At 55.5% G+C, this 115,343-nt stretch carries 101 protein-coding genes, 1 tRNA gene and 2 pseudogenes (1 of these 104 running past the window's edge); 25 read left to right on the forward strand and 79 right to left on the reverse strand.

Going from position 1 to position 115,343, the window contains the following annotated elements; translation table 11 throughout:
- Positions 1-303: 303 nt before the first annotated feature.
- The 7 genes from secA2 to Q0X28_RS05630 all read left to right on the forward strand — a co-directional run bounded on the left by secA2 (position 304) and on the right by Q0X28_RS05630 (position 7,565).
- Positions 304-2,601, forward strand: coding sequence for an accessory Sec system translocase SecA2 (gene secA2 / locus Q0X28_RS05600; protein ID WP_296238394.1), 2,298 nt, complete (start codon positions 304-306; stop codon positions 2,599-2,601).
- Between the two features lie 57 nt (positions 2,602-2,658).
- The gene (gdhA, locus tag Q0X28_RS05605; RefSeq protein ID WP_296238392.1) at positions 2,659-3,999 is read left to right on the forward strand and encodes an NADP-specific glutamate dehydrogenase; all 1,341 of its coding nucleotides are present in this window, start codon (positions 2,659-2,661) and stop codon (positions 3,997-3,999) included.
- A gap of 115 nt (positions 4,000-4,114) precedes the next feature.
- Positions 4,115-4,912 carry a CDP-alcohol phosphatidyltransferase family protein gene (locus tag Q0X28_RS05610; protein WP_296238390.1) on the forward strand — a complete coding sequence of 266 codons (798 nt, stop codon included), beginning with the start codon at positions 4,115-4,117 and terminating at the stop codon, positions 4,910-4,912.
- Positions 4,913-5,040: 128 nt separating this feature from the next.
- Entirely contained in the window at positions 5,041-5,493 is a 453-nt protein-coding gene (locus tag Q0X28_RS05615) for an FHA domain-containing protein (RefSeq protein WP_296238388.1), read from the forward strand.
- A 36-nt stretch (positions 5,494-5,529) separates the two neighbouring features.
- Positions 5,530-6,222, forward strand: a complete 693-nt coding sequence (locus Q0X28_RS05620) for a MerR family transcriptional regulator (RefSeq protein WP_298577019.1) — start codon at positions 5,530-5,532, stop codon at positions 6,220-6,222.
- Positions 6,222-6,788 carry a bifunctional nuclease family protein gene (locus tag Q0X28_RS05625; RefSeq protein WP_296238384.1) on the forward strand — a complete coding sequence of 189 codons (567 nt, stop codon included), beginning with the start codon at positions 6,222-6,224 and terminating at the stop codon, positions 6,786-6,788. The genes Q0X28_RS05620 and Q0X28_RS05625 overlap by 1 nt, the downstream gene beginning before the upstream one ends.
- 201 nt (positions 6,789-6,989) lie before the next feature.
- Complete coding sequence (locus Q0X28_RS05630) at positions 6,990-7,565, forward strand: MerR family transcriptional regulator (RefSeq protein ID WP_298577020.1); 576 nt, start codon at positions 6,990-6,992, stop codon at positions 7,563-7,565.
- A 96-nt stretch (positions 7,566-7,661) separates the two neighbouring features.
- Here Q0X28_RS05630 and Q0X28_RS05635 read toward each other — a convergent pair whose 3' ends face one another.
- The 3 genes from Q0X28_RS05635 to Q0X28_RS05645 are packed head-to-tail and all read right to left on the reverse strand — an operon-like array spanning position 7,662 to position 10,737.
- The gene (locus Q0X28_RS05635) at positions 7,662-8,336 is read right to left on the reverse strand and encodes a hypothetical protein (RefSeq protein WP_296238380.1); all 675 of its coding nucleotides are present in this window, start codon (positions 8,334-8,336) and stop codon (positions 7,662-7,664) included.
- Positions 8,337-8,341: 5 nt separating this feature from the next.
- Complete coding sequence (locus tag Q0X28_RS05640; protein ID WP_296238378.1) at positions 8,342-9,406, reverse strand: hemolysin family protein; 1,065 nt, start codon at positions 9,404-9,406, stop codon at positions 8,342-8,344.
- A complete protein-coding gene (locus Q0X28_RS05645) occupies positions 9,403-10,737 on the reverse strand; it encodes a hemolysin family protein (protein ID WP_366936996.1) in 1,335 nt (444 codons plus the stop codon). The genes Q0X28_RS05640 and Q0X28_RS05645 overlap by 4 nt, the downstream gene beginning before the upstream one ends.
- Before the next feature lie 232 nt (positions 10,738-10,969).
- Here Q0X28_RS05645 and Q0X28_RS05650 point away from each other — a divergent pair, with 232 nt between their 5' ends.
- The 3 genes from Q0X28_RS05650 (at position 10,970) to Q0X28_RS05660 (ending at position 13,500) form a co-directional block, all read left to right on the forward strand.
- The gene (locus tag Q0X28_RS05650) at positions 10,970-11,659 is read left to right on the forward strand and encodes a hypothetical protein (protein ID WP_298577023.1); all 690 of its coding nucleotides are present in this window, start codon (positions 10,970-10,972) and stop codon (positions 11,657-11,659) included.
- Positions 11,660-11,687: 28 nt separating this feature from the next.
- Positions 11,688-12,161, forward strand: a complete 474-nt coding sequence (locus Q0X28_RS05655) for a PaaI family thioesterase (RefSeq protein WP_296238371.1) — start codon at positions 11,688-11,690, stop codon at positions 12,159-12,161.
- A 118-nt stretch (positions 12,162-12,279) separates the two neighbouring features.
- Positions 12,280-13,500 (forward strand): class I SAM-dependent methyltransferase, encoded by a 1,221-nt coding sequence (locus Q0X28_RS05660; RefSeq protein ID WP_296238369.1) that lies wholly within the window; start codon positions 12,280-12,282, stop codon positions 13,498-13,500.
- 558 nt (positions 13,501-14,058) lie between these two features.
- Here the strand turns inward: Q0X28_RS05660 and Q0X28_RS05665 are convergent.
- The gene (locus Q0X28_RS05665) at positions 14,059-14,400 is read right to left on the reverse strand and encodes a hypothetical protein (protein ID WP_296238367.1); all 342 of its coding nucleotides are present in this window, start codon (positions 14,398-14,400) and stop codon (positions 14,059-14,061) included.
- Between the two features lie 203 nt (positions 14,401-14,603).
- Between Q0X28_RS05665 and Q0X28_RS05670 the strand changes: the two genes are divergently transcribed.
- The gene (locus Q0X28_RS05670) at positions 14,604-14,957 is read left to right on the forward strand and encodes an RNA polymerase-binding protein RbpA (RefSeq protein WP_296238365.1); all 354 of its coding nucleotides are present in this window, start codon (positions 14,604-14,606) and stop codon (positions 14,955-14,957) included.
- Between the two features lie 145 nt (positions 14,958-15,102).
- On the opposite strand, the gene Q0X28_RS05675 is transcribed toward Q0X28_RS05670, so the two are convergent.
- The 3 genes from Q0X28_RS05675 to cobN are packed head-to-tail and all read right to left on the reverse strand — an operon-like array spanning position 15,103 to position 21,300.
- Positions 15,103-15,873, reverse strand: coding sequence for a polyprenol monophosphomannose synthase (locus Q0X28_RS05675; RefSeq protein WP_296238363.1), 771 nt, complete (start codon positions 15,871-15,873; stop codon positions 15,103-15,105).
- A gap of 58 nt (positions 15,874-15,931) precedes the next feature.
- Positions 15,932-17,602: an apolipoprotein N-acyltransferase gene (gene lnt / locus Q0X28_RS05680; protein WP_296238360.1), complete on the reverse strand. Its 1,671-nt coding sequence runs from the start codon at positions 17,600-17,602 to the stop codon at positions 15,932-15,934.
- Entirely contained in the window at positions 17,602-21,300 is a 3,699-nt protein-coding gene (cobN, locus tag Q0X28_RS05685; protein WP_298577027.1) for a cobaltochelatase subunit CobN, read from the reverse strand. The genes lnt and cobN overlap by 1 nt, the downstream gene beginning before the upstream one ends.
- Before the next feature lie 95 nt (positions 21,301-21,395).
- On the opposite strand from cobN, the pseudogene Q0X28_RS08590 reads away from it, so the two are divergent.
- The 5 genes and pseudogenes from Q0X28_RS08590 to Q0X28_RS05705 all read left to right on the forward strand — a co-directional run.
- A pseudogene (locus Q0X28_RS08590) lies at positions 21,396-21,623 on the forward strand (hypothetical protein); the annotation flags it as partial.
- A 9-nt stretch (positions 21,624-21,632) separates the two neighbouring features.
- The gene (locus Q0X28_RS05690) at positions 21,633-22,625 is read left to right on the forward strand and encodes a hypothetical protein (RefSeq protein ID WP_296238357.1); all 993 of its coding nucleotides are present in this window, start codon (positions 21,633-21,635) and stop codon (positions 22,623-22,625) included.
- Positions 22,615-23,268 carry a precorrin-8X methylmutase gene (locus tag Q0X28_RS05695; RefSeq protein WP_298577029.1) on the forward strand — a complete coding sequence of 218 codons (654 nt, stop codon included), beginning with the start codon at positions 22,615-22,617 and terminating at the stop codon, positions 23,266-23,268. Before Q0X28_RS05690 ends, Q0X28_RS05695 begins: the two co-directional genes overlap by 11 nt.
- 2 nt (positions 23,269-23,270) lie before the next feature.
- On the forward strand, positions 23,271-24,833 hold the full coding sequence (cobJ, locus tag Q0X28_RS05700; RefSeq protein ID WP_298577031.1) for a precorrin-3B C(17)-methyltransferase: 1,563 nt from the start codon (positions 23,271-23,273) through the stop codon (positions 24,831-24,833).
- Positions 24,834-24,841: 8 nt separating this feature from the next.
- Positions 24,842-26,167, forward strand: a complete 1,326-nt coding sequence (locus Q0X28_RS05705) for an acyltransferase family protein (protein ID WP_298577033.1) — start codon at positions 24,842-24,844, stop codon at positions 26,165-26,167.
- Here the strand turns inward: Q0X28_RS05705 and Q0X28_RS05710 are convergent.
- The 14 genes from Q0X28_RS05710 to Q0X28_RS05775 form a co-directional block, all read right to left on the reverse strand.
- Positions 26,164-26,973, reverse strand: coding sequence for a cobalt-precorrin-6A reductase (locus tag Q0X28_RS05710; RefSeq protein ID WP_296238348.1), 810 nt, complete (start codon positions 26,971-26,973; stop codon positions 26,164-26,166). The genes Q0X28_RS05705 and Q0X28_RS05710 overlap by 4 nt on opposite strands.
- Positions 26,970-27,779, reverse strand: a complete 810-nt coding sequence (gene cobM / locus Q0X28_RS05715) for a precorrin-4 C(11)-methyltransferase (protein ID WP_296238347.1) — start codon at positions 27,777-27,779, stop codon at positions 26,970-26,972. Before cobM ends, Q0X28_RS05710 begins: the two co-directional genes overlap by 4 nt.
- Positions 27,776-29,014 (reverse strand): precorrin-6y C5,15-methyltransferase (decarboxylating) subunit CbiE, encoded by a 1,239-nt coding sequence (gene cbiE, locus Q0X28_RS05720; RefSeq protein ID WP_298577035.1) that lies wholly within the window; start codon positions 29,012-29,014, stop codon positions 27,776-27,778. The genes cobM and cbiE overlap by 4 nt, the downstream gene beginning before the upstream one ends.
- On the reverse strand, positions 28,993-29,751 hold the full coding sequence (locus Q0X28_RS05725; protein WP_296238343.1) for an SDR family NAD(P)-dependent oxidoreductase: 759 nt from the start codon (positions 29,749-29,751) through the stop codon (positions 28,993-28,995). Before Q0X28_RS05725 ends, cbiE begins: the two co-directional genes overlap by 22 nt.
- A gap of 16 nt (positions 29,752-29,767) precedes the next feature.
- The gene (locus Q0X28_RS05730) at positions 29,768-32,398 is read right to left on the reverse strand and encodes an RNA helicase (RefSeq protein ID WP_298577038.1); all 2,631 of its coding nucleotides are present in this window, start codon (positions 32,396-32,398) and stop codon (positions 29,768-29,770) included.
- Positions 32,373-33,416, reverse strand: a complete 1,044-nt coding sequence (tatC, locus tag Q0X28_RS05735) for a twin-arginine translocase subunit TatC (protein WP_296238339.1) — start codon at positions 33,414-33,416, stop codon at positions 32,373-32,375. The genes Q0X28_RS05730 and tatC overlap by 26 nt, the downstream gene beginning before the upstream one ends.
- 33 nt (positions 33,417-33,449) lie before the next feature.
- On the reverse strand, positions 33,450-33,761 hold the full coding sequence (gene tatA, locus Q0X28_RS05740) for a Sec-independent protein translocase subunit TatA (RefSeq protein ID WP_298577040.1): 312 nt from the start codon (positions 33,759-33,761) through the stop codon (positions 33,450-33,452).
- 48 nt (positions 33,762-33,809) lie between these two features.
- Entirely contained in the window at positions 33,810-34,736 is a 927-nt protein-coding gene (locus Q0X28_RS05745) for a WYL domain-containing protein (RefSeq protein ID WP_298577042.1), read from the reverse strand.
- Positions 34,733-35,722: a YafY family protein gene (locus tag Q0X28_RS05750; RefSeq protein ID WP_298577043.1), complete on the reverse strand. Its 990-nt coding sequence runs from the start codon at positions 35,720-35,722 to the stop codon at positions 34,733-34,735. Before Q0X28_RS05750 ends, Q0X28_RS05745 begins: the two co-directional genes overlap by 4 nt.
- A 14-nt stretch (positions 35,723-35,736) precedes the next feature.
- On the reverse strand, positions 35,737-37,113 hold the full coding sequence (pafA, locus tag Q0X28_RS05755; protein ID WP_296238331.1) for a Pup--protein ligase: 1,377 nt from the start codon (positions 37,111-37,113) through the stop codon (positions 35,737-35,739).
- Positions 37,114-37,116: 3 nt separating this feature from the next.
- Positions 37,117-37,302 (reverse strand): ubiquitin-like protein Pup, encoded by a 186-nt coding sequence (locus Q0X28_RS05760; RefSeq protein ID WP_296238329.1) that lies wholly within the window; start codon positions 37,300-37,302, stop codon positions 37,117-37,119.
- Entirely contained in the window at positions 37,302-38,864 is a 1,563-nt protein-coding gene (gene dop / locus Q0X28_RS05765; protein WP_298577044.1) for a depupylase/deamidase Dop, read from the reverse strand. Before dop ends, Q0X28_RS05760 begins: the two co-directional genes overlap by 1 nt.
- The gene (gene arc, locus Q0X28_RS05770) at positions 38,857-40,509 is read right to left on the reverse strand and encodes a proteasome ATPase (protein WP_296238323.1); all 1,653 of its coding nucleotides are present in this window, start codon (positions 40,507-40,509) and stop codon (positions 38,857-38,859) included. The genes dop and arc overlap by 8 nt, the downstream gene beginning before the upstream one ends.
- A gap of 88 nt (positions 40,510-40,597) precedes the next feature.
- Positions 40,598-41,437 carry a tRNA (adenine-N1)-methyltransferase gene (locus Q0X28_RS05775; RefSeq protein ID WP_296238321.1) on the reverse strand — a complete coding sequence of 280 codons (840 nt, stop codon included), beginning with the start codon at positions 41,435-41,437 and terminating at the stop codon, positions 40,598-40,600.
- Positions 41,438-41,498: 61 nt separating this feature from the next.
- Between Q0X28_RS05775 and Q0X28_RS05780 the strand changes: the two genes are divergently transcribed.
- Positions 41,499-42,362 (forward strand): RecB family exonuclease, encoded by an 864-nt coding sequence (locus Q0X28_RS05780; RefSeq protein ID WP_296238320.1) that lies wholly within the window; start codon positions 41,499-41,501, stop codon positions 42,360-42,362.
- A 55-nt stretch (positions 42,363-42,417) separates the two neighbouring features.
- Here Q0X28_RS05780 and hisG read toward each other — a convergent pair whose 3' ends face one another.
- The 7 genes from hisG to Q0X28_RS05815 all read right to left on the reverse strand — a co-directional run bounded on the left by hisG (position 42,418) and on the right by Q0X28_RS05815 (position 50,723).
- Positions 42,418-43,278 carry an ATP phosphoribosyltransferase gene (gene hisG, locus Q0X28_RS05785; protein ID WP_298577046.1) on the reverse strand — a complete coding sequence of 287 codons (861 nt, stop codon included), beginning with the start codon at positions 43,276-43,278 and terminating at the stop codon, positions 42,418-42,420.
- A 23-nt stretch (positions 43,279-43,301) separates the two neighbouring features.
- Positions 43,302-43,565 (reverse strand): phosphoribosyl-ATP diphosphatase, encoded by a 264-nt coding sequence (locus Q0X28_RS05790; protein ID WP_296238315.1) that lies wholly within the window; start codon positions 43,563-43,565, stop codon positions 43,302-43,304.
- Positions 43,566-43,608: 43 nt separating this feature from the next.
- Positions 43,609-44,280 (reverse strand): HAD family phosphatase, encoded by a 672-nt coding sequence (locus Q0X28_RS05795; protein WP_296238313.1) that lies wholly within the window; start codon positions 44,278-44,280, stop codon positions 43,609-43,611.
- 41 nt (positions 44,281-44,321) lie between these two features.
- The gene (metH, locus tag Q0X28_RS05800) at positions 44,322-47,891 is read right to left on the reverse strand and encodes a methionine synthase (RefSeq protein ID WP_298577101.1); all 3,570 of its coding nucleotides are present in this window, start codon (positions 47,889-47,891) and stop codon (positions 44,322-44,324) included.
- Between the two features lie 30 nt (positions 47,892-47,921).
- Complete coding sequence (mshC, locus tag Q0X28_RS05805) at positions 47,922-49,166, reverse strand: cysteine--1-D-myo-inosityl 2-amino-2-deoxy-alpha-D-glucopyranoside ligase (RefSeq protein WP_296238310.1); 1,245 nt, start codon at positions 49,164-49,166, stop codon at positions 47,922-47,924.
- Between the two features lie 133 nt (positions 49,167-49,299).
- Entirely contained in the window at positions 49,300-49,896 is a 597-nt protein-coding gene (locus Q0X28_RS05810) for a DUF3090 family protein (protein WP_296238307.1), read from the reverse strand.
- On the reverse strand, positions 49,896-50,723 hold the full coding sequence (locus Q0X28_RS05815; RefSeq protein ID WP_298577104.1) for an undecaprenyl-diphosphate phosphatase: 828 nt from the start codon (positions 50,721-50,723) through the stop codon (positions 49,896-49,898). Before Q0X28_RS05815 ends, Q0X28_RS05810 begins: the two co-directional genes overlap by 1 nt.
- Positions 50,724-50,896: 173 nt before the next feature.
- Here Q0X28_RS05815 and Q0X28_RS05820 point away from each other — a divergent pair, with 173 nt between their 5' ends.
- The 3 genes from Q0X28_RS05820 to Q0X28_RS05830 all read left to right on the forward strand — a co-directional run bounded on the left by Q0X28_RS05820 (position 50,897) and on the right by Q0X28_RS05830 (position 53,040).
- The gene (locus Q0X28_RS05820; RefSeq protein ID WP_296238413.1) at positions 50,897-51,964 is read left to right on the forward strand and encodes a quinone-dependent dihydroorotate dehydrogenase; all 1,068 of its coding nucleotides are present in this window, start codon (positions 50,897-50,899) and stop codon (positions 51,962-51,964) included.
- A 141-nt stretch (positions 51,965-52,105) separates the two neighbouring features.
- A tRNA-Leu gene (locus Q0X28_RS05825) sits at positions 52,106-52,193 on the forward strand.
- Positions 52,194-52,272: 79 nt separating this feature from the next.
- Positions 52,273-53,040: a TVP38/TMEM64 family protein gene (locus tag Q0X28_RS05830; protein ID WP_296238303.1), complete on the forward strand. Its 768-nt coding sequence runs from the start codon at positions 52,273-52,275 to the stop codon at positions 53,038-53,040.
- Here the strand turns inward: Q0X28_RS05830 and Q0X28_RS05835 are convergent.
- Entirely contained in the window at positions 53,006-53,848 is an 843-nt protein-coding gene (locus tag Q0X28_RS05835) for a DUF3097 family protein (RefSeq protein WP_296238411.1), read from the reverse strand. The genes Q0X28_RS05830 and Q0X28_RS05835 overlap by 35 nt on opposite strands.
- A gap of 304 nt (positions 53,849-54,152) precedes the next feature.
- Between Q0X28_RS05835 and Q0X28_RS05840 the strand changes: the two genes are divergently transcribed.
- Positions 54,153-54,686, forward strand: coding sequence for a hypothetical protein (locus tag Q0X28_RS05840; RefSeq protein ID WP_298577049.1), 534 nt, complete (start codon positions 54,153-54,155; stop codon positions 54,684-54,686).
- Between the two features lie 15 nt (positions 54,687-54,701).
- Here Q0X28_RS05840 and Q0X28_RS05845 read toward each other — a convergent pair whose 3' ends face one another.
- Together Q0X28_RS05845 and Q0X28_RS05850 are read right to left on the reverse strand one after the other, a co-directional pair.
- Complete coding sequence (locus Q0X28_RS05845) at positions 54,702-56,375, reverse strand: NlpC/P60 family protein (protein WP_296238299.1); 1,674 nt, start codon at positions 56,373-56,375, stop codon at positions 54,702-54,704.
- Positions 56,376-56,658: 283 nt separating this feature from the next.
- On the reverse strand, positions 56,659-57,213 hold the full coding sequence (locus tag Q0X28_RS05850) for a DUF6676 family protein (protein WP_296238297.1): 555 nt from the start codon (positions 57,211-57,213) through the stop codon (positions 56,659-56,661).
- 171 nt (positions 57,214-57,384) lie between these two features.
- On the opposite strand from Q0X28_RS05850, the gene acnA reads away from it, so the two are divergent.
- On the forward strand, positions 57,385-60,081 hold the full coding sequence (gene acnA, locus Q0X28_RS05855; RefSeq protein WP_296238293.1) for an aconitate hydratase AcnA: 2,697 nt from the start codon (positions 57,385-57,387) through the stop codon (positions 60,079-60,081).
- Positions 60,082-60,246: 165 nt separating this feature from the next.
- Here the strand turns inward: acnA and Q0X28_RS05860 are convergent, their stop codons facing one another.
- The 9 genes from Q0X28_RS05860 to Q0X28_RS05900 form a co-directional block, all read right to left on the reverse strand.
- On the reverse strand, positions 60,247-61,878 hold the full coding sequence (locus Q0X28_RS05860) for an ABC-F family ATP-binding cassette domain-containing protein (protein WP_296238290.1): 1,632 nt from the start codon (positions 61,876-61,878) through the stop codon (positions 60,247-60,249).
- Positions 61,879-61,923: 45 nt separating this feature from the next.
- On the reverse strand, positions 61,924-62,205 hold the full coding sequence (locus Q0X28_RS05865) for a hypothetical protein (protein WP_296238286.1): 282 nt from the start codon (positions 62,203-62,205) through the stop codon (positions 61,924-61,926).
- Positions 62,206-62,556, reverse strand: a complete 351-nt coding sequence (locus tag Q0X28_RS05870; protein ID WP_296238410.1) for a metal-sulfur cluster assembly factor — start codon at positions 62,554-62,556, stop codon at positions 62,206-62,208.
- A gap of 245 nt (positions 62,557-62,801) precedes the next feature.
- On the reverse strand, positions 62,802-63,317 hold the full coding sequence (gene sufU, locus Q0X28_RS05875) for a Fe-S cluster assembly sulfur transfer protein SufU (protein WP_296238283.1): 516 nt from the start codon (positions 63,315-63,317) through the stop codon (positions 62,802-62,804).
- The gene (locus Q0X28_RS05880) at positions 63,308-64,555 is read right to left on the reverse strand and encodes a cysteine desulfurase (protein WP_298577053.1); all 1,248 of its coding nucleotides are present in this window, start codon (positions 64,553-64,555) and stop codon (positions 63,308-63,310) included. The genes sufU and Q0X28_RS05880 overlap by 10 nt, the downstream gene beginning before the upstream one ends.
- Positions 64,555-65,322, reverse strand: coding sequence for a Fe-S cluster assembly ATPase SufC (gene sufC / locus Q0X28_RS05885; protein WP_298577055.1), 768 nt, complete (start codon positions 65,320-65,322; stop codon positions 64,555-64,557). Before sufC ends, Q0X28_RS05880 begins: the two co-directional genes overlap by 1 nt.
- A gap of 36 nt (positions 65,323-65,358) precedes the next feature.
- Entirely contained in the window at positions 65,359-66,549 is a 1,191-nt protein-coding gene (locus Q0X28_RS05890; RefSeq protein ID WP_298577057.1) for a SufD family Fe-S cluster assembly protein, read from the reverse strand.
- Positions 66,549-67,994, reverse strand: a complete 1,446-nt coding sequence (sufB, locus tag Q0X28_RS05895) for a Fe-S cluster assembly protein SufB (RefSeq protein WP_298577059.1) — start codon at positions 67,992-67,994, stop codon at positions 66,549-66,551. The genes Q0X28_RS05890 and sufB overlap by 1 nt, the downstream gene beginning before the upstream one ends.
- A complete protein-coding gene (locus Q0X28_RS05900) occupies positions 67,991-68,710 on the reverse strand; it encodes a metalloregulator ArsR/SmtB family transcription factor (RefSeq protein ID WP_296238275.1) in 720 nt (239 codons plus the stop codon). The genes sufB and Q0X28_RS05900 overlap by 4 nt, the downstream gene beginning before the upstream one ends.
- 186 nt (positions 68,711-68,896) lie before the next feature.
- Here Q0X28_RS05900 and mptB point away from each other — a divergent pair, with 186 nt between their 5' ends.
- The 3 genes from mptB to tal all read left to right on the forward strand — a co-directional run bounded on the left by mptB (position 68,897) and on the right by tal (position 73,933).
- A complete protein-coding gene (gene mptB, locus Q0X28_RS05905) occupies positions 68,897-70,504 on the forward strand; it encodes a polyprenol phosphomannose-dependent alpha 1,6 mannosyltransferase MptB (protein ID WP_298577061.1) in 1,608 nt (535 codons plus the stop codon).
- 196 nt (positions 70,505-70,700) lie between these two features.
- Positions 70,701-72,794 (forward strand): transketolase, encoded by a 2,094-nt coding sequence (tkt, locus tag Q0X28_RS05910; RefSeq protein WP_298577063.1) that lies wholly within the window; start codon positions 70,701-70,703, stop codon positions 72,792-72,794.
- A 26-nt stretch (positions 72,795-72,820) separates the two neighbouring features.
- Entirely contained in the window at positions 72,821-73,933 is a 1,113-nt protein-coding gene (tal, locus tag Q0X28_RS05915) for a transaldolase (protein ID WP_298577065.1), read from the forward strand.
- A gap of 175 nt (positions 73,934-74,108) precedes the next feature.
- Here tal and secG read toward each other — a convergent pair whose 3' ends face one another.
- The 39 genes and pseudogenes from secG to alaS form a co-directional block, all read right to left on the reverse strand.
- Positions 74,109-74,345 carry a preprotein translocase subunit SecG gene (gene secG, locus Q0X28_RS05920; RefSeq protein ID WP_053961310.1) on the reverse strand — a complete coding sequence of 79 codons (237 nt, stop codon included), beginning with the start codon at positions 74,343-74,345 and terminating at the stop codon, positions 74,109-74,111.
- A gap of 159 nt (positions 74,346-74,504) precedes the next feature.
- Positions 74,505-75,287 (reverse strand): triose-phosphate isomerase, encoded by a 783-nt coding sequence (gene tpiA, locus Q0X28_RS05925; protein WP_298577068.1) that lies wholly within the window; start codon positions 75,285-75,287, stop codon positions 74,505-74,507.
- A gap of 29 nt (positions 75,288-75,316) precedes the next feature.
- Positions 75,317-76,528 carry a phosphoglycerate kinase gene (gene pgk / locus Q0X28_RS05930; RefSeq protein ID WP_298577070.1) on the reverse strand — a complete coding sequence of 404 codons (1,212 nt, stop codon included), beginning with the start codon at positions 76,526-76,528 and terminating at the stop codon, positions 75,317-75,319.
- 225 nt (positions 76,529-76,753) lie between these two features.
- Positions 76,754-77,770, reverse strand: a complete 1,017-nt coding sequence (gap, locus tag Q0X28_RS05935) for a type I glyceraldehyde-3-phosphate dehydrogenase (RefSeq protein ID WP_296238261.1) — start codon at positions 77,768-77,770, stop codon at positions 76,754-76,756.
- A gap of 262 nt (positions 77,771-78,032) precedes the next feature.
- On the reverse strand, positions 78,033-79,019 hold the full coding sequence (gene whiA / locus Q0X28_RS05940) for a DNA-binding protein WhiA (protein WP_296238259.1): 987 nt from the start codon (positions 79,017-79,019) through the stop codon (positions 78,033-78,035).
- Positions 79,020-79,063: 44 nt separating this feature from the next.
- On the reverse strand, positions 79,064-79,936 hold the full coding sequence (rapZ, locus tag Q0X28_RS05945) for an RNase adapter RapZ (protein WP_296238258.1): 873 nt from the start codon (positions 79,934-79,936) through the stop codon (positions 79,064-79,066).
- A 78-nt stretch (positions 79,937-80,014) separates the two neighbouring features.
- Complete coding sequence (gene uvrC / locus Q0X28_RS05950; protein ID WP_298577073.1) at positions 80,015-81,943, reverse strand: excinuclease ABC subunit UvrC; 1,929 nt, start codon at positions 81,941-81,943, stop codon at positions 80,015-80,017.
- Positions 81,944-81,948: 5 nt separating this feature from the next.
- Positions 81,949-82,425: a 6,7-dimethyl-8-ribityllumazine synthase gene (ribH, locus tag Q0X28_RS05955; protein WP_296238254.1), complete on the reverse strand. Its 477-nt coding sequence runs from the start codon at positions 82,423-82,425 to the stop codon at positions 81,949-81,951.
- Between the two features lie 111 nt (positions 82,426-82,536).
- On the reverse strand, positions 82,537-83,901 hold the full coding sequence (locus tag Q0X28_RS05960) for a bifunctional 3,4-dihydroxy-2-butanone-4-phosphate synthase/GTP cyclohydrolase II (RefSeq protein ID WP_298577076.1): 1,365 nt from the start codon (positions 83,899-83,901) through the stop codon (positions 82,537-82,539).
- A gap of 45 nt (positions 83,902-83,946) precedes the next feature.
- Positions 83,947-84,576, reverse strand: a complete 630-nt coding sequence (gene ribB, locus Q0X28_RS05965) for a 3,4-dihydroxy-2-butanone-4-phosphate synthase (RefSeq protein ID WP_296238249.1) — start codon at positions 84,574-84,576, stop codon at positions 83,947-83,949.
- A gap of 85 nt (positions 84,577-84,661) precedes the next feature.
- Positions 84,662-85,258 carry a riboflavin synthase gene (locus Q0X28_RS05970; protein WP_296238247.1) on the reverse strand — a complete coding sequence of 199 codons (597 nt, stop codon included), beginning with the start codon at positions 85,256-85,258 and terminating at the stop codon, positions 84,662-84,664.
- A complete protein-coding gene (gene ribD, locus Q0X28_RS05975; RefSeq protein WP_296238245.1) occupies positions 85,258-86,364 on the reverse strand; it encodes a bifunctional diaminohydroxyphosphoribosylaminopyrimidine deaminase/5-amino-6-(5-phosphoribosylamino)uracil reductase RibD in 1,107 nt (368 codons plus the stop codon). Before ribD ends, Q0X28_RS05970 begins: the two co-directional genes overlap by 1 nt.
- A 6-nt stretch (positions 86,365-86,370) precedes the next feature.
- Positions 86,371-87,030, reverse strand: a complete 660-nt coding sequence (gene rpe / locus Q0X28_RS05980) for a ribulose-phosphate 3-epimerase (protein WP_296238242.1) — start codon at positions 87,028-87,030, stop codon at positions 86,371-86,373.
- A 9-nt stretch (positions 87,031-87,039) separates the two neighbouring features.
- The gene (locus tag Q0X28_RS05985) at positions 87,040-88,590 is read right to left on the reverse strand and encodes an RsmB/NOP family class I SAM-dependent RNA methyltransferase (protein WP_298577079.1); all 1,551 of its coding nucleotides are present in this window, start codon (positions 88,588-88,590) and stop codon (positions 87,040-87,042) included.
- On the reverse strand, positions 88,587-89,543 hold the full coding sequence (gene fmt / locus Q0X28_RS05990) for a methionyl-tRNA formyltransferase (RefSeq protein ID WP_296238237.1): 957 nt from the start codon (positions 89,541-89,543) through the stop codon (positions 88,587-88,589). Before fmt ends, Q0X28_RS05985 begins: the two co-directional genes overlap by 4 nt.
- Before the next feature lie 64 nt (positions 89,544-89,607).
- On the reverse strand, positions 89,608-90,129 hold the full coding sequence (gene def / locus Q0X28_RS05995) for a peptide deformylase (RefSeq protein ID WP_296238235.1): 522 nt from the start codon (positions 90,127-90,129) through the stop codon (positions 89,608-89,610).
- A gap of 76 nt (positions 90,130-90,205) precedes the next feature.
- Positions 90,206-92,251, reverse strand: coding sequence for a primosomal protein N' (locus Q0X28_RS06000; protein WP_298577081.1), 2,046 nt, complete (start codon positions 92,249-92,251; stop codon positions 90,206-90,208).
- A 75-nt stretch (positions 92,252-92,326) separates the two neighbouring features.
- Positions 92,327-93,544: a methionine adenosyltransferase gene (gene metK, locus Q0X28_RS06005; protein ID WP_298577107.1), complete on the reverse strand. Its 1,218-nt coding sequence runs from the start codon at positions 93,542-93,544 to the stop codon at positions 92,327-92,329.
- Between the two features lie 241 nt (positions 93,545-93,785).
- Positions 93,786-94,079: a DNA-directed RNA polymerase subunit omega gene (gene rpoZ / locus Q0X28_RS06010; RefSeq protein WP_296238231.1), complete on the reverse strand. Its 294-nt coding sequence runs from the start codon at positions 94,077-94,079 to the stop codon at positions 93,786-93,788.
- A gap of 84 nt (positions 94,080-94,163) precedes the next feature.
- Complete coding sequence (gene gmk / locus Q0X28_RS06015) at positions 94,164-94,709, reverse strand: guanylate kinase (protein WP_296238406.1); 546 nt, start codon at positions 94,707-94,709, stop codon at positions 94,164-94,166.
- An 83-nt stretch (positions 94,710-94,792) separates the two neighbouring features.
- The gene (gene mihF / locus Q0X28_RS06020; RefSeq protein ID WP_053961325.1) at positions 94,793-95,113 is read right to left on the reverse strand and encodes an integration host factor, actinobacterial type; all 321 of its coding nucleotides are present in this window, start codon (positions 95,111-95,113) and stop codon (positions 94,793-94,795) included.
- 154 nt (positions 95,114-95,267) lie between these two features.
- Complete coding sequence (gene pyrF / locus Q0X28_RS06025; RefSeq protein ID WP_298577109.1) at positions 95,268-96,131, reverse strand: orotidine-5'-phosphate decarboxylase; 864 nt, start codon at positions 96,129-96,131, stop codon at positions 95,268-95,270.
- 8 nt (positions 96,132-96,139) lie between these two features.
- Complete coding sequence (carB, locus tag Q0X28_RS06030; protein WP_296238226.1) at positions 96,140-99,490, reverse strand: carbamoyl-phosphate synthase large subunit; 3,351 nt, start codon at positions 99,488-99,490, stop codon at positions 96,140-96,142.
- A complete protein-coding gene (gene carA / locus Q0X28_RS06035) occupies positions 99,491-100,672 on the reverse strand; it encodes a glutamine-hydrolyzing carbamoyl-phosphate synthase small subunit (RefSeq protein WP_298577084.1) in 1,182 nt (393 codons plus the stop codon). It abuts the gene before it with no gap.
- Positions 100,673-100,707: 35 nt separating this feature from the next.
- The gene (locus tag Q0X28_RS06040) at positions 100,708-102,027 is read right to left on the reverse strand and encodes a dihydroorotase (RefSeq protein ID WP_296238222.1); all 1,320 of its coding nucleotides are present in this window, start codon (positions 102,025-102,027) and stop codon (positions 100,708-100,710) included.
- A 2-nt stretch (positions 102,028-102,029) separates the two neighbouring features.
- On the reverse strand, positions 102,030-102,974 hold the full coding sequence (locus Q0X28_RS06045) for an aspartate carbamoyltransferase catalytic subunit (protein WP_298577086.1): 945 nt from the start codon (positions 102,972-102,974) through the stop codon (positions 102,030-102,032).
- Positions 102,971-103,585: pseudogene (gene pyrR / locus Q0X28_RS06050) on the reverse strand (bifunctional pyr operon transcriptional regulator/uracil phosphoribosyltransferase PyrR); the annotation flags it as partial. The pseudogene pyrR and the gene Q0X28_RS06045, both read right to left, overlap by 4 nt.
- A 114-nt stretch (positions 103,586-103,699) precedes the next feature.
- Positions 103,700-104,299, reverse strand: coding sequence for a transcription antitermination factor NusB (nusB, locus tag Q0X28_RS06055; RefSeq protein ID WP_298577088.1), 600 nt, complete (start codon positions 104,297-104,299; stop codon positions 103,700-103,702).
- A complete protein-coding gene (efp, locus tag Q0X28_RS06060; RefSeq protein ID WP_296238219.1) occupies positions 104,286-104,849 on the reverse strand; it encodes an elongation factor P in 564 nt (187 codons plus the stop codon). Before efp ends, nusB begins: the two co-directional genes overlap by 14 nt.
- A 78-nt stretch (positions 104,850-104,927) precedes the next feature.
- Positions 104,928-106,064 (reverse strand): aminopeptidase P family protein, encoded by a 1,137-nt coding sequence (locus tag Q0X28_RS06065; RefSeq protein WP_296238218.1) that lies wholly within the window; start codon positions 106,062-106,064, stop codon positions 104,928-104,930.
- Between the two features lie 24 nt (positions 106,065-106,088).
- Positions 106,089-106,520, reverse strand: coding sequence for a type II 3-dehydroquinate dehydratase (aroQ, locus tag Q0X28_RS06070; RefSeq protein ID WP_296238217.1), 432 nt, complete (start codon positions 106,518-106,520; stop codon positions 106,089-106,091).
- A gap of 9 nt (positions 106,521-106,529) precedes the next feature.
- Positions 106,530-107,606, reverse strand: a complete 1,077-nt coding sequence (aroB, locus tag Q0X28_RS06075) for a 3-dehydroquinate synthase (RefSeq protein WP_298577091.1) — start codon at positions 107,604-107,606, stop codon at positions 106,530-106,532.
- 16 nt (positions 107,607-107,622) lie between these two features.
- A complete protein-coding gene (locus Q0X28_RS06080) occupies positions 107,623-108,174 on the reverse strand; it encodes a shikimate kinase (RefSeq protein WP_298577093.1) in 552 nt (183 codons plus the stop codon).
- Positions 108,162-109,358, reverse strand: a complete 1,197-nt coding sequence (aroC, locus tag Q0X28_RS06085) for a chorismate synthase (RefSeq protein WP_296238214.1) — start codon at positions 109,356-109,358, stop codon at positions 108,162-108,164. Before aroC ends, Q0X28_RS06080 begins: the two co-directional genes overlap by 13 nt.
- Before the next feature lie 146 nt (positions 109,359-109,504).
- Positions 109,505-110,059, reverse strand: coding sequence for an A24 family peptidase (locus Q0X28_RS08595; protein ID WP_367270672.1), 555 nt, complete (start codon positions 110,057-110,059; stop codon positions 109,505-109,507).
- A gap of 44 nt (positions 110,060-110,103) precedes the next feature.
- Positions 110,104-110,919 carry a shikimate dehydrogenase gene (locus Q0X28_RS06090; protein WP_296238213.1) on the reverse strand — a complete coding sequence of 272 codons (816 nt, stop codon included), beginning with the start codon at positions 110,917-110,919 and terminating at the stop codon, positions 110,104-110,106.
- Positions 110,920-110,950: 31 nt separating this feature from the next.
- Positions 110,951-112,237, reverse strand: coding sequence for an endolytic transglycosylase MltG (gene mltG, locus Q0X28_RS06095; protein WP_298577095.1), 1,287 nt, complete (start codon positions 112,235-112,237; stop codon positions 110,951-110,953).
- A gap of 4 nt (positions 112,238-112,241) precedes the next feature.
- Positions 112,242-112,748 (reverse strand): Holliday junction resolvase RuvX, encoded by a 507-nt coding sequence (gene ruvX, locus Q0X28_RS06100; protein ID WP_298577096.1) that lies wholly within the window; start codon positions 112,746-112,748, stop codon positions 112,242-112,244.
- Between the two features lie 9 nt (positions 112,749-112,757).
- Positions 112,758-115,343, reverse strand: partial view of an alanine--tRNA ligase gene (alaS, locus tag Q0X28_RS06105; protein WP_296238210.1) — the 3' portion only. It continues 99 nt past the right edge of the window; the window shows 2,586 of its 2,685 coding nt (coding positions 100-2,685); its start codon lies off the right edge, out of view; the stop codon is at positions 112,758-112,760.

Raw genomic sequence — 115,343 nt, forward strand, 5'->3', positions numbered from 1 at the left:
CAGGTCAATCCGTGAAAATCCGCGATTCCGGACACACTTTTTGACCCTTAACCCGTAATCCTGAAACAGAGTAGTGGGGCGATGTTTTCTTGCAGGTAGGGGGTAGTCTCAGCATCGTCTCATCTGCTTCTTATCTGTCGATAGCATCACCGCGGTCAAAAGAATCTCTCCAACTCTTTCTTAGAAATATCGTTTTCTCTTCTATATCGCTACACTAGATCCGTACCCTGGCAACGCGAGAAACGCTCAGCACCCAGTTGAAGCGACACATGGTGCCAGTAGACCGACAGAAGAGGAGTGCCCGTGAAAGGCTTCGGAAAGTTCTGGAAACTCTTAGGAGCTTCGACCGCAAAGAACCAAGCCGAGGCTCATTCCGCGGTCTCCCTTTCCCGGGGCTTTGATGAGTGGGCAGCCTCTCTCGCCGACGAGGACTTCGCTGACGCGGCACACGAGCTTGACCTACTATCCGATGAAGCACCGGAATACCCGAAATTCTTTGCATTGGTGAGGGAAGCGGCTGATCGATGCTTGGGGCTTCGACCGTTTGACGTCCAGTTGGAAGGCGCGCTGCGATTGCTCGAGGGCGATGTCATCGAGATGGCGACTGGTGAGGGGAAAACCCTTTCGGGTGCCATTGCCGCCGTGGGCTACGCCCTGGGTGGTCACGCCGTCCACGTTATCTCTGTTAATGATTATCTAGCCCGCCGCGACTCCAAATGGATGGAGCCGCTTTTTCATATTCTGGGCTTGCATTCTGGTTGGATTAATGAGTCCTCGGCTCGTGCTGAGCGAGAAGCCGCCTATGCCTGCGACATCACCTACGCGCCTGTCAACGAAATTGGATTCGACGTACTGCGCGACCAACTCGTCACCCGCGAGGATCAACTCCTGGCCCCTCGCGCAGATGTAGCAATCGTTGACGAAGCTGACTCAGTGCTGGTCGACGAAGCTCTTGTACCACTAGTTCTGGCAGGCTCCACCGCTGGGGAGATCCCCTCTGAAGATGTTGTTGACATCGTGAAGCAGCTCCAGCTGCATCGCCACTACGAGACGGATGCCGAAAAACGCAATATTTACCTCACCGATGAGGGATCACGTTTTGTCGAGAAACAGCTCGGTGGTATCAATCTTTACGATGATGAGCATGTCAGCACCACGTTGGTTCAGGTGAATGTCGCCCTGCACGCGCACGTACTGTTGCAACGCGATGTGCACTACATTGTGCGCGGTGACGAGGTGAAACTCATCGATGCTTCGCGAGGCCGTGTCGCTGAACTGCAGCGTTGGCCGGACGGTCTGCAAGCAGCTGTGGAAGCGAAGGAAGGTGTTCCGATCTCCGAAGCTGGCGAAGTGCTCGACACCATCACTGTGCAGGCGCTTATTGGGCGTTACTCGACAGTGTGCGGAATGACGGGCACCGCCATTGCCGCAGGCGAGCAGTTCCGTCGTTTCTATGATCTTGCCGTATCGCCCATCGAACCGAACACGCCATGTATCCGTGTCGATGAAAAAGATCGTGTTTACGACACCGCAGCGAGCAAGCGAACTGCCCTCATTGACTTCATTAAGAGCGTGCACGAGAAGGGACAACCCATTCTGGTGGGAACCCAAAACGTGGCAGAATCCGAAGCCCTCGCCGCTGAGCTGGCTGCAGAAGGGCTCGCGTGTAACGTGCTGAACGCTAAGAACGACGCTGCGGAAGCTAAGGTGATTGCCGAAGCTGGAGCGTACGGCGCTATCACCGTGTCCACGCAGATGGCTGGACGTGGAACCGACATCCGCTTGGGAGGTTCGGATGAAGCTGACCGACCCAAAGTCGTGGAGGCCGGAGGTCTCTGTGTCATCGGTACTTCCCGCTACCGAACTGAGCGACTCGACAACCAGCTGCGTGGCCGTTCAGGCCGACAAGGAGACCCTGGGATGAGCGTCTTTTTTGCCTCAATGGAGGATGAATTGGTCGCCGCTGGTGCCCCCGATGCGAAATGGCCGGGAGCGACAGACCGCGATGGTCTCTTCACTACTCCGAAGGCGTTACGCCTCGTCAACCACGCGCAACGTGTTACAGAGGGGCAAATGCTGGATATCCACGCCTACACCTGGCGATACTCCCGTCTGGTCGCAGACCAGCGCGCCATTGTGTCCGAACAGCGTGACCGCATCCTCGCCACAGATGTGGCGTCCGAATACTTTGCCTCGCATAACCCTGACAAGTGGAGCGAGGTAACGGCCAAGTTCTCTGCAGAAGATGTAGATCAGCTTGCGCGTAACATCATGCTCTTCCACCTTGACCGTGGATGGGCTGACCACCTGGCCTACCTAGATGACGTGCGGGAGAGTATCCACCTGCGCGCGCTTGGACGCCAGAACCCGCTGGATGAATATCACCGTATCGCCATCGAGGCTTTTGAAAACTTTATTGAGCGTGCTGAAAGTCGCGCCGAGGAAGCATTCAATAAGCTGGATCTGTCAACCGGCCTCCCTGACCTCGATCTTGCTGGCATGGCACGTCCATCCACAACTTGGACGTACATGGTGCACAGCAATCCGCTCGCACAAGACGGAGATACTGGATTCTCTAGCTTGGGCGGAGTATTCCGCTAACACAAGCCGATGAGCCCGCGGGACTCATCACACAACACACAACACGAAAGGCACCCCATGCCAAGTACTCGGCTGCAGGAAGTCTACTCGGCCCTGGTTGCTAACAACCCGGGCGAAAATGAATTCCACCAGGCTGCGAAGGAAGTTCTCGAATCGCTCGAACCGGTCATCAAAGAACATCCTGAATACACTGACCGGGCGCTCCTGGAACGCATTGTTGAACCGGAACGGCAGATCATCTTCCGCGTTCCGTGGATGGACGACAAGGGCGAATACCACGTCAATCGTGGCTACCGTGTCGAATTCTCGAGCGCACTCGGTCCCTACAAGGGCGGCCTCCGCTTCCACCCCTCCGTCAACCTCGGCATCATCAAGTTCTTGGGCTTTGAACAAATCTTCAAGAACTCCCTCACCGGCCTTTCCATGGGTGGTGGCAAAGGCGGCTCCAACTTTGACCCAAAGGGCAAGTCCGACGACGAAATTATGCGTTTCTGCCAGTCCTTCATGACTGAGCTGCAGCGCCACATTGGTGAAAACGTCGACGTTCCGGCTGGCGACATTGGTGTTGGCGGTCGCGAAATCGGGTACATGTACGGTCAGTACAAGCGTATTCGCAACAGCTTTGATGCGGGTGTTCTGACCGGCAAGGGCATCAACTGGGGTGGTTCGCTGGTCCGTACCGAAGCAACGGGCTACGGTTTGGTGTACTTCGCAGCAGAAATGCTGAAGGACGCTGGCACCAACATGGATGGCAAGAAGGTCGTTGTCTCCGGTGCTGGCAATGTCGCCATCTACGCCATTGAGAAGCTCCAGGAATTCGGCGCGGACGTTATCACTGCCTCTGATTCTTCGGGTTACGTGTATGATTCCGACGGCATTGATCTTGATCTGCTCAAGCAGGTCAAGGAGGTCGAACGCGGACGTATCAAGGATTACGCGGACAAGCGCCCGAATGCGACCTTCGTTTCCGGTGGCTCCATCTGGGATGTTGAATGTGATGTCGCTTTGCCGTGTGCCACGCAAAACGAACTCGATGGTGAAGCAGCTGCCAAACTGGTGAAGAATGGCACCAAGTTTGTTGCCGAAGGTGCCAACATGCCATGCTCTCCGGATGCCATCGATATCTTCAACGAGGCGGGTGTGCGGTTTGCCCCCGGTAAAGCGTCCAACGCCGGCGGTGTTGCTACCTCTGGCCTGGAAATGGAACAAAACGCCGCTCGCAGCCACTGGTCTTTCGACCAGGCGGATCAGCGTCTCCATCAGATCATGGTGAATATTCACCATACTTCGATCGAAACCGCTGAAAAGTATGGTTTCCCGGACAACTACATGATCGGTGCGAATATCGCCGGCTTCATTAAGGTTGCCGATTCAATGATTGATATGGGTGTTATCTAGATAATAGAAGTAACCCTTTGTCTTCGCGATGGGCGGTATACGGCGTAACCTTTGGCGTCGTGTACCGCCCATTCGAAAAGAACTCCTCACAATAGAAATGAAGAAGGTGGCCGCCGTGGCAGCTGCTCGTAAACGAGATCGCAAGCGTGAACTGGATAGTGAGCGTGTTCATGAGATTCTGCGCGATGCTGTTGATCTCGAACCAGTTGTTGACGGGCACAAGGCGTTGGCAGTCCCACCGGATATCAAACGTGATGTTCCCCCGCCTCCTCCTCTTCCTGAAGAGGAGCCCGTGGACCCTGCATCTCTCCGTGTGTTTACGGTCCCTAACCTTATTAGTCTGATCCGCCTCTTCCTGGTGCCAGTGTTTATCTGGCTATTGGTGGGGAAGCATGATTACATCATGGCTTTTGTCGTCCTCATCATCGTCGGGGTGAGCGACTGGGCGGATGGAAAAATCGCCCGTTTCTGGCACGTGGAATCGAAGATCGGCAGTTATCTGGACCCCGCAGCCGACCGACTGATGACGGTTGCTGTGCCCATCTCCATGGCGATCGTTGGCTTCATCCCGTGGTGGATGGTTGTCATCATCGTCTGCCGCGACATATTCCTTGCCGGATTGATCTTCGTGTACGAACGTCGTGGGCTTCGCATGTCGGTTATTTACCTAGGCAAACTTGCCACCGCCAGTTTAATGGTGGCGTTCCCCATGTTGTTGTTGGCATATTTACCCGTATCCTGGAATCACTGGGTGATGCCTCTTGCATGGGCCATTTTTATCTGGGCATTTGCGCTCTACATTTGGACGGGCATTCTTTACACCTATCGTGGATTCCTGCTGTTCAAGAAGGTTCCGGTGCTGACTCCAGAAGAGAAGGCACAGTGGGAGGAAGACAAGCGAATTCTGCGGTAGAGAGTGGTTAATCTGATGGCGATTTAGGGTCTCAAGAGGGTGCACGAAAGAGCCTTTGCAGGGTATCCTTAAACCAGGAATTGAGTGTTGTGCGGGCCCCTTGGTGTCCGTTTTAGAAAGGAAGACTAGTGAGCGAGAATCCCGTCGGTTACCCATTCCAGGAACCCAGCACGGAGACCACTTCTGTTTTCCGTGCCAAGCTATTGAAGGAAAGCGACCTGGCTGCTACTGAGCCCGTTGTTGCTAAAGCTGCTTCTGTCGATGGTCTTCCAGAAGGCTCTGCTCTGCTTGTGGTCAAGCGGGGTCCTAACGCTGGTTCTCGATTCCTCCTGGACCGGGATGTCACTACCGCTGGTCGCCATCCGGAGTCGGATATTTTCCTAGATGATGTCACTGTTTCTCGTCGCCATGCCGAGTTCCGCCGTGAGGGTGACGTCTACAGCGTCTCCGATGTCGGAAGCCTGAATGGTACGTACGTTAACCGTGAGCCCACTGACTCCACTACACTCAATAACGGCGACGAAGTTCAGATCGGTAAGTTTCGTCTGGTGTTCCTGACTGGTCCGCGTCGAGGCGCCTAAATGTTGGCGCAGCCTCTGCGATCATCCGATGCGACGATGTCCATCGGCTCTGTCGTTGAACTGTTAGCGAAAGAGTTTGACGATATTTCACTGTCCAAAGTTCGATTTCTCGAATCTGCAGGGCTGATTAGCCCGTCACGGACAGCATCCGGCTATCGCCGGTACTCCCGTTCTGATATCGAGCGGTTGCGTTTTATCTTGACCGCTCAGCGAGACTTGTTCCTCCCCAACAAAGTGATCGGGGAACAGTTGGAGAGAGTGGATGCCGGCGAGCTGACGTTGGCTGAGTTGCACCAGCAGTCGACCATGCCGTTGAGCGCCGTCACCGAGCATAAGGAGAACTTCTCCCACGTTAGCCAAGTGCGGCTGACTGAGCGGTCGTTGTGTCTGAAGACGGGGATTGACCCGGAGTTTTTGGATGCTCTCATCGACGCTGACCTGCTTCGTGCAACTGGGGCAGGCTTCTATGTCGAAGATGACATCGCGATCGTCGAAGCGTGTAAAACGCTGTGTGAGTCCGGCATTGATACGCGACATTTACGTTCATTCCGAACTGCGATAGATCGAATTGCCGATCTAGTACGACAGGCTGCTGGTGCAAGTCGCGCGTTGCAATCCGCTGAAGTTAAGGGTCGTACTGCAGAACAAGCACGCGTGTTGGCCAACAGTGCGAGTGATTTGGCGGCGGGTCTGCTTAAGCAACGTCTTCGGGATGTGTTGGATTATTAATGAGAGTTCCGGTACGTATCGTCGGTATTCAAGCTGATACCCCCGAGGATGATCCCATCGTTATGCTGCGTGAGCGAACAGGGGATCGAATTCTCGGTATGTGGATAGGGGAGCAGGAGACTGCACTGCTCACGTTCGCGATGGCTAAGACGGAGATTCCACGTCCATTTACGCACACGACGTTGTGGAAGGCTATTCAGGCGGCAGGGGCAGAGGTACAGTCCGTCTGTGTGACTGCCCAGCGGGATGGCATTTTCTGGGCGGAGATTGTGCTTGATAATGGTCGTCGCGTAGATAGTCGACCTTCTGATGCTTTGATCCTAGCGGCAACATGTGGTTGCGAGATTACTGTGGAGGATACTGTCCTTAATGCCTTTGGGGTGGTCGATCCGCAGAGTGGCGAGTCCGCAGCTAGGCTTTCCGGGGGCGCAGCTGAGGCTGACGTGGAGAGATTTTCTGAGGAGCTTCCCGATGATCTAAGTGGGGAGATCGACGCATTCCGTGAGATGCTGGATCATCTTTCGATGGATGATTTTTTGGATGGTCCCGATGACGAGAAAAACTAAAAGTCTCAACTAATACTTGAAGCTTTTGGGCGTGTCCTATTGCTCAGATATTTCTCGACAAATACTCTTTATTCACGTAAGGCAAGACCAGTCACATCAGTAACATCAGCAATTTTTATCACATAAGTAACACTTTGTTCCCGTGCTGGGTTACCATTGGCAGTAAAGATGCAGCTGACGTGACGTGCGCAAGGTGGAAGTATGGATAACTTCGGGTCCCACAGCGACAATCACAGTGAACAGCCGGGACTCTTCCCTGACCGTTCCATTCCTGATGAGCAAACCGGTTACCGCGGTCCTACCGCCTGCCAGATTGCCGGTATCACCTATCGTCAGCTCGACTACTGGGCACGTACTGGTCTTGTTGAGCCTTCTATCCGTGGCGCGAAAGGTTCTGGCTCGCAGCGACTCTACTCCTTTAAAGACATTCTCACGTTGAAGATTGTAAAGCGGCTGTTGGATACCGGAATCTCGCTGCAGAACATTCGTATCGCCGTTGACCATCTCCGTGACCGAGGCGTGTCTGAGCTATCCAACACCACCCTCGTATCCGATGGCACCTCTGTCTATGAATGCACATCGGCGGAGGAAATGTTTGACCTTATTCAGGATGGCCAAGGTGTATTCGGAATTGCCGTTTCCGGCACAATGAAAGAACTCACAGGATCTATTACGCACTTCCCGGCCGAGCACATTGAGAGTTCTGCTGTCACAGCAGTGCCGCTGGTTGATGAATTGGCGGACATGCGCCGTCGGCGTGCACGCCGAATTGGGTAGGCGTCGCCCTTTCTCACAGACGTATCAGTGCGGACCCACCACAATTGGTGAGTCCGCACTATTTATGCTCGGACAAACTCTCCTGCGTGGGTCAGTCTATACAGCAGGAGTCCTTTCTGCAGGGATCGTATGGGTCGTAGGACAGGGCTTCTTTACAGGGGCAACCGTCGTCGTTTCCGAAAAATGTAACTCATTCTGCTGTAGGAAAGCATCAACGTCGACCGCAGCTTGTGTGGCCTCAGCAGTGTGTTCCGCAGTCGTTTCGTCAAGGTTAGCAGGGGCGTTCTGCGCTAAATCAAGGCTTACGGAGTAAAACGATGTTCCCTTCATTTTCTCTGGTTTAGTGACCACCAACGAAGGGTGTTTCTTTTCAACTTTTTTAATATCAGAAAGCGATCCGATCCAGACACCCGGAACGTAAGGAGTCCGTTTCATGAGCGCGGTAGCAGCTTCTCCAGACTGTTGAGCAGAGATCGAGAAGGAGGCACATAGTCCGCCGTCCGACGGAAGCGTAGTTTGATAGGAAGTAATTAGCTCCGTGAGAGACTCTTGCACTCCTGCGGGGGCCCAAATCTCGATAGTAAGGTAGCCTGCGGAACAATCCTGCACGGCATCAAGCGTACGGCTATCATCAACACTCTTGTGCGCTAATGTCCAGCCCACGGCTGCAGCGATCACCACCAGGACCACCAGGACAGCTGCGATAATCCAGCCAGCCAAGAATTTCCGCGGTCGGTTTTTCGACCGGTGCCGTGAGCTTTCGAGAGACATTGTTCTTACTCCGGAATCTTATGCGTGGAATCGCGGACCGTACCTACAAATTCTTCCATAAGATCTTCCAAGGCGACGAACCCAATAATCTGATCAGTTTCCGGGTCCGTGACCAGGGCCAAATGTGAACGTAGACGACGCATACGAGCGGAAACAGAATCGATGCTGGAATCTCCGGGGAATGTAATGAGCGGACGAATAAGATTGACGGGAATTGGCTTTCCGCTCAACTCATCCGAGTAAAGGTAGTCCAGCACATCCTTAATGTGGAGGAAGCCCAGGTAATGGCCGATGTCGTTCTTTACGGGGTAGCGAGAATAACCGGTTTCCCGAACCAGTTTCTGGAGGGATTCCAGAGTGATGTGGCCCTCTTGCAATTCTAGAGTGCGCATGCGATGGACGGGAATCATAATGGCACGCACGGGACGATCAGATGCTTCGAGTGCCCGGTCCAGGCGGCGCGTCTCGTCATCGTCGATGAGTCCTTCTCCGCTCGATTCGCCGATCATAGCTTTGAGCTGAGCGGACGTGACGCGATGTTCTAGTTCGTCTCGCGGTTTCACGCCAATGAGGCGCAAGGTGCCATTTGCCAATGCATTGAAGAAGTGAATGAGTGGACGTGACACCTTCATAATCATCAGCATCGGGGGGACGATGATGATAGCAGTACGTTCGGGAGAAGAGATAGTGAAGTTCTTGGGGACCATCTCACCTAGCAGAATATGCAGGTAGGAAATGATGACGAGGGCGACGATAAAAGCGATGGTGTGGAGCGAAAAGCCGGAGACACCGGCGAGCGCGAGCGGTTTTGCCAGGAGTTTGGCAATGGCCGGTTCTGCAATTTTGCCGAGCAGCACAGAAGCCACAGTGATACCTAACTGACAGGTCGCGAGCATCATCGAGAGGTGCTCAGAGGCATCGATCACCTTGTAGGCACGCGGATGGCCGGCGGCGGCCAGTGCCTCCAAACGATCATGTCGAGATGACACAAGAGCAAACTCTGCTGCTACGAAAAAGGCATTGACAGCGAGGAGGAGAATAAGGAGGAGGATTGCCGGGAGGGTGCTCATTGCTGTTCTCCCCTCGCCGTGACGGTAGCAAGTGGGCGTGGGGTCAATAGCACGCGGTCGACGCGTCGCCCATCCATCTTGATGACACGGCAGTACCACTGTATTTCTTGCACATCGCTGACGGCGTGCACTTCGGATGGCACGGCCAATTCGTCCCCTTCTTCGGGGATGCGCCCCAGTTTCCACATGATAAGACCGCCGAGGGTGTCAAACGAGGGGTTGTCGGGGAACAAGTAGGTGGTCGCCGCAGCGACTTCATCTCGTCGGAGTTGGCCGGAGCAATCCCAGCTATTACCGCGTTTAAGTACGTCAAGGAGGCTCGCATCGTGTTCGTCGCGGACGTCACCGAGGATCTCTTCGATGATGTCCTCCATGGTGACGAGTCCCGCTGCGCCACCATATTCGTCAATAACGAGGCCGGACTGTTGGCCGCTGGCCCGAATAGTGCTGAGTACAGCGTCGGCATCCAAACTGTCGGGGACACGGGGGAGGGGTTTCATGAGGTCACGCATAGTGACGCTAGTGAGTTTGGCGGGGGAGAGGGTAAAAGCGTCCTTCACATGCACGATGCCCAGCGTGCTATCGAGATCACCGGAGACGACAGGGAAACGAGAGTGTCCGGTTTCTTCCGACAGTGACAGGAGATCACGGGCCACCGCATCGGCTGCAATCGTCTCAATTCGAGAACGAGGGGTCATAATGTCTTCTGCGGACAGATCGCCAAAGCGGAGGGATCTTTGGACCACCTGTGCCGTATGAGCCGGCAGATGGCCATCTAAAGCCGATTCTTGGACGATTCTGTCCAATTCCTGTGGAGAGCGAGCGGAAGCTAGCTCATCGACAGGTTTAGCACCTAACTGGCGGATGATGCTGTTAGCAGAACTGTTAAGACTATTGATCAGGGGGCGGAAAAGTACGGAGAAGCCCATGAGGAACGGTGAGGTCGCTTTGGCTAAACGCATAGACTCACTAATTGCCCAGTTCTTTGGCACGAGTTCGCCAAATGTCATGGAGAGAATGGTGGCGATAATAAGTGCGAGAGCGAGTGAAATTCCGTTAACCGCCGAATCCGAGATGTTGGGGATTTTCCGCAAGAGAGGCGTCAAAAACTGTGCAAGTACTGGCTCCGCGAGGTAGCCAGTGATAAGCGTTGTGATAGTGATACCGACCTGGCATCCGGACAATGCAAATGATAGGTGTTGATGGGCATGCTTTAGACGTTGCCCACTTTTGTGACCAGCGGCGGCCTCTCTGTCAACGGCCGACTTTTCGAGTGCTGTCAGTGAGAATTCTGCGGCGACAAAAATGGCAGTGATGCCAGTAATTGCCACAAATCCAATTAATGACAGAATTTGTGTAGCGACTTCCATAAGCTTGCTGGATTTCTCTCCTATTTTTCCCTTTCCATTGTACGGATCCACATACGTTTCGTCTTATTCTGCTCATTTATTCGCCTTCATTAACGCTTAATCAGTTGCACCGGTTTGAAATTACGAGAAAAAAATAGCAAACTTACCTGGTGCTGGAGGGAAGGTGATCCTAAAAACAAGGGAGTACCAGCAAGTGCTTGAGATGTATGCCAAAGAAGTGTTACACGAGATTTCGGATATTGGCGGCAGCCTGTGTGAGGAGGAGCCTCACTTGTATTCTGTAGCGGACCTTGAAGAGTGCCCGCGGCGCCGCTGGATCACCATTACTGATGTGATTAAAAACAAGTATCTTGAAGAGTACTATCACTCCATCGTCGACCCGAGCAAAGATAAAGAACGGGCAGTCGAAGAAGTATGTGCGCATATGATCCACCTTGTGCTGGGCGGTGTGGTTTCTAGCTACATGCTGAGCGGACGAGTGTGGGAGGTATGTCCAAGGAATATTCTCCTCCGCACACATGTGTTAGGCGGATTCGACCGCTATGGCGCAGAGCACGCCCGGGTGCGTGTGCTCGGAGATGACCCCTACGTATCCAAGCTGCGGCCGTTCCATGTCATCCCATCTGAACAAGATATGGCTGACTGGACAATGCTTCAGGCACAGGAGAGCCTGGTGCCAATCATGCGGGAATTGAGTCGCTTAAGTCGCTACACCGAATCTCAGTGTTGGGGCCCTTTGCGCGGACTTATCAACAGCTACGCTAAGCTTGTCATGCATCGTTATCCCCGTAAACGCGATCAAGTGGAGCGTCGCATGCGATACGTTTATGAGAGCTGTGAGCGTCTGGGCCTTCCTCTTTCTCGGAGGATCGGTAGACTCTAGCCATCACTATGATGCAAGGAGTTATCGAATGCGCGACGTTATGGATCTCTATGCGCCCTATGTCGGGCGTACCCTCTTCGGGGAAGAATTGGATCAAGCGCGAGAGATTCTCGCGGCTCAAGGGTTCTCCCACACCCTTGGCATTGTTTATGACGAGGTTTCCATAGACAAGGTAGTCGCTCACTTGGATGTGCGACCGGAACTGTGCCAGCCAATGGGTATTGTCCACGGCGGAGTTTACACATCATTAGTGGAGGATGTCGCCTCTCTTGCCGCGTGGTGGTGGTTAGGTGGGCGAGGGCTAGCTGTTGGGTCCTCCAACAGTACAGATTTCCTCCGACCCGTCACCGAAGGGCGGTTAATCGCTACGGCTACTCCGCTTCATCGTGGCAGGACTCAGCAGATTTGGGTTGTTGATATTGTCCGCGAGGATGGTAAACGGGCAGCACAAGGGAAGCTGCGGGTGGCCAACCTTCCCATGGGTACTCCCGACGACGAGTAGCTCCCATCGCCTCTCATCTGTGTCGGTCTCACTGCCGTTTCCTACGGGTGTTGATGGCGCCTAGGGCTTACCATGGGGGAGTACTACTTGTGCTCCTCAGGAAGGTGACGATCCGGTAATGAGCGTGCTCGACCTGTCGCAATGGCCACGCCTTGCCACTCCCTCCGCCTCACACTTCCGGCTTCGTCAACGCCATGTTCGAGATGAGTTCCCACAGTTTATGTGGGTAACGGAGGCAGGGGAGTGTCCTGAACTCGTACCGGGGCGCTTGCCGTTGGAGGGTACTGAAGCGGCGCGTACGGTGAAACTCTATGATGAGGCGTCCGTCGATGAACGGTTTGCTCGGGATGGATGGTTAGGGCTGGCGGAAAGCTTTATGGCAGGGGAATGGGATGCCCAAGACCCCTCCTATTTTTGGGGTACCGCTATGTCTCTCAAAGGGGCGTTGCCACGCAAAGAACGCGCTCAGCGTCGTCAACCATTAGTCGCTTCTCCGCGGGATCGATCATTTGAGTTCTTTTCGACGTATCTCGATGAGACGTTCAATTTTGGTGCTGCAGATTTCATCAATGGTCCGCGCTCGACCGTGGTCGATAATGGGGTGGCGGAAGTGTATCTTGATGATCCGTCGCCTTTGCCGTTGCGCAAAGACCTGTATGATGCGCAACGGCGACGAGTCTCACGTGTCCTCCTTGATGCTGACTTACGTCGTCGCGATAAAGTTCTCTTTATCGGCGCTGAGTGGGGGGAAACTGCACTAGAAGCGGTGGCATTTGGGTGCGATGTCACAGTGTTGTGTGAGACCCCACAAGTTGAGAAGATTCTCACCACCCGGGCTGATATGGCGCAGGGGGGACAACTTCGTCTTATTCCCGGATTGTTCAGCCAGACGGGCGTCTATGACGTCCTCATCTCGATCTCTCCGCTTCCACACGACGCTATTTTTGATGCCCTGCCGCAGCTTGTGGCCGAAGATGTGGCTCCGCGCGGCCGAATTGTCGTGGAGAGGCCATGGCGGGGGCGCCCTCATCAAGAGATGCCTCTCGCATGGTGGTGGGCGTACGTCGATACAGATACTCAATTGCGTTCTCGGGAAGAGTGCGTATCAGCTCTTATGGCTGCCGGAGCTCGTTTAACCCAAGCGACTCACTGCGGGCATCACTACGTGCGGTCACTTGAATTATGGGATGAGAGTTTCCGTGCACATGTTTCGCAGGCGGGCGCATTGGGCTACGACGCAGCCTATCGCCGCTTGTGGCGCACAGCATTGGCACTGTCACGCGCGGGAGTGCGTACGGGGGCTCTCGAGTACCAACGGTTGGTTTTCCAGAAACGTTAGGGCTTTTCGGGGAGGGAACCACTTTCAACCCAAGGTAGAGACGCGGCTTCTGTGTAATAGCTGAAATGACATAATGTAGATTATCGGATAAAGAGGGAAACTGAAAGGCTCTGCAGAGAAGTGTCAGTTCCGAATATTGCAGAGAAGGCACAGGGAACATCTACTCAAAAATGGTAAACATATCCGTGCTTCGTGCGTGGAACGAGCAAGTCCGAATGTGACTGGAGACATCATGTTTGGTTTTATCGCGACGAGTGCTCATACTTCTTGTTACGTGTAGTGTGATTACACTCTATTAGCTCGTTGCTTGGTTATTCCTGGGGGGCGTATATAAGACTACCTGGGTCCTAGTGGCCCCACTGACCGCAACGGCATTACCCATTTCCCTGCCATATCGCACAGTCACACGAGTTTACTTTTGTCACAGTGACAAAATAACATGCTGTGGCTACAGGTGAGAGAACCTAAGGTAAGGAAGTGAATTAAGCTGCGGGATCCTAATTGAGCCGTGTACTGCCGTTGTGTGCCATTAATTGAAGGACAGGAGCAATTCCGGTTTTATCGAAGACGCTCCGCCTCCCGGGTGAGCGCCACAACTTCATCAGCAATCTCATGGAGCTCTTGTGTATTTGCACCTTCAGTGATCGCGATAAGAAGATCCTCTGCAGCACAGCGCGCCTGGAAAATACGGTCGATAATAGCTTCTGCATCATCCTGACTGAGGACGATAACGTCATTCGGCAGTCCACGCTGTGTAAGGTCATGGCGTGCTTCATAAGCACGTTGCCGACAAGACTGTGAGCAGTATTTACGTTTTCGTCCACGAGTGTTTGTGGAGATATCGCGACCGCACCACGCACAGTGAGCATCTTCGTGGTGTGTTGTATACGGTGACTCCACCATAATCGCCTTTCGTGTCTTCTTCCGTGAAACGGTAGAATATACGCAACTATACGGTGGAGTTGAGCATTTTGCTGGATCCTCGTGGTTGTCGGAACTAAAATGACCTCTTCGCCGTTGTTATATCTGAGAGATGCTTTGTCTGTATGTTATTTATGTGTTATAAATAACATTTAATTGAGTAACGTAAGGAATGATTCTGCATGGCTGATCGCGTTTTGCGAGGTAGTCGACTTGGCGCCGTTAGTTATGAGACTGATCGTAACCACGACTTAGCACCTCGTCAGATGGTGACATACCGCTGTGACAACGGGGAAGAATTCGTTGTTCCGTTCTCCCATGAAGCAGAGATTCCACAGACGTGGATCTGTAAGAACGGCATGGAAGGTACCCGTGTCGATGGAGAAGAAGAAGACGACAAGCAGGTCAAGCCGCCACGCACCCACTGGGATATGCTGCTTGAACGTCGCAGTCTTGACGAGCTCGACGAGCTGCTCCAAGAGCGTCTTGAGGTGCTGAAGAAGCGTCGCCGTCGTGTGCCCACTAACAACGCCTAAACAACGCACGGTGGGAGCAGAACACGCCGCCTCTCCCCCACAGCAGCTGCGTTTCGGTTAAGACATGGTCTGCCAGGTAAGCGGGCTAACGTTATAAAGAATGGCCCACGGGAAATTCCCGTGGGCCATTCTTTATCAGCATGTCTTACTTCTTTAGATGAAGGAGCGTGAGAAGCTTTTTCCAACGAGACTGGATACCCCAAAGAAAGACTCGCCCGAAGGCTTCAGTGATAATGTTTCCGCTCATCTTCGATTCACCGATTTCGCGCTCGGTGAAGGTGATGGGAACCTCGACGACAGTAAAGCCAGCTTGGATTGCGCGCCAAGCGAGGTCAATCTGGAAGCAGTAACCGACAGAGCCCACCGCATCGAGGTCGATAGTTTCTAACACCTCACGACGGTACGCACGGTACCCGCCGGTAATATCGTTCAGTTTGGCACCCAACACGATGCGAGTGTAAATGTTGCCACCACGGGACAGGATCTCCCGCTTCTTCGGCCAGTTCACTACGGTGCCACCCGGCACATAGCGGGAACCGAGCACCATGTCCGCACCTTCATCAATGCGGTCCAGCAGACGGCAAAGCTGTTCAGGCGCGTGAGAGCCATCCGCATCCATTTCACACAAAACGGTGTAATCGCGCTCCAGACCCCAATGGAAACCGGCAATGTAGGCGCCGCCGAGGCCGCCTTTGCCCTCACGATGCATGACGAAGATCGAGCCTTCATTTTCGGCTGCCAGCTTGTCAGCAAGATCACCAGTACCATCCGGGCTGTTATCATCAACGACCAGAATGTGGACGTCAGGCTGAGCGGTCTGAACCCGTTCCACAATAAGTGGAAGATTCTCTTCCTCGTTGTAGGTAGGGATGATCACCAGCGTACGGGCGCTTGGCTTCAATTCATTTGCAGACATGTTGTTCCTTATTTAGCCACCCGTAGGTGGGCATCTCAGGGCTGTTCAAGCTGTAAGGCTAGAGCGTAATTTTACGCTTCCTCCGGGCAATAATCGATCCGCCACACACCAACACCGCCAGCACGCAGAGAACTCCATCTAGCCACGGCTGGATACAAGTGGCGGCAGTTCGCGTCTGATAAAGAGACACTGTGCGAACCGCAAAATCCTGTTCGTAAAGGGAGGTCTCGTCCATAATAGCGCCCTCCGGACTAATAAACGCACTGGCTCCAGACGTTGCCGCAACTACCACCCAACGGTGTAACTCCCGCGCTCGGAACTGGCTGATACCCAGCTGTTGGTAGGTCTCATGAGAATAGCCAAAGGTCGCATTGTTCGTGGGGACAGCTAACCAATCTGCGCCATGGTGTATCGCGCGTCGGCCACTATCCCCGAAAATGATCTCGAAACAGGTTGCGACACCAGCACGGGAACCATCAACCGGAATGATCCCATTTCCCCTCCCCGCCTGAAAATTACCTGCCCAAACTGCATAGGGGGAGATCTTTTCCACTAACCCACGGAGAGGGAGATACTCTCCAAAAGGCTGAATATGACGTTTTACATGACGTATACCCTGATAACCATCAGATGTCCATAATAGAATGGCGTTGAGCTCCGGATTATGAGACTTTCGTCCTAAGACCGCCCCCACTAGAATTGGTGCTCGAATAGCTCTGGCAGCACTGGTAATAAGCGCATTGGCATCAGGATTGCCTAAAGGATCAATGTCCGCGGAGTTCTCCGGCCAAACCACTATGTCAGGTTGAGGCTGCTTTCCCAATCTCACTGCATCAGCCAGACGGAAGGTTGCCTGCGCGTGATTCTCCAACACTTCCATCCGAATCGCGTTAAACGTCAGTCCGGAAGTAGACACATCACCCTGAACAAAAGCGATGCGTCGGGTGCTGGTGGGTTCGGCATGAGTACGTTGCGAGAAGTCATAGATAAACGAACCTGAAGTCATGGTAAGAACAATCAGCAGCACACCTACTGCAGATCGAAAAACTTTGGGCGGGCGTGGCCACGAATACCACGAAAAGATTCCTGTATGCCCTCTATCGTCCCGTCTGCATACGGCAGCATACGCCAGGAATAGCGCCGCTGCGGCACCTATCACGAGGGTGTAAGCCCACATCACTACAAGAAAAGTGACGGCCGAGGCGGAACCCCACGGCGCGGCACTGACGAGTGGGCTGGTCGACTGCCCATAGGCGGGAGTCCCCCAGGAAAAACCTCCAAAGGGAAAACGGGCCCGAACCGCTTCCACTGCAGTCCACCAGAGTGCGCTCGCCGCCGCCGTGCGAACTGAGAAGACTCCCCAAAGCCTCATGAAGTGGACGACAGGAACCGTGATCGCCACGACAAACAGGGCCAGGATGATACATAATGCAATCCACGGTGGCTCTTCGACAAAAGTCTGAATCCACTGGAAAAGTGGGAGGTAGAGAGCTAGTGCCCACACAAATCCAGCGCCTGCCGCGCACCAATAAAAGTGCCGCCGCCGCATCGCCACGAGTAGGCCGAGACCTCCGAATAATAGTGCGATACCAACAACTCCCAGCGGCCAAAGGTTGTACGGTGCAAAACTGAAATAACTTGCACCTCCACCAATAGCGGGAACAATAATTATCGGCCCCAATAGCTTCACGATGGAGCTGAATACAGAACGAGGAGAAGGAGCGGACATCACTCCATGGATCCTTCAGTTTCTAACAAGAGATCGGTGAGCTGCTCCAACATCCGTGAGTCGGGATTCTCCCAGAGTCCCCGCTGAACCGCTTCCATAAGCCGCTCACACATGCCGTGCAATGCCCATGGGTTGGCCTCTTCCAAGAAAGTGCGATTCTCTGTATCAAGGAGGTAGGATTCAGCTACCGCGCCATACATCCAATCGTCCAAGACGCCTGTTGTCGCGTCGTATCCGAAGAGATAATCAACTGTGGCTGCCATCTCAAAGGCGCCCTTGTAGCCATGTTTACGCATTCCTGCCAGCCAGCGAGGATTAAGCACCCGTGCTCGCACCACCCGTGTGGCCTCTTCACTGAGGCTACGGTGCCGGACAGCTGATGGGCGCGTAGAGTCTCCGATATAGGAGGCAGGTTTATGATTGCGGAGCGCTTCCACCGTCGCTACCATGCCGCCATGAAATTGGAAGTAGTCGTCAGAATCGAAGATGTCGTGTTCTCGGGAATCGATATTCTTCGTTGCGAGGGTGATCCGCGCGAAATTGCGTTGCATGGCTGTTCGTGCTTCGATACCAGCCATATTACGGCCGTAAGCGTATCCACCCCAGGTAGTGTATACCTCTGCTATATCTTTTGTTGTCTCCCACTGTCCACTTTCCATCAACTGGATTACACCAGCACCATAGGTCCCGGGTCGTGAACCAAAGATACGTGTCGTGGCAGTGCGCCAGTTCTTACCGCTACTTCCCCCCGGCTCATCAAGTAAGGCGTGTGCACGGATGTAGTTATCTGCAGTATCTTCAGGGAGATCTGCCACAAGCTGTACGGCATCATCCATCAGTGCGATCGCAGCAGGGAACGCATCACGGAAGAAGCCTGAGATGCGGAGCGTCACATCAATACGCGGACGCCCCAATTCGGAAAGTGGAATGATCTCCAACCCGGTAATACGTCGACTCTGAGCATCCCACACAGGACGAACCCCAAGCAGCGAGAGTACTTCGGCAATATCGTCACCGCTGGTCCGCATTGCGGATGTCGCCCACAAAGAAATGCCGATAGATTCGGGATATCTGCCGTGATCGTCACAATAACGGTCGAGCAGAGTCCGTGCGAGATCTTGACCGGTCTCCCAGGCGAGCTCGGAAGGAATGGCGCGAGGGTCAAGGGCATAAAAATTACGTCCGGTCGGGAGGACCGACACAAGTCCGCGTAACGGTGAACCAGCTGGTCCAGGTGGTACTGCAGCACCATCAAGGGCTGCTAATACGTGGGGAATTTCCTGCCGTGTCTGACGCAGACGCGGTACCACCACCTCACACAAAAACTTCAGAACTTGCGGGAGGCGTGCACTATTAAAGGCTTCCGAACCCACATGAAAAGCTTCACAATAACGATTGATTGCATCAGTCACCAGGCCAACATCCCACTGGTGTGCCGCCAAGTCTTCGACGAGGAAACGGGCATGTTCTTCTGCCCTGTCCACCTGATGCCGACTATCAGTTCCATCCTCTTTGAGGCCGAGGACCTCACGTAATCCTGGAAGAATCTCCTGGCCACCCCATAATTGACGAGCTTGTGCAATGGCGAGCACCATATTCGTGAGGTGCTCCCCCTGGGGCTCACGGGAGAGAACATGGAGGCCGTCACGAATCTGGACATCTTTGATCTCGCAGAGCCATCCATCGACATGCATGAGCATGTCATCAAACTCATCCTCATTAGGCCGTTCCTCAAGTCCTAAATCTCGATGCATTTGAGCGGCCGTCATCAGGGTCCAAATTTGCTGCCGAATGGCAGGAAGCTTCGCCAGATCCATCGCGCTAATGTTCGCGTGTTCGTCCAGTAGTTGCTCCAGTCGAGCAATGTCTCCATAGGATTCCGCACGCTGAGTAGGGGGAATAAGGTGATCTACTAGCACAGCATGGGCACGCCGCTTAGCCTGAGTACCCTCGCCAGGATCATTAATCAAGAAGGGATAAATGACGGGAAGGTCCCGCAGTGCCGCATCCGGTCCGCAGGAAGGGGAAAGTGCGTTCTGCTTTCCTGGCAGCCACTCCAAATTGCCATGCTTCCCCACATGTACGATCGCGTGCGCACCCCAGCCGCCAACCGTCCGATCCGCGGCAAGCCACCAGTAGGCAGCAAGATAGTGGTGTGACGGGGCCAGCTCCGGATCGTGGTAGATCGACACAGGGTTCTCCCCAAAGCCGCGCGGTGGCTGTACCATCACCAACACGTTGCCAAGCTCCAAGCCGGCAAAAAAGATCTCTGGGTGTCCGCTACGGCGAGCATCCACGAATAGCTCTCCGGGAGCAGGGCCCCAGGCATCTTCAACCTTCTGCTGCAGCTGAAGTGGGCACAGGCGGAGCCAATGCTCATAGGTTGCAGCGTCCAACCGGAGTGTATTTGCAGCAACCTGTTCATCCGTCAGCCAATCTGCGTCTTGCCCACCCGCCGCAATAATCGCTTTCATCAGCTCGGCCGGATTATCGGCAGCAGGATCGTCAATGCTATAACCCGGGATGGCTGCTTCATCTACGGTATAGCCGGCAGCAGCCAAAGCGTGGAGCAACGCGAGGACTGAGGCAGGAGTATCCAACCCAACCGCGTTACCAATGCGGGCATGCTTTGTTGGATAAGCCGAGAGCATAAGAACAATACGCTTATCGGCATTGGCAAGGTAACCCAGCCGCACCGTCCTCATCACCAGTGATGCCAATCGGGAACAGCGTTCGGGGTCTGCCACGTAACGGCTGAGACCGTCTTCTCCCTCCTCTTTAAAACTAAAAGGCACAGTGATGATACGCCCATCGCATTCGGGAATTGCCACCTGCGATGCAGCATCCAACGGGCTCATCCCCTCATCAGACTCCAACCACTTGTCGTGTGGAGAGGTCAGACAAAGTCCCTGGAAGATGGGGATACCCAGACGAGCAAGGGCTCCTCCATCCCACGTGTCGTCCTTATCCCACGGGGTGGTAACAGCAGAATCGGGGAAAGTACATTGTCCTGGTTGATGGGCGGCCAACACCGTCACGACAAGTGCGTCAAAGGTCCCCAGATAGTTCAGCAAATCTTCGTCGGGAGTGCGCAGAGACGACACAAAAATAGGCACTGCTACTCCCCCACACGTAGAAAACGCCTCTGCAAGTGTTGTTATAAACGCAGTGTTTCCGGCGAGATAGTGCGAGCGGTAGAAGACAATCCCCACTCGGCCCTTGGCTCCAGCGAGCTCGTTCTTACCGGGATCTGTACCCATAATGCCCCAGGCAGGATGTGCGTGGGGTGCCGGCACGTGGTTGCTTGCTTCCCTCGGACTCATCCCCGGGGTACAGACCGCGAGTTCAAGGTAATCCCAGAGAGACTCCATATTATCCGCACCGGATGCCGCAAGATAGAGATGAGTGACGTGCGCAATCTCAGCTGAGACCGTGGAACACGCCAACAATTCGGTGTCGATCAATTGTTCGCCGGAAACCACCACAAGGGGTTTCTCTAGTACCGTCACCAGTGAGATTAGACCATCCCAGGTACGAGCGCTGCCCAGCAGGCGAAGCACGATGACGTCGGCGTCCGTCAGAAGAGTGGTTACTTCTTCTGCTGCTACACCGGAAGGGTTTCGCCATAACCAGGGGCGATGAGACTGAGCAGCCGCTAACCCATCAGTATCAGAAGTGGAAAGCAAAACGGCGCGCACACGAACCTACTTTTTCAGCGATAGTAACTCCCCCATGGTATCAAGGAGCACGTGGGCTAACCTGCTGCATGCACCCAACAGACTAGGCTAGTGGAGTGCACACCTTTATTCCTCGGCAAGAATCCGACCACTCCTGCCACGACTCGTGTCCAAGCGCGCTAAGACTTTTCCCCGCACAAGACGGCGGCATCGCGCGCATCCGCAAACCAGGCAGCCTTTTTACCCCTGCTGAACTACATTTCTTAGGAGAGGCTGCTGCGCACTATGGGGACGGGTTCTTACATCTGTCAAACCGCTCACACCCGCAGCTGCGCGGGGTCCGCAAGGGCGACATGCATCAAGGCCTTATCGCTGACATTGCAGCAGCGGGGCTTCTCCCCCATCCAACCCATGATAGTGTGCGCACTATTCTCGTCTCCCCACTCCACCATTCGGAAGGCCCATCTGCTGACTCCCTTGCACGTCTTGTCGACGAGCTCGACCAGGCACTCTGTGCTTGCCCCGCGGTCGCAGATCTCTCCGGACGAACCATTATCGCGCTTGATAACGGAAGCGGTGACGTCTGCTACGAGCGCCCAGATCTTGGGGCTGTGGCACAGCCCAACGGTAGCTGGATGATCCTTCTGGCAGCCGCTCCCACTCCCCTCACGTGCGCACAGAATCATCTTGTAGAGATACTTGCCGCCGCTGCTCAGTACTATGCCGAATTTCCCCGCCAGCAGTGGCGGATGGTCGACGAGGAGCAGTGTCGAGAGACTATCTTGATGCAGCTCCGCGAGCACTATTCGCGGCAGCTTACCGAACTCAAGGACGCAGACGTATCACTCCCACCACGGTTCCAGCCCACAGCCGGTATCACAGCAGATACTGTAGTGGCTACCATCCCCTTCGGGCGAATGACCGCAGAAGCCGCACAAGAACTAGCCGGCTTCGGCTACTCTGTGCGTTTTACACCCTGGCACAGCGTCGCCATCTATGGCGTTTCAGCAGCTGCCCGCGACGACCTGTGCACCGCCCTAACTCGGTTAGGAATGAGCGTCGATCCACGTCACCCGGCGAACTGGATTAGTGCCTGTGGTGGACAACCGGGATGCCGACGTGCGCATGCTGATGTACGTGGTGATGCTTGGCAGCAGATGCACTCCTCCGACTACCAACCAGGAGTCCGAATTCACTATGTAGGCTGTGCCCGCCGGTGCGGACACCCCAATGCACAGCATTGGGAACGTCTAGCTACAGCACAAGGAGAGTATGTAGAAACGCTCATGGACGCAGATGGGCGAACCCCAGTAACTAGCGGAGGACATCAGCTGCATGAGCTATAGCTACACCAGTTCGGGAGATGACATTTACGCCGAGTCTTTCCGTATCATTCGGAAGGAAGCAGATCTCTCCAGGTTTAGCCCCGCGCTTGAGCCTATTGCTGTACGCATGATCCACGGGTGCGGGCAGACTGACCTCGCTCACGATATTGAGGCCAGCGAAGGATGTGTGGAGGCCGCCCGCCGAGCGCTGCAGATTGGAGCCCCTGTACTTTGTGATGTCTCCATGGTGGCGACCGGTATCACACGCCGGCGGCTCCCCCACAACAATCCCATAATCTGTACCCTGCACGAGTCTGGCATCCGTGACGCCGCTGCAGCGCACGGGCTGACCCGTTGTGCCCAAGCCGTCGACATGTGGGCCCCCTACAGTGATGGTGCTGTTGTTGCTATCGGCAATGCTCCGACCGCCCTCTATCGTCTCCTCGAGCTTCTTGACGATGAAAAGATTCCCGACCCAGCAGCTATCATTGGCATCCCCGTGGGTTTTGTTGGTGCCGCAGAATCCAAACAGGCGCTAGCCGACTGGTGCGCGTCCCACCCGGGACGAACAGAGTATCTGACAGTTCATGGCCGGCGAGGCGGTTCAGCCATCGTCGTATCTGCTCTCAATGCTCTCGCCACGCCTTCGGAGAAAGCGTTCTAACCATGTCTAGCTCAAACGATGAAGCTGCTATTCACCCTCGAGAACCACGGGGACACCTCTATGCTATCGGTGTTGGTCCGGGAGATCCCGAGCTCCTCACAGTCAAAGCCGTTCACGCGTTGTGCGCTGCTGATGTCGTTGCCTATCACCAGGCCCCCGGCCACACCTCCCACGCATTGCACACTGTCACCCCCTACCTTGACCAGCAGCGACTGCTTACCTTAGAGTACCCAGTGACTACTGGGTCAACTTCTCACCCAGAGGGATACCAAGGAGCACTAGCGGAGTTTTACGACACGGCTGAGAGGCTGTTGCGTGCTGAGCTCGCAGCTGGCAAAACCGTCGCCCTCATCGCTGCCGGAGATCCCCTTATCTACAGCTCACAACAGCATCTAAGCCGCCGCCTCGCTGGGGACTATCCGGTCGACATCATTCCCGGGATCAGCAGCTTTCAAGCGGCAGCCGCTGCCACCAACAGCGTATTGTGCGAAGATCATGACGTGTTTCGTGTCGTACCGGCAACCTTGCCCCTCGCAGAACTCACTACCCAACTGCGCAGCGGCGATCCGCTGGCAGTACTCAAACTAGGCCGTACCACCGAGACACTCGTTTCGGCGCTCCGCGCGGCGGACCGGTTAGAACAAGCTCTTGTCGTAATGAATGCCAGTACTCCGCTTGAAAACGTTGTCCGTTTAACGGATGTCCTCAGCAGAGGGGAACGAATCCCCTACTTCTCCGTCGTACTGCTACCCTCCGCGACAGTTGCTGACGGAGTTGTACGCCAGGAGAATCTCCCGGCGGAAGGATGCGTGGACGTCGTGGGGTTGGGCCCAGGAGACGCTAGATTCCTCACCCCGGACACGGCGGATATTCTTACCCAGGCAACTGATGTGGTGGGATATGGCGCCTATACGCAACGAGTCGCGTTGAAGGAGGGCCAGCGCGTCCATAGCTCGGGAAACATGGTGGAGCTAGAGCGTGCGCGACTGGCGCTAGACCTAGCTGCCTCCGGAAAACGAGTGGTTGTTGTTTCGTCGGGGGATCCCGGTGTGTTCGGTATGGCTACCGCGCTGATGGAAGTTCTGGATACGCTTGATCCCCAGAGCGGGGATGTGGAAAGGTTCGCCCAGCTGCCGATTGAGATTCACCCTGGAGTCACGGCAGCTCTGGCAGCAGCAGCCCTTGTGGGTGCTCCCCTTGGCCATGATTTCGCTGTCCTTTCCTTATCAGACCGCCTGAAGCCTTGGGAAACCATTGCGCAGCGCGTTCAAGCCTGTTGCACCGTGGATCTGGCATTCGCTGTGTATAACCCAAAATCGCGGGCGCGCCCGCACCAAATTGATACCTTCATTGAACTTCTGCGCCGCGCACGAAGTCCCGAAACTCTGATAATTAAGGTACGAGCGGTAGGCTGTGAACAGGAACAATACAGTGTCAGCACGCTTGCCGACTTTACGAGTGACGATGTTGACATGCGCACTGTGCTTATCGTCGGGTCCTCCCGCACGCGCAGAGTGGCCGTGGGTGACCGTCAGCGGGTCTATACCCCGCGGCGTTACGACTAGGAGATGTAGTGGCAGATAAGCCAGTTAAGCCCCGTGTAGTGTGGGTAGATATCGCCAAAGGTATCTCCATTCTCACGGTCGTTTTTCTTCACCTATCGACCTGGGGAATCGACACAGGAAACTCACCTGGACTGTGGTACAACGTTTCTGCGAACTTCGTTCACTTGCGTATGCCGCTTTTCTTCATGGTGTCTGGCCTCTTCGCAGCCAAGATTCGGCGTTTCACCTTTGCCGAGCTCATCGTCAAACGCACGTGGCTATGGGGCGTTCCTTATATTCTGTGGGGAGCCATCGTGCTGCTGGCCTCCCACTTTATTCGTGGCACCTCTCTCGACCAGTTCTGGAGCCAATGGGGCCGGGGGATCATCTTTCCCGAAAACGGAATTTGGTTCCTCATGGCTTTACTAGTTTTCACCTTCGTCATTTGGGTGTGCCGGCGGGTACGTGGGCGCTACGTGCTGGCAGTGTCCTTCATCCTGACACTGATTGCTCCCTTTATCGGAGGCTCAGCGCAGGCTGGGCCCCTATGGTCGTGGACGCGCGTTGCAATGTACTTTTCCTCCTACTGCATTGGGCTATACGGGCGCGAGATTGTTATCCGTGTTGCTGCGAAAAGTCGCTGGTACCACGCACTTATTCTCTTCGTATTGCTCATTGTGATGGAACAAGGCTACCGCTATATCAACAATGAGTTTCTGCACACCAGCGCCAACATTCTCCTCATCGGATATGGCCTCATTACTGGCGTCGCGATCGCGGTAGCGCTGGACGGTACCTACTTTGGAAAACTGCTGTCCTACCTTGGGCGACATACCCTGGAGATCTACCTGCTCAACGAGATTCTCGTCTGGGTGTTTTATAAAGATATCTTCCCCCTCATTGACACCCACACCGGCAGCGACATGTCCACCTGGCAAGAGGGTGAACTCTTCATCGACCCGCGGGGCGTACTCAGCTCAATGAACTTCTGGGCTCCGCTGATCGGACTGGTCTTCGTGACAGGTGTTTCCCTTCTGATTCGCGAGCTAGTGCGCGGTTCCCGTCTCGACTACGTATTTACCCCTCCCACTTTTGCTTGGATGACCCGCTGGGTGCAGAAGAGCATCGAACGTCGTGCACAACGCCATGCGGAGGCACGTGCGCAGGCAATGTCACAAGGCTGCCAATACCAGCCCGAGAATGACGAAGCTTTGCTTTCAGAGCCAGACGTCACTACCGAGTTACTGGCGTCTGAAAAGGGTCTTTTGGAAGAGCGCGCGGTACACCTTCCCCAAGCCGGAGATGATCATGCTCGGCGCGGCAACAGATCTGGCGAGCCGGAGCAAAGACGTTAGCAATCTTGCGTAGAGCAGATAATCCGCTGCAGCTGCTTGACTGCTGCAGCAGTTGTCTCAACTTCTTCATGATAAGGTGAGGGCCGCCGAGGTACGGGTCGATCCACCATAATAACGGGTATCGCTCGTTTGCGAGCTGCCTCAATCTTCCCATACGTTGCTGCTCCCCCACTATTTTTTGTGACCAGCACATCACAGTCGGCGTGTTCGAGGAGTGCACACTCTCCCTCCACAGTGAAGGGGCCACGGTCGAGGATGACCTCGTGGGAGTGCGGCAGTGGTGGCGCAGGTGGTTCTACACAGCGGATAAGGCAGTGGGTGTCCACAGCAGAAAACGCTGCGAGCTGCTGCCGCCCAATAGTGAGAAACGCACGCTGAAAGCAGTGTAAACGGCTAGCAGCCGCCTCCATCGTAGGCACATGAATCCACTGGTCACCAGGTACCTCCCGCCAGGGCGGCCGATGCACGGTAAGAAGAGGAAGGCGGCGTTGGCGGCTGACCTCATGGGCAGTAGCCGAAATTCGCTCGGCAAAAGGATGAGTGCAGTCGATGAGAGCAACGACATGGTGATCCTCTACCCATTTTCCCAACCCAGGTATTCCTCCAAAACCACCGACGCGCACCTCCCCCTGCGGTAGACGCGGATGGGAGACTCTCCCCGCGAGTGAAGAGACGATGGCACACTGGCCGAAGCGGGGATTCTCCACCAAACATTCTGCAAGCTGTCTTGCCTCGCTTGTCCCACCGAGGATCAGAATAGTTCTGGGACCGTCTGCCCCCACTAGCTGCTCGTCTAAGCCACTCATTGTGATTCCTGCTCACGATCAGCGATGCTACAGATCGTATGTCCATACGCATCGCGGGGGCGATTATCGGAGTAGAGATAACTGGTAGGGGCCGCCAGCAGATGTGCCTGGGCAAGATCTACACCCGGGCCGACAAAGATCACTGCTGTCATACGAATTCCGGCATCCGCTACAGCCTGCGATAGGTCACTAAGACGGCAGCGAAGCACTTGCTCCTCTGGCCGACTGGCATAGGCCACAACAGCGCATGCACACTCGGGACCGTACAACGGAAGGAGCTTTTCAACAATACTGTCGGTATAGGCAGCCGCCAAGTGCAGGGCAAGAGTAGCTCCACTAGCAGCGAGGTTGGCCAGTGTTTCCCCAGGGGGCATGGCGCTAGCTCTCCCCTCGACACGGGTGAGAATAAGAGATTGCGTAACTGTAGGCACCGTCAGCTCCTGTCCAAGAGCTGCGGCTGCCGCAGCAAAGGCAGGAACCCCGGGCACGATGGAATAGTCAATTCCCAGCTTGAGGAGATGACGGATCTGTTCGTTGACCGCACTGTAGACCGAAATGTCTCCAGAGTGCAGGCGGGCAACATCGTCGCCACGTGCATCCGCAGCCGCAATTAGATCGATAATCTCGGCAAGCGGCCGACGTGCGGTATTCACTAGTTGTGCGGGGGGAGGGCAGTACGCCAGTACCTCAGGTGGAACAATTGATCCCGCATAGAGGCACACTGGGCACCGTTTCAGGAGCTCCACCGCACGAACCGTAAGCAGATCAGCAGCACCTGGACCGGCACCGATAAAGTACACCGTCATTTTTCTACCACCCATTGCACATGTCGGAGGCGGGGTCTCCAAGTGTGCAAATGCCCTAACGGGCTATAGGTTGCTTCCGAGTACTCGGTCAGGCAACCACCATAACGAGCGCACGCATCCTCCACTACCCGGAGAGACTCCGTCGTCACGGCAGTAGCGACCAAACGTCCCCCCGGCATGAGGCATTCCCAACAGGCAGTGACTATTCCAGGTGTCGTCACCCCTCCCCCAATGAAGATCGCTGCGGGAGCAGTCTCCACCTCCCCAAAACTAGCGGGAGCTTCCCCACACAGGGTGAGGCCGGTCACCCCTAAACGCTCTGCGTTATCGATAATGTCGCGGTGTCGGGTAGCTTCGGCTTCGAAACAATGAGCAGTACCGCCGGTGAGCCGGCACCATTCGATGGCAATCGACCCAGAACCCGCCCCTACATCCCAGAGCTCTTCGCCCGCACAGGGAAGCAACTGAGACAGGGTAATCGCCCGCATGGCCTGTTTCGTGAGCTGCCCTTTGTCGGTGGAAAAGAGCTCATCGGGAAGGCCAGCTGTGCGGCTCGCCCGACTATCCCGGGGATCGCAATATTGGCACTCCATCGCCAGAAGAGTGATATCTCCGCAAAGAGAGTTTGCGCCCGCTGCTAAACGGGAGAGTTCACTCGCTGTCCCCTCCCACCGCGATGCAGAAGGAGTACCAAGATCGCCCAAGAGCCAGAGCCGTGATGCATCGTAGCCATGCCGGCATAGATAGCTGGCGACCTCCTGAACATTCTGTCGCGTAATGCCGTAGATAAGAACACGTTGATCCGGCGAGAGCACGCGACGTAACGCATACAGGGGTTTGGTGGTGAGGGAAAAAACTGGGATGTCAGAGTAGCTCCAGCCCAGTTCACTTGCCGCCAAACTTGCTGCAGTTGGTGTTGGGTAGCACCGAATTTGTACTCCAGCCGGGGCACAGTCGATGACAGTCTCGCCGATACCATGAAACAGTGGGTCTCCAGATGCGAGGATGACGGTATCGGTGGGAGCCGTCTCAAGGAGGTGGCGGAGCATCGTACGCAGCGGTGAGTGCAGTGCTACAGACTGACCCGTCACTAAGTGCTCCACCAGGGCAAGCTGGCGTGGGTATCCGAGGACTAACGGAGCGCGGTGAATGAGCTGGGCAACATCACTATCAGGATCAGTTAGAGGGGCAGTGGTGAGCCCGATGACATGAATCATCGGGGCATTCTCCGCCACAGTGAGGAGGGTACGAACAGCATGATAGCGGCGAGGAAGCGTAACCGATTGGGCACCCACACACGGTGTTTACCAGACCGAATGGCTTGATAGACCTCGGCAGCAACTTGTTCTGCCGTCGATGACATGATGGTAGGATCCATCCCTTGCGTCATCCGTCCGATGACGAATCCCGGTCGTGCCATCACAACATTGATTTTTTCTTTATGGGTGGCATCAATGAGACCTGAGAGGAAGCCGTCTAGTCCCGCTTTGGCTGACCCGTACACATAGTTTCCGCGCCGCACACGCCAGCCCGCAATAGACGAAAACGCTACTAATAGCCCGTGGGTATGTTTGCGAAGGTACTCGATAGCTGCAGTAATTGTTACTACTTGGGCGGTGTAATCCGTGTGCGCAATGCGATACGCCTCTTTCGGATCATGCTCTGCCTTATGTTGATTTCCCAGGACTCCGAACGCCACGATGATGGTGCTCACCGGCATGCCACAGGCCTTCTCAGCACGCTCGTAGATGGAGGTGAGATCGCTTTCCACCAGAGCATCCCATTCTAGGCAGTAGACCTGCTGGGCGCCTCCCCGGAGGAGATCTTCAATAGCTCCAACATCGTGTTGCGACGGGCGCTGTGCGAGGACGACTGGCCGCCCGTTGCAGAGTCTACTGGCAAGTGCCACTCCAATCTCAGATCGTCCACCGAGCAGGAGAACACCGCCTTCCGAGGGCTGCAGAGTCTTCACAAGAATCCCTTTCCTTCTACAGTGATTCGGCCACGATACCGCGCTGGATGGCTTTTTTCGCTTGGTAAGAACAGTCTACGAGGTGTTGATACTCTGTGGTATCGAGTTTGGTGAGCTGGGAAAGAAGGTCCACGATTTGGCGAATGTGTCGAACGAAGTCTCCCGGGGTGACGCTCAGACCAAACATTTTCGCGACGATGAGGCACTCTTCGAGAGGAGCTCCGCTTGCCCAACGATAGACGGCTGTCGTTAATCCACCGTAAAGAGGGCGGGACAATTCCACGTCATGTTCCTGCTCCAAGCGGTGAATGTCGCGGGCGATGCGTTGGGTATCGGCAAAAGTATCGGCGAGTACCTCCGTTTGCGCGGGAGGCCAGTAGTGGTCCGTCTCTTTTCGGGCTTCTCCGGTAATCGCAGAGATCACCGCGGCGAGTTCCGCGGGCTCCAACCCATCCCACGCGTGTTCGCGTACTGCTTCTGTGCAGATAAGGTCAGTTTCGCAGTAGATGGATCGGAGAAGAGTGCCAGCGTCAGTTAGTTGGTAGTCCGAGGTCAGATAGCCAGCGTCATGCAGAATGCTGCACACGCGTGCAAAGTCGGTGGCAAGGGTTCCTGAGGCGTGGTCAATGTGATGTTGGAGAGCCTCACGTTGTTGGACAAGGCGGGCTCTATCACGGTTGAGGGTGGTAATCTCAGCGTGTGTGAGGTGTCCATGAAGGGGGTGGCGGCGTACCTCCTTCCGTAGATGGTGTAGGTGGGCTGGAGGATGAAGGTCCTTTTCTCGGCGCGCATCTTTGGGGATACGGATATTACTGTGTGCGAGTTCCCGGCGGGCGAGCTTCACGGTGTGGGCGTCGTCTGCGGCCCCCTTTTTCTCCAGGTGGATATGGCCGAGGGAATGTCCATTATGCCGAACATTAGAGAGAGGAGTTGCTCCCACCCAGGTGGATGTCACGACGAGAACACGGTTTTTGCGGGGACGTTCGAGTATCACCGCAAGGATAGGTTTCTTCCGGACACTGATGCAGATGACGTCACCACGACGTAGTTTAGCTAAGGCATCTTTAGAGGCGTGTGGCTTGTCCTTGTTCCGCTTCTTTTCCCATGCTTTAGTCTCTATATTGAGCTGGGAAATAAGGTCGAGGTACTCGGACATTTCGGGGGAAATATCGGCATCTATTGTGGCAAGCTGTTTATCTACTCGTGTCAGCTCTCGTTGCGCGTGGACTACCGCTGCGTCGTTCTGATACTGCCCGAAGGACTGGTGAAGCAGCACACGAACATCTTCGTAGCTATGGTGGGCCAACAAGTTGACGACCATGTTGTAGCCGACTTTAAAACTTGAACGAAGTGGTGACGGGTCGGCGTTGTGTAGGGCTGCGAGACGGTCTAGGTCCACTTCTGGGCTGTAGTAGACGATAGCGTGGCCAGTGGCATCGATACCGCGGCGCCCAGCTCGGCCGATAAGTTGCGCAAACTGACTGCTGGTAAGTTCTTCATGGGTGGCGCCGTTAAATTTTGTGAGCTTCTCCAATACGACGGCACGTGCGGGCATATTTATGCCTAACGCTAGTGTGGAGGTTGCGAAGACGATTTTTAGCAACCCTTTGCTGAAGAGCTCCTCCACAACTTGTTTGAACAGGGGCAGCATGCCTGCATGGTGGGCAGCAAAACCACGGCCGAGTGCGGCCCGCCATTGCGCGAAGTGTAGAGTTTCGCGGTCAGCTTCAGAGAGTTGATGACAGCGTTCATCGACGTGTTGGAAGATGCGCTGCCGCTCTTTTTTCGTCGTCAATGTAACGCGGGAACGAGTACATTGGGCAAGCGCGGAGTCACATCCCGCACGGGAAAAAATGAAGTCGATTGCGGGTAGTAGGTTCTCCCGTTCAAGTGCTTCGACTATGCGAATCCGGTTGGGAAAACGTTCATGGTGGCCCGGGCTGTGGAGTACCCGGTCGACGCGGTCTTGCAGGTGTTGTGAGACGTGCCTACCGTTCTTGCTAAGCAGCGGGTAGATCGTGGAATTGAGAAGAACGTCGGCTGTGAGCGGTACTGGACGAAATCCCGTACTGACGGTGCTGGTAGGGCCGACAACTGCAGTGATCCAGTCAGAGAATTCAGCGGTGTTTCCGATGGTAGCGGAAAGTGCAATGAGCTGAATGGTATCAGGAAGCGAGAGGATGACCTCCTCCCAGACGGCTCCCCGGAAGGCGTCCGAAAGATAATGAACTTCATCCATTACCACATAGCTGAGGTCGTGCAGAGTGGCACTGCCGGCATACAGCATGTTACGGAGGACTTCCGTAGTCATGACAACGACAGGAGCATCCCCGTTAATGGATTGATCTCCGGTGAGGAGACCGACATTATCTTTTCCCCACCGAGCGCAAAAGTCTCGATATTTTTGATTCGAAAGCGCTTTGATGGGGGTCGTGTAAAACAGTTTCTCAGACTGGTGAAGGGCTAGTACGGCAGCGGCTTCAGCAATGACAGTTTTCCCCGCTCCTGTAGGGGCGCTGACGACTACATTATGTCCCTCAGCAATATGGGAGATAGCACGCCGTTGAAATTCGTCAAGGGAGAAAGGGCGACGCGCAATAAAGGCGTCAAGAATTTCTTGTCTAGCGTGGAGCGTTGTCTGTTCCATTATCGGCGGGTTCCTCGTCGTCGATGTCGACATCGGCCCATGCCCAACGTTCGTGGACATCGACCTGCGTTGGTGGCTGACTGTCCGGCAGCGGTGCCGGTGCAGCGATAGTTGAAGCAGCTACCTCCTCCCCATTTTCTGTTAGGGCGGTAGGAGCAACTGCATCGGGCGTTCCTAGAGGAGAAGCGCTATCGTCGTCGGCGTCCATCCACGCTGGACGTTCCTTTTTCTTGCGCTTGTCGTGTACGCGGCAGATTTGAATAGCAATCTCTTGCAGCACAGTCAAGGTAAGCGCTAGCGCGGTCATGGAAACAGGGTCCCCACCAGGGGTGACGAAAGCTGCAAAGCAGAAGAGGCAGAGAATAGCGACTCGTCGCCACTTCTTGAGTTGCTCGTATTGCACCACACCCATGATGTTGAGGGTAACGATGAGCAGGGGTAGCTCGAAGCTCATCCCGAAGATAACGATGAGCGCCAGAATGAAGTTGAAGTATTGCGTACCTGAGAGCGCAGTAATCTGGACGTTATTGCCCATATTGAGGAGGAAGTCCAACGCTTTTGCGACTACAAAGTAGGCCAGCACAGCGCCGCAGATGAAGAGGAGGGACGCAATGCCGACATAGAGGAGGGCGAACTTCTTTTCCTTTTTGTACAGACCAGGTGCGATGAAAGCCCACACCTGGTAGAGCCAGAATGGGCTAGCAAAGACGATTCCGGCAACAGTTCCCACCTTTAGGCGCAGCATAAACTGCTCGAACGGTCCAGTTGCGAGCAATCGGCAGGTATCGTCATTACCCAACTGGAGGCGTGCTTCTGGGGGGATCGCACAATAGGGGCCCCGCAGAATTTCACCGAGGCTAGGAACAACGCCAATGCGCAGGTCGTACCAGACGAACCCAAATATCATCGCCAGGAAAATGATCCCGACGATGATGACAATGCGTTTCCTAAGCTCTCGTAAGTGCTCCGTCAACGCCATCTTTTCCTCTGGCGTACGGATGTGCTTCTTTTGAGCCAAGAGCCTGTTCTCGTTTAGTCAGGAGGGGAAAGCTTATTCAGCCTTTTTCATGGGATCGGTGGCGGGTTCAGCAGGCGTCTCTACCACGACCGTGTCGTCATCGACAATAACTGCATCTGCCTCGACCACAGGTTCGGCCTGAAGCTGCTCTGCTTTCTTCGTCTTACCAGCCTTGCGGGAAGGCTTGCCGTCCCCATTCTCGTTCTTCATTTCCTTCATTTCAGACTTGAAGATACGCATGGAACGCCCCATGGAGCGTGCCAGTTCGGGAAGTTTAGCTGCTCCGAAGAGGACGATAATAACGAGCAGGATAATAAGAATTTCCGGCCAACCAAGACTGGGCATGGTGTCCTCCAACTAACGTCATAAGAGGGGTTTCACTGTATGGTTAGTCTACCGCGCCAACGCCTCCATGGCTCGGTCCACGACAGCCTTTTCTATATGTTCAGGTTGGCATACCACCATATAGTCTGCGTAGCGCTGTGCCGTTCTCAGCAACCACGCTTCGGTAAAGTACGGTAGCACGCCAGAGAGCGTGCTGGGGTTACTGTCGGTAATGGTGATACCGAGCAGCTCTGCCAACCAGACTGCGTCATGACGCAAGGTGACATGTGCTTCCTTGGCCGCATCGTCATCTGTACAGTAGCGTTCAATATCGGCGTTTTGGAGCGGTTCCTCCCCCTCCCACAAAGCGTCAGGACGAAGCTGGACGATCCGATCTAGTCGGAATTGGCGGAGTTCGCGCGCATCCAAGGACCAAGCAATGAGGTAGGCGAATCCCTTACGAATGATGAGGCGGTAGGGCAAAACTCTGCGACCCCTTGTCAGCTCACCCGTACCACTAAGATAGTCAAGCGTTAGTACCCGCCTATCGGTAATAGCAATCGAGAGGGTTTCGGTAGCACCAGGGATTCCGCCGGTGGGTGCAGCGGTGTTGACGGACTCAGTGGAGGAAGACGGATGGCCGGTCAGCTTAACGAGCACGCTGTGGACTGCCGTATGGTTGGCTAGCCCGGGGACCTTATCAACGTGCTCTAGGGCCAAAATAAGCGCGGCTCGCTCCGCAGGCGTAAGGCGGAGAGGTTTCTCTAATCCCTGCGCTGTGTAGACGTAGATGTTTTCGCCCCATATGTCTATATCGATAAGATCGCCGCCATAGTATCCGGGGATGCCGCAGCAGACCGCTATCTCGAGGATGGAGGTGAGCTCATGGGGCGAAATTCCGAAGTGTGCAGCTGCTTCACGGCGAGTGATGCCGCCATGGTTGGCGAGATACGGGATGATGTCGAGGGCGAGCGCCACTTTTTGCGAGGTCTTCATTCGGTGACCTCCCCTGCTTGATAGCGTCGAACAACTCGCTCGAGACAGGTGCGGACGTCCTGCGCCAAGTCGGAGGGCTCCAGCACGGTGGCGTGTGGAGTGTCGGCGAGTACTGCGTCGCGCAGCCATTGATAGCTAACAGAATCGAATGAGAGATGTCGTCGTTCGCTGTCGTGAGGTGCGGTAGTGACCCGATCCGCAGCTAGCACCAGCTCCGAACTGGCGTCAGCATCGACCTCGACAGATGCAGACACGTAGCGTCGCACAGAGGACAGCTGTTGTCGCAGGATCTCTCGTACGGGAATAGGGGGGCGTTCTTCCTGCGCTGGAGCGCCGGTATCGGTAACGTCTCCGCTCAGTCGGGAAAGCCGAAAAACTCGCATGGCTCTCCGTTGACGGTCGAAGCCTACGAAGTACCAGTGGCCGTTGTCAGCGACCACCCCCCAAGGCTCCACCTCACGTTCTTCTGTAGTGAGTGCTTGTGCGGTGTGGTAGTGGAAGGTGACGGTACTGTGGTGCGCTGCTGCCTCAGAGAGGGTACTCAGTCGGGTTAGATCTTGCTCGGTTGTTGCGGACGCGAAGTTGATGAGCCCGGGGTGGGTGCCGTCATCGTCATGTTGCAGTTTGTCGAAGCCACTTTGCAACTCTCCGTAGCCATCAGCAGTGTAGAGCTGCATGGCAAGATTGATGACGGTGCGCTCTGCCGAGGTGAAGGATAGTGGAGCGAGTTGGTAGTCTTCTTTGATGATGCGATATCCGGGAATATTGCCCTTTTCATCTGTGCTATCCACGCTGATGGGAATACCCAGGTCTTTGAGGGCTTGCTTATCGCGTTCAAACATTTGTCGGCCAGCTTCTCCATTATCTGCAGAGTAGCCTGCTACAGTTTGCCGGATCTCATCCGCAGTGAGATAGACCGGCGTGTTGAGGAGCGCGATCACGAGATTGAGTTGACGTTCTAGCGGCGAGACTTTGGGGGTAGGCACACCTTGATGGTAATTCATCCAATGCTCGAAATAAGGGACTCAGCTTCGGGTGTCATAGGCACGAACGGATCGTTGAGCTCTAGTTCGCACGGGTCGTAGGACAGGCGTTTAATATGCGTCCAGTCGGCAGAGAAAGGGGTTTCTGAGTCAAGACATTGTGCGATAAAACGCCCTCGCATGTTGGCGCGAGTGGTATTGGGAGGGACATTTCTCGCTTTCTCGACTTCTAAAGGGTCTGTCAGCCGGTTGATGAGTCCACGTGCCTCCATCAGCGGGAAAATACCTCGTCCGGGACGGACATCGTGGTACGTCAGATCGAGTTTCGCGCAGCGAGGATCAGAAAGCTCAATGCCATGGCGTGCAATTTGCCTGTCGAGAAGAGTTTTCTTGATGACCCAATCGATGTCGGCAGCAATGGGGCTCAGGTCACCCGATTCAACCGCAGTGAGTACTTTTGTCCACAGTTCCACCACCCAGAGGTAACGTGACGTCTGTAAATCGGCTGGACGATGGGCCAGATAACGAGTGGCGACATCGCAGAAAACCTGTTGGACCTGGAGTGCTGTCGCAGTGCCGCCCGCTTTAAGCGGGAATTCTGCTCGCCCGTCCAGGCCATGAGAGACGATACGGATGGCCTCAATCGGATCTTGTGGGTAGAAGTTGGGGACCTCGACACCTTCTTCCAACATTTCCAGCATAAGGAGAGTGGAGCCTAGCTTCAGCGCTGTGGTGGGCTCGGCCATCGACGAGTCCCCTACGATGACGTGCATCCTTCGGTAAAGGGAGGAGTCTGACAGCGGTTCATCACGGGTGTTGATGATGGGCCGTGAGCGTGTTGTCGCAGAGGAGACTCCATCGAAGACGTGCTCTGCGCGTTGAGATAGTCGGAAGGTCGTCTCCCCTGTGTGGGGATCGGTGAGAACTTTTCCTGCTCCGCATATGAGCTGTCGTGTTACCAGGAAGGGAATAAGAGCTTGGGAAATGCGGAAGAAGTCATCGGTGCGTTCGATAAGGTAGTTCTCGTGGGAGCCGAATGAGTTTCCAGAGGCATCGGTGTTGTTCTTAAAAATGTAGACGTCGCCGCCGATGTTGCTGTGGGACAATCCTTGCTCAGCAAGGATGGCAAGCTCATTCATATCTTCGTCACCTGCACGAATATAGGTGACAAGTTGATCAACGGAGTCGCATTCGCAGGTGGCGTATTCCGGATGGGAACCAACATCGAGGTAGAGCCGCGAGCCATTCTTCGTGAAAATGTTCGACGAATGGTAGATGTGAATAACGGGTGTAAAAAAGTGGTGGGCAATTTCATCGGCGTTGAGCCGCTGCTTACCGTTTAGCATGCAGGCAATGCCGTATTCAGTTTCTACTCCCGCGATGCGACGACGCATAAGTTACTCTCCACCTTTTTGGATAAAGGACAGGACGAACTGTTCAGCATTGGTATCGAGCATGCTGTCAATTTCGTCGAGGAGGTCGTCGGCTTCGTCGACAGATGCATGCAGATTAGCCTGGCCGCCGCCAAACTCATCGTCATCTCCACCATTACCGTGGCCTCCGAAAACCTGTGCCTGTGGCATTAGCGTTCTCCTTTCAACAGTTCTGACGAGACCCGTCGCAGGATCGTCTGGGGGTTGTCTTCATTGTCCACAATAGGAGCGCAGTTCGCCGCCCCCAGCGAGAGCGGATCGTCAATACGCAACGTGTATACGCCATCGTTGGGACCTGCGACGGAGATACTGTCCCACGAAGCTGCGACAATGGCTGAACCGAACTTTTCTACTAAGGTACCCCGCAACCAGGCACGTGTCGTCGTTGGAGCGTGCATAACTGCGGTACGGACCACTGGCTCATCGATCAGACGTTGCATGCGACCAGCAGCAACTAACTTGTTGTATATACCGGAAGGGCGGAGATCGCTATAGGCAAAATCGAGGGCAGTGAGCCGGGCATCATCCCACCCACACTGGTAGCGCCGTTGAAGCTTGGTGAGCAGTGCTAGTTTCGCCGTCCAGTCCAGATAGTTGGAGGTGCTCAAGGGATCTGTGCGGAGATCTATCAACGCCTTATCCCACCACTTACAGAGGTCATCAGTACGTTCTTTGGAAAAACAGCTGTGATGGTGAGGCGTGGCAGGAACATGCGGATTTCGTTTTCCGTGAAGGAAAGCGTAGACACGGCTGCGGTACTGTTCTTGAATATCTAGTGCCGTCATTTGCCCCCCCGACAACAGAGGGAGCGGAACCTGCAAGGTGAGATCACGGGAGACCATTTTTACTGCCTCAACAGGGTCTTCTAGTACGAGATCAGAAAAATCGACACCAGCTTCGATAGCGATGATGACCAGCATGGTCAGTCCTACCTTGAGGTAGGTGGCAACTTCCGCCATATTGGCGTCACCGACAATGACATGGAGACGCCGCCACATCTCTTCGTCAGCGTGCGGTTCATCGCGAGTGTTAATGAGACCTCGATTAAGGGTGGTCTCCAAACTGATATCGGTTTCGATATAGTCTGCGCGTTGTGAGATCTGGAACCCGGTGTCCTGGCTGGTGGTACCAATGCCGACACGACCAGCACCGGTGTAGACCGTGCGTGTAACAAAGAACGGCATGAGTTGCTGCGCGAGCAGCGTAAAATCCAGGGACCGTTTCACGAGATAGTTCTCGTGTGCCCCGTAAGAGGCACCTTTGCCGTCGACATTGTTTTTGTAAAGCACAACTGGATAAGAGTCGGGGAGAGACGCGAGGATCTTTGTCGCCTCGTACGCTATTCTCTCCCCCGCTTTATCCCAGATAACAACGTCGAGGGGATCCGCGACTTCCGGCGTTGAAAACTCGGGGTGTGCGTGATCAACGTAGAAGCGTCCGCCGTTGGAGAGGACAAGATTGGCGAGACCCGGAGCATTGGGGTTGATACGTGGGCTCGGCCGCGCAATACCCAGGTCGTAGCCGCGTGCATCACGCAAGGGATGCTCGGGGGAATAATCCCAGCGAGTTCGAGAATCGGCAGCCATACCCAAGGAGTAGGCATACGCCAGTACAACATCGGTGGAACTGGAAATCGGACTGAGGAGAGGATTGTCTGGAGTAACAATGCCAAATTCCACTTCAGTGCCAAGAGACCGGGCGTACTTACTCACGGGTCGATGACTGTGAAAGTAGTCGAATATCAATGATCCGTTCGCCTCTCTTTCCAGACACACGAGCCCACTCATCAGGACGGTTAGCGTTGGGCAGATCTTCGTTTTGTGAGTACTCAAGAGCAACAGCGTCCAGCATGAACTGCTCAGTGATGCCTGCCGGTTTGCCCTCAAGTTTTGCCTTAATTGCAGACTTCTTTGCACGATCCACAATGTTGTGGAGCATCGCGCCGGAGACAAAGTCCTTGAAATAGAGAATTTCCGTCGAGCGATCTCGGTAGGTTACTTCAATGAACTCGTTTTCCGGGATTGGTGCATACATGCGCTCCACCGTGCGGTTAATGAGTTCCTGATAGGCAACGTCGGTGTCTCCTCCACCCAGCTCAGCGATAGTGGCAGCGGAGAGAGGCACAGCCCGGTTGAGGTACTTTGCGAGAATATCTCGTGCACCATCTTCGTCAGGACGGCGAATGCAGATTTTCACGTCGAGACGTCCGGGCCGCAAAATTGCGGGGTCAATCATGTCTTCTCGGTTCGTAGCACCGATGACAATGACGTTCTCCAGGCTTTCCACGCCATCAATCTCGGCAAGAAGCTGGGGCACGACAGTGTTCTCCATATCAGAAGAAATGCCAGACCCACGGGTCCGGAACACTGCATCCATCTCATCAAAGAAGATGATCATGGGATTACCGTCGTTCGCTTTATCTCGCGCCTGCTGGAAGATGAGTCGAATCTGGCGCTCTGTCTCACCAACATATTTGTTAAGGAGTTCCGGGCCCTTCACATTGAGGAAGAAGGATTCAGCGCGCATCTTTCTAGGCTTCTTTTCGCCTGCTGCAGCTGCTTGCCGTTCGGCAATTTGCTGAGCCAATGAATTAGCGACGGCTTTTGCGATTAAAGTCTTACCGCAACCAGGAGGGCCGTAGAGTAGTACGCCTTTGGGCGGGCGGAGGTCATATTCGGCATACAAGTCGCGATGAAGAAAAGGAAGCTCAACAGAGTCTTTAATCTGCTGGATCTGCGGTTCAAGACCACCGATGTCAGAATAGGCGACGTTCGGAACCTCTTCGAGGATGAGCTGCTCCACCTCACCGCGCTCCACATGATGTAGTGCCACGTTCATACGCTCGTCAACGATGAGAGAATCACCGATACGCACTTTACGAACGCCCTGCTCGGTCTCAACTCCATCGACAAGGGACTGCGCCAACGTGACTACACGTTCTTCGTTCGTGTGGTTGGCTACTAGCGCATGAGAGTCGTCGACCATCTCTTGCACCTTAAAAATCTGGCCAGCCGCGGGGGTATCAACAATCTCCACCGCGATGAGGGCATCGTTCAACCGTACGGTGGTGCCCACATGGATATCGGTGATCTTAATGTTGGGGCTCAACGAGACGCGCATTGGCCGATTACTAGTAAAGACATCGATCGACATTGCCGTCTTGTTGTCAAGGTCCATGTTGTCGAGAAGACGCGGGTTAAGGACGACTCCAAACGCGGTGGGTGGGGACGAGAGGGAATCGAGCTCTTCTTTCAGCTCGTTGATTTGTTCACGAGAGGCTTTGAGGAGTTCAGCCAGCTTGATGTTGCGCGTCTCAAGGCTATGCAACTTGGTCTTGAGGTCGTCTACTTCAGTCATAATGGTGCAGCTATAAAGGTTGTAGGTACTAACGGTAACGGCCCGCTAAGCGGGCAGCATAATCGCTTCTAGGGTAACCCAGAAAACCTTAGGAGCGCCGTGCTTTTCGCCGAGGGGGAAGAGGTTTTGTGCCATCGGCAAGTCGTCGAGTGGAGATGAGGAAAGCAGTATGGGCTTGCATCCGGTGTTCAGGACGTACAGCGAGATCCACCACGTGCCATTCGCGCACAAAGCTCTCCCATGCGCGAGGTTCAGTCCAACACTGCTGTTCGCGAAGCGATTCGATGAAACGTGATAACTGCGTCACCGTCGTCACATAACAAATAAGGACGCCACCGGGGTTGATGAGATCTTTTACCGCGGGAAGGCAATCTTCAGGGCTCAGCATGTCGAGAACGATGCGATCAACACCATCCGGGATGTCCCCTCGGGTGACCTCAGCTAGATCTCCTTGCTGGAGTGTCCACCAGTTCGGATGCTCACCATAAAACTCGACGACGTTCCGTTCAGCAACCTCCATATGGTCGCCGCGGATTTCGTAAGAATAGACGTGTCCGGTAGGGCCGGTTGCCCGCAGCAACGAACAGGTGAGTGAACCAGAGCCAGCGCCTGCTTCGAGGACTCTGGCACCAGGGAAAATATCTCCTTCCATCAAGATTTGGGCAGCGTCTTTGGGATAGACGACTGCCGCACCACGAGGCATCGAAAGAGTGTAATCGACAAGCAGATGGCGTAGCGCCAAATAGCTACCACCCGCGGAGGATTCGATAGAGGACCCCTCGGGCTGTCCAATGATGTCGTCATGCGCAATAAACCCTTGATGGGTGTGGTAACGTCCGCCCGCCTGGAGGGTGAGAGTGATGTGCCTACTCTTTGAGTCAGTCAGTTGGACGCGGTCACCTTCAGCGAAAGGTCCCTGAGAACGCATTCTGCTCCTTTGATCCGGTTCCGGACGTGTTGTGTCACTGTGACCGTGTACGCTGCCAAATATGACGAACGAACGGACCCAGGACGAAGCTTCGGGGGAAGCTTCTCAACCTCTTAAGCCTACTGCATCGAAGCCCATTGCCTTATCTGCCTCTCGCGCTAACGACTTTCGCCAGTGTCCTCTCCTCTACCGCTTCCGGGCGATTGATCGACTTCCTGAGCCCACCACTGAGGCGCAGTTTAAAGGAACGGTAGTGCATGCTGTTTTCGAGAAACTCTTCGGTCTGCCGCCCGCGGAGCGGAATCCCGATGCAGCTATTGGGCTACTTCCGGAAACCTTTGAAGCGCTCCGAGCAGAGGAAGATCCGACAGTAGTCCCCGCTGGCGAGGAGCGTCGATTCCTGAACGATTGTGCTGCCCTGGTTTTTAACTACTACCATGTTGAGGATCCTCGAAGGTTTGACCCTACTGGTCGCGAACAATACATCCACACAGTGCTGCCAGATGCGACGCCAGTGCGAGGATTTATGGACCGACTAGATGTAGCGTCGACAGGAGAAGTACGGATCGTCGACTACAAGACCGGTAAGAAGCCTCTCCCCCGCTATTCCGGATCGGTGGAATTCCAGATGCGTCTTTATAGTCTGATGTACTGGCGCGTTTATGGCACTGTACCGGACCAGATGAAGCTCATCTATCTGAAAACAGGCGAGACGATAGTAAGCCGCCCGTCTGCGGCAGAACTTCTCGACACTGAGCGTGAAGTTGTGCGTCTCTGGAACGATATTAGACAGTGTGGAGCGACTGGCGAGTTCATTCCGCGCGCGTCAAAGCTCTGCAGCTGGTGCGCGTTTCAACAGTACTGTCCAGAATTCGGCGGGACGTTGCCGGATTATCCTGGTTGGCCCGGCGAATCCCACAACTGACATCTGAGGAGTAGCGAACTCGTCGGACGTCAGAGAGAGGTCTATAGCGCGGTGGCTACAAGCGGCAAGTACGGAGATCAGACGCGAGAATGGCGCTTGCACCAAGAGCGTGCAACTCATCCATGAGAGCGTTTATTCCCTTCCGGGGAACCATTGCGCGGACTGCGCACCAGCCGTCATTAGAGAGCGGGGATACCGTTGGGTACTGAATACCGGGGGTGAGCTCGATAGCTTTATCGAGCAACTCTCGTGGGCAGTCGTAGTCCAGCATGAGATATTTCTTTGCGTAAGAGACACCCTGTAAACGGCCTGCGAGTGTTTCCTTAGCATGCGCCAGCTCAGGGCTATCGTCCTCGGTACTGTCACGTTCGATAAGCACGGCCTCGGATACGCAGAGAGGTTCACCGAAAGGGGCCAGGCCATGGGCGCGTAGGGTGCGTCCAGATTCTACGATGTCTGCAATGCAATCGGCTACGCCAAGCTGAATGGAAATCTCGACAGCTCCGTCCAAGCGGATGACGGTGGCATTGATACCCCGTGACGCAAGATCGGAACGAGTGAGGTTCGGGTAGGCGGAGGCAATAGTTTTGCCCCCGATTTTCTCAACACTCCACTCTTCATGAGCAGGCGCTGCATAGCGGAAACTCGAACCACCGAATCCCAAACCAAGGCGTTCCCGAACGGGTGCCTGAGATTCGATCGCCAGGTCACGGCCGGTAATGCCAAGATCTAGTTGACCGTTCCCGACATAGATTGCAATGTCCTTGGGGCGAAGGAAGAAAAACTCGACTCCATTGGAGGAGTCCACCACAGTAAGATCCTTCCGGTCAGCTCGAGCACGATACCCGGCTTCCTTCAGCATCTCCTGAGCAGGCTCGGAAAGGGCGCCTTTATTCGGAATAGCAATGCGCAGCACGGCAGCTACCTTTCAGATGTCGATTAGAGGAATTTGTAGATGTCGGCGGGAGTGAGACCGCGTTTCACCATAATGACCTGCAGCCAGTAGATAAGTTGCGAGATTTCTTCAGACAGCTCGTCATCAGACTGGTATTCAGCAGCCAACCACACTTCGCCGGCTTCCTCCGCAACTTTCTTACCAAGGGAATGGAGCCCTCCATCGAGCGCAGCAACGGTTCCGGAGCCCGCAGGGCGGCTCACGGATTTTTCCAGGAGTTCAGCGAATAGGTCTTCGAAGTTCTTCACGATTCGTATTATTCCACTTTTCTGACGTGCAGAGTTATTCGGACTATAAGGGCAGTGAGTTCCCTACGTAACGCTGGAGATCAGTAAGGGTAACACCAGTGAGAGACTCCCAAATATCGTAGCCATCACCGGGAGTGAGGGGATTCTCAGTACGGATGCCAAGAACATGGCAGCCAGCAGCACGCCCCGAAGCGATTCCGGTCATGCTGTCTTCAACGACCAAGCACTCCCTGGGCGATACAGAAAGCAGCTCCGCAGCACGAAGATAAGGATCTGGGGCAGGCTTACCGGAGGGAACTTCATCCCCACAGACGCTCACTGCAAAATTCTCCTTACCCACTTTGCGGAGGGCCAAGTCAGTGAGAACCCGTTGAGTGTTGGTGACGAGTGCTTGGGGAATGCCAGCCGCACGAATCTCCTGGATAATGTTCATAGCTCCGGGCTGCCACTGCATTTCTGTCTGGTAGAGCTCCCCCATCGTTGCAATGATCTTGTCATTGATCGTGCGAATGAGGCCATCGTCAGCACCTCCCGCGAACCCGGCGAGGGCGTCCAGAAGATTGTCCATGCTCATACCGATGGTAAGAACACGTTGTTCTGGGGTTAGAGGGGCTCCCACGTCCTCCATAGTGCTGTAGATAGCTTTGTCCCAGAGGACTTCAGTGTCGACGAGGGTTCCGTCCATGTCCCAAAGAACTGCTTTGAGAGTGCTCACGCGTACTGTCCGTTCTTTACTATTCAGGTTGGTGTCGTGCGTTAGGTGTTAAAGTACTTCGCCTCAGGATGGTAGAGGACGAAAGCGTCTGTGGACTGCTCGGGGTGCAACTGGTATTCCTCCGACAAGACGATACCTGCCCGTTCAGGTTCGAGAAGCTCCATCATCTTTTCACGGTCTTCTAGGTTTGGGCAGGCGCCATAACCGAAGGAGAAGCGTGCACCCCGATACTTGAGATCGAAGTAGTCAGCTTTGTCTATGGAGTCCTCTGAGCCGGCGGAGGAGCCATCAGACAGTTTGAGTTCGTGTCTAATACGTTCGTGCCAGTATTCGGCGAGAGCCTCGGTGAGCTGAACCGATAAACCATGTGCCTCAAGGTAATTGCGGTAGTCGTTCTGGGCGAAAAACTCATCAGCATAGTCAGCGATAGGAGTACCCATGGTGACAACTTGGAACGGTAGAACATCAACTTGCCCAGTCTGCTCCATGCGGGCGCGAGACTGAACAAAGTCGGCAATGCAGAGGAAGCGGGGGCGCTGCTGGCGGGGGAACGTGAAACGAAGCCTCTCTGGTGCATCTGGTCGAGGCTCGGTGAGAATGACGATGTCATTCCCTTCTGACACTGCAGGGAAGTATCCGTAGACAACGCAAGCATCATTGAGTACGCCCCGGGTGGACATTTCGTTGAGCCAGAGACGAAGCCGTGGCTCACCCTCGGTTGCGACGAGTTCGTCGTAGTCAGGGCCATCACTCCCACGTGTCGGCCGCAAGCCCCATTGTCCGAGGAAGAGTGCACGATGATCGAGAGTACTGACATAATTTTGGTAAGGTATGCCCTTCACGATGCGGGTACCCCAGAAGGGTGGGGTTGCTAAGGGGACGTCCACTGCCACCTCGGAGCGTTCCGGAATAACGATGTCCTCCTGCTGAGCAGCCCGTTTTTCCGCAATGCGCTTGGAACGTTCGCGCCGCTCAAGACGGGCCGCTTTCTTTTTCGCTCGTTCTTCTTCAGCAGCCAAGGCTGCCAGTGCGGCCGGACTTTCTGGGGCGAAGTCGATGACACGACGTCCGTGTTTTGCGTCCATGATTTCGCCGAGCAGCCGCAGTGTCTCAAAGGCGTCTTTGGCGTAGTAGACCTCACCTTCATAGATCTCTGCTAGATCGTCTTCGACGTAGCCGCGGGTCAGTGCAGCCCCGCCCAGGACAACGGGGTACTTCTGGGCAAGTCCACGGTCGTTTAGCTCAATGAGGTTTTCCTTCATCACGACTGTGGACTTCACCAGTAGACCAGACATACCGATGACGTCGCAGTTGTTGATTTCTGCCGCTTCGATAATGTTGTTGATGGGCTGTTTAATACCAATGTTGACGGTGTCATAGCCATTGTTAGAAAGAATGATATCGACGAGGTTCTTGCCGATGTCGTGCACATCGCCTTTCACAGTGGCGAGGAGCATATTGCCTTTGGACGTCTCCTCCCCTTCTGTCCGTTCGATAAACGGTTCGAGGAAGGAGACTGCAATCTTCATGATTTCCGCGGATTGCAGCACGAAGGGAAGTTGAATCTGTCCTGCCCCGAAGAGCTCACCAACGGTTTTCATGCCTTCAAGGAGGACATCGTTGATAATCTCAAGTGCTGGTTTTTCGTCGAGTGCTGCAGTGAGATCCTCTTCGATCCCACTACGTTCACCATCGACGATTCGCTGTTGTAGGCGTTCCATGAGCGGTAACGCGGCGAGCGCTTCTGCTCTGGCTTCGCGCATGCTGGACGCATCGACGCCTTCGAAAAGGTCCATGTAGCGCTGGAGGGGGTTCTCCACTCTGTCGCGACGATCCCAGATGAGGTCAAGCGCGGCCTCCTTGGCCTCATCCTCGATCTTGTTCATGGGAAGAATCTTGGAACTATGCGCGATGGCAGTATCGAGTCCCGCTTCCATCAACTCGTTGAGGAAGACAGAGTTGAGAACTTGGCGAGCCGCTGGACTAAGGCCGAAAGAGATGTTGGAAAGGCCGACGGTGAAGTGCACATCGGGGTAGCGCTTGTGCATTTCCCGAACAGCTTCAATTGTCTCAATGCCATCGCGGCGCACCTCTTCCTGGCCTGTCGTAATAGGCAGAACAAGACAGTCAAGGATGATGTCGGATACATGCATTCCCCAGGTTGTGGTGAGAGTCTGTACCAGACGCTCGGCAATCTCCACTTTGCGTTCTTTAGTGCGAGCTTGGCCCTCTTCATCAATCGTCAGTGCGACGACTGCTGCACCATGTTTCTTCACCACCGTCATCATTCGGTGGAAACGAGACTCCGGCCCCTCCCCTTCTTCGAAGTTCACGGAGTTAACTGCGCACCGTCCACCAAGAGCCTGCAAGCCAGCTTCGATGACGGCGGGTTCTGTAGAGTCCAACATGATGGGCAGGGTGGACTGGGTCGATAGTAGCTTGGCGATGGGCGCCATGTCTTGGGTGCCGTCTCGCCCAACATAGTCCACACAAAGATCCAGCATGTTCGCTCCGTCACGAATTTGACGACGGGCGATATCGTGGACGGTTTCCATGTCGCCGGCAAGGACGGCCTCACGGAAGGCTTTGGAGCCGTTGGTGTTGGTACGTTCACCGATAAGAGTGACGCCAGCATCGCTGCGCAGTGGGGTGGCTGTGTAGAGCGAAGCTACACAGTCTTCGGGTGAAGGAGCCCGCTTTCCCAGCTGAAGAGCTTTCACTGCCTGGGCGGTTTCGTTGATGTGCGCAGGGGTTGTGCCACAGCATCCTCCCACCAGAGACAGTTTGTACTTATCGACGAAGTGAGTGAGCGCGTCTGCGAGCTCTTCTGGCTGGAGGGGATATTCTGCACCATTGAGTCCAACTACTGGAAGTCCAGCGTTGGGCATAACGGAGACAGGGACGGAAGAGTGCTGCGATAAGTATCGGAGGTGCTCCGACATCTCTTCCGGGCCGGTCGCGCAGTTCATACCAATCATGTCGATATCCAAATGTTCGATTGACGTCAGTGCGGCTGTAATATCTGAGCCCACCAACATGGCACCGTTGGTTTCAAGGGTGACGTGCGTGATGATTGGAAGAGTTCTCCCGACATCCTGCATAGCGGCTTTAGCAGCGATAACCGCGGCTTTCACCTGAAGAAGGTCCTGACAGGTCTCGATGAGAATGGCATCTGCCCCACCCTCGATGAGTCCACGAGCTGACTGTTGGTAGGCATCTCTCACCGACTCAAAGTCAATATGCCCTAGTGAAATAATTTTGGTGCCAGGTCCAAGAGAACCCAACACCATACGAGGGGTGCCGTCGGCGGAGGGCCCCATTTCGTCTGCCACACCCCGAGCAAGCTGTGCTCCAGCGAAGGCGAGAGAGAAAATCTTGTCTTGGATGTCGTAGTCAGCAAGGTTAGAGACGTTGCAGCCGAAAGTGTTGGTTTCGACGGCGTCGGCACCCGCTTCGAAATAGGTGCGATGGATCTTTTGGATGACGTCAGGGCGGGTGAGGTTGAGGATCTCGTTACAGCCCTCAAGGTTGTTAAAGTCGTCAAGGGTGAGGTCCTCGGCCTGCAGCATCGTGCCCATAGCGCCATCACCGATGACGACACGGCGCTGCATGGCGTCGAGCAGCGCAGTGTTTTTCTCCACTTAGCGAACTCCCAGCAGACTATCGAGAAGAGTAAGGATGGTGGCGGGAGCTGTTGTGTCATCCCCTAGCCCCCGGAGTGTCTCTTCTGCCCAAACATCAATGAGGGCTAATGCGCGCGGTGTGTCAAGGTCATGGGAAAGTGCCTCTCGGACTTTCTGGACGGTATCTGCGGCAGGTACACCAACTGGCTGCTCACATGCTTCACGCCATCGACGGTGTCGGGTGACTGCGTCTGCTAACACAGTGTCGGACCAGTCTCGGTCGGCGGCGTAGTGGCCGGCATAAATGCCTAGTCGGATGGCGCTAGGATGTACTCCTTGAGCGCGTAGTTTGGAGACGAAAACGAGGTTGCCCAGGGACTTCGACATTTTGACTCCGTCGAGAGCAATCATACCGGTATGGACGTAGTGTCGAGCCATACGTTCGCACCCGGTCGCAGCTTCAACGTGGGCGGCGGAAAATTCGTGATGGGGGAAGATGAGATCTGAGCCGCCGCCCTGGATGTCGAAGGAAGTTCCCAGACGGTTCAGCGCAATGGCAGCACATTCGATATGCCAGCCGGGGCGGCCTGCCCCCCAGGGGGAATCCCACGCCGGTTCACCAGGACGCTGTTGACGCCACAGCAGAGCATCGAGGGGGTGGTGTTTCCCGACGCGTTCTGGGTCTCCGCCACGTTCCGCAAAGAAGTGTGCCATGGTCTCGGCGTTATATCCGGATTCGTAGCCAAACTGTGGGGTGGCAGTTACCGGGAAATACACATCCTGATATTCGGGATCGTCATCAACAGATATCTGATAGGCAGCGCCGTTATCGAAAAGCTTCTGAATGAATTCCACCACTTCGTCGATAACCTCAGTAGCGCCAACGTAGTGATCTGGCGGAATGACCCGTAGCGCTTCCATATCGCTTCGGAAAAGGTCTGTCTGCTCATTGCCCAACTCGCGCCAGTCCACACCGTCGCGGTCGGCACGTTCAAAAAGTGGGTCGTCAACGTCAGTGACGTTTTGGACATAGTGCACCTTATGCCCGTTGTCGCGCAGAATGCGGTTGATGAGATCGAAGGTGACGTACGTGGCTGCATGGCCTAGGTGCGTCGCATCGTAGGGAGTAATACCGCAGACGTAGAGCCCTGCGGTTTCTCCGGGCGTGACGGGAGCCAAATCTCCGCGGGATGTGTCACGAAGCTGGAGCGGGACAGGTGTACCGAGGAGGGAAGGTACTGAAACAGAAGGCCATGCGTACATAGCACCCAGTCTACTGGGCGATCTCCCCTATCGTAGTCTCGGGTGAAGGGTTGCACGCAGAGGGAGAAAAATTTGCACCCGTAACGGTTTTTGGCCACTGTACCTAATAGCGCTGCTGCGGTGCGTGTGCAGCCTAGCGTTGATAATCGGTGAGACGGTCGATGACATCGCTGAGATCGCGGCGGTAGCCATTGAGCCGGGCGCAGATGTGGCCCTCTGGGCCGATCGGTTCACCACAAAGCGGACAGAGTGGGCGTCCTGCCGTATACACCACAGCGGTGCGGTGCGCGAACTGTCGGGCGAGCTGGGGACGTAGGAGAATGCGGACAGCGTCCGGACCATTTTCTGCGTCATCGGACATCATGAGAGACTGGTCAAAGTCACCGGCAGTAAAAGCGAGGAGCTCGAGAATGACAGCTGATTCTTCTTCGCTCCAGGCCAATCCGATGGTTCCTACGAGGAATTCAGAATCGAGCGGCATATCCAGTGGCGACAGATCCTCTAGTCGCCGGGATCGGTGTGGGATACGCAGGTTGTAGTAGTCCCCCACATCGTCCAAAAGCTGATCGATACGTTTGGCGATGAGCCGCAGCTGGAGTGCATCGAGTTCTACAGAGACGAGCTGTTGATCCTGTGTTACCTGCAGATAGTAGCTTTGGTCAGGATATTCTCCGATTGCGCCAACGATGCAGCGGGAGGGATGGTCAAAGACAAAGAGACGACGGGACACTATGCAGCAAGCACCCCGGTTCCCAGCAAGATAAGGACGATGATGCCCACCACGATGCGATACCCAGCAAACCAGTTGAGGGAATGCTTTTCCACGAACTTCAGTAGCCAGGCGATGGAGGCGTAGCCCAAGACGAAGGCAATCACAACGCCGACACCGAGTTGGAGAGCACTTGCTGCCTGCCCATGCACCGGATTAAACGCATCGGGGAGGGAGAAAATACCGGAGGCTAACACTGCAGGAATGGCGAGTAGGAAGCTATACCGGGTAGCGACGGAGCGCTTGAGACCAATAAACAGGCCGGCGGAGATTGTGCCACCGGAGCGGGACACGCCCGGGATGAGCGCGAGGCATTGGGCGAAACCCATGATGAGGGAGTCTTTCAGCGTGAGCTGGTCGAAGTCACGCTTCTGTGGCCCCCATTTTTCGGCAGCTAAGAACACAAAGGAGAAAATGATGAGGACGCTCGCGGTGAGCCAGAGGCTGCGGGCGTTGTCGCGAATAAGGTCCTTTCCGAAGAACCCAATGATGCCGATGGGGATGGTGCCGGCGATGACGTACCAGCCCATCTTATAGTCGAAATCATCTCGGCATTCTTTGTGGAGTAGCCCCTTAAACCAGGCCTTGACGATGCGGAAAATATCCTTCGCGAAAAAGACCAGCACGGCGAGCTCCGTCCCCAACTGGATAACGGCGGTGAAGGATGCGCCGGCGTCTTTGCCCCAGAAGAGGCGAGAAACGATATTGAGGTGGCCGGAGGAGGATACCGGAAGAAATTCCGTTAAGCCCTGCACGATGGAGAGCACAATTGTCTGTGCCCAATTCATGGTCTCCACGCTTGCTCCTTGTGGTGCGTGCTGTGTATCTCGAGCACCGCCTAGTGGTAGCGGCTATGTCACTGCCGGGGGAATGGCGTTCCTACCGGTCTGTTCAGCAGTTTAACCTAAACAATGGCAAGATAGACATGACAGCCCCTAACCCAGCAGGTAGGTACCTCGTGTTGTATGACGTTGTGAAGCGGACAATGTTCCTTCTTCCCCCGGAGAAGATCCACACCTTCGTGTTTGGAATGATCAAGACGCTCCATCTGGTGCCTGTATTAGGACGTTTGGCACGCCCAATCTTCAGCTACAACGACGAGATTCTGGCACAGGATTTGTTCGGGGTACATTTCCCCGCGCCACTGGGGCTGGCCGCTGGTTTCGACAAGAACGCTGCCGCATCCGATGCATGGGGTGCAATGGGGTTCGGCTACGCAGAAATGGGTACTGTGACGGCTGCTGGGCAGCCTGGCAATCCGCAGCCGCGTCTCTTCCGTCTACCAGAGGACCGGGCACTGTTGAACCGGATGGGCTTTAACAACCATGGTGCCGGCTATGCCGCCAACAACCTACGTCGTCGCCGTGGCACTACCGTCACCGGTATTAACATCGGCAAAACGAAGGTGGTGCCTCCGGAGGAAGCAGTATCGGACTACCGCACCTCGGCTCGTCTCGTGAGTGCGTTGGCGGACTACCTGGTGGTGAACGTCTCCTCCCCTAACACCCCAGGTTTGCGAGATCTCCAAGCCGTAGAATCGCTCCGTCCCATCCTCGAGGGTGTCCAGGCGGTGTCTGAGGTTCCAGTACTTGTCAAGATCGCCCCGGATCTTTCCGACGAGGATGTTGATGCGGTGACTGATCTTGCCCTCGATCTTGAGCTTGCCGGAATTATAGCCACCAACACCACGATTTCCCGGGACGGTCTACGCACTGATGCGGCCAAGGTTGCGAGGATGGGGCCAGGGGGCATCTCTGGGCAGCCGGAAAAGGCACGTGCACTGGAGGTTCTTGATCGCATTTATGCCAAGACCCAGGGGCGAATTGTCCTCATCGGCTGTGGCGGCATTGAGAGCGTTGACGATGCGTGGGAGCGCATTACCCATGGCGCTGACTTGCTCCAGGGGTATACCGCGTTCATCTACCAGGGACCATTCTGGATGCGGCGAATTCACAAAGGCTTGGCGAAGAAGCTGCGGGAGAACGGCTTCTCTTCACTGCCCGAAGCGGTTGGGTCAGCCGTTCGCTAGGCCCTAGCCTGCCCGTGACTGCACTTCTGAAACTAGCGTTGTACAGGCGATTTGGGGTTCAGGCAAAGTTTGCAGTAAATTAATGCGAGCAACCTCGTGAAAATGTTTTACACAGGATCGCGACTGACAATTGCACAGTGAGTCCGAGTGGCGGAATAGGCAGACGCGCTAGCTTGAGGTGCTAGTGCCCAATTGAACGGGCGTGGGGGTTCAAGTCCCCCCTCGGACACAAACTATGAACCCTGCACTTGGCTTTCCAAGCTGCAGGGTTTTTCTATCATTGAACAGGGACGACAGAAGGAAGAGCAATGATGCAAGAACTGCTTTCGCGGACGCGTAACGCGTTGCGAAAGCTGTGGTCGTTGCTCGTCTACATTGCTCGTGAAATATGGGCCGGATTTCGCGGTGCTCCGCGCTGGAAACAGCTCGCAGCCCCACTAATCTTGCTGATCTTTGTGGGCTTGCTTGTACTCACCGATGTGCCACCGCTGGTGGTAGTCAGGCAGGGTGTTGCCCAACTAGGTAGCTGGTTCCCGTTGGTATTCTTCCTGTGCTACGTCATCTTCACACTGTTTCCCATCCCCCGAACTCTCTTCACCCTTACTTCGGGAATACTTTTCCCTCCTCTACTCGCGCTAACCGTGTGCTTGAGTGCGTCTCTCCTTTCCGCCATTGTGGCGTGTGTCCTCACCCGCTACGTATTTCGGGGGTGGGTAGAGAACCATCTTCATCACCCTATGCTTGATGCGCTCAATGAGCGGTTAGAGAAGCGCGGATGGCTCGCCGTAGGGTCGTTACGGCTCATCCCCTTCGTGCCTTTTTCCGTCCTCAACTACGCTGCCGCCTTAACCCCTGTGAAGCTCGCACCTTTTGCTCTCGCTACGGTGGTAGGCAGTTTTCCGGGAACTACTGCCGGTGTGCTCTTTGGAGAGGCGGCGGTGGGGCATGCGAATCCGTGGGTGATACTCATTGGCGTGTGCTGTTGCGCTACCGGCATCGTTGGGCTCATTATCGACTCGAAGATGCCCGTCACGACTTCTCTTAGAGAGCGCCCGGCTCCGTTACAAAATCGATGAGCCGCTCGACGGCGCCAATGAGCGTCGAATCAAGATCCCGATAAGTTTTGACGCGAGAGGCTATTCTCTGCCACCCTTCCTGGGGTGTACCCCAATCGAGACGTCGGCATACACCTGCCTTCCACTCCTCGCCACGGGGTACGTCTGGCCAGGCAGGAATACCTACCGTTGCGGGCTTTACCGCCGCCCAAATGTCGACAAAGGGATGCCCTGTGACAAGCACGAACTCGCCAACATCTGTGACCAGCTTGGTCTCTTTAGTGCCAGTAATAAGGTGGTCGGCAAGGACACCGACACGCCGCACTCGGGAGGGGCTAAATTGGGCTAGCCGTTCAGGGAGATTGTCCAGCCCGGCCAGTTCTTCGACGACAATACCCTCTTGTGCGAGATCGTGTCCCCATACTTGTTGGACGATAAGGGCATCGTGCTTGCCTTCCACCCAGATGCGGGAAGCGCGAGCAGTGCGCACGCGCTGCGGATGTGTGGCAAGGCGGGAACCACTGTTGGAGAGTTTTGGTCTGTGTGGGGTGGTCCGGGGGCGCACGAGGTGAATGGGCTCGCCCTCTAATAGCAGTAGACCGGGTTTAGTCGGAAAGACACGAACGTGACCGTGCCGATTCTCCAGCCGCACAAGAACACCACTGTCCGACTTTTCAAAACCCACAACAGCTCCACAGTACTCGGTCGCGGCATCTTCGATAATAAGCCCTCGGGTACCTTCGACTTCCCGGTAGTGGCGGGCGGAAGCGCGTGACGTAAGCGGATCCGTGCCGTAACGATCATTCCAGCGAGACATGGATTCAAGCATAGTCACTAAGATGACTGCTATGGCTTCTCCCCTGTTTTCCGCTGCATGGTGGCTCCCTGCATTACATCGAGGCGAAACTAGCCCAGATGATGTCATTGAGGCCCTTTTGCGGTGGGCACGCGAACATCGAGTGGTGGCAGGCGATGGTCACACCTACCATGGTCTAGCGGAACTACTGCGAATGACCCGCGCCTGGGATATGCGGCTAGTTCAGGTGTTACCCGGTGATTATGGAGAGCTCTCAAGTGGTCCTACGCATCTTGACACTGGGCACTTGGAGGCACCTTCGCAAACACATATGTCCGTGACGGCTCTCGGAGAGTTGATCACATCAGCTGGTGGTTCAGCACTAGCATTGGGACACCCGGTAGAGCGGCCGGATGGCGTCTTTGTTACCTCTGAGATACTTACTGCCACGGTCGTGGCACCCCAGATGGTTGTGTGGCATCTCACTCCTTTTCACGGGACTCTCTCCCCCATTGTCAATGAAGGTCCGCGTGCTGCCCTAGGTAGCCTAAGGATGGCAGAGGAAGAGTCATTACGGTGTCTGGAGACATCCTCTATGGTTGCGGATGCTGCACAGCAAGAAGATTTCCGAAACGCTCTCATCGATATTGATGAAGCTCTACTTATAAGCGACTCTATCCTTTACCCGTTGAGCGTTGATAGTCGTTATCTGCAGCTGTTGCTGGCCGCTGATCATGTAGACGCCATTGTGGCAGTAGCTCGAAAGTATGCACAGACGACAGAAGCCGCGCTTCTCCCCCTGCTGAGAACAGTACAGCGGGCGCGCGGCACTGCCTGGAATGAGTGGCATTATGGCCACTCGGCCGAGTGACAAGGTGATACGGGGTTAACTCGTCACCATGCGGACGACGAACGGGGACATACCATCCCAACGGACTGGATTCACCTTGACGACCTCACCAGAGTAGGGAGCCTCCAGCATCATTCCATCGCCCAGGTAAAGGGCAACGTGCTGGCTGCCACCAGGCCCGTAGAAGATCATGTCGCCGCGCTTCATCTGCGACACCGGCAGCTGCAAGCCGGAGGTGTACTGGTAGCCACTGTAGTGGGGCAGGTTGTATCCAAGAGCGGCGAAAGCGTAAACCATCAGGCCAGAGCAGTCGAAACCGATCTTGTTGTAGTCGCCGTAGGAGTCTGCCACGCCGCCATCGCGGATACCACGGGTTGGCCCATAGACGTTGCCGCCACCCCAGGCATAAGGCACACCGAGTTGGGACATGCCGCGACGAACCACTTTCTCCACCTTCTGGCGGGCGGAGAGGAAGAGCGTATCGAGGCTGAATGGGGTGCTGCCAGGAGTGTTCGTCACCGTCGTGGTGCTGGTGGACGGATCAGTGGTCGTGGAATCCGGTACTACACTGTTGGCGTTCCCATCACCTTCGATTGCATCAGGAATGCTGGCGAGGAGATCTATGCTCCGGGTCACCAAAGAAAGATGCGGAATGCTCTTGATGGCGACATCTTCGGCGACACCGACAGCAACTGCTGCCTCGGGGCTTTGCTTTGCGACTTCCGCTTGGATGGTGCTCCCCAGACGGCGCCATTCAGATTCTGGAATGGACTGCAGTGCTTCGACGGGTAGCTTTGCGAGGTCCGCCACAGAAGAAACGTGGGTGACATCGACATGTGCGGACATGGCAGTCTTTCCGGCTGCCCGGGCAATAGTGCCGGTACTGTAAAGGCCTTGCTCCAGGCCCGACTTGAGAGCTGCAGTATCAACGCCCGAGCCGGTTTCGGTATCGGAGCGAACCGTTGCCACCTGTAGATCACGCAGTTCTTTGGCAATAGCGGTGCGCTTCTTAGCGAGACGCTTAATCTCTTTCTGCTTGGTATTGACGGCGGTTTGTGCGGCAAGCAGAACGGATTCCGCATCGTGGTTGCGCGACACAGCTTGTTGCGTAGCTGCCTCTGCCGCAGCGGCTGCTTGCTTGGCTTGGGAGGACCGATTAGCGCTCACTGCGCGGGCTCGTTTGAGCTCGTCGACAACAGAACTCTGCTGGGCTGCTGCACGGCTGATAACCGCATCGCGCGCCATGACGGAGTTCGGGTCTTCCCCGCTCATTAGATCGAGGGTGGTACTGCTCGTCGCTGCGTTGCGGTAGGCGTCTGCCGCAATAGCGTTCAGTTGCTGTTGTGCGCGCAAGACATTGTCATGGGCAACGGCAAGTTCGGCTGCCGCTTCCGCGGCAGCCTTTTTTGCGTCTACCGCGTGTGCACGAGCACGTTGAAGGTCAACCAGTGCCTTGTTAGCACGTTCGCGGTCTTGCCCCAATTGATTGTTGAGGGTGGCGAGGTCTTGATTGGCGTGGGCGAGTTGCTTGAGCAGTGCGTCGAGATTGGCTTCTGCTCCCGAACTCGTCCGGTGGCTATCGATGTGTGGTTGAGCCTGTCCGAGCCCAGCGCCGGTGAATGCGACGGCACCGGTGACACCAACTCCGACCAGTGCGCGACTGGTCGTCTTGATGGTCTTCTTCCGGTCGGCTTTATGTGGGGTGCCCACGGCTACTCCTCTCCACTTACGCGGAAATGAGTACCGTGTTCTTCCCCGAGCACGGTCCTCACTTTCCACGAATGTGGCATTTTCCACTTATGTGACATTAGTACCGTACGACACTTCGGTCTCATATGAAACTTGTTTAACATAATTACATACATGTAAGTATGTGCAGGTCAGCAGGCATTTTGGGCTACCTGCGGATTTACTGTGATACGAAAAAGGCAACAGTTTCCAGATACTGAGATTGATAAAACTGCTGCCTCAACACGTCGAAAAAATTGCGAGACTAGTGCGTGTTCCCAGCTGCCACCGGCAAACGTGCCAACTTACGCTTCATCACCGTAACTACTGCTGTTACTGACAGAATTGCAGTGAGAGCAATGCCTCCAGACAGTGGTCCCCAATCTAGCCCACTTCCGGCCACGTCCCGAATATAGGTATCCGCCCGAACAACTTGCTGGGGGGCATAAAGATTCTCAGCCCCCACCACTCGATCGACATTGTTCTCCGCTCGCTCAAGCGCGTAACGGGGATACACGGGGCTAACTGAACCTACCTGCTTATCGTTCATCACCAGAATGGTGCCACTGACATGCGGATGCAGCAGCTCCGCTAGATTGCGAGGTGCGGTGAAGTCTTTATCGGAACCGGGATAATAGACGATCTTCAGATCCATACCCTTACTGCGTGCTAGCTCCACGCGTTCCCGAAGGGGGGCTTCTAACTCTGGGGTAGCTGATACCCCATCCTTCTGTAGATCTGCAGCTATAGCAGCAGGATTAACACCTTCTGGGAGTGCCGGATCAGACGTAACTGAAGGAAGCGGTGCTGAATCAGTCATGAAACCTCTCTCGGTCTACGGGGACTCCCCCAGTCTACTGATATGACCAGGCGGCGCGGTATCTCACACGGTTTAACAGGAGAACCCTGGGGAGTATCCGACGCTTCGGTAAAGGCCCAGTCGGTGCGGTACCCTAAAGACGATAAGAACCATTCAGAACGGAGCGCCTGCATGAGCCTTAATTCCTTCAACGCGCTAGACACCCTTGAGGTGAATGGACAGCAGTACAGCTACTACAACCTCAACTCTGTGCCCGGAGTCGAGAAGTTGCCCTATGCACTGAAAGTACTAGCAGAAAACCTGCTACGTACCGAGGATGGCTCCAATGTTACGGCGGAGCACATCAACGCACTCGCGCACTGGGACCCTTCAGCTCAGCCAAGCGTCGAAATCCAATTCACTCCTGCCCGTGTCCTTATGCAGGACTTCACTGGTGTCCCTTGCATCGTTGACCTTGCCACCATGCGTCAGGCCGTTTCTGCTCTGGGGGGCGACCCTGACCAGGTTAACCCTCTCAACCCGGCAGAGATGGTGATCGACCACTCCGTTATCGTCGAGTTCTTCGGCACTCCTGATGCAATTGAGCGGAACGTCGCTATTGAATACGAGCGGAATGAAGAGCGCTACCAGTTCCTTCGATGGGGGCAAGGCGCCTTCTCCAACTTCCGTGTGGTTCCGCCGGGGACTGGCATTGTGCACCAGGTTAACATCGAATACCTTGCGCGGGTCGTCATGGAGAACGAACATGTTCTCTACCCCGATACTTGTGTGGGTACGGACTCTCACACCACCATGGAGAACGGACTTGGCATCCTCGGCTGGGGCGTGGGTGGTATTGAGGCTGAAGCTGCCATGCTGGGCCAGCCGATCTCAATGTTGATTCCCCGCGTCGTGGGCTTCAAACTCACCGGGCAAACTAAGCCGGGCGTTACCTCGACAGACGTCGTCCTCACCATCACGGATTTGCTTCGTCAACACGGTGTTGTCGGCAAATTCGTCGAGTTCTATGGTGACGGTGTCAGTGCCGTGCCACTCGCTAACCGCGCCACCATCGGCAACATGTCTCCCGAATATGGCTCCACCTGTGCCATCTTCCCCATCGACCAAGAGACGCTTGACTACATGCGCCTCACCGGACGCGACGACGACACAATTGCGCGCGTGGAAACATACACCAAGGCGCAAGGCCTTTGGCACGATCCCAGCGTCGAAGCCGAGTACTCCGAATATCTTGAACTCGACCTTGGCACTGTTGTTCCCTCCATCGCTGGCCCCAAGCGCCCCCAAGATCGCATTACCCTCGACCGTGCAAAGGAAACCTGGCGTGAAGCGGTCCGGACGTACACCGACGATGCCGCCGGTGAAGGCGATCTGGCAGGCAGGCCCTCCCGTCCCGTGCATGTGGAGACTGCCGACCATGGAGAATTCGATATCGACCATGGCATTGTCGGTATCGCCTCCATCACCTCCTGCACCAACACCTCCAACCCATCCGTCATGTTCTCGGCTGGTCTGCTTGCCCGCAATGCGGTGCAGCGCGGACTCTTCGTGAAGCCTTGGGTGAAGACGACGATGGGCCCCGGCTCCCAGGTTGTTACGGACTACTACGAGACAGCCGGGTTGTGGGAGGACCTCCAAAAGCTCGGTTTCTACCTGTCCGGGTATGGTTGCACCGCCTGCATCGGTAACGGTGGACCTCTCATTCCTGAAGTCTCGCAGGCCATCCAGGACAATGACTTGGCCGCATGCTCGGTGCTGTCCGGTAACCGAAACTTTGAAGGGCGTATTAATCCCGATATCAAGATGAACTACCTGGCTTCCCCGCCGTTGGTCATCGCCTATGCCATTGCCGGTACGCTCGACATCGACTTCGAGACCCAGCCCCTTGGTAAGGACTACGAGGGCAACGAGGTATTCCTCCGCGACATCTGGCCGTCCGATGAGGACATTGACACCATCATCTCTTCCTCGATCACGGAAGATATGTACGCCAAGGACTATGCGGATGTTTTCGCCGGGGATACCCGCTGGCAGAACCTCGATACTCCCGAGGGCGACACGTTTGCCTGGAACGAGGACTCGACCTATATCCGCAAGGCGCCCTACTTCGATGGCATGGGTCTGGAGCCGGAGCCCGTCACGGATGTGAAGGGCGCCCGCGTGCTTGCTAAGTTGGGAGATTCCGTCACCACCGACCACATCTCCCCCGCCTCCGCGATTAAGCCGGGTACGCCCGCTGCGCAGTATCTTGACTCCTACGGGGTCGCGCAAAAGGACTACAACTCCTTCGGATCGCGCCGCGGCAACCACGAGATCATGGTGCGCGGTACCTTCGCCAACATCCGACTGCAGAACCAGCTGCTCGACGGTGTAAGTGGAGGCTACACCCGCGACTTCACCCAACCGGATGCACCGCAGAGCTTCATCTACGACGCTGCTCAGAATTACGCGGCGGCGGGAGTCCCGCTGGTTGTGCTCGGCGGTAAGGAATACGGCACTGGTTCCTCCCGCGACTGGGCAGCCAAGGGCACCGCACTGCTGGGTGTGAAGGCAGTCATCGCGGAATCCTTCGAGCGTATCCACCGCTCCAACCTCATCGGTATGGGCGTTATTCCGCTACAGTTCCCCGCTGGTGAAAGCCACGCGTCGCTGGGACTGGACGGCACAGAAGTCTACGATATTGCGGGCATCACCGAACTGAACAGTGGAATCACCCCCAAGACTGTGAACGTGACCGCTACCAGGGAGGACGGAACTACCGTGACGTTTGACGCCGTTGTTCGTATCGATACACCTGGTGAGGCAGACTACTACCGGAACGGCGGTATCCTGCAGTACGTTCTTCGCAACATGGTGAAGAACGGCTAAGCCCGTTTTTCTGACGCTTTTTGACTCTTGCCGGCCAGACTTCCGTATGGAAGCTAGCCGGCAAGAGTCATTTCAGACAAAGTCCGAGGGTAACCCCCGCTCAAAGGGGCATTAAAGCACTCCCCGGTTGATTACGTCGAAACTTCGAGGACCAATAGATGAGATCTACGCGAGCGTCACGATCTCCATGTAGTCGTCACCCCACAAATCCTCCACACCATCAGGAAGAACAATAACGCGTTCAGGCTTTAGTGCTTCTACCGCTCCAGGATCATGTGTCACCAGTACGCAAGCACCTTCATAGGTTCGTAGCGCTTCGAGCACCTGCTCCCGGCTAATCGGATCCAGGTTGTTCGTTGGCTCGTCTAAGAGCAGCACGTTAGCTTGGGAACAGACCAAGCTTGCCAGGGCCAAGCGTGTTTTTTCACCGCCCGACAACGTGCCAGCAGGCTGCTCCCACATCTGTTCGGTCAGCATAAAAGCACCGAGGAGACCGCGCAGATCTTGTGCCCCAGCATCTGGAGCTTGTCGTACCATGTTGTCCCATACACTCGCATCTAATTGCAAAGTGTCATGCTCCTGCGCGAAGTAGCCACGTTTCAGTCCATGACCCGGCACAACGATGCCATCTCCATCAGACTCTTCCACACCCGCCAAAATGCGCAGTAATGTCGTCTTACCAGCACCGTTAAGTCCAAGGATGACGACGCGGCTCCCTTTATCGATGGCCAGATCAATCCCAGAAAACACTTCGAGGGAGCCATAGGTTTTGGAGAGATTCTGTGCCGCAAGTGGGGTTTTCCCGCAAGGAAGCGGCTTTGGAAAAGCAATATTGGCATGCTTTTCCGCCTGGCGCACCTCTGCAGCTTCATCGAGCAACCGCTGGGCACGCCGTTCCATTTGATGAGCTGCAGCCGCCTTTGTCGCTTTAGCTCCTAGGTGGGCTGCTTGAGCTCGGAGAGCTGCTGCCTTCTTCTCCGCATTGGCTCGTTCTCTGCGGCGACGTTGTTCATCTACTGAGCGGGCAGCCAGGTAGCGTTCCCAACCCATACTGTAGGTATCGATCTCCGCCCGTATGGAATCGAGAAACCAGACTTTGTTCACGACAGCATCAAGTAAGCCCGTATCGTGGCTGATGACGATCAATCCACCCGTGTACTGGCTCAGAAACTCCCGAAGCCATTGAATACTATCTGCATCCAAATGGTTCGTAGGCTCGTCCAACAGCAGCGTTGTTCCTGCTTTGCTGCCATCGGCATGGGAACTACCAAAAAGGATACGGGCCAACTCGACGCGACGGCGTTGTCCACCAGAGAGGTGCTCGAGTGTCTCCGAAAGGACTCGCTGTTCGAGCCCTAAGGAGTTGCAAATGCGTGCTGCGTCACCCTTCGCCTTGTAACCACCTAAGTCGTTGAAACGCTCCTCTAAGCGCGTGAACTTCTTAATAGCCTGGTCGCGTCTCTTATCGTTATCAGTCGTCTCGAGGATGAACTGCTGACGTTCCATGTTGCGGGCAATGCTGTCCAGTCCGCGGGCAGAAAGGACACGACTCAACGCTGTCGTCTGAAGATCTCCTTCACGTGGATCCTGCGGCAGATAACCGATCTCTCCAGATCGCACAACGGTGCCTGCATAAGGTTCGGTTTCTCCCGCGAGAATACGCATCGTGGTGGTTTTGCCTGCCCCGTTACGCCCTACTAGACCAATGCGATCCCCTTCGTGAACAACAAGAGAGCCAGGAACAGTAAGCAGCGTGCGGATGCCAGCACGCACTTCAAGATCAGTAAAAGAAATCATGGAAAACTGAAACGAGAGACAACGAGAATGAAGTGGATGAGCGCCCTAGTGGGAGGGTTTATTGGGCTTCCCGAGCTTACCACCGGAGCCGGGCTTTCCCCGCTTCGCAATGGATTGTCGGCCCACGTCCCGTGATGCGTGTTGCACAAGCGGGAGCTCACCGCGCATGCGGCGCACCTCTCGATCGAGAAGATACATCACCGCGAAAATAAGGATAGTCATGACGACCAAGCCCAACCACTGGTGAGCAAGAATGGCATATGCTGCCAATGCGAACTCAATGGCGAGGAGCAGCGCCAAACACGCAATAATGATCTTTGACTTCATTTAGAGGGTAAAACCTAACGCGCGAAGTTGTTCACGTCCATCGTCCGTGATCATATGGGCACCCCACGGGGGCATCCACACCCAGTTTATCCGCAAGGCCCGAGCGTGTCCCTCCGCGCACACAGCGACGAATGCTTGATCCTCAATAACGTCGGTCAGCGGACACGCTGGCGATGTCAATGTCATGTTGACGGTAGCACGACGGGCGATATCCATCTCTACCCCATAGACCAGACCCAAATCGACCACATTCACGCCGAGTTCTGGGTCTACAACCTCGTACAATGCCTCCCGCACTTCTTCAATTTCTGACTCAGTGGCAGCCGGAATGTCGTCAGGTAACTTGGCCAGATCTTCGGCTTTGACTGCCCGATAATCGTCAAGAGTCCATGTGGAGAAGTCGGTGTCGGCAGTGATCTCAGGCGCAGCCTGCTCGTTGGTGTCACTTTCTGATGGCACGCGTGTTGCGGCACTGTCCTGCGGGTCAGCGTCAGGATTTTCGCCGTCTTCCGCAGCAGCGCTGTTTAATGCCGAAAGCGCATCCAACACAGCTGCTTCTTGCTCATGCTGGTGTTGCGAGGTGAAATCAGGTTCCACTAGTTATCCTCCCCTACTTCCGTGGACGTACTACTACCTGGCTCAATGGTCTCATCCAAAGCCTGCGAACTAGCATCCTTAAACGCCATCCAGCCGAGTAATGCGCATTTGACTCGCGCAGGATACTGCGAGACACCGGCCAATGCGATACCGTCGCCGAGGACCTCCTCGTCACCCTTGTCCTGACCACGGGAGGTGACCATCTGCTCGAAACGATCGCAAATGTCGAAGGCTTCCGCGACTGTATGCCCGATAAGCTGCTCCGTCATGATTGATGTGGAAGCTTGGCTGATGGAACACCCTTCGCCGTCGTAGGAGATGTCGCGGATACGGGTTTTCTCCGGGTTTCGGGGGTCTCCGGGATCATGGTCAAGGTGTACCCGTAGCCGAATATCGTCGCCACATGATGTGTTGTGGTGGTGTACTTCCGCATCCCAATCATTGCGCAGACCGCGCGCATTGGGGTGCCGGTAGTGATCCAAGATGACCTCTTGGTACATGCTTTCTAAGCGCATGAGGTAACTCCAAAGAACTTCTGCACACGGACGATTCCCTCTACCAGCTGATCGATGTCAGCGCAGGAGTTGTAGATGTAGAAGCTGGCTCGGGCAGTGCCAGAAATGCCGAAGCGGGTGTGCAATGGTTCAGCGCAGTGGTGTCCCACCCGAACAGCGATGCCATCGTCATCGAGGAACTGGCCAACGTCGTGGGAGTGAATACCATCGATGGTAAAGGAGAGAGCACTCCCTCGCTGTTCCGGCGTAGTCGGACCGATGATACGGACACCCGGTAGACCGGTGAGCTGCTCAAGCGCGTAACTGGTGAGCTCTTGCTCGTGGGCAAAGATATTGTCCATTCCTAAAGCATCGAGGTAGTCAATAGCAGCAGCAAGCCCGATGACTTGACTCATGTTAGGGACGCCCGCTTCGTAGCGTTGCGGCGGAGCTGTGTAGGTAGTCTTTTCCATGGTGACGTGTTCAATCATAGAACCGCCGGTAAGGAAGGGCGGCAGGCCCTGCAGAACCTGTGCGCGTCCGTACAGCACGCCGACGCCTGAGGGGGCCAGCATTTTGTGACCAGAAAATGCGGCAAAGTCGACACCAAGTGCGGTGACGTTGACCGGCATGTGGGGGACCGACTGGCACGCATCAAGGACAACCAGGGCCCCAACTTGGTGAGCACGCTCGACCACGGTGGCAACATCAGTGATGGCACCCGTCACGTTGGAGGCGTGTGTTACCGCCACCACTTTGGTGTGTTCGGTCATCTGTACTGCGTCGAGGTCCAAGCGGCCATCATCTTGGAGGGGGAACCACTTCAGCGTTGCGCCTGTGCGTCGGCACAGCTCCTGCCATGGGACGAGATTAGCGTGATGCTCCGCCTCTGAGATGATAATCTCATCCCCTGCGGTAATACGGTAGGCACCAGCTCGCTCATCCCCCAAAACGTAGGACACGAGGTTGAGAGACTCCGTCGAGTTTTTGGTGAAAATGACCTCGTCGACGGCGCAGCCTATGAAGCCTGCTACGGTTGCCCGTGCATTTTCATAGGCGTCAGTGGCTTCTTCAGCAAGCTGATGAGCGCCCCGGTGGGTGGCAGCGTTGTGATGGAGCAGAAAATCGCGCTCAGCATCCAATACCTGCAGTGGCTTTTGAGACGTTGCTCCCGAATCGAGGTATACCAACGGCTTTCCACCCCGCACGGTACGGTTGAGGATGGGAAAGTCGGCACGTACAGACTGGACGTCAATCATTACTTCCCTTTCCCAACAAACTCGTCATAGCCCTTTTCTTCCAGCTGGTCAGCCAATTCTGGGCCATCCGTGAGAGCGATCTTTCCATTAGCGAAAACGTGAACGACATCAGGCTTCACATAGCGAAGGATGCGGGTGTAGTGGGTGATGAGGAGAACGCCACCATTGGTTTCGTTCTGATATTTGTTGATGCCGTTGGAGACATGTCGGAGAGCATCGACATCCAGTCCGGAGTCGGTCTCATCCAAGATGGCGAACTTGGGTTTGAGGAGTCCGAGCTGCAGCGTCTCAAAGCGCTTTTTTTCACCGCCGGAAAAACCTTCATTAACAGATCGATCGTTGAATGCCGGATCGATATGAAGGAATTCCATCTCTTCACGAACTTCTTTGACCCACTGGCGCAGGCGGGGTGCTTCCCCACGTACAGCGGCTGCGGCAGAGCGGAGGAAGCTTGAGGTAGAAACTCCCGGTACTTCAACGGGGTATTGCATCGCGAGGAAAAGACCAGCGCGGGCCCGTTCATCGGCGGTCATGCCCAGCACGTCGGCACCGTCGATAGTGATAGACCCACCTGTCACTTCATATTTGGGGTGGCCTGCGATCACATAGGAGAGAGTTGACTTGCCAGAGCCGTTAGGTCCCATGATGGCATGGGTTTCTCCAGAGTTGATAGTGAGTGAGACCCCTTTAAGAATCTCGATGGGTTCCTCGGACTCGTCGGTACGCTTGACCTGTGCGGTAAGGTCTTTAATTTCAAGTACGGACATTACGTTTTCCTTTAGCGGGATTAGTTGCGAGTTTCTCTAGAGGCCAGCTCGTTCAAGCTGCCGGATGACGACGGCATCAAGCTCATCTTCGAGGCTGGGAAGATTAAGTTTGTGGACGATGTCGTGGAAGAAACCACGTACGACAAGCTGTCGGGCAGTCACTTCATCAATACCGCGGGATTGCAGGTAGAAGAGTTGTTCTTCATCAAATCGTCCCGTAGTGGAAGCGTGTCCGGCACCGATAATCTGACCGGTAGCGATCTCCAAATTAGGAATGGAATCGACCCGGGAAGCTTTACTAAGGAGGAGGTTGCGGTTGCTTTCGTAGGTGTCCGTTCCGTGAGCTTCCGGCCGGATGAGTACATCCCCTACCCAGACGCCGTGGGCATCACCCAGTTTAGAATTAGGGCTACCCAAGAGCGCACCTTTGTAGTTAACGTTTGACCGGCAGTGCGCAAACTGGTGGTCGATAAGCAGCCGGTTCTCGACATGTTGTCCCGCCCCACCGAAAAAGAGACCAAGCAGATCGACATCTCCGCCAGGACCTCCGTACTTTACTGAGGTCGTCGTACGTGTGGCTCCTCCACCGAGAGTAATGATGCCATGGTGGAGCCGCGCATCCCGCCCCACGTGAGCATGATGGGCAGAAGCAACAACAGCATCGTCGTCCCACAGGTTAACGAATGCGACAGTCAGCGTTGCATTATCTCCTACCGAGAACTCGATGTTGTCTGCCTGCAGCCCTTCGCCTGAGCGGTACACCAGCAGTTTGGCGCTGGTGTTGGCAGGCACTTCAACAACGAGATGCCCACAGGTAACGGTGGCAGGGGTGGAGGTGTCGCCGGCTGATGCACCTGCGGGAGGGTGTGCCTCAGCTGCAGTGCCAATCGTGAGAACCGTGGGCTCTGCAGCAGTTGCATCGGCGGGAAAACGCAGGACGTCCACATCTTTGCTGCTATTCCAGGCCACTGCTGCTAGTCGGTCGGAGGGAAGCTCAACCTGTCCTGCGGGGGAATCCGTACGTGCTAGCCGCGTGAGCTGAGCACCCCCAGGAGTAGAAAGATCAATTGTCCACGCCCGTCGCGCGGATTCTTCGGGAACCTGTGCAAGCGGGGTGAAACGTCGTGTCGGGGTAAAACGCCAGTCTTCAAGTTTGCCGTGGGGCCGTGGGAAATCCTCAACCGACGTGGAAAAGACGCGATCCGCCTTGTGTGCAGTGTAGGTCATTAACCGACTGCTCCTTCCATCTGCAGTTCGATCAGGCGGTTGAGCTCAAGGGCGTATTCCATGGGGAGCTCCTTCGCGATGGGTTCGATAAAACCACGTACAACCATCGCCATGGCTTCCTCTTCGGTCAACCCGCGGCTCATGAGGTAGAAAAGCTGCTCTTCAGAGACCTGGGAAACGGTGGCCTCATGGCCCATAGTGACGTCGTCTTCGCGAATATCCGCGTATGGGTAGGTATCGGTGCGTGAAATGTCATCTACGAGCAAGGCATCGCATTTCACCGATGAAGACGCGCCATGCGCACCCTTGTGAATAGAGACCAACCCGCGGTAGCCTGAGCGTCCACCACTGCGTGACACGGACTTCGACACAATGTTGGAGGACGTGTATGGCGCCATATGAACCATTTTGGCGCCTGTATCCTGATGCTGTCCTTCTCCGGCGAATTGCACAGACAGAACCTCGCCTTTGGCATGTGGACCCATCATGTAGACGGCCGGGTATTTCATGTTGAGTTTGGAACCGATATTGCCGTCTACCCATTCCATGGTGGCGCCTTCTGCCGCCTTTGCGCGCTGCGTCACCAAGTTATAGACGTTGTTGGACCAGTTCTGGATGGTGGTGTAGCGGCAACGAGCATTCTTTTCTACTACGATCTCGACGACACCGGAGTGCAGCGAGTCGGTCTGGTAGATCGGTGCTGTACACCCTTCGACGTAGTGCACGTATGCGTCTTCATCGACGATGATGAGGGTGCGTTCGAATTGCCCCATATTCTCGGTGTTGATGCGGAAATATGCCTGCAAGGGAATTTCGACGTGGACTCCCTTGGGAACATAGACAAACGATCCACCTGACCAGACAGCGGTGTTAAGGGCGGAGAACTTATTGTCCCCAGCGGGGATAACGGTGCCGAAGTATTTTCGGAAAAGCTCAGGATATTCGCGCAATCCAGTGTCGGTATCGACGAAGATGACGCCTTGCTTCTCTAGGTCTTCACGGATCTTGTGGTAGACCACCTCCGACTCGTACTGGGCAGCTACGCCGGAGACGAGTCGCTTCTTCTCGGCATCCGGAATACCGAGTTTGTTGTAGGTATTACGAATGTCCTCGGGTAGGTCTTCCCATGAGGTCGCTTGCTTCTCTGTGGTGCGGACGAAATACTTATAGGCATCGAAGTCGATTCCCGAGAGGTCGGGTCCCCAGGTCGGTAGTGGCTTTGCCGCAAAAATCTTGAGAGCTTTGAGACGCATCTCGAGCATCCATTCAGGCTCATTCTTGAGGCGCGAAATCTCTCGCACGACGTCCTCTGAAAGACCACGACGAGCGGTCGCGCCGAAGGTGTCGGTGTCGTGCCAGCCGTAGTCATATCGGCCAATTTCGTCGATGTTCTTATCGCGCTCGGCGATAATGTCGTCAATGTCTGGGGGCAGGGTCTGCGTCATGCTTCTTCCCTTTCCGCATAGGTATGAGCAGTGGTTTGGGACACACTGATATTGGTTGTGCAGGTGTGCGCCCCGTAAGCGATGGTGGAGAGTCGTTGAATGGGGGTATTGAGTAGTTCGGAAAGAACCTGATGCTCAGCGGCGCACAGGGCTGGAAAATCATGAGCGACATGCGCTACCGGGCAGTGGTGCTGGCAGATTTGCACTCCGCCACGTGCGTTCTCGACGGAACTTGCGAAGCCACTCTGGTTGAAGGCATGCGCGATCTTCTCAGCACACTGTTGCACCTCATCGCGAGGTGCATCCTCTCTGAGGGGAGTGATGTCGGCGACGACGTCTCTCATGTGCTGTTGGGCGAATTCAACGAGAGCACGTTCTCCACCAAGTTTTCGAACCATCCGTAGGGCATCCACGGCAAGGTCATCATAAGCGTGTCCGAAGTGAGATCGGCCGGTATCACTGAGGTGGAAGAGCTTTGCCGGGCGGCCTCTCCCCCGTTCCTGGTAAGGTGACGGATCCACTGCCGTAGCGACGCCATCTTCCACCATAATGTCGAGGTGACGACGAACCGCGGGAGGGGTGAGAGAGAGTTCTTCTGCGATCGCTGAGGCGGTAAGAGGGCCGTGGAGAAGCATTCGGGCAATAGCTTCACGAGTGGTAACGGTATCGTGGACAGGCTGCGGAGACGGTTGTGCTGATCGTTTAAAGTAACGCACCAGTGCTCCTTCCGTGACGCTTTCTACTTTTGCCAACACTAGTGTTGCGTAAATAATTCCCGAGGTCTAGCAAGGACTGCCTAACTTTCCGAGTAGCTATGTCTGGCAGTTGTTTCCGCTAGGCTTAAGAACGTGGCTCTACCATTGTTCGCAACACGCAGGTCTTCTACTGTTGAAGCTGCCTCAGTGGGCCGTCCACGTGGCAGTATTCTGCGTGTAATTCACCGCGAAGAAGCCATCGTCGCTCCACTTTCTGCTGAATCGACACGGCGGTGGCGTGTCGTCAGGCTTATCGGCACGATGGCGGCCCTCCTTATCGCTATCGGAGGCTGGGGCGGCGGAGCGGTGATGGCACAGAATCCTATTTCCGCTGTGCCTGTGTTGAATGTGTTGGCCCGTGCTCCATTCGCAGCAGTCGGTTTGTGTCTTATCGGGACTACTGTCCTCGTCGTCAGTTGGCTGACAATGATGCGCTACGCACTCCCTCTTCGCCATTTCCATCGGGGAGAGTCTGACATCACTCAGATGACTCGTGGGCAAACTTGGACTGTGTTGGCCGCGTGGTCTATTCCGCTGTTTTTTACGGCGCCGATGTTTTCCAAGGATGTCTACTCCTATGTGGCATTTGGCTATGCCGCGCATCAAGGTCTTGATGTTTACGCCGGAGGCCCGCAGGACCTTCTTCACGGTGGTCCGTTGGTGGATAACGTTCCCTTGGAGTGGCGCCACACCCCTGCCCAATATGGCGCCGGTTTTGTTGCGATAGCCCGCCTTATTGGTGCACTAACCGGAGAGAACATTGTTGCCTCGATTGTCTGTTATCGGGTTCTCGCGCTTCTTTCTCTTGTTGTGTTGGCTATTGCTGTGCGTTGGCTGGCACACCGATGCAATATGCGGGCGGCGACCGCGCTGTGGTTGGGAGTGCTTAACCCGCTTACGCTATTCCATATGGTTGCTGGCATTCACAACGAAGGCATCATGCTGGCCCTGACGATGGTAGGTCTCGCCATCGGGTTGGAAGGCACCCGTTTTCCCTGGAGATCAGTACGGGGCTGGGGTCTTCTCATTCTTGGCGCTTGCCTTATCGCATGGGGAGCAAGTATCAAATTACCCGCAATGGTTGCGTTGGGTTTTCTCGGTATGGAGGCTGCCCGTCGCTGGTGGAAAGGCTGGTGGGCGATCCCTCTTCAAGGTGTCATCATGGCCGCAATTATGGCAGTAACAGTAGTGTTGGCGACAGTTCTTGGTGGAACCAGTTGGGCATGGATTACGACTACAGGTGCGGCTGCTCAGTACCCCACGGTGCTGACGTTAACAAATGATATTGCGAAGGCAGCAACTGCTGTGGGGAGCCTCTTGGGGCTGGGTAACCATTATGAAGCACTGCGTGGCCTCTTTATCGTGATTGGGCTTCTTATTGCCGTCGCATTCCTCTGCTGGGCGTTGTGGAAGGTATACCAGGGAGAGCTCCACCCAATCGGCGGGTTCGGGATGTCAATGTTCGTTATTGTGCTGTGCTTCCCGGTGATGCATCCCTGGTATTTGTTGTGGGGCGTGGTTGCACTGTCTGCGTGGATTAATGATCGCCGCTATCGCATTCCGGTGGTGGTGATCTCCGCAATTGTGTCCATATGGATCATGCCTCAGGGCGGTACAATGCCGCTTTCTCTTAATGTGGCACTCGTTATCGAAACCCTAGTGCTGTTGGTGGCTGGGCTCTTTACGTGGCGCATGCTGTTTAATCGGGACAATGCGCTGCGGCGAAATCGCCTTACTGCAATGAATGAAAATTAAAGCAAGACAACGGGTCTCTTGATTCTTAGGGTACATTTGGCGAATTCTAGGAAACCCCCCAGCCTGCAGACCTGCCATTGTTGCAGGAAAGCAGAAAAGCCGCAGAATAACTCGACAATTCACGTCGGCACACCGGGTTGTCCGCCTACACTAAACAGAAAGAATGCTTAGTGGACCACTGAACAAGGAGCACTCCATGTCATTGAGCCCGGAACTCATGAAATATGTAGAACCGAACTACCCCAGCGATTGGACAGACCTCGATAGCAAAGCAGTCGACACTGCTCGCCTGCTCGCTGCCGACGCCGTCCAGAAGTGCGGTTCCGGCCACCCCGGTACTGCGATGAGTCTTGCCCCTCTCGCCTACACCCTCTACCAGCGGGTGATGCGTCTCGACCCGAAGGACCCAAAGTGGGTTGGTCGCGACCGATTCATCCTCTCCTGTGGCCACTCGTCCCTCACCCAGTACGTCCAGCTGTACTTCAGCGGCTGTGGACTGGAGCTGCAGGACATTAAGGATCTTCGTACCTGGGGATCTCTCACACCCGGCCATCCCGAGTACGGTCACACTGACGGTGTGGAGATGACCACCGGCCCACTCGGTCAAGGTCTTGCTACCTCGGTTGGTATGGCTATGGCAGCACGCCGTGAACGTGGCCTCTTCGACCCTGACGCTGCAGCTGGTGAATCGCCCTTCGATCACTACATCTACGTCATTGCCTCCGACGGCGATTTCCAGGAAGGTGTCACTGCGGAAGCCTGTTCACTTGCTGGTACCCAGCAGCTGGGCAACCTCATCGTCCTCTATGATGACAACAACATTTCGATTGAAGATAATACCGACATCGCCTTCACTGAGAATGTCGCTGCCCGTTACGAAGCCTATGGCTGGCACGTCCAGCATGTTGATGGCGGCGAGAACATTGCCGACATCGAGGCTGCCATTGACTCCGCTAAGAAGGTGACAGATAAGCCGTCACTCATTGTTGTGCGCACCATTATTGGTTATCCGGCTCCCACCAAGCAGAACACTGGTGCCTGCCACGGTGCGGCACTGGGCGTCGATGAAGTTCGCGCCACCAAGGAGGTTCTCGGATTCGACCCCGATGAGGACTTTGCTGTCGCCGACGAGGTTATTGCGCACACCCGTAAGGCAATCGATCGTGGTGCCGATGTACATGCGGAATGGCAGAAGAGCTTTGACACGTGGGCAGCTGCCAATCCGGAAAAGAAGGAACTCTTTGACCGTCTGTTCGCCGGTGAGCTTCCGGATGGATGGGATGCTGAGCTTCCCGTATGGGAGGAAGGTGCCTCGGTAGCTACCCGTAAGGCCTCAGAAGGTGCCATCAATGCACTCGCAAGTGCTCTTCCCGAGCTGTGGGGCGGCTCCTGTGACCTCGCAGGCTCCAACAATACAGTGGTGAAGGGCGAGGAGTCCTTTGGCCCTGCGACCATCACTACCGAAACGTGGTCAACTGACCCCTATGGCCGGAACCTCCACTTCGGCATTCGCGAACACGCGATGGGCGCCATCCTGAATGGTATCGCCCTCCATGGTCCCACCCTCCCCTATGGTGGTACCTTCCTTATCTTCTCCGAGTACATGCGTCCGGCTATTCGTCTCGGTTCACAAATGGGTACCAACGTCGTCTACGTGTTAACACACGACTCTATCGGTCTAGGTGAAGACGGCCCGACCCACCAGCCAGTCGAGCAGGTTGCGTGCCTGCGCGCTATTCCTGGCGTCTCAGTGTTCCGTCCCGCTGACGCCAATGAGACTGTCGCCTGTTGGAAGGCTGCAGTTCAGGATAAGCGAGGCCCGAAAGGCCTCGCCCTGTCCCGTCAGAATCTTCCCGTCCTGGCAGGGACGAAGGAGAAGGCCGCTGAAGGTGTTGTCCATGGTGGTTACGTCCTTCAAGACTGCGATGGCACCCCTGACGTTGTGCTGATCGGTACTGGCTCAGAAGTCCACCTGGCGGTCGATGCTGCTACTGCTCTCGCTGAAGAAGGCATTAAGGTACGTGTCGTTTCCATGCCATGCCTCGATTGGTTCGAGCAGCAGGATGCTGACTACCAGGATTCCGTCATTCCGAAGGACGTTAAGGCACGTGTTTCCGTTGAAGCCGGTTTGGCGCTGTCCTGGTGGAAGCTCCTCGGCGATGCCGGCAAGGCTGTTTCCCTCGAACACTTCGGCGCCTCTGCACCTGCTCAGGAGCTCTTCGAACGTTTCGGTATCACTGCAGAAGCTGTTGTGGAAGCTGCGAAGGCTTCTCTCGCTGACGCCAAGTAACCCTTAAGGAAGGACACATACATATTATGTCTATCAACCCTCGTATTGCCGCCCTCAAGGAGCTCGGCACCTCTGTGTGGCTCGATGATCTCTCCACCGACCTGCTTGAGAGCGGTGCTGTGGATGATTTCATTAATGAGACCGGCGTTGTTGGTCTGACCACCAACCCCTCCATCTTCGAGAAGTCGATTACCACATCCTCCACGTACGATGCCACCATCGCCAAGTGTGCAGCAGCTGGAGAGAATGCCTCTGAAGCAACCTTCTCACTCATCTGCAAGGATGTTGATGAGGCCTGCGAAAAGTTCCTTCCCGTTTGGGAGGCCTCTGGTGGGGTCGACGGTCGCGTCTCCATCGAAGTGGAGCCTGGTTTCGCCCATGACACCGCTAACACTGTTGAGCAGGCCCGTGCTTTGTGGAAGCGGCTGGACCGCCCGAACCTCCTCATCAAGGTTCCGGCTACTGCTGCTGGTATTCCCGCAATCAAGCAGCTTATTAGCGAAGGCATTAGCGTCAACGCTACGCTTATCTTCTCGGTAGAATGCTACGAAGCAGTCATGAATGCCTACATTGAAGGTCTCCGTGAAGCTAAAGATAAGGGCCTCGATATCTCCAAGATTGTTTCTGTCGCATCGGTGTTCGTTTCTCGCCTAGACGGTGTAGTCGACAAGCAACTCACTGAGGTGGGAACCGAGGAAGCACTCGCTCTGCGTGGCAAGGCTGGTATCGCCAATTCACGCCTTGCCTACGATGTCTTCGTCAAGGCACATGCCGAGGGCGGAAAGTTCGAGGATCTTGCTGCAGCGGGCGGCCATCCCCAGCGTCTGTTGTGGGCATCCACCTCGGTGAAAAACCCTGACTACCCCGACACACTCTACGTCGTTGAACTGGCTGGTCCCGACACCGTCAACACGATCCCGCAGAAAACCCTAAAGGCGATGGCGGATCATGGTGAAGTGAAGGGCGATACCCTGACAGGCACTGGTGAGGAAGCTGCTGCGGTATGGCAGGCTATCAAGAACCAGGGCATTGATCTGAACGCCGTTGTCCAAATGCTGGAAGACCAAGGCGTTGCCTCGTTTATCGAATCGTGGAAGAACCTGGTGGCTTCCGTCGAATCCCGTATGAAGGAAGACTAAAGGGCAACGGCCTAGTCTCCTCCTGAGTGCTTCGTCAATAAGTGGATCCCCTCCGAATGATCGGAGGGGATCCACTTATATATAGAATCTGAAAGCGCCAGCCCCGGGTTAGGTGGGAATAGCCGACTGGCTCTGGGCTAAAAGTTGCACTAGTACAGCAGGATGCTTACCCCTACTAGACTCCGAGGCGGATGACGACACCCATCGCGATAATGGAGATTAGCCAAATCATCGCAAAGATAATGGTAAGACGATCGAGGTTCTTCTCCACCACGCTAGAACCGGAGAGGCTTGATTGGACGCCACCACCGAACAGTGAGGACAAACCTCCGCCCTTACCGCGATGGAGAAGTACCAGCAGCATCAGAACTAAGCTGCTCACGATTGCGAGTACAAGTAGGAAGATCTTCATGGCGTCCTTCGTAAGTTAAATGCAGACTTCGCTAGTATACCGTTAAACAGGCAGAGAGACGAAGACGGCACGCATGCTACCGGTGGATATCGGAAGGGGAGGAGCAGCACTCAAGCGAGTGCATGCCCCTCCCCCTCTGCAGTTAACAGCAGAGAATCTTTAGGCAGCAGAGGAAGCAGCAAGTGCGCACAGCTTGGCAAACTCGTCAGCCTTCAAGGAGGCACCACCGACGAGGCCGCCATCGACATCCTCTTCCGCAACAAGCTCGGCGACATTTCCGGCGTTCATGGAGCCACCGTAGAGGATACGCATGGAGTCAGCCAGTTCCTGATCAGCAATGTCGGCAATGGTCTTGCGGATTGCAGAGCAGACTTCCTGTGCGTCAGCAGCAGAAGCCACCTTGCCGGTACCAATAGCCCAGATGGGCTCGTAGGCGATAATAACCTTGGCGAGTTCCTCGCGGCTCAGGCCAGCAAGGGACGCCTTGGTCTGAGTGGTGACGAACTCAACATGGGTTCCCTGCTCGCGGATCTCCAGAGCCTCGCCAACGCAGACGATGGGCTGCATGTTGTGAGCGATAGTAATCTTAGCCTTGGCAGCAACGTCAGCATCGCTCTCGGCGTGGTACTCACGACGTTCGGAGTGGCCAATCACGACATAGGTGCAGCCCAGCTTTTCCAGCATGGAGGGGGCGATCTCACCAGTGTAAGCACCGGATTCATGGGTAGAAACGTCCTGTGCGCCATAGGCGAGAGCCAGCTTGTCACCCTCGACAACATTCTGCACGGAGCGGATGTCGGTGAAGGGAGGAATAACGGCGACATCGACACTTTCGGTGTACTTGTCGGGAAGAGCGAAGGACAGCTTCTGGACGAGGGCAATGGCCTCAAGGTGGTTGAGGTTCATCTTCCAGTTACCGGCGATAAGCGGCTTGCGAGCCATGAGTTTTCTCCTTAGATAGAGCGAAGACGTTACTTTTGAAGAACGGCGATACCGGGCAGGTCCTTACCCTCGAGCAGTTCGAGGGAAGCGCCACCACCGGTGGAGATGTGCGAGAAGCCATCTTCATCAAGGCCGAGGGTGCGAACTGCCGCAGCAGAGTCGCCACCACCAACAACAGAGAAAGCACCATTTGCGGTGGCAGCGATAATTGCTTCGGCAATGCCACGAGTACCGCTGGAGAACTTCTCGAATTCGAAGACGCCGGCAGGACCATTCCAGAAGATGGACTTGGCTTCGGCAAGACGTCCGGCAAATTTTTCAACAGACTTGGAACCAACATCGAGACCCATCCAGCCGTCGGGAATCTCGTCAGCTGCAACAGTCTTGGAATCGGCGTCCTTGTCGAACTTATCGGCAACGACAATATCGACAGGCAGGGCGATGACATCGCCGTACTTCTCGAGAAGTTCCTTGCAGGTGTCTACCATGTCTTCTTCGAGGAGCGAGGTGCCGACCTCGTAGCCCTGAGCCTTCAGGAAGGTGAAGCACATACCACCACCGATGACGAGGGTGTCAGCCTTTGGGGCCAGCGATTCGATTACACCAAGTTTGTCGGAAACCTTCGAACCACCAAGCACCACAGCGTAAGGGCGAGCCGGGTTTTCCACCAGTTGAGAAAGGGTGGTTGCCTCATGTTCAACGAGCTTGCCAGCGTATGCGGGAAGCAGCTTAGCGATGTCATAAACAGAAGCCTGCTTGCGGTGGACGACGCCGAAGCCATCAGAGACAAAAGCACCATTATCACCGGTGAGGGCCTTGTATTCGGCAGCGAGCGACTGGCGTTCTGCTTCGTCCTTGGAGGTTTCGCGAGCGTCGTAGCGGACATTCTGGAGCAGCAAAATATCACCGTCGTTAAGACCACGAGCGCGCTCGACGGCATCGGGGCCGGTAACGTCCTCGGCGATCTGAACGAACTGGCCAAGCTGGTTGCTGAGTTCTTCGGCGACGGGTGCAAGGGAGTAAGCAGGGTTCGGTTCACCCTTGGGGCGACCGAGATGAGCGGAGACGATTACGCGAGCGCCTCCGCCAAGAAGAGCTTTGAGAGTGGGAAGGGAGGCGGTAATGCGACCCGGGTCGGTAATCACTCCGTCCTTGAGAGGAACGTTGAGGTCAGAACGAACGAGTACGGTACGGCCGGCAACGCCCTCAGCCAGAAGATCGTCCAGAGTTTGGACTGCCATAACTTTATTCTCCAATGATGTGCGTGTGTAGAAGTGCTACACGGAATGCGATTGGAGAGGGGCTCGGGAAGGAGCCCTCTCCGCTTCTATTGTCCTTGATTTCAGCGTCAAGGGCTAGGTATGCAACGAGCCTGGCCTATCACAGGATAGGCCAGGCTCGGAGTCTACATCGTCATCGAATCACGACCACGGTGGGGAGTTTCGATGGCCTACGCTCTTACCAGTTTAGAGCTTGGTGGCAACGAGGTCGACAAGGTTGGCGAGGCGGTTGGAGTAGCCCCACTCGTTGTCGTACCAGGCACCGATCTTGACGAGCTCACCATTAACACGGGTCAGACCAGCGTCAAAGATGGAAGAGTGAGCGTCGCCCTGGATGTCGGAGGAAACGTAGGGATCTTCGGTGTAACCAAGGATACCCTTGAGTTCGCCTTCGGCTGCCTTCTTCACAGCAGCGTTGACTTCGTCAACGGTAACCTCGCGGCTCAGGATGGCGGTGAGGTCGGTGATGGAGCCGGAGGGCAGCGGAACGCGGATGGCGAAGCCATCAAGACGTCCCTTGAGCTGCGGGAGGACGAGCGCCACGGCGCGGGCAGCACCAGTGGTGGTAGGAACCATGTTCAGGCAGGCGGCGCGGGCACGACGCATATCGCGGTGCGGGCCGTCCTGGAGGTTCTGATCCTGGGTGTAGGCGTGGACGGTGGTCATGAGGCCCTTCACGATGCCAAACTCTTCATCGAGAACCTTGGCAACCGGAGCCAGGCAGTTAGTGGTGCAGGAAGCGTTGGAGATGACGTCCTGAGAGCCGTCGTACTCTGCATCGTTGACGCCCATGACGATGGTGGCATCTTCGTTCTTAGCAGGTGCAGAGATGACGACCTTCTTGGCGCCAGCTTCAATGTGGCCGCGAGCCTTGTTGGCATCAGTGAAGATACCGGTGGACTCGACAACGATATCAACATCGAGATCGCCCCAAGGAAGAGCAGCGGGGCCTTCCTTGATAGAAAGAGCGCGGATCTTCGCGTCGCCAACGTAGAGGTACTCGTCGTCGTGGGAAACTTCCTTGTCGAGGCGACCCAGGATGGAGTCGTACTTGAGAAGGTGAGCGAGAACCTCGTTGGTGGTGAGGTCATTCACGGCCACGATTTCGATGTCGGTATTACCCTGAGCGCGCTGTGCTTCCACTGCGCGGAAGAAGTTGCGGCCAATGCGGCCAAAGCCGTTGATGCCTACTCGCACCGTCACATTAAGCTCCTTAAATAGATGTTCTGTTTGGGCGATGTTTTTCAATCACCAGCGCCTCTAAGAATAGTGGCTTACCTTCCGAATCGCACTTTTGTGAGATTTGAAAACACCATATTCCCAGGTCGCCTGGAAGTATGTGTGATTAAAAACACACAAACTAGTATGGCAACTGTTGCGTCACGTTCGCAAATTTTGCTAGAGATTCCCCGTAAAAAACAAAATCTGAAAGCCAATTACATTGATTATGTGTAACTCTCAGCAATTACATATCAAGTAACTCAGGGTTGCGCGCTGCCGCCGCCGTCTCCGTATCTGGTACCCCTAATTCCTCCGCCCGACGATCTGCCAACGACAGCAAACGCCGGATACGCCCAGCTATTGCATCCTTCGTCATCGGTGGTTCAGCCAAACGCCCTAATTCTTCTAAGGATGCTTGTCGATGATCAAGCCGCAGCATGCCAGCTGCTAACAAATGGTCTGGAATATCGTCACCCAGAATTTCGATTGCCCGCTCCACCCGCGCTGCGGAGGCTACCGCTGCCCGTGCTGACCGTCGCAAGTTAGCGTCATCGAAGTTTGCCAGACGATTAGCCGTCGCCCGAACCTCACGGCGTTTCCGCTGGTCTTCCCACACGGCACGCGTCTCAGGAGCCCCAATGACCCGCAGCATCTCCCCAATCTGCTCGGCATCACGAATGACCACGCGATCAGTCCCCCTCACCTCGCGCGACTTCGCGTTAATACCCAGCCGACGAGCTGCGCCCACCATAGCCAGCGCCGCCTCAGGACAGGGACACGTCACCTCTAGAGAACAGGAACGACCTGGCTCTGTCAGCGAGCCATGCGCCAAAAAGGCACCCCGCCACGCAGCAGCCGCATCTTCAACGGAACCAGCGACCACTGCGGCGGGAAGTCCCCGCACTGCTACCCCACGACGGTCCAACAGCCCCAACAGTCGGGCAAGATCACCACCATGCGGATCCAACCGCAGAAGATAACGGTGGGGACTGTTAGCCCCCGACCCCAGTATATTGAGCTCCATTGGAAAGTGGTATAGATGATCGATGCCTGCGACGACCCGACGCGCAATGGCCTCCGTATCGACTTCCGCCTCCAAGGCCAGACGGGCCCCGTGCTGATGAAGTGTGCCGACGAAACGCAGCAACGTCGCTAATTCTGCAATAAGCGGAGTGCGTCGCGGAACTGCAACCTTGGTCAATTCCTCCTTTACCGCTGCCGTCAACGACACAACAACACCTTCTTCCCTACCAGGCACTTCTGCCCACTGATACATTACTCACGGCCCAAGTCGCGATGCACTGCTGTTACATTAGCGTCTGGAATGGCCTCTCCAAGGCGGCGAGCCAGCTCCATAGTAGTCGCAACAGACCGATGCTTCCCGCCAGTGCACCCCACACCCAACAGCACATAAGCCTTGCCCTCAGCGCGATAACCAGGTGTCGCCAAAGTAATCATGTGAGCAAAGCTCTCGATAAACCTCTCCGCAACATCATTATCGAGTACATACTCAGCCACGTCCGCATCCATTCCAGAGTGTGGTCGCAATGCTGGCACCCAGTACGGGTTAGGAAGAAAACGCATATCAATCACGAAATCAGCATCAAGAGGTATTCCATATTTAAACCCGAAGGACTCCACAATAATGTCAAGTCCTTTCTCCCCTGAAGCACGAAACTCCGACAATCGCTCACGCAACTTTGTCGAGGTTAAGCGTGAGGTATCCACGACGAGATCTGCATGGTTCTTCAAGTCGGCAAGTAGCTCACGCTCGTCTTTAATGCCTTCCTCCAAGGGCCGCTTATCCTGCAAAGGATGGGTCTTGCGCAATTGGTTATAGCGTCTAATAAGCACCTCATCGGACGCATCGAGGAAAAGTACACGGGGTGACCAGCCGCGGGAGCGCAACTCATGGACAACGAAGTCGAGGGAGCCAGAAAAATTCTGTGAGCGGACGTCAGTGACAATGGCTAACCGTCGAATCTCCCGCTTGGAGTTCTGCGTAATCTCAGCGGTACGAACAATGAGCTCCATTGGCAGGTTATCAACGACATACCAGCCGAACTCCTCCAGCAGCCGGGCAGCAGTACCACGTCCCGCACCGGACATGCCAGTAATAAGAACGATCTCTAAGGGGTCAGTAGACACAGTGCGAGCCTCACTCTCTAGTGATCCACGACGACGGCACCGAGAGCAGTGCCGACTTCACCTCATAGTGTGCCAGATTTAAGCGTGTAGAGCCGCAAAAACCTTCTCAGCCCGCTGTCGACCGAAACCCGGGACTGTCGCGATCTCGTCAGCATTGGCCTCCCGCAGCTTCTTCATCGTCCCAAAATGGTCCATCAACGCTTGGTGCAGAGCGGGGCCAACCCCATCAATCCCCTCCAGCTCGGAGGCCACCATGTCCTTCGAGCGTCGCTTCCGGTGAAAGCTAATAGCTGTGCGGTGGGATTCATCGCGTATTCGCTGTAACAAATAGAGTGCTTCAGATTCACGGGGCAAGATAAGAGGATCCTTCTCCCCCGGTATCCACACCTCCTCGAGGCGCTTTGCTAGACCAACGACGGGAACATCCGTAATACCAAGCTCTTTAAGAACTTCAGCAGCTGCAGCGGCCTGCGGAGAACCACCGTCCACGACAAACAGCTGAGGCGGATAAACGCTGCGCCGTCTAGATACATCCGTAACGCTTCCCTCACTATCCGGAACAGCGCGCGCATCCTCTCGATAATGCTTGAAACGCCGCAGTGTAACCTCCGCGATGGAGCCCACATCATTTGACTGCCCATCACCGGCTGCCTCTTTGATGAGATAGGTGCGGTAATCAGACTTTCGCGGTAACCCGTCTTCGAACACCACCAAGGATGCCACGACATTGGTGCCCTGAATATGGCTAATATCAGTACATTCAATACGCAGCGGTGGCTGCGGGAGGCCTAGATAAGTCTGGAGTTCTTCTATCGCCAATGAGCGAGACGTCAGATCGGATGCACGTTTTAACTTATGCTGGCGCAGTGATTCCGCAGCGTTCTCCGTCACCGTCTCCAGAATGCGGACGAGATCTCCCCGCTGAGGCTGGCGAATCTCCACACGAGTATTTCGGATTGTAGACAACTGCTCTGTCAGTTCTTCCGTGTGAGGAGGCAGTACCGGAACAAGAATCAGGCGCGGAATGTCACCCGGATGTGTGTTGTAGAACTGCGGAAGAAAACTCTCCACCACGTAAGGCAGAGCAGGATCGGACACATTATCCTCCCACTCTCCCAGATCGGACTCCCCTGTTTTCGATACCACCCATCCCTGTTGGCCAACGATACGGCCATGTCGAAAACGGAAAAGTTGAACAGACGCTTCGATCTCATCAGACGCCACACCAATAACATCCGCATCTAGCGTCTCCTGCATCACTACAGTCTGCTTCTCCAATACCGCGTGTAAAGCGGCAATGTGGTCACGCAAACGCGCTGCCTTTTCAAAATCGAGGGAAGCGGCAGCTTCGTCCATTTCCGCGGTTAAGCTGCGAACAATTTCTTTGTCTTGGCCGCTGAGGAAACGCTCTAACTGCGCTATCAGTGCCTGATAGTCGGCAACATCAACCTGCCCTACACACGGTGCACAACACTTGCCAATGTAGCCTAACAGGCATGGGCGCCCTAAAGCGCTGTGTCGGTTAAACACTCCAGTCGTGCAAGTACGAACCGGAAACACCTTCGTGAGTTGATCTAGAGTGTCACGTAACGCTCCGACTTTTGCATAAGGACCGAAGTAGCGTACGTTCTTCCGCCGGGCCCCCCGATAGACCCATACACGTGGATAAATATCTGCCGAGGAGATAGCGAGTAGCGGATAAGACTTATCGTCCCGGAACTGAATATTGAATCGTGGCGAAAAGTGCTGAATCCACGTCCACTCCAGCTGCAGCGCCTCGCCCTCATTGGACACCACAGTCCAATCAACACTAGCAGCCTGGCTCAGCATTCGACGTGAAAGCGGTCGAATACTCTCCTCCGAGACAAAGTAGGAGTTCAGCCGGTTACGGAGATTCTTTGCTTTTCCCACATAGATGACACACCCATAGCTATCGCGAAATCGATAGACCCCAGGCTTGGTGGGAATCGTTCCAGGGGCAGGGCGAAAATCTGCGGGACACCCCATGCCCACTATCCCAACTGGCGAAGGCGCTTCAGCTCGCTGGCCACTTCCAACGCTGCAAAGGTAGCTTCGCCACCCTTATCCTCGACTGAATCTGCATAACCTGCACGGTCATGAGCCTGTTCCACGGTGTTCACGGTCAGCACAGCGTTTCCTACCGGAGTAGCTTCATCTAACGCCACACGCGTCAAGCCATCGGTGACAGATTGGCACACATAATCAAAATGGGCAGTGTCACCACGGATGACAACGCCAATTGCCACCACGGCATCATGGGTGCGGGCGAACTGCTGGGCTACCACGGGAAGTTCAATTGATCCAGCGACACGAGCGACATCAACGCTAGCACCGGTCTGTTCCGCCACCTCCCGAGCTCGGGCAAGCATCTGCTCACATAGGTCGCGATTCCACTGCGCGGCGACGATACCGACACGCATGCCAGTGGCGTCAAGAGTGGAGATACCTGGACGGCCTGCTTCTGCCATATCTGCTCCTTGAATACACAAGTGGGGTCGTAAATACTCTCCCATCCTACCCAGCACAGCCAAGGAAGCGACGAATCACCCACGCAAGGGCGCCACTACTAAGAACGCACCTTAATGGGAATGCTGATGGTGGGAACACCCACAGTCGCTATCACCACAGTGATGGTGCGAGTCTTCACTATCAGTTGTGCGAGTGTGGTCATGGTCGATCCACGCCGAGCTTTGCGCATCACTTGATGCACTACCAACAATCGCGTCGAGATCCTCAAGGACATGGCCCATCCGATCCCGCTTAGTCCGCAAGTAGGTGAGGTTCTCAGGGGTGACATCTAACGGCAAATGAGCGCGTCCAGTGATCTCAACTCCATAACCTTCTAGGCCTTCACGCTTGTCGGGGTTATTCGTCAGTAGACGCATGGAGCGTACACCGAGATCATAAAGAATCTGCGCCGCCGACGCGTATTCACGTGCGTCTGCAGGCAATCCCAACTTGAGATTCGCGTCAACAGTATCTTCGCCCTCATCCTGCAAATGGTATGCACGCAGCTTGTTCAAAAGGCCAATTCCGCGACCTTCATGACCGCGGAGATAAAGAACAATGCCGCGGCCCTCTGCATCAATCATCTCAAGGGAACGGTGAAGTTGGGGCCCGCAATCGCAGCGTCGAGATCCGAAAACATCGCCGGTAAGACACTCCGAATGTACCCGTACCAATACGTCTCGCCCGTCGTTGGCGGAAACGTCACCTTTGACGATCGCGACATGTTCCTGGCCGTCAATTAAAGACCGGTAGCCGATAATTCGGAAGTTTCCGTAATTCGTTGGGAGACTTGCATCAGTGACTCGTTCTATCAGCTTCTCGTGTTGGCGCCGCCACTGGATCAGGTCCTTTATGGAGATCATCGACAGCCCCTGTGCCCGAGACCATTCACGCAGCTCTACGGCCCGTGCCATGGTGGTGGGATCTTTCTCGGAGACGATCTCACACAGTGCACCTGCAGGAGACAAGTCTGCTAAACGGGCAAGGTCAACCGAAGCTTCAGTGTGCCCGGCCCGCATCAGTACCCCACCAGAAACAGCGCGGAGAGGCAAAACATGCCCAGGCCGGTTAAGGCTAGCGGGACCCGACGCAGGATCAGCCAAGGTGCGAATAGTCAGAGCACGGTCTGCAGCAGAGATCCCGGTAGTCGTTCCTTGTGCCGCATCTACAGTGATGGTGTAAGCGGTCTTTCGGGGGTCTTCACTGTGCGCCACCATTGCTGGCAGGTGTAGACGATCGCACAGCTCACCATCCATCCCGACACAGATGTAGCCGGAGGTATAGCGAATCATAAAAGCAAGGAGCTGCGGTGTCGCCTTTTCGGCAGCAAAAATCAGGTCGCCTTCGTTTTCACGATTCTCATCGTCGACGACGACAACCGGCCGGCCGGCGCCGAAGTCGGCGATGGCCTGCTCAATACTGTCGAATTCGATCACGGGTGGTGCGCTCCTTGGGGTCGGGGGACGTCCTCATCGTACTTGCTACTGTACTGGATCATGAACCCGTCGCCACTCCACCAAATCAGCGATGGAAATCATCGCGATCTTATGGTGGTCGCACCATTCACGCAGTTCTTCTCGCCTCGCCATCGTCGTCGGGTCTTTTTCTGACACGATTTCACATAGTGCCGCTACTGGCTCATAGCCGGCGAGCCGAGCGAGATCAGACCCTGCCTCAGTGTGTCCTACTCGGTTAAATACGCCGCCTGCTACGGCGCGAAGCGGCAAAACATGGCCAGGTCGATGGAAGTCGCTCGCAACAGCCGCGGGATCACCGAGTTTCTTGATGGTGAGGGCTCGATCATGGGCAGAGATTCCAGTTGTGGTTCCTTCTGCTGCATCCACGGACACTGTGTAGGCAGTGAGGCGACGATCTTCACTCTTCTCCCACATAATGGGGAGAGCCAAACGATCGCAGATGCTGGCATCCATACCGACACAGATATATCCCGAGGTGTAGCGGATCATAAAGGCAAGCAGCTCGGGAGTAGCCGCAGCAGCAGGGAAAATAAGGTCGCCTTCGTTTTCACGGTTGTCATCGTCGACGACAACAACGGGACGACCTTGTCGGAATTCTTCAATAGCAGTTTCGATGCTCTCGAAAAGGCTCACGATTTCGCTCTCGTTCTGTGGTGGTGACGTGTCTAGTATGGCCCATCAAGGCACGAACTAGAGAACTGGGATGGTGACAGATCTCTTACTTATAGGGAGTAAGGAGATGATCGACATATTTGGCGATCGCGTCGACCTCCACGTTTACTAGGTCTCCCACCTGTGCATCCCCAAAGGTGGTTCGAGCAAGAGTTTCCGGGATAAGGGAAACCTCTGCCCAGCTATCCCCTACCGCAGAAACAGTGAGGGAAACACCATTAAGCGTGATGGAGCCTTTATATGCAACAAAGCGAAGGATGTCAGGGTGAAGGGAGATTCTAACAACGTGCTCTGAGCTGATGGAGGAGATAGGTGCGGTGGTATCCACATGACCCTGAACCATGTGGCCACCAAGTCGTTCTCCCACTGCGATAGCACGTTCGAGATTCACGACGCTTCCAGGGGTGAGAGTCCCCAGCGTGGTAAGACGGAGCGTTTCGTGCATGACATCAGCGGTGAACCCGTTGTGAAGAATGTCAACGACAGTGAGACAAACACCGTTGACTGCAATGGAGTCGCCCTGGTCAGTTCCATCCATGACAGTAGAACACTCGACAGTGACACGCTGTAGGGGGCTGTCCGGCGTGCCACATTCCACTGCGTCGGCGAAGACTCCACGTTCTTCAACGATGCCAGTAAACACTAGAGCTTCCTCTCCAAAACGAGTTTGAGGTCTGCTCCTACTCTCTCACAACTTACAAACTGAAAGCGCTGTGCGTTCGGCAAAGTGTCAATAAGTGAGCTATGAGCAGCAGAGAGTCCCTGCCCGAGAATCATCGGGGCAGTGTACATCAATACTCGATCAGCATAACCCCGGGCCAGTAGATCTCCCACCAACCGGGGGCCACCTTCCACCAAGACGTCTTGATAGTCGGTGCCAGCAAAGTAGGCCAGTACGTCCTCCCACTTTCTGGTGCAAAGATGCGTCAAAGGCGCCGCCGCATACCCCTCGGGGATAACACAATTAGGAATTCCTGATGCTTGCATGCGCTCAATCTCGCCGGCAATGGCACTGGTACCAATGACGTAGCGATGCGGTTGATGGGGAAAGAGGTCGCCGTGCGGGTTACGAGCTGTCAACGCGGGATTATCTACCGCAAAGGTACCCGTTCCGACGACGATCGCATCTACTCGTGCCCGCTCAAGATGCGCGTCAGCACGGGCTTCTTCACCAGTAATCCACTGGCTCGTACCATCAATCGCAGCCGAAAAACCATCAAGAGTAGCAGCCATTTTAACGGTGACGCGTGGACGGCCCGTCTCTTGTTTATGAAGCCATGCCCCCAGACCGCCTTGCCGAACCTCGGCACGTTGGGTGCCGTCGAATTGCGTACAAGTCACTCCACGTGCTTCGAGGTAGTGCGCGCCGCCCCCAAACGAGGTGGTATCTGGAAAGGCGTAATGTAGTGCCGCTATTCCTGCTTCCGCCAAGGCATGTGAACAAGGGCCCGTCCTCCCCCAACTATTACAGGGTTCGAGGGTGACGACAGCGGTCCCACGACGTGCCGCCTTGCCTGCCATCCGCAAAGCCTCGATTTCAGCATGGGGCCCACCAGGCGGCTGCGTACATCCGATACCGCGCACATGGCCTTCTGCGTCAAGGATAACAGCGCCGACAGGGGGGTTCGGGGTACTCGACCCACGTGCGCACTCAGCGGCACGGATAGCGAGCCGGAGGGCTTCTGCTGGGCTGGCTGCTTGCCCCAGGTACGAAAGGACGGTCTCTGGGAGTTGTGGAGACGAGGTCATAACGCTTTACGCGACAGCTGCTTCTCGCAATTGTGCAATGGCGGCAGCGCGATCCGCCTGATTGTAGACGGCTGAGCCCGCAACAAAAGCATCCACACCAGCCTGGTAGGACACCCCGATGGTATCGGTGGCAATACCACCGTCAATCTCGATTAACGTGGACAATCCCCGCCGATCGATTTCCTGGCGGAGAATTCGCGCTTTGTCGAGAACCTCCGGCATAAAGGACTGGCCGCCGAAACCAGGTTCGACACTCATAATGAGAACCATATCGACGTCATCCAAAATATCGAGGTAGGGCTCGATCGGAGTATCCGGTTTTACTGAGATCGCTGCTTTTGCCCCCATCTCCCGCAACGTACGACACAGTGCTGCAGGATCGGGAGAAGCCTCCACGTGGAACGTGACGGAGTACGCTCCTGCCTTAGCATAGTCAGGAGCCCACCGCTCTGGATCCTCGATCATTAAATGGACATCAAGGGGCATTTCTGTGATCTTGCCGACGGCCTTCATCACCGGCAAACCAAACGATAGATTGGGAACGAAGTGTCCGTCCATAACATCGACATGCACCCAATCTGCAGAAGCAATCGCAGCCACATCATCAGCAAGATGCGCGAAATCAGCAGAGAGGATGGACGGGGCAATAATCGGTTCACGTTGCATAGGTCAATCCTACTTCTGCACAGAAGGTGAGACCGGACGTTTGAGGAGCGAAACGAACATCGCATCAGTCCCGTGACGGTGCGGCCATAGCTGAAGGAAAGGGGCACTAGTGACGTGCTGTGCTCCCTCACTTTGTGCCCATTCAGGCCACAGCGCAGTGGCGTCGAGAATATCGAGACCAGCTTCTACTGAGACATCTCGGACCACCGCCTCCGTCTCCCGTAGATGCGGGGAGCATGTGGAGTAGGCAATGACTCCACCGGGACGCACTAAATGGGAGGCACTAATAAGCAGTTCGCGCTGCAAACGGGTGAGATCAGCGAGATCACTTGGCTGCCGGCGCCAGCGTGACTCCGGTCGCCGGCGGAGCGAGCCGAGCCCCGAGCACGGTGCGTCAACCAGAATGCGGTCGAAACCACCCTCCAGCCCAGTGTCACGGCCGTCAACTTCCACGACTGTAACCGGTCGGCCTTCGCAGGCGTTCCGGACTAGATTCGCCCGGTGATGACTAGGCTCCACTGCGGTTACAGTCGCACCTGCGATTGCAGCCTCCGCACCCAAAAGTGCAGCCTTTCCCCCGGGTCCTGCGCAAAGGTCAAGCCAACGCCCTTGGTCCTCGCCGTCGAGCGGAGCTTTGCGAAGCGTCAGCGCCACAATTTGCGAGCCCTCATCTTGCACCCTGGCATGCCCTTCGCGGACAACTTCAAGCCGGCCAGGGTCTCCACCATCTATGAGATGAACTGCATAGGGGCTCAGTAGACTGATGTCGCCGCCCGTCATTGCTGCGACTTCCTCGGCTGTAGCTTCTCCTGGCAGAGCCACCAGGTGAACGATGGGGCGAGAGTCATCCGCCGCAAGGGCAGCAGCAAGTTCTGCGGAATCCTCATCAACCCGCAATGCTCCCGCGAACGCTTCCGCGATCCAACGCGGATGGGCCGTGCGGTACGCCAACGCCCCAAGGGGGTCCTGAGCAGCCTGTGGGCAGCAGCGTTCGTCCCATTCCTCCGGGGTGCTGCGCGAGATAGTTCGTAATACAGCATTGACGAAGCCCGCCGACCCCTGTCCACGCTCAGCTCGGACTAGCTCTGTCGAAGTGGAAACAGCAGCGTGCTGAGGAACACGCGTACGCAATAGCTGGTACGCGCCGAGGCGCAGGACATCGAGAAGGTCCCCATCAATTTCCTCAACTGGGCGATGCGCAGCTTCCGCGATAATTGCGTCGAGGAATCCTTGAGCCCGTACTGTACCGTTGGCGAGTTCCGTTGCGAAGGCAGCATCCTGCTTATTTAGATGGCGATGCCGTAGCTCCTGAGAAAGCATAATATTGGCGTACGCCCCATCCGCGCGCACGGCGCGGATGACGGTGAGTGCAGTCTCCCGTGCGGGATCTTTCACTACGGCACCACGACGCCGGTGAGCGTGACGCTGCTTCGGTGCAGAGTAACTGTTCCGTTTCTGCTGTCTCCGCTTCTTGGGTGTGGATTCAGCGGTTACTCGGGAAGGTTGTGCATTCTGCTGTTGGGCCGCAGTTTTGGAGCGGGATCGGAATCCACCACTCATTGCATAACCTCGTCTCCACGCAAATGAGCACCACGCGCCCAGTCTGCTGCGTTCATCATCTTTTTTCCTGGTGCCTGGATGGTAGCTAGTTGGATAGCGCCAGTCGCAGTTCCAACAAGCACATATTTGCCGGTAAAGAAGAGTTGACCGGGGGCTAGAGCGGCTCCAGAATTGGCGGGTTGCTGGGCAATCGCCGGAATGAGCGGGGTGGTGCCTCCGATCTTCAGTCGTGTTTCCCCTAGCATGGTCCATGCACCAGGAGTCGGTGTCATCGCTCGAATATGTCGATCGACAAGATGAGTTGGAAGTCCCCAACGAATACGGGCATCCTCGGTAGAGATCTTTGAGGTATAGCTCACTCCGACATGTGGTTGTGGAAGTGGTGTAAGAGAGCCATCTGCGATACCGTCCATGGTGTCAGTAAGGAGACGCGCGCCCTGTTCGGCAAGCCGCTGCATCAGCGTAGCGCTCGTGTCTGTGGGGCGAATGGTTTCGGTAACAGTACCAAAAATTGGGCCGCTATCCATCCCTTCATCGAGGCGGAAAGTGGTTGCACCGGATATCTCATCACCTGCCGCAATGGCAGATTGGACGGGTGCTGCACCACGCCACTGGGGTAATAGGGAAAAGTGGAGATTAACCCATCCGTGCTGCGGGATCTCCAAGGCAGCTGGCCGGAGCAGTTGACCGTAAGCGACAACCGGGCAGCAGTCCGGCCGGTGGCTAGCGAGTTGTGCGAGAAAATCGGCATCGCTCGCTGAGTGTGGTTTGAGAATGGGAATCCCGTGCTCTTCAGCGCATAACGCCACAGGAGACGGACGAAGCTTACGGCCGCGACCATACGGGGCATCTGGTTGGGTAATAACCGCTACCACGTGATGGTGAGGAGAGTTGCAGAGAGCCTGCAATGATGGAACCGCCGCTTCCGGAGTTCCTGCGAAAACCAGCCGCATTGAGCGCCTTTCTTAATGACTGAAGGGGACCCGATAGGTGGGACACGAAACAATAAGAGATACGTTAGCCCTGTGGAAGCACGGAGGGCTGTCCGAACCACTGAGCGTTGCGAATCTCCGCCATGGCAAGCTTTCGATCCTCAGCGCGCTGTTGTTTCATGAACATGATGCCGTTGAGGTGGTCCGTCTCGTGCTGAATACACCGAGCCATCAGCTCGGTGCCTTCGTACTTCACTGGATTCCCGTGACAGTCCTGCCCCCGTACGACCACATGGTTATATCGTTCCACATTGCCATAAACACCGGGTACAGAGAGGCATCCTTCCATGCCGTACTGCATCTCCTCCCCGATGGGCTCCCACTCAGGGTTAACAACGTAGCCGTCGTCGCCGCCTCCACAATCGAAGACAAAGAGTCTTAAGGACACACCAACTTGAGGTGCAGCAAGACCTACGCCATTGTCTGCACGCATGGTGTCAAACATATCTTCCACCAGCTTCTCCAAGGCACCGTCGAAGTCCGTTACCTCATCGGCACGTGTGCGAAGTACGGGGTCGGGGAAAAGCCGGACGGGAAGAACAGCCATAAAAATCCTTTCACACGGTCGCTCTTTACCAGCAAGTCTAGTCATTCCAGCAGCCAAACGCTGCATAGCTCAGGTATCACCCAATATGTACAGGATCCACTTGGATGCGGACGGGTACGGCTCCGTTGCGGGCCGAACGATACCGGACAATTCTGCGCACCGCTCCAAGCAATTCAGCGAATTGGGACGGGCGCACGCGGAGTAGTATCCGCACGAGTTCCCCATCGATATCAGTATTCCCCGACGGAAGCGCAGCGAAAACGGGGAGCTCTACAGGGCCTAGGGTTGTCACCGGTACCTCATCATTGATTTCTGCGGCACATTCTTTTACTGCAGCAAATTCACCATCAATAGCGATGAGATGCTGGCTAGGTGGTAGCTGAGCGTTCTCTCTTTCGAGACGAAGCCTCTCGGCGACTCCACACGGGTCCCACCGGATCAGCCCTTGGATGAGCGGATGTGCTGGATCGCCCGCGACAATAGCCTCTCCACCATGCGTAAATGGGCGGACGAGGCGTACCGCGTTACACCAAAGCCGCAGGGTATCCTCTTCTGCGGACAGGTCAGGTCGTTGGGTCAACGCCCAGGGATCTAGCATCACCAGTGCACCGTATCCAGTTGGAGCGACTGGCTCACTACCTGGTGTGGAGACAACAATTGCAGGACCTGCAGGAATGGTTTCCTTTCGTTCATCGCCATAGGAAAGGATGATAGGAAAACCGGGGAATGCGCGCCCCAGTTCCTCAGCAGTTCGCCCTGCCCCTATAGTTGCTGCACGCAACTTATGGCTTCCGCAGTGTGGGCAGGCAAATCGCGGTTCTGGAGTTCCACACCAACGGCAGAGAGGCACCTGCGCGTGGTCTGCACGTCCTTGACCATGTGGGAGGCTTAACGGGCCTCCGCAGTGCCGACAACGGACAGGCTCGTGACAATATCCACAAACCAATGTGGGAATATACCCTCGCCGTGGAACCTGGAAGAGGGCTGGTTCTCCCCTCTCTAAAGAGGCTTTGACGGCCCGGAATGCCGCGTGGGGAATGCGTGCTGCACGAGCAAGAGGGTCTTGCTCCAGCGCCTTGTCCGAATCCCCAGGAGCAGTAATACGCGGCAAGCTAGCCTTTAGTTCGGTGCGTTCTGGCTGAAGGTAGTGAGCCCAGCCGTCAGCAACACGCTGGCTCATAGCGATGCTGACCATCCATCCTGCCGCAAGAAAATTAGCACCTTCAGCTTCTGCACGGTGGGCCAGTACGTCCCGTGGATGTGGATAAGGTGCTCGTGGTTCCGAGAAAATCTCATTGCCGTCATCGAGAAGAAGCACGGTGTGAAGGTTCGGTAAAGGGCTAAAAGCAGCTGCCCGTGTACCAATGATGACGTCTACCGCCCCGTACAGCGCCTGCAGCCAGGTGCGATAACGCGGTGCTTGGCCGGAGGCGGCCGATAGCCCCACAATTCCGTCACTACCCAAAGTATCTCGCACATGCGTCAGCAGAGGGTCGAGATCGTATTGATCCGGTACCAGCACCAGAACTGCCCCTCCAGCACGCCGAGCAATCCGAATAAGATCGCACACTCGTGCGGCGAGATCTTCATCGGGAAGCAGCTGCCACGCTGCCCGTACTCTTTGGGAGGGAAGCGCTCCCACCATGCTGGTGCCCCAACGGTACCGCGCCCACGCTCTCTGAGACTCTTTAGGAAGCCCAAGTTCACTATTGATACTGGTGGTGCTATCAACAGCTCGCGGTGTCGGGAGGTCCTCTTTGTCGATCCGGGAGACACGAGGTGGGATAGCTAGCCTTATGACGTCCGCTACGGTGCCTGCATAGCGACGCGCCGTCCATTCCACTAGTTCTCGGAACGAGCCAGTAAGAACCCGATGTGGGGAGATTACTCTTCGAAGTGGTGTCAGTTCGCCTGGGTACTCACTATCTGTGCGCCGTTCAAGAAGGTATCCATCAACCTGGCGCCCATGGAAGATCACTCGCACCCGTGTCCCTGGCTGGGCATCATCCGCGAGCTCAACGGGGACAGAATAGTCAAAGCCTCGATCCAAATGCGGCACATCAAGCAAAGGGAGCACCCGCGCAACGGGATTATCCGCTGCTAAACGTAAGGAACTGGCCATGCTTTATTCTTACCAGAGAAAGGTGTGAAGCCCGTGTCTTCGCGACACGGGCTTCACACCCGCTAAGTTTGTGCGCTAGGCAGTAAGACCTGCAAGCGACGCTAGGTCAGCAGCACGGTCGGTGTTTTCCCAGGGCAATTCGACATCGGTACGGCCAAAGTGTCCATAGGCTGCTGTCTGCCGATAGATAGGACGGAGAAGATCAAGATCGCGCACAATAGCACCGGGGCGCAGATCAAAAACCTCTTCGATCGCAGCTTGAATGCGCAGCGGATCACACCTTTCGGTCCCGAACGTTTCGACAAACAGTCCCACCGGGGCAGCTTTCCCAATAGCGTAGGCGACTTGCACCTCGATGCGGTCAGCAAGACCAGCCGCAACAGCGTTCTTAGCTACCCAACGCATAGCGTAAGCGGCAGATCGATCGACCTTCGACGGGTCTTTTCCGGAGAATGCGCCGCCGCCGTGGCGCGCCATACCACCATAGGTGTCAACAATGATCTTGCGGCCAGTCAAGCCGGCGTCTCCCATAGGACCACCGAGAATAAAGCTGCCTGAGGGATTGACCAGCAGGCGGGGATTATCCGTGTCGAGTTCAGAGCTAGTGAGGTCATCCAGCACCGGGTTGAGCACACGATCGTGGATAGCTGGAGCCAATTCACTTTCCAGGTCAATACCGGCGTCGTGCTGGGTCGAAATGATCACGGTGTCAAGGCGAACTGCCAGATGACCGTGATACTCGATACTAACCTGCGTCTTGCCATCAGGGCGAAGCCAGGGCAATTCCTGGGTTTTACGCTCTTCAGCCAACCGGCGGGATAGCCGATGGGCCAGTGCGATGGGCAGCGGCATAAGCTCGGGGGTATCGGTGCACGCGTAACCAAACATTAAGCCTTGGTCGCCCGCACCTTGGCGGGATAGTTCATCCTCGTCCGATTCTGTGCGAACTTCGTGGCTGACATCAACACCATCAGCAATCTCCTGCGACTGGCGGCCAATAGAGATGTTGACGGCACAGGTGTTCCCATCGAAGCCCTTTGCCACATCGTCGTATCCGACATCTAGGATGGCTTTACGAACGGTTGCGTCGACATCGACGCTGGCATTGCTACGAACCTCTCCGGCAATATGAACCTGACCGGTGGTAGCAAAGGATTCAACGGCGACATGTGAGTAAGGGTCTTGTTCCAGGTAAGCGTCCAGCAACGAATCACTAATAGCGTCGCAGAGCTTATCGGGATGGCCCTCTGTAACCGACTCACTGGTGAAGAGACGGCGAACATTGCTCACGATATAAATCCTCGTTTCTGCAATATGGGCAGATGCTTATAGACGAATTACGAAGAATGAAAAGGATCGCGTTTTCATCCCCGTATAGCTTACGCGGTAGGCCGACAAAAGGCCTAGACGAAATGAATGTTTGCCTAACTTAGAGTAAAAAACCGCCCTACCGTCTATCTATGACGGCAGGGCGGCACTTGCTTTTGTCGAGCTATCCAGTAGCGAGCAATGGGTCATTCCCAACAGTGGGAAACTACTCCCCTTCCGTGTACTCGAGAAGGTCAGCATCAATCTCGCGTAGCGCGATGGACAGCGGCTTCTCGTGTAAGCGGGGCTCTACCAGCGGACCAACGTACTCGAGGATGCCCTCAGCAAGCTGGTTGTAGTAATCGTTGATCTGGCGGGCTCGTTTCGCAGCGAAGACAACGAGCGCATACTTCGAGGAAACCTTCTTGAGAAGTTCGTCCAGCGGCGGATCGGTGATACCGATCGGCGGCTCGTAGGGCTTCGGTGCTGCAAGACCTTCAGCTAGGCTCTGTTCAGCCACGTTTTGTGCCTCCGTGTGCCTTAGAGTATTACCGTTCAACTCTATGGGTAACACTCGGAACAGGCAAATTAGATATGTTCAACGTCAGTTAATTCCCCAACAGGATATCAGCTCAGAAACAGCGTCTTCGAGGTCATCGTTCACGATAATGCGGTCGAATTCGGACTGTGCTTCCAATTCAGCCAAAGCAGTCTGAAGTCGACGCTCAATGACCTCCTGGGATTCAGTTCCCCGTCCTACCAGGCGGTCAACCAAAATTTCCCAGCTTGGGGGTGCGAGGAACACCAGTTGCGCATCGGGCATAGAATGGCGAATCTGCCGGGCACCGGCCAGGTCCACTTCTACAAGCACTGGGCGCCCAGCATCCATTGCTGCAACGACAGGTTCGCGAGGAGTCCCGGAGCGTTGCAGTCCACCGTGAATGTCTGCCCATTCGAGCAATTCATTATTGTCGATGTAGCGCTGGAACTCGGGTTTTGAGACGAAAAAGTAATCTCGCCCATTAACTTCGCCAGGGCGAGGTTCGCGCGTCGTCACCGACACCGAGAAGTAGAGGTTGGGGACCAGTTCGCGGAGCCTTTGGACGACAGTCGATTTACCTACGGCAGAAGGGCCGGCTAGGACTACCAGCCGACCCTTCTGGGTAGCTTTGTCGTTCGAGGCCGCGGATGCGCTGGAAAGGGCTCGTTCAGTCTCGTCGGACACGGTGAAAACTACTCACCGAAACCGAAACGCTCGAGCAGGGCACGACGCTGGCGGTCGCCCAGGCCACGGAGACGACGGGTGGGAGCAATTTCCAGCTCGGTCATGATTTCCTGAGCCTTCACCTTACCGACCTTGGGGAGAGCTTCGAGAAGAGCAGAGACCTTCATTTTGCCGATGATCTCGTCGGTTTCAGCGTTCTTTAGGACGGTCTTAAGATCGGTTTCACCCTTCTTCAGGCGGTCCTTGAGCTCGGCGCGGGCACGACGAGCAGCAGCAGCCTTCTCAAGCGCGGCAGCGCGCTGTTCGGGGGTCAATTCAGGAAGGGCCACGATTCCTCCGTATCAGATAACTTTTATCAACGGAACACAGTTTTCGGTTCCGGGCGCTTGAAGACTCAAGCACCAGCTTGTGTCGTTTATTTTCTTAGATAGCGTAACACCAAACGACCAGGTACAACGCAACAAAGCAGCATGTTTTCCCAGTTTAGGCGAAATATTCGGCGTTCAACTGAGAAAGCCGTGCTGCCAAGTCTTCCACAGACGGGCCGCATTCTAAAAGTGCCCGCGAAATGTTAGGGACTCCTAAAGTGCCACCATGACCGATAATCCGGTCTACATCTTCTTTCGTAGCGCCTTGCGCACCCACACCAGGTAGGAGCACAGGGCCGCATAGATTCTCAAGGATAGGCGGATGTGGGACAGTTGCGCCAACCACCACGCCGAAAGAGCCAATTCCGTATTGCGCTTTTTCCCGATTATTCAACTCGCTGAGATAATCAACGATCTCCTGCGCGACACTCGGGGATGCATGGAGCTGTGCCTTGCCAGAGTGAGTAGGGTACGCATCCTGCAGAGAAGCACCCTCAGGATTCGACGTGCGAGCAAGGACGAAGAGGCCTCGCCCAGTTTCTCGCGCAGCAGAGTACAAAGGAGCTAAAGACTCGACCCCTAAGTACGGGGAGACTGTCAATGCATCGCTGGCCAACGGAGAATTATCTCGCAGCCACGCATCTGCATACCCTTGGTTGGTCGACCCAATATCGCCTCGCTTAGCATCGGAGACTACCAGTGTCCCAGCCTCACGCAGGTCCACAAGAGCCTTCTCTAACACGGCGAAACCCTTCGAACCAAAACACTCGAAAAAAGCTACCTGGGGTTTGACCAATGCTACCTGCCCGCCGAAAGCCTCAACACAGATACGCGTGAACTCGGTAAGGCCCGCGAGATTCCAGTCCAGCCCCCATTGCCGCAACAGAGCGGCATGGGGATCAATACCTACGCACAACCGACCAGTCTGCGCGCAGGCCTCCTGGAGCGCAACACCAAATGGTTTGGTGGGCCCGCACACGGCTTTCACTAGTTTGTCCGATCCATTCGATGGAGCTCCTGGAGCGGGTGCACAGTGAAATCCTCATCAGCGCGCAAAGCTTCAATACCTTGGACGCACGCAGCCGCACCAGACACGGTCGTAACGCACGGAATACCACGCGATACTGCAGCTGCTCGGATACCATATCCATCTTCCCGTGAACCGGAATTGCCCTTGGGAGTGTTGATGATAAGGTCGATCTGTCCGTCGCTTATGAGGTCAACGATGCTCTCAGCACCCTCTGGACGGTCGTCATCACCTGTCTGCTTGTATACCTGGACGCAGTCAATACCATTGCGACGCAGCATATCGCTGGTCCCACCAGTAGCCATGATGCGGAATCCCATGTCAAAGAGACGACGGGCTGGGAACACCATCGCGCGCTTATCCGTATTAGCCACAGAGATAAAGACTGTACCTTCCGTAGGTAGGCTTCCGTAAGCGGCAGTTTGGCTCTTCGCGAAGGCCTTGCCAAAGTTGGTGTCGATGCCCATTACTTCGCCGGTGGACTTCATTTCGGGTCCAAGAAGAGTGTCGACTCCCTCCCCGTCTGCTTTCCGGAACCGGTTGAAGGGGAGCACCGCTTCCTTAACGGAGATGGGGTGACCCATGGGGATTGTTCCCCCATCGCCCTCGGCCGGCAGCATGCCTTCCTTACGGAGGTTCGCAATAGTATCTCCCAGCATGATGCGGGCACAGCACTTGGCGAGTTGTACAGCAGTCGACTTGGAGACAAACGGGACGGTGCGGGATGCACGGGGGTTCGCTTCCAAAACGTAGAGGGTATTGCCCTTGAGAGCGTATTGAACGTTCATAAGGCCCTTTACCCCAATACCCATAGCGAGGGCTGCGGTAGAACGGCGAACCGCTTCAATATCTCCACGGCCAAGGGTCATCGGAGGGAGGGCGCAAGCAGAGTCGCCGGAGTGGATTCCAGCCTCTTCCACGTGTTCCATAATGCCGCCAAGATACACTTCTTCCCCGTCGCAGAGAGCGTCAACGTCAATCTCGATGGCGTCATCAAGGAAACGGTCAACCAGGACCGGATGTTCCGGGGTGAGCTCGGTGGCCCGTTCAATGTAGTCACGCAGTGAATCTTCGTTGTACACGATCTCCATACCACGTCCACCCAGGACATAGGAGGGACGCACCAGAACAGGGAATCCGATTCCGTTGGCGACTTTAGCGGCTTCCTCGAAGGAGGTCGCGGTGCCGTACTTGGGGGCGGGAAGATTAGCAGCGGAGAGGACTTTACCGAACTCACCACGATCCTCGGCGAGGTCGATAGCAGCAGGTGAGGTTCCAACAATTGGAACACCCGCCTCCTCCAGTTTGGCTGCTAGCGAGAGTGGGGTTTGCCCACCCAGTTGCACGATGACGCCCGCCACATCACCAGAAGCACACTCAGAGCGGTAGACCTCAAGGACATCTTCAAGAGTCAGCGGCTCAAAGTAGAGGCGATCGGCGGTGTCATAGTCCGTCGAGACTGTCTCCGGGTTGCAGTTGACCATGATGGTCTCGTAGCCGACTGCAGAAAGCGACTGGGCTGCATGGACACAGGAGTAATCAAACTCAATACCTTGGCCGATACGGTTGGGACCGGAGCCCAAAATAATGACCTTCGGCCGGTCCTTTTGAGGCACGACTTCGGTTTCAGCTACAGGGTCAAACTCATAGGCGGAGTAGTGGTATGGAGTTTTCGCCTCAAACTCTGCAGCGCAGGTATCAACAGCTTTGTAGACGGGATGAATACCCAAGCGGTCGCGGAGTTTGCGGACTCCTGCCTCACCATCAATCTCCGGACGGAGAGAGGCGATTTGGCGGTCTGAGAAGCCATTGTACTTTGCGAGTTGAATAATCTCCGCGGTGAGTACCGGCGCCTCCACGACCTCGTTTCGAACGTCGACGAGCCCGCGAATCTCGCCCAGGAACCACGGATCAATACCAGTCGCCGCATACAGGTCATCGATGGAGACCCCCTGTCGCAGAAGGTATTCAACTGTATAGATGCGATTTTCAGTGGGGCGCTTGACCTCTTCCACGAGATCGTCGACAGACTTCTGGCCGTTGCCCGTGATGAAGTCGTCGGGGCGAGTCCAGAAACCTGCATACTTGGTTTCAAGAGAGCGAAGAACCTTGTTGAGGGATTCACGGAAGCTCCGTCCCAATGACATGGCTTCACCCACCGACTTCATGGTCGTAGTCAGCGTGTCATCCACACCTGGGAACTTTTCAAAGGCGAAGCGCGGTGCCTTCACTACGACGTAGTCGAGAGTTGGCTCGAAGCTGGCGGGTGTTTCCTTCGTAATATCATTCGGGATCTCATCCAGGGTGTAGCCAATGGCCAGTTTGGCGGCGATCTTCGCGATGGGGAAGCCGGTCGCCTTAGACGCGAGTGCGGAGGATCGCGAAACGCGCGGGTTCATCTCGATGATGATGAGCCGCCCAGTCTTCGGGTCCTGGGCAAACTGAATATTACAGCCACCCGTATCGACACCGACAGCACGCAGAATAGCGATCGATTGGTCACGCATAATCTGGTACTCACGGTCAGTGAGTGTCATAGCGGGAGCAACCGTGATGGAGTCACCAGTGTGAACGCCCACTGGGTCGAAATTCTCGATGGAACAGACGACCACAACGTTGTCGTTGTGGTCCCGCATAAGCTCGAGCTCGAATTCTTTCCACCCGAGGATCGATTCTTCGATGAGGACATTGGCGGTGGGGGAAGCAGCGAGGCCGCCGCCAGCGATCCGATCAAGATCCTCCATCGTGTAGGCCAAACCAGAGCCCAAGCCACCCATCGTGAAGGACGGACGTACCACCACGGGCAAACCAAGTTCGGCAACAGTCTCGTGCACTTCCTCCATGGTGTAGCAGACACGGGAACGCGCCGATTCGCCACCGATCTCCGCGACAATATCCTTGAAGGTCTGGCGATCTTCGCCACGCTGAATGGACTCGAACGATGCACCGATCAGTTCAACGTTGTACTTCTCTAGCAGGCCACGGTCATGGAGATCGACAGCGGCGTTCAGAGCAGTCTGTCCGCCGAGTGTAGGAAGAACGGCGTCAATCGGATGGCCGTCGGCTGCTTCCTTCTGGAAGATCTTCTCGATGTAATCAGCAGTGATGGGCTGGACATACGTTGAGTCTGCAAATTCCGGATCCGTCATAATAGTGGCGGGGTTGGAATTGATAAGGGAGACACGAATGCCTTCCTGCTTCAGCACACGGCAGGCTTGGGTACCGGAGTAGTCAAACTCGCAAGCTTGGCCAATGACAATCGGGCCGGAGCCAATGACGAGAATGTGGTTGAGGTCTTCGCGACGTGGCATTTACTTCTGTCCCTTCTTGCCATGCACCTCAAGGAGGTCAACGAACTGGTCAAAGAGGTAGTTTGCGTCGTGGGGGCCGGCGCAGGCCTCAGGGTGATACTGAACGGAGAAGGCACTGCCGTCGAGCAGCTTGACGCCTTCCACAGTGTCATCATTGGGACAGCTGTGGGAGATGAGGGCGCGGCCGTAGGGAGTGTCGAATTCCATTCCGGGTTCACCCTCCAACGCGAAACCGTGGTTTTGCGAGGTGATAGCAATACGGCCGGTCTGATGGTCTTTCACCGGAATATTGATGCCGCGGTGGCCGAATTTCATCTTGTAGGTATCGAGGCCAAGTGCACGACCGAAAATCTGATTACCAAAGCAAATGCCAAAGAGCGGCATCTCATTCTCGAGTGCAGCTTTGGTCAGGGCGATAGGGGCGGTAGCTGTGATCGGGTCTCCGGGGCCATTGGAGAAGAAGAGACCATCAACATTCAGCTCCTCGATTTCTTCCCAAGTGGTCGCAGCGGGCATCATGTGGACGCGGAGACCACGATTGACGAAGTTACGCGGGGTGTTAGCCTTGATCCCGAGGTCAATCGCTGCGATGGTGAAGCGACGCTCCCCTATCGGATCCAGAGTGTACATCTCCTGCGTGGTTACTTCGCTAGCAAGATCCTGCCCGGCTGCCGGTGGTTGACTCCGGACCTTCTCCAACATCTCGTCTTCGCTTATCAGCGAGTCGCCGGAGAAGATGCCTGCCAGCATGCTCCCTTTTGCGCGGAGATGCCGCACAATGGCACGGGTATCAACATTCTGGATGCCGACAATCCGCTGTTCTTCCAGCTCTTCCTGCAGTGTATGGTCAAGTCGCCAGCTGCAGGGTTGGTGCGCATAATCGCGAATGACGTAGCCGGCTACATGGATTCGTCCCCGCATTCCGTTACGGACAGCGTCGTTGGTAGGCTCGGCGGTCATGGACTCGCCATCAACCATGTTCCATCCGGTATTGCCGATCTGCGGCGCTGTAGAGACCACAATTTGGCGGCGGTAGGAGGGGTCCGTCAGGGTTTCCTGGTATCCGGTCATACCGGTGGCGAAAACAGCCTCACCCAGGGTCTCCCCTACGGTTCCAAAGGCATGCCCGCGGAAGATGCGTCCATCTTCGAGCACGAGGGCTGCTGGAATTCGTTCGCTCACTATTCCTTCTTTCCTAGTCTATGCGCTTTGTGGTTCTAGAGGGCGGCTTCACCGTCACGCGCAGTGACACGTCCGCGAAGTACCGTGAGCACTGGGCGAGCACGGAACTCCATGCCTTCGTAGGGAGTATTGGAGGCGATTGAGGCAAGCTCTTCACCGTAGACACACCAGCTAGCGTCAGGGTCGATAACGGTGAGGTTTGCGGGTTCACCAGCTTCCAGCGGGCGCCCATGGTCGGCGAGTCCGACTATTTCGGCCGGGCGTTCACTCATGACGCGTGCGATATCGCGCCAGGTCATGCGACCGGTTTCCACCATCACCTGCGCCATAATGGCGAGGGAGGTTTCGAGTCCCAACATGCCATTCGCAGCTTCGGCGAATTCGCAGCAGGTCTCTTCCGACCCGTGCGGGGCATGGTCGGTGGCGACACAGTCGATGACTCCATCAATCAACGCTTGCTGAAGTGCTTCATTATCTGATTCTTCACGCAAAGGCGGGTTCACCCGGTAAACGCCGTTGTAAGTGGAAAGAACTGAGTCGTTCAGGAGGAGATGGTGCGGGGTGACTTCAGCGGTGACGTTGACACCCTGCTCATGGGCCCACTTTAGGAGTTCAACGGTGCCTTTGGTGGAGGCATGGCAGACGTGAATATGGGCGTGTGCATCGCGAGCGAGAAGAATATCGCGAGCTACGATGGACTCTTCCGCTGCACGCGGCCAACCTTTCATCCCGAGTTTGGCTGCCATCGGTCCCTCGTGGGCAATGGCACCTTCGGTGAGTCGATCTTCTTCCGCATGCTGTGCAATTGTTGCCCCCAGCCCTGCCGCATACTCCAGTGCACGTCGCATGACGAGAGGATTATTGACGCATTTTCCGTCATCGGAGAACCACCGAACCTGGGCCCTACCCTTGTTCATCAAACCCATTTCAGACAGTTCTTTGCCTTGTAGTCCCACCGTAATGGAACCCACCGGGTAGACGTCGCACAGACCGATTTCCTGGCCTTTGCTCCACACCATCTCCGCTAAGTTATTGTTATCGATAACGGGCTTGGTGTTGGGCATGGTGTAGACGGCAGTGAAACCACCGAGAGCTGCGGCAGCAGAGCCACTGGCGATAGTCTCCGTATCCTCTCGACCAGGCTCACGGAGGTGTACGTGAATGTCAACGAGACCAGGGAGAAGGACGTTGCCGCGGCCGTCATACTCTTCGCATTCCGCGGGGAGAGCGGCGAGAGTGCCGTGGGGAGCAATAGTATCGATGCGGCCGTCCTGTACAAGAACGTCGACGGCGTCTCCTTCGCCGTAGAGGTGGACGTTGCGGATGAGAAGTGCAGTCATAGTGTCTTTCTCCATGGTTACGCCTCGTCAGCACCAGTGAGAAGCGTGATAAGGATGGCCATACGAACGTGAACACCGTTGTTCACCTGCTGAAGAACAGCGGTTTGCGGCGAATCAGCAACATCAAAGTTGATTTCCATGCCACGAATCATGGGGCCCGGGTGCATGACGATGGCATCGTCACGAAGCAGTGCGAGACGTTTCTTGCTCATTCCGTAGAGTGCAGCGTACTCACGCACGGAGGGGAAGAACGCTTCGCCAGCCTTCATGCGCTCTTCTTGGACGCGCAGTAACTGGACAGCGTCAGCATCATGCAACTCTGCATCAAGGTCGTGCGAAACACGGCATGGCCATTCTTCGACGCCAACTGGAAGCAGCGTGGGAGGGGCCACGAACACAACTTCTGCTCCAAGTTTGGAGAAAAGGAGGAGATCGGAGCGAGCCACTCGGGAGTGGAGAATGTCGCCAACAACGACTAGTTTGCGACCCTCAAAACCGCCGTGATGCTGTCGAAATGTGAGTGCGTCGAGAAGCGCTTGGGAGGGGTGTTCGTGCTGACCATCACCAGCGTTGATGATGGAGGGGCCATGGACCCCGTCTGGGGACAGCCATTGTGCCAATTGTGCGGGTGCACCAGAATTAGGATGCCTGACGATGAGGGCTTCCGCACCGATCGCGGTCAAGGTTTGGCCAGTATCCTGAAGCGACTCGCCTTTCTTTACCGATGAACTTCCCGCTGAGATATTGACGACATCGGCACTGAGCCACTTTGCCGCTGTTTCGAAACTGGAGCGTGTGCGTGTGGAATTCTCGTAGAAGACGGTGAATACGGTGCGTCCGCGCAGAGTCGGAAGCTTTCGAATTTCTCGCTCCAGCAGCGAGGATTTGAGCTCATCTGCAAGATCGAGAAGGGCAAGGGCACTGTCTTTGTCGAGATCGTTGATCGAGACGAGGTGCTTCACTCTGCCTCTCCTTCTGTGATGTCCCGAGTGAGGACGACTTCGTCTGCGCCGTCCGATTCGTCCAAGTGAACGTTCACGCCCTCAGCGCGGGCAGTGGGAATATTTTTGCCCACGTAGTCTGGCCGAATAGGAAGTTCGCGATGTCCGCGGTCGACAAGAACCGCTAGTTGGATCACGTCCGGCCGACCAATGTCGCGGAGCGCGTCGAGCGCTGCACGTACGGTTCGTCCGGAGAAAAGAACATCATCGACGAGAATAACGAGCGCGCCATCAATCCCGTTGCGAGGAATCTGAGTCTCACCCATAGGGCGGGGGCGACGTTGACGAAGATCATCACGGTAGAGGGTGATGTCGAGTGATCCGACTTCTGGGGAATTACCGGTGAATTCCGCAATATTTGCAGCAAGTCGGTGGGCGAGGTGGGTACCTCGCGTTGGAATGCCCAAGAGAACAACGCGCTTCGATGAAGATTCGTCAAGCGCTGTTTTTTCAATGATCTGATGGGCGATTCGTGCGACGGTGCGTGATACGTCCGCAGCGTCAAGCAGTTGCACGTTGTCGTTCATCCTGACCTCCTTCTCCGCCTCGCTGGACGGCTTGTTAAAGGATGTCTGCTCTGAGGTTTAAGTGTAGCAGCCCCAGCCCTGCTCACACATCTCATAACGATCGGAACCTGAAGGTTTCCCCTTCAGGTTCCGATCCGTTTGTTGAGGCACACGTAGCAGTTAGTCAGCGTAGTTCTCTCGCTCCACTTCATCGGTGGAGGGAACGGCATCAAGCTGCTCTTCTGCCAGCTCGACAGTGCTGGTGTGGGACAGCTGCTCCTTAACAACATCGCGATCGCGCAACACTTTGTCTAGCACTCCATTGACGAAACGCGGAGCATCATCATCCGAGTATTCTCGTGCCAGGCTTACAGCCTCGTCAACTGCCGTTAATGCCGGCACATCATCGGTGAACAGAAGCTCCCATACACCAATTCGAAGCGCTGTACGATCTACCACAGCAAGCCGGTCCAAGGACCAGTCGGTGAGGGAGGACGACAGAATCTCATCGATTCGATCAATCTCTTCGGCGACACCGGTAATAATCGCGATAGCGTAGTCGCTGACGAGTGGCATGCCGCCTTCCCCGAGACGCGCCAATTCTAGGGCGTAGTCGCGACGGTTTTCAGCGAGCTCAACAGGATCAACATCTCGACTTTCTGCTTCGAAGAGCAGAGTCAGTGCGCGCTGACGAGCCTTATGGCGGCTGCCAGAATGACGCGGGCGAGCAGCTTTACCTGTCCCCGCTCCGGAGCCCTGTGTTGGATTAGTTGTTGACACGGCTCAGGTAACGACCATCTCGAGTATCGATGCGCAGAACGTCACCGGTATTGATGAAGAGAGGAACCTGCACTTCAGCACCCGTTTCCAGAGTAGCGGGCTTGGTGCCGGCAGAGGAACGATCGCCCTGCAGGCCTGGGTCGGTGTGCGCCACGGTGAGGTCAACAGCAACCGGCAAGTCGGCAAACAGTGGCACACCTTCGTGCATAGACACCTGGACGGTAGTGTTCTCGAGGAGGAAGCGAGCTCCATCACCCAGGATTTCGGGTCCGACGGTGATCTGATCGTAGGTGTCCTCGTCCATCAGCACGAAGTCGTTGCCGTCCTTGTAAAGGTAGGTAAAATCGCGCCGGTCCACAGTCGCAGTGTCCACCTTGACACCGGCGTTGAAGGTCTTATCAACAACCTTACCAGTGACAACATCCTTCAGCTTGGTCCGCACGAAAGCGGGACCCTTACCGGGCTTAACGTGCTGGAATTCTACGATCTGCTGCAGCTTGCCATCAATCTGCAGTACCAGGCCATTCTTGAAGTCTGCGGTACTCGCCACAATGAGCTCTTTTCTGTCGAAATGTCTAGGTAGTCGCGAGGAGTGCACTCCTTAGCAACTAGTACCTCATGGAGTTTACTAAACGTGCAGCAATTCTGCGGAAAGCGCCTGCAGAGAGCGCACATTTCCGGAGTCTTCGAGCACGTAGGTGTTTTCTATTCGCACACCCCCACGTTCAGGAAGATAGATCCCGGGCTCGATTGTGAATACTGACCCAGCGACCAATTCTTCTGATGAACCACTACGTACCCATGGATGCTCATGGATATCCACGCCAACTCCATGGCCAGTCGAGTGCCCGAAGTACGGACCATAGCCGGCATCATTAATGACTGCGCGGGCGGCCTCATCGAGTGCTCCAGCGGAAACCCCTGGACGCACCACTGCAAGTGCTGCCTGGTGTGCATGCCACACGCAGTCGGCGATCTCTTCTTGCCATGCGGTGGAATCTCCGACACAGAACGTGCGGGTGCAATCTGAGTGGTAACCCCTTACTACTGCACCAAAATCAATGACGACGAGATCACCGGCAGCAATTGGGGTATTGTCGGGTGAATGATGTGGGAGTGCACTGTTAGCTCCAGTACCCACGATAGTTTCAAAGGAGACACCTTCGGAACCTCGCACTTTCATGAGGTAATCGAGGCGGGCTGCCACTTCGCTTTCGGTAGCGCCAGGTACAAGGGCATGCTCATCAATAAGCTGCTCCAGCGCAGCTTCAGCACACTGTGCGGCTTGATTGAGCGCAATGATCTCACTGCGGTCTTTGACCGACCGCAACTGTGCAATATATGCAGACACATCACTAAGCCCCTCCATCATCCCAGCAGAAGTCAGGTCCTGCTGTGTACACGAACTCAGCCACGCCGCCAGCTCCTGGTAGTCGAGCCAGTTGAGGAACTCACCATCCACCCCCAGCGTGTTTGCGTGCAGATGCCGTGTTTCACTCACCTCAGTTAGTGCGGCACTACCACGTGCGCTGCAGCTCTCTACTGCAATTCCAGGACATTCTGCAAAAGCTTGGAGGGTATAGCGGGCGTCGGTGATGAGAACGTCGTTATCCGCAGCGAAGCTGTCAATCCAGAGAAGAGCGTTAGAACCCGAAAAACCGGTGAAGTAGCGAATTGAGCTGAGCCCAAATAGTACGATGGCCCCCGCTTCTACCGAACAGCGGAGCCGATTGCGCCGCTCGGCATAGTTTTCTGCAACTGTCATTGCTACCTTTTCTAAGTTCGGTCGTTAGCTCTGCTGCGCAAACCAGCGCAACGCAAGGCGGTAGACGTCAATGCCGAGTCCAACGATCACCCCGGTGGCGATGGCAGAAAGGTAGCTGTGGTGACGGAACTCTTCGCGAGCGTGGACGTTAGAGATATGGACTTCAATAAAACCAGCGTGGTCCGCGAGTTCGGCACAAGCATCACGTAGCGCAACTGAAGTATGTGTCAGTGCTCCAGCATTGAGGATGACGGGTTCCTGCGTATCGGCGCAGTCATGCACCCAGCCCAGAAGTTCCGCTTCTGAGTCCGTTTGTTTGACCTCGATCTCGACCCCCAGCTCAACTGCATCTTGTTCCAAAATAGCGACGAGGTCAGCGAAGGTGGTCGACCCGTACACTTCTGGTTGACGCTTTCCCAGGCGTCCTAAGTTCGGACCGTTTAGTACGTGGATCATTCCTTCTCCTTACTGTTTGCTAACTTCAGCATAGGCAGCAGCAAGTTGCTCTTGCGTCGGATTCTCCATTCGGACAGGGTTTCCGATGCCGTCAAGCACGACAAAACGAAGAACTCCGGTGCGGTTCTTTTTATCGGAGTACATCGTGCTTATGAGCTCATCGAGTGCCTCTGCATCATAGGATGTGGGCAGCCCTACTGCCGACACAATGTCGCGGGTACGGTTTACGTCGGCTTCAGTAAGGAGACCCGCAGTGCGAGCCAGTGCCGCCGCAAAGACCATCCCCACCGCAACTGCATTCCCATGTCGCCACAGGTAGTGTTCCCGTTGCTCAATCGCATGCGCCAAAGTGTGGCCATAGTTGAGGTTCTCACGAAGGCCTGATTCGCGAAGATCGCAGCTGACGACATCAGCTTTCACCTGTACCGAGCGACACACGAGTTCATGAAGCACCGGCCCGTCAACATCAAAGACCGCTGCGGGATTGTCTTCCACGAGTTCAAGAATGCGCTGGTCCACAATAAAACCGCACTTCACTACTTCCGCCATACCAGAGACGATTTCAGACCGTGGGAGTGTGTGGAGAACATGCAGATCAATAAACACTCCCTGTGGCTCATGGAACGTCCCCACTAAGTTCTTACCGATGGCATTGTTGATCCCGGTCTTTCCGCCTACTCCGGCATCAACCATGCCAAGCAGAGAGGTAGGGCAGCTGATGAAAGCAATCCCCCGCATCCAGGTGGAGGCGATGAAACCAGCGAGATCTGTCGCCGCTCCACCACCGACACCCATGATGACGTCTGCACGGGTGATGCCAGCTTTACCACACTTGATCCACAGTTCCTCCGCAACAACAAGCGTCTTTCCCGCCTCTGCATCAGGCACGGGGAAGAGATGGACAGTACTGCCGTTCTCCCGCAGTGCTGCAGCGATCTCTGCCACAAAATAGGACACGCTCTCTTGGTAGACGATACCGACGTTCCGGAATCGCCCACCCAACTCTGCAATTTCCGGGACGAGGTGGGAGCCGATTCTCACATGGTAGGGGTGAGCTGCGTTTACATCGATCACAGTTACTGTCATCTCAGTCTCTTTCGTATTAGTCGTCGTCCACGTCGGCGGTGAGCCGAGCACGGCCGAGGAAAGCACAAATCTCATCAATCACGTCGAGAGGTTTGCGATGTTCAGGGCGAATAGTAAGATCGGCAACCTCTCGATAGTAAGGGCGGCGAATTCGTCGCAGCTGGCGATAGTGTTCAGCGGGGTCCTTAGCAGCAAGAACTGGTCGCGTAGAGGTATCCGCGGTGCGTCGGATTCCCTCTGCAGCCGAAATATCCAAGAAAACAACGGGAACTTCAGCAAGCAAGGTACGGGTTCGAGACGAGAGAACCGCTCCGCCCCCCAACGCGAGAATGCCATCATGGTGAGCGAGACTCTCAGCTACGATATCCTCTTCAATTTCGCGGAATGCAGATTCACCGAGCTCAGCAAAAACCTCCCCGCAGCTCTTCCCATACTGCTTCTCTATCACCTGATCGGTATCAAGAAATGGAAGCTGCAGCGCGCGAGAAAGACGTTTTCCGGCGGTAGTTTTTCCCGATCCCGGGAGTCCCACAAATACGCAGACTGGGGCAAAAGCTACTGCTCCCATGTGAGACGATCCTTCACATACTCCTGGTAGGCGCAGTAGTTTCGGCGTGTTTCCGCAAGGGTGTCTCCACCGAATTTCTCCAGTACTGTCTGTGCCAGCACCAACGCCACCATCGCTTCAGCAACGACACCGGCGGCGGGTACCGCGCACACATCAGAGCGCTGGTGGATAGCTGTTGCCGGGGCACCATTTGCCATATCAACGGTCGCTAATGCTCGTGGCACGGTTGAAATAGGCTTCATAGCTGCTCGTACTACCAGAGGTTGGCCATCTGTCATCCCACCTTCTAGACCACCAGCATGGTTCGAGCGACGGATGACGCCCACCTCAGCAGGATCCATTTGGTCGTGGGCAATGGAGCCACGGCGCCGGGCAAGCGCAAACCCTTCACCAATCTCAACGCCTTTAATGGCTTGAATACCCATAAGCGCACTGGCCAGCCGGGCTTCCAAACGGCGTTCTCCCGACACAAAAGACCCCAGGCCAATCGGGAGCCCATGTACGACTACTTCCACGACACCGCCTAACGTATCTCCTGCCTTCCGCGCGGCATCGATTTCAGCGATCATGCTCGCTTCGGCGTCCGGGTGGGAGGCTCGAACGGGGCTTTCGTCAATACGTGCTTGGTCAGCACTGGTGGGTAACTCATCTACGCCGTAGAGGGAGGAGTCTCCAATAGAAAGGACACGAGAGACAACTTCGACTCCCATGACTTCGCGGAGGATTATGCGTGCGACGGTACCGGCTGCAACCCGCGCAGCTGTCTCGCGGGCCGATGAACGCTCGAGAATATTCCGAGCGTCTTCCGCACCGTATTTGAGCATGCCCGCAAAGTCGGCGTGCCCAGGCCGCGGCCGGGTGAGAGGTTGGTTGCGCGCGAGATCGTCGATGTCTGCGGGGTCAACAGGGCTAGGAGACATAATCTTCTCCCATTTAGGCCATTCGCTATTGTCAATTTGAATGGCGATTGGTCCGCCCAGCGTTACGCCGTGCCGCACTCCGGTCAAAAGAGTGACGCGGTCTTGCTCAAACTTCATACGCGCACCACGGCCGTAGCCAAGTCGGCGCCGTGCTAGTTGTGTGGAGACTTCATCAACCGTCAAAGGTAGTCCGGCGATAACGTCTTCCACGAGTGCGATCAGCGCTTGGCCGTGGGATTCACCTGCAGTAGTCCATCGAAACACGGTTCTATTCTGTCATGTTTCGATTCGTTCCCCTATCTCACTCCACAGGTGTGCAGCATTTTCGCAAGCGACGAGAACAGTTGCCACCGGGGTAACGAGCTTGAGAACCTCAAGCGATATCCATTATGAAAGAAGCCTGCAATAGGCTAACCAACTAGGCGATCAACCACTGGCCACAGCACGAGCAGCGCCGTCACCAGGGATAATGAGATGCCATGTGGGAGGGTAACCATAGCACAGTTGTGTATTCTCCCAGAGCTAGCGTGCACTGCGGTTGGTATCTCAAGATCTTGTTGCCCCAGACGATGAGCAAAGGTTCGAGACGTCACGAGAAACTGCCCAATACCGACGAGCGCGGTGACACAAAAAGGGGCTATAGCCACTATCCACCAGTCTGACCAACTCTGAGCCGCGGCGACCATTCCGATGGGGAAAGCTACTTTAACATCTCCCCCGCCAATTCCCTTTGTCCTCAATAGAGATGGAGTGGCGTAGCACAGCATCAACGACGCACCTCCCAGAACGGACCTCGAACTAGACCCCGCTGTCACCACATAGCAGCTCGCCACGACGATCCCGACTATAACAATGGGGGTAGGAATCCTCCTGTTGCGGCTATCGTGCCAAGACAGGATAAAGAGCCAGACCAGCACAAGTAATTTCGCACCGGCATGTAGCAAAATTAAGGGATCCGCGACCACAATGCTCCTCCAGATGGTTGTGAAGATCCCTTAGTGTATGAGCATCAAGCAGCGTTGAGGGAAGCTACCATGGCAGCGAAAACGTCGTCCGTGACGGTCATACCAGTAAACATTTCGATTTGCGCAACCGCTTGGTGGACTAGCATCGTGCGCCCCCCCACGACTTTACCTCCATTGTCCGCCACAATTCGTGCCAGAGACGTGGGCCACGGCGCGTAGACGACGTCAACGAGGCGGGGAGTTCGACGGAGGAAATTGCCGTATCCCGCAGCGGCATCACCAGGCAGGGTCGAAATAAGCGTGTCTGCAGTGGCACAGGTATCTTGCAACACATCTGGGTCATTAATCGGTACCCACGTGTAATCAATCCCGAGTTGGGCTGCCACATGCAAGGTGGGTTGCGCACGCTCCTCAGATCGAGAGGCAATGCTGACGCGCCCTGCTCCGCACTGTTGTAGTGCAGCGAGACATGGCCTGGCGGTGGCACCGGCACCCAGAAGAAGAACATCTCCCCCGGTGTGCCCGACGCACTCCAACGCGGCTAAGGCACCATCAATATCGGTGCAATCGGCATACCACCCGTCACCCTGTCGAACGAGAGTATTTGCCGATTCGACGAGGTGAGCGCGGGTCGACACAACATCAGCGAAGCGGAGGGCCGCATCCTTACAAGGCATGGTGACAGAAAACCCGCGGGTTTCTGGTGCTGCACTGGCGACCACTTTGGGGAGATCTGTTGCGGTACATTCGATCCGCGCATAGTCCCACTCGGTGAGGCCGAGAGCGTGGTAGGCGGCTTGGTGAAGGACGGGTGAGAGGGAGTGTGCGATAGGGGAACCCAGGACTGCTGCAGCAAGCATAGCGACCTTTCTTCGGATCTGCTTCAAGCCCTTACTGACTGTCGAAGACCCCGTTTCGGTGGGCTTCTTCGATGTCGCGTTCGTGGTCTTTCAGCGTGACATTGAACCTAGTGGTGCCTTGTTTATCAACAGTAACGAAGTAGAGCCATTTGCCGGGAGTGGGTTTTTCCATCGCCTCCACTGCTTCAATGGTGGGTGAGCAGATGGGGGTAGCAGGAAGGCCATTCATTGCGTAGGTGTTCCAGGGGGTTTCTGTACCACGGGCAGCATCGCTGGTGGCGACTTGCTGCTCGGAGAGCCCATAGTTCACAGTGGAATCGAATTGGAGCGGTTGGTGACGCTTCAGCCGATTCATGATTACTCTCGCAGCTTTTCCATAGTCGGCTGTTCCAACCTCACGTTGAATGAGGGATGCACCTACGACCACCTCATAAGGTGAGAGCTTCTGGGCTTTGGCAGCATCCACAAGACTGGATTGCTGGTAGAGTTCAGCCGAGGACGTTACGAGTTCTCGAATAATCTCAAGGGGGGTATGCGTCGGGTTGAAGACGTGCACACCCGGCAGGATAAGGCCTTCAATCTTTCGTGCAGGATACTGTGCGGTTGCGACATCATGGCGTGCCCACGAGGGAACTCCCAGCTGCATTGGGCTGGCGTGTGCTACAGCATTACGGAATGCTGTAGCGGTGATGCAGTGCCGCTGTTCTCCCTCGGTGTAGCAAGATGCTTTGGCAAGATGGTGGTAGATTCCGAAGACGGTTTCGCCATTGACGACACGTACGTCCTCCAAAGTGACACCGCCGGGCAGATTCACCGCTCCAGCTCGGTTCGAGGGGTCGAGTAGTCTCTCTACTGCCCGTGCCGCGGCCATCTCTTTTCGCAGTTGGTAGAAGCCGGGTTGCATAGAGGTGATATTGGGGTTGTTGTTAGCAGCCTGAATAAAGGCTCCCTCGGACTTCACGACTCCCATGGACACGAGCTTTGGTGCAAGAGAGGCAGCGGTGACGCCCGGTGCCACTTCAACCAAAACAGAACCAGACCCGGCGCCTTGATAGTCAGGATAGACCGGAATTTGACTACGACGATGCTGAACCAAACCGGCAAAAAGCGCCAATACAAGGACAATCACAGACCCGACTGCGAGAGCACGTCGTTGATCGATCCTAGAGTCAAGCCTACGAAGGGACGCTGTGAATCCGCGGGACGATGCGGTGCCTATCTCCTCGTTATTCTCCTCTGGCGTGGGGACAACAGGGATGTCGCCACCGTCAAGTTCAGACTGCGGTTCGGGAGCGTTATCGTCGTTATGTCGTCCCACTACCTCACTGCTCCTTTTCCGTATCGTGAGAGTGTCGTTTGCGAAGGTCGAGCCATGTGTTGAGGATCTCTACCGCTGCCGCCTGGTCAACGAGGCCACGCTGAGCCCGACTTGCGACGTTCGAAGACCGAAGCGCTTGTGTCGCCACCACAGTAGAAAGACGTTCGTCTACTAAGCGTACCGGTATTTCGGGCCAACGCTCACGAAAAGCATTGACAAAGCCGATAGCCATTTCCACCGAGCTAGAAGCGCGGTTACGCAGCGTGCGAGGCAATCCCACCACAATCTCCACCGGTTCGTAGTCCTCAATCAACAACGCAACCTGTTGGAGTGTAGCAGCGGGCCACGGATGTTGTTTTAGGTGGAGTGTGGTAACCGGAGTGGCAAGAATTCCATCTGGGTCACAGGATGCCACACCAATACGGGCTTTACCGACGTCAAAAGCCAACCGCCGACCCCTACCAGGATCATCCTCGCCTGGGGTATCGGGCACGTACTCGTCTAACTCCACGATGAGTTCCTACGCGTCCACGGAGGAAACTGCAGCATCCACCGCAGCACAAGCTGCCTCGAGTCCTCGTGCATCAGTACCGGAGCCTTGGGCCAGATCTGGTTTTCCGCCTCCTCGCCCACCAATGGCAGGAGCGGCCGCTTTCACGATGTCTCCGGCTTTTACTCCGCGTTCAATCGCCGCTTGGTTGACAGCAACGACGAATGGAAGCTTGTCGCCTTCTGCGGTAAAGAGAGCGACCACTGCTGGTGTCTCCGCGAATCGACCACGAATATCGCAGGCGAGGGTACGCAGTTGACCACCGTCAGCACCAGCTGGGCCGGCTAGAGCCACAACTTTAATACCGTTGATGTCATGGGCGTCGTTGACGTAGTTTGCAGCAGCTTGCAGAACTGCCGCCATACGAAGTTCGGCCAGTTCTTTCTCGAGGTTTTTCACCGACTCTTGCAGGCCGCTGACGCGCTCTACGATATCGCCAGGCTTCACTTTAAATCGCGTGGCTAGCTCGCTAACAATTCGTTGATCGGATTTTGCAGCATCCAGTGCGCGCAATCCGACATAGGCTTCGACACGCCGAATTCCTGAACCAACGGAAGACTCTCCGATAAAGCGAACCAGTCCGATTTGTGCGGTGGAGCTGACGTGGGTGCCACCGCAGAGTTCTTTGGAAAAGACACGTTCCTCTCCCCCGCCAATGGTGACAACTCGAACTTCATCGCCATAGTTTTCACCAAAGAGTGCAACAGCACCGGATGCTTTGGCATCGTCCAGGTTCATGATCTCGGTGGTTACCGGAAGGTCTTGGTCGATCGCCATGTTGACGCGCGTTTCGATTTCGGTGAGTTCCACTGTGCTCAGTGGATCTGTCCAGTTAAAGTCAAACCGCAAATAGCCCGGCTTGTTGAGAGATCCAGCCTGCACAGCTTGATCTCCCAGCACTGTACGCAATGCCGCATGAACGAGGTGGGTAGCTGTGTGTGCTTGCGCGGCATGACGCCGGTAGGTTCCATCGACCTGTGCCTGAGCTGGTCCGGGTGCTACCGTACCAGCGGAGATTGTCCCGCGGTGAAGCCAGACTTTCTTGCCTACTTTTTGTACATCGGTGATGGCGACTTGACCAGTTGTAGTGGTGATGGTGCCGCGATCAGCACACTGGCCGCCAGACTCCGCATAGAACGGGCTCTCGTCGAGAATGACTTCTACTGCGCTGCCAACACTCGCTTCAGCCGCCTCGTTCCCATCGACGATAATGCCGAGGATCTGAGTATCGGCAGTGAGGCTCTCGTATCCAGTGAACACGGTGGGTTGGTTGTCAATGAAGTCTCGGTAGACTCCCAAGTCTGCGTGGGCATGTTTCTTTGCCTGTGAATCTGCTTTCGCTCGTTGCTTCTGCTCCTGCATGCGCTGCTGGAAGGCGTCATCGTCGACAGTCAATCCTTGCTCCGCCGCCATCTCGCGGGTGAGGTCGATGGGGAAACCATGGGTGTCGTGTAAAGTGAATGCCACATCGCCAGGAACTACGGTCTGACCAGTAGTTTTGAGCTCACGTGCAGCGGCTGCAAAAAGCTTCGTGCCAGCATCAAGAGTTCGCAGGAAGGCCTTCTCTTCGGTGGTGCATACTTTCTGGATATGGTCGCGCTGCGCTACTAGTTCGGGAAAAGAAGGTGCCATTGAGTCACACACAGTAGCGGTCAGCTCCTGCATCACGGTACCAGTGGCTCCTAGCAGACGAGCTGAGCGAATGATACGGCGAATGAGGCGCCGCAGAATATAACCACGTCCCTCATTCCCAGGGATCACGCCATCAGCAATGAGCATTACTGCAGTGCGCGAATGATCAGCAATAACCCGGAAGTACACCGCATTCTGATGGTCCTCAGGAGCATCACTATACGCTGTTCCTGTCAGACGCTCTGCCGTAGTGATAGTTGGACGTAAAAGGTCTGTCTCATAAACGTTTTCGACCCCCTGCAAAATAAAGGCGACACGCTCGATACCCATGCCGGTGTCAATATTCTTCTGCGGCAGAGCACCTACGACTTTATAACCGTCTTTGCCGACACCTTCGCCGCGTTCCTTTTCCATAAAGACAAGGTTCCAGATTTCGATATAGCGATCCTCATCCACTACCGGACCGCCTTCTTTGCCATAGGCAGGGCCACGGTCAAAGAAAATTTCGGAGGACGGACCACAGGGGCCGGGCACACCCATCGACCAGAAATTGTCCTTCATACCGCGTCGTTGAATGTGATCTTCGCGGAGTCCTACGACGTCGCGCCAGATGGCGAATGCTTCGTCATCATCTTGGTAGACAGTTGCCCACAGCAGATCCGGGTCGAATCCATAACCACCTTCGTTAACTGGACTGGTAAGAAGCGTCCAGGCATGCGTGATGGCACCTTCTTTGAAGTAGGCGCCGAAGGAGAAATTACCCGCCATTTGGAAGAAGGTGTTGTGGCGAGTGGTGATACCCACTTCGTCAATATCAAGTGTACGAACGCATTTTTGGATGGAGGTCGCCGTTGCGAAGGGGGCGGCTTGTTGACCCAGGAAGTAAGGCTTAAAGGGAACCATGCCGGCGTTAACGAACAACAG

Source organism: uncultured Lawsonella sp. (genome assembly GCF_947252745.1).
Lineage (GTDB): Bacteria > Actinomycetota > Actinomycetes > Mycobacteriales > Mycobacteriaceae > Lawsonella.

Coding starts and splice junctions, on each gene's coding strand:
- Q0X28_RS05850 (WP_296238297.1), bottom strand. CDS start 57,213: ATGACTGATTCAGCACCGCTTCCTTCAGTTACGTCTGATCCGGCACTC.
- tkt (WP_298577063.1), top strand. CDS start 70,701: ATGTCATTGAGCCCGGAACTCATGAAATATGTAGAACCGAACTACCCC.
- Q0X28_RS05880 (WP_298577053.1), bottom strand. CDS start 64,555: ATGATTGACGTCCAGTCTGTACGTGCCGACTTTCCCATCCTCAACCGT.
- tpiA (WP_298577068.1), bottom strand. CDS start 75,287: ATGGCTCGCAAGCCGCTTATCGCCGGTAACTGGAAGATGAACCTCAAC.
- sufU (WP_296238283.1), bottom strand. CDS start 63,317: ATGCGCTTAGAAAGCATGTACCAAGAGGTCATCTTGGATCACTACCGG.
- secG (WP_053961310.1), bottom strand. CDS start 74,345: ATGAAGATCTTCCTACTTGTACTCGCAATCGTGAGCAGCTTAGTTCTG.
- Q0X28_RS05670 (WP_296238365.1), top strand. CDS start 14,604: ATGGCTGATCGCGTTTTGCGAGGTAGTCGACTTGGCGCCGTTAGTTAT.
- Q0X28_RS05630 (WP_298577020.1), top strand. CDS start 6,990: ATGGATAACTTCGGGTCCCACAGCGACAATCACAGTGAACAGCCGGGA.
- mshC (WP_296238310.1), bottom strand. CDS start 49,166: ATGTACGCATGGCCTTCTGTTTCAGTACCTTCCCTCCTCGGTACACCT.
- Q0X28_RS05635 (WP_296238380.1), bottom strand. CDS start 8,336: ATGTCTCTCGAAAGCTCACGGCACCGGTCGAAAAACCGACCGCGGAAA.
- pafA (WP_296238331.1), bottom strand. CDS start 37,113: ATGCGTCGTCGCATCGCGGGAGTAGAAACTGAATACGGCATTGCCTGC.
- gdhA (WP_296238392.1), top strand. CDS start 2,659: ATGCCAAGTACTCGGCTGCAGGAAGTCTACTCGGCCCTGGTTGCTAAC.
- Q0X28_RS06090 (WP_296238213.1), bottom strand. CDS start 110,919: ATGCTTGCTGCAGCAGTCCTGGGTTCCCCTATCGCACACTCCCTCTCA.
- metH (WP_298577101.1), bottom strand. CDS start 47,891: ATGCAGCGCCGTGTCGTCATCGGTGATGGCGCTATGGGCACGATGCTG.
- Q0X28_RS06065 (WP_296238218.1), bottom strand. CDS start 106,064: ATGACAGTTGCAGAAAACTATGCCGAGCGGCGCAATCGGCTCCGCTGT.
- def (WP_296238235.1), bottom strand. CDS start 90,129: ATGGCTGTTCTTCCCGTCCGGCTTTTCCCCGACCCCGTACTTCGCACA.
- Q0X28_RS06040 (WP_296238222.1), bottom strand. CDS start 102,027: ATGGAGAAAGACACTATGACTGCACTTCTCATCCGCAACGTCCACCTC.
- cobJ (WP_298577031.1), top strand. CDS start 23,271: ATGTCTAGCTCAAACGATGAAGCTGCTATTCACCCTCGAGAACCACGG.
- Q0X28_RS06000 (WP_298577081.1), bottom strand. CDS start 92,251: ATGGCCAGTTCCTTACGTTTAGCAGCGGATAATCCCGTTGCGCGGGTG.
- Q0X28_RS05780 (WP_296238320.1), top strand. CDS start 41,499: ATGACGAACGAACGGACCCAGGACGAAGCTTCGGGGGAAGCTTCTCAA.
- Q0X28_RS05640 (WP_296238378.1), bottom strand. CDS start 9,406: ATGAGCACCCTCCCGGCAATCCTCCTCCTTATTCTCCTCCTCGCTGTC.
- arc (WP_296238323.1), bottom strand. CDS start 40,509: ATGACTGAAGTAGACGACCTCAAGACCAAGTTGCATAGCCTTGAGACG.
- Q0X28_RS05660 (WP_296238369.1), top strand. CDS start 12,280: ATGAGCGTGCTCGACCTGTCGCAATGGCCACGCCTTGCCACTCCCTCC.
- Q0X28_RS05690 (WP_296238357.1), top strand. CDS start 21,633: ATGCATCAAGGCCTTATCGCTGACATTGCAGCAGCGGGGCTTCTCCCC.
- Q0X28_RS05710 (WP_296238348.1), bottom strand. CDS start 26,973: ATGAGTGGCTTAGACGAGCAGCTAGTGGGGGCAGACGGTCCCAGAACT.
- Q0X28_RS05775 (WP_296238321.1), bottom strand. CDS start 41,437: ATGCGTTCTCAGGGACCTTTCGCTGAAGGTGACCGCGTCCAACTGACT.
- acnA (WP_296238293.1), top strand. CDS start 57,385: ATGAGCCTTAATTCCTTCAACGCGCTAGACACCCTTGAGGTGAATGGA.
- Q0X28_RS05865 (WP_296238286.1), bottom strand. CDS start 62,205: ATGAAGTCAAAGATCATTATTGCGTGTTTGGCGCTGCTCCTCGCCATT.
- Q0X28_RS05860 (WP_296238290.1), bottom strand. CDS start 61,878: ATGATTTCTTTTACTGATCTTGAAGTGCGTGCTGGCATCCGCACGCTG.
- Q0X28_RS05815 (WP_298577104.1), bottom strand. CDS start 50,723: ATGAATTGGGCACAGACAATTGTGCTCTCCATCGTGCAGGGCTTAACG.
- aroB (WP_298577091.1), bottom strand. CDS start 107,606: ATGACAGTAACTGTGATCGATGTAAACGCAGCTCACCCCTACCATGTG.
- Q0X28_RS05985 (WP_298577079.1), bottom strand. CDS start 88,590: ATGAGTGGTGGATTCCGATCCCGCTCCAAAACTGCGGCCCAACAGCAG.
- tal (WP_298577065.1), top strand. CDS start 72,821: ATGTCTATCAACCCTCGTATTGCCGCCCTCAAGGAGCTCGGCACCTCT.
- Q0X28_RS05890 (WP_298577057.1), bottom strand. CDS start 66,549: ATGACCTACACTGCACACAAGGCGGATCGCGTCTTTTCCACGTCGGTT.
- uvrC (WP_298577073.1), bottom strand. CDS start 81,943: ATGGGGTGTCCCGCAGATTTTCGCCCTGCCCCTGGAACGATTCCCACC.
- sufB (WP_298577059.1), bottom strand. CDS start 67,994: ATGACGCAGACCCTGCCCCCAGACATTGACGACATTATCGCCGAGCGC.
- carB (WP_296238226.1), bottom strand. CDS start 99,490: ATGCCACGTCGCGAAGACCTCAACCACATTCTCGTCATTGGCTCCGGC.
- Q0X28_RS05835 (WP_296238411.1), bottom strand. CDS start 53,848: ATGCTTGAATCCATGTCTCGCTGGAATGATCGTTACGGCACGGATCCG.
- pgk (WP_298577070.1), bottom strand. CDS start 76,528: ATGGCAGTCCAAACTCTGGACGATCTTCTGGCTGAGGGCGTTGCCGGC.
- ribH (WP_296238254.1), bottom strand. CDS start 82,425: ATGGCAGAAGCAGGCCGTCCAGGTATCTCCACTCTTGACGCCACTGGC.
- Q0X28_RS06080 (WP_298577093.1), bottom strand. CDS start 108,174: ATGGGAGCAGTAGCTTTTGCCCCAGTCTGCGTATTTGTGGGACTCCCG.
- Q0X28_RS05730 (WP_298577038.1), bottom strand. CDS start 32,398: ATGGAACAGACAACGCTCCACGCTAGACAAGAAATTCTTGACGCCTTT.
- Q0X28_RS05675 (WP_296238363.1), bottom strand. CDS start 15,873: ATGTCTGCAAATGAATTGAAGCCAAGCGCCCGTACGCTGGTGATCATC.
- Q0X28_RS05745 (WP_298577042.1), bottom strand. CDS start 34,736: ATGAAGACCTCGCAAAAAGTGGCGCTCGCCCTCGACATCATCCCGTAT.
- sufC (WP_298577055.1), bottom strand. CDS start 65,322: ATGTCCGTACTTGAAATTAAAGACCTTACCGCACAGGTCAAGCGTACC.
- rpe (WP_296238242.1), bottom strand. CDS start 87,030: ATGCAACGTGAACCGATTATTGCCCCGTCCATCCTCTCTGCTGATTTC.
- Q0X28_RS05625 (WP_296238384.1), top strand. CDS start 6,222: ATGAGAGTTCCGGTACGTATCGTCGGTATTCAAGCTGATACCCCCGAG.
- fmt (WP_296238237.1), bottom strand. CDS start 89,543: ATGCGGCTGGTTTTCGCAGGAACTCCGGAAGCGGCGGTTCCATCATTG.
- Q0X28_RS05695 (WP_298577029.1), top strand. CDS start 22,615: ATGAGCTATAGCTACACCAGTTCGGGAGATGACATTTACGCCGAGTCT.
- aroQ (WP_296238217.1), bottom strand. CDS start 106,520: ATGATCCACGTACTAAACGGTCCGAACTTAGGACGCCTGGGAAAGCGT.
- Q0X28_RS05620 (WP_298577019.1), top strand. CDS start 5,530: ATGTCCATCGGCTCTGTCGTTGAACTGTTAGCGAAAGAGTTTGACGAT.
- tatA (WP_298577040.1), bottom strand. CDS start 33,761: ATGCCCAGTCTTGGTTGGCCGGAAATTCTTATTATCCTGCTCGTTATT.
- Q0X28_RS05760 (WP_296238329.1), bottom strand. CDS start 37,302: ATGCCACAGGCACAGGTTTTCGGAGGCCACGGTAATGGTGGAGATGAC.
- lnt (WP_296238360.1), bottom strand. CDS start 17,602: ATGTCCGCTCCTTCTCCTCGTTCTGTATTCAGCTCCATCGTGAAGCTA.
- Q0X28_RS05655 (WP_296238371.1), top strand. CDS start 11,688: ATGCGCGACGTTATGGATCTCTATGCGCCCTATGTCGGGCGTACCCTC.
- Q0X28_RS05830 (WP_296238303.1), top strand. CDS start 52,273: ATGATGCAAGAACTGCTTTCGCGGACGCGTAACGCGTTGCGAAAGCTG.
- cobM (WP_296238347.1), bottom strand. CDS start 27,779: ATGACGGTGTACTTTATCGGTGCCGGTCCAGGTGCTGCTGATCTGCTT.
- ribD (WP_296238245.1), bottom strand. CDS start 86,364: ATGACCTCGTCTCCACAACTCCCAGAGACCGTCCTTTCGTACCTGGGG.